The following is a 112,036-nucleotide window of genomic DNA, read 5'->3' on the forward strand; positions in this document are numbered from 1 at the left end:
GACGACCGGCGGGAACAGCTTCACCAGGTGCGCGAAGAACGACGACGCGACCACGCCGATCAGGCCCGCCACCAGGATCGCGCCGAACACCGGCCGGACGCCGCCGTGCGAGGCGATCGACACCATCGTCGACACGCTCGCGAACGAGATCCCTTGCACGATGGGCAGTCTGGCCCCGAACGGCCCGAGACCCAGCGACTGCAGCAGCGTCGCGAGGCCGCTGATGAAGATGCCGGCCGTGACCAGCAACCCGATGTCCTGCGCGGACAGCCCGGCCGCACTGCCGACGATCAGCGGCGGTGCGATCAGCCCGCCGTACATCGTCAGGATGTGCTGGGTGCCGTAGACGACCAGCTGCGCGAAGGGCAGCCGTTCGTCCTCGGGGCGGGCGGGTGCAGGGGTGGTGGATGCCATGCTGCCTCCAACGCTTTTCCGCTCTACGGAAAGAAGATTCCGAACAGCGACAGAGTGACACACAGGCCAATCGCCGTCAACGGTTTGTTGAAGTCCAATGTTCCAGGGTTTCCGGCGTATCGGCTGCTCCCGGAGGGGTACCTCGTGCGGGTCACCGCCCGGCACGCGTGCCGGGAGGCGGGGTACTAGCCGTTCTTCGGTTCTATGCTGGGCGATCATGGTGGCGGACGGCGGGGATCCATCGCGGTTGCGGCGGCTCAACGAGCGGGCGGTGCTGGCCGCGGTGCGCGGCGCCGGGGAGCTGCGGGTGGCGCAGATCGTCGAGCAGAGCGGGATCGGGCGTACTGCGGTCGAAGAGGTGCTGGCGAGTCTGGTCGAGCGGCGCTGGCTGGTCGAGGAGAGTCCCGCGATCCGCGGACGGGGCCGGCCGGCGCGGAGCTACCGGTTTCGGGCAGAGGCTGGGTACGTCGTGGGGCTCGACATCGGGGCGTACTCCGTGCGCGGGGTGCTCACGGACCTCGACGGGCGGACGCTGGCGAGCACACGACAGACGGTGACGCCCGAGCTGGCACGTGCGGAGCGGTTGGCGGTCGCCGACGAGGTGGTCGCCGCCTGCGCCCGCCAGGCCGACGTACCGCCGAGCCGGGTGTGGGCCGTCGGCGCCGGCACCACCGGCATCGTCGACCCCACCGGCACAGTCGTCCAGGCCAACGCCATCCCCGACTGGGCCGGCACCAACCTCCCCTCCCACTTCACCACCCACCTGGCCCTCGCCGACAACGACAGCCAACTAGCCGCCCTCGCCGAACAACGCCACGGCACCTCGGCAGACATGGTGTTCTTGCATGCGGGGCGGCGGACCGGGCTGGCTCTGGTGATGGATGGGAAGTTGCGGCGGGGGGCGTTCGGGGCGGCGGCTGACATGTCGGCGTTGCGGGGGGTTGCCTGGGAGGCGGCGCTCGGGTATTTGCATGCGGTGGTGCCGGCCGACGTTCCGGTGGTGGACAAGGCCGAGCGGGCGTTCGCCGCCGCACGCGACGGGGATCGAGCCGCCCGCGCCGCCGTCCGGAAGTACGCCCAGGCGATGGCGGTGGCGGCCGCAACAGCGATCGCGATCGTCGACCCGCGCGTACTCGTCCTCGGCGGCGCGTTCTCGCAGGCGGCCGACGTACTCCTCGAACCGCTCACCGCCGAGCTCGACCGCCTCTGCCCGCGCGTCCCCGAAGTACGAGCCTCCGCTCTCGGCGCGCTCTGCGTCGCGCTCGGTGCCGCCAGCCTCGCCCTGGACGCGCTCAACGACCGCCTCCTCAGCCCTGCGCGCGGTCCCCTCCCCCCGCTCGCCGCGCGCAGCATCTGAGCTACTGACCGGCGAGCTTGGCCACCACGGGCGCGAGCGTGTCGGCGAAGTCGGCGCCGATGACGAAGTACGAGAAGCCGATCTCGTCCCGCCGCCGCTGGATCTCCTCAGCCGCAGCCACCGGGTCGCTCGGCAGGACGATCAGCGAGTCCGCTGCGTGAAGTGCCGCGGTGTCGAGACCGGGCGCCGCCATGAACGGCGCGACACCGTCACCGACTACAGCGACGTGCTGAGCAAGCTCGATGTCCCGACTGCCACCGAACTCCCGCACCCGGCGCGTGGTCTGCACCCGATCGTCGTCCGCCGGCAGCACGAACGTCACCCCGTCGGCGACCTCGAGCGCCAGCGCCTGCGACTTCGGTCCGCTCACCGCCATGATCACCGGCGTCCACACGTCCGGCCCGTCGTACTCCCGCAGCGCCGCCACGACCTGGCGCATCCGGCGCCGCCGCTCCGCCGGCGACACCGGCGGCATCCCCAGCTCGACCTCGATCCCCGGCCGCCCCGCGCCGAGGCCCATCTCGAACCGGCCCTCGGTCAGCGCCGAGAGCGAGTGGGCTTCCCAGGCGATGCTCGACGGCTCGTGCAGCGCGGCCGCGTACACCCAGGAACCGACCCGTAGATCGGCGATCGCCGCCGCGGTGGCCAGCGTCGGCGCGAGCGACGGCTGCCAGGTGGGTACGTCGGGCATCAGCAACGTCGAGTACCCGAGGTCGGCGACGCGCCGCGCCCGCTCGCGCCACGCCGCGAGGTCGGGGCCGATCGGGGCGACGACCCCGAACCGGAACGGTCTGGTCATTCTCACAGCCTGGTTCTGCATCGTGATGTCCCCTCGGGTCCGGGACCTCGGCGAGGTCCTCCTGCCCTGTCCACGAACTGCCCACCCGGAGTTCGACAACGCCCGCCCAAGATTAGCGCCGCGCACTTTTCGTCAGCCTGCCGATCCGCGCGTGTTCACCGACGCGTTGACGGATGTCTCGGCACCGCGTTAATAATGTCGGAAAGAGGCAATAATGCGCAAGAACGCGCAACCCCCTGCCAGGAAGTAGGTTCGCTGTGAACAGTCGGATCCGCCGCCGGACGTTCCTCACCGCCACCGGAGCCCTCGCCACCGCCACGGCCGTCGGCGACGTCGCCTACGCCACCCCAAACGCACTCGACGACGCTTCCGAGTACGTCGACGTACAGCTGCTGAACATCACCGACCTGCACGGATACCTGCAGCCGACGACGCCCGGACAGGGCAGCGTGATCACCGGCGCCGGTGGCGTCCAGGTGACCGTCGGCGGTGTCGGGTACCTGGCCACGCACCTCAAGCAGCTCCGCCAGGGCCGGAAGAACTCGATCTTCTTCTCCTCCGGGGACAACTTCTCCGGCTGGCCGTTCGAGGTCGACGCACACGCCAACGAGCCGACCGTCGAGGCGTTGAACGCGCTCGGCCTGCAGTTCAGTACGGTCGGGAACCACGAGCTCGACCATTCGGTGAGCTACCTGGTCGACCACATGGAGCACGGCGCGCCGTACCCGGTGAACGGCCGGGACGACAACTTCGTCGACTCCACCGGCCACAAGTTCCGCGGCGCAAACTTCCGCTTCTACACGGCCAACATCGTGCACGCGGACACCGGTCGGACGATCGTTCCGCCGTACAACATCGAATGGGTCGACGCCGGGCGCGGCAAGAAGCTTCCGGTCGCGTTCATCCACCTCACCGTGATGGACACGCCGACCGGATCCACGTCGTACCAGCCGGGGCTCAAGTCGCTGTCCGACGTGGAGCAGGCGAACAAGCTGGCGGCTCAGCTGAAGGCCCGCGGCGTCAACGCGATCGTGATCAACATCCACGACGGCGGTGTCGCCGGCAACGACTACAACGCCGGCACGAACCCGTCCGGCCCGGTGTTCCAGCTGGCCGCGAACGCGTCCCCGGACATCGCCGCGATCGTCACCGGGCACTGGCACTGCCGGTTCAACATGATGGTCCCGGACCCGAACGGCGTACCGCGGCCTGTCGTCGAGGCCGGCAACCACGGCTCGCTGATCAACGAGATCAACCTGAAGCTCGACCCGCGCACCGGCGAGGTGATCCGCGAGCTCACCACCTCGACGAACCACGCGAACACCCGCGACGTACCGGTCGACGAGGAACTGCAGTACATCGCCGACTACTGGACGGCCAAGGGCCAGAAGCGGTACGCCACTCCGCTCGCGAAGGTGACCGGCGACTTCACCCGGACGGCGAACGCGTCCGGCGAGAGCACGATGGGCAACCTGGCCGCGGACTTCGCGTACTGGGACGCGAACCAGCACGGCCAGGCCGACCTCGCGCTCATCTCGACCAAGCCGGTGTCCGGGTCGAACGCGCTGACCGGCGACCTGTTGTTTGCCAAGGGCACCAATGCGGCCGACGCGAACGGAACCGTACTGTTCGGTGAGGCGTGGGGCGCGTTCGGGTACGGCAACCCGATCCTGACCGTGACGCTGCCGGGGACGCAACTGCACGCCGCGTTCGAGGCGCAGTGGGTGCCGCAGGCGAACGGGACCGTCAAGTTCGCGCCGTTCGCGGTCTCTCAGAACGTCAGCTACAGCTACGACACCAGCAAGCCGATCGGCCAGCGGGTCGACCCCGCGAAGGTCCTCATCGACGGCAAGCCGCTCGACGTGAACCGCAGCTACCGGGTCGCCGCGCTCGCCTACACGCTGATCGGCGGCGACGGTACGACGGTGTTCACCGGTTTCAAGGACCCGTTCCGCAACGACCGCGACCACGAGGGCTTCATCGCCTACCTCCGGACCCACCCGGTCCTCACCCCGTCCACGCTCAACCGCGCCAAGCCGGCGAGCTGACCGGAAGCGCTCCAGGAGCCCGCCGCTCGGAGGCTGTCACGTCCTGCATTTTCCAGGGTATGACTACGGGATGACACCAGCTCCGGGCGGCGTTCAACGGAAAAGTGTCCGGAGACACGGGGTCACCTCAACCGGTTGGTTCACCCAACATTATCGGGCGGCGTACGGCTGTTCGCCGGGCGCGACGCTGCGCAGCTGAGCGCGGACCGTCGCGAGCTCGTGCCGGTACACCGGGCGGGCCACGTCGCAGGTGTGGGTCAGGTGCCGGTTCCGCAACATCCGCTGGACCTCGTCGACGTCCACGCCGAGTGTGGCCGCTGCGGTCGACAACGTCAGCCAGCCGTCCCGCAGCTTCGCCAGCACGTCCACGTCGACACGCCGCAACGGCAGTTCCTTGCCGTGCGCCGTCAGCAGTCCGGCCGAGATCAGCCGCCGTACGCCGGTCTGCCCGAGGCCGAGGACCGTGCCCGCCTCCGCGACCGACATCCACTGGTCGAGACCTGACTGGACCACGTCGGACAGCAACAGCCGGCGGTGCGACCGGGACCTGGCCGGCAGGTGGCCGGCGCGGACGAGTCCCGCGACGCGCTGCGGCGAAACGCCCAGCAGGACCGCGGCCTGCGCGGTCGTGATCAACGGATCGTCGACCATCATCGGCTCGCCGAGCAGCTCGGCCAGCCGGGCCCGATAGTCCTGAGCCAGCTCCCCAACAGTCATCGCAGCCCCTCCCCAGGTTCGCCTCCATCACGAGCTACGACACGGGGTCCGGGGTCTGCTCTGCGATGAATTCTGACACACTCCGCGACGAAGTGACGCACGTTCGCATGCCAATTTCGGTTTCCGGCGCGGGACATCGGAAACCGGCGCGGAGTCACTGGATCAGGCCGTTCCAGTCGATCGTGTGCTGACCGGGTGCGATGTCGCCGCGGACGAACCTGGTCGGGTCGCCGGCTGCGCGCGGGTTCGAAGCGAGCCAGGCGGCGACGCCTTCCGGGTGCCGGCGGTCGAGTTCGTCCAGGTACGCCCGGCGCTCGTCCACGACGCGCAGATGGTCGGCGAGCGACAGCGCCCGCTGCAGGCCGGGAAAACTGGCCCGCCAGGCAAGGCACAAGGCCTCGTCACTCAAGTCGGCCAGGTCGGCCAGGTCGGCCAGATCGTGGGCAGGCCGCCGCACCTCCCCCGGAGCCGCAGCCGCAGCCGCAGGGTGTTTCGCCTTGAGCTTCGGCCGCAACGTAGGCCGTAGATCCACGGTGGGACGAGCCGCCGGCTGTTCGCGGAACCAGCCGATCCAGTGCGGCACGACGTACGGCGATCCGGCGATCGCGAACAGGCCGAGCAGAACGGCCGGCCACGTGCCCGCCAGCGAACCCACCCCGCCGAACACGATCGTCCCGACGCCGGACAGCACGGTGCACTTTGCGACGATCCGCCACACCTCGCGCGGCCGCCGGGTGGTCTCGTCGGGATTCAGCACGACCAGCGCGATCGTCCCGCCGGTGGCACCGGCCACCGCGAACAGCAGCACCAGCACGGACACCGGCCAGTCCGCCGCTCCGAGCACGCCGGCCACCCCGGCGACACCGCAGAACCCGACCCAACCGACCCGGTAAACCATCGCGATCACTCGTCCTCCACGCTCGCTTCGCGCGGATTTATATCGTAACACGATACTCTGGACCCATGACCACCGAAGCACTGACGAAGGCGGACTTCGAGGCACTGGCGCGGTTCCGCTTCGGCATCCGGCGGTACCTGCGGTTCAGCGAGCAGACCGTCCGCGAACACGGGCTGACCCCGCAGCAGTACCAGCTGATGCTGGCGCTGAAGGGTTATCCCGGCCGCGACTGGGCAACGTTGCGCGAGCTCGCGGACCGGCTGCAGTTGCGGCACCACAGCGTCGGCGAGCTGGTCGACCGCGCGCAGGCCCAGGAGCTGGTACGCCGGGATCCGCATCCCGACGACGCCCGCGCGGTCCAGGTACGCCTGACCCCGCAGGGCGAACGCGCCCTCGGCCGCCTGAGCGCGCTGCACCGCGACGAGCTACGGCGGATGTCCGCGGTCCTCACCCTCCCCGAGTGGACCGAGGTGTCCTCGTGAACAGCCTCGACTTCCACCGGAGCATGCCGGGCTACGCGCCGACGCCGTTGATCGAGTTCGGCAACTACTGGGTGAAGGACGAGTCGAACCGGTTCGGCCTGCCGGCGTTCAAGGTGCTCGGCGCGTCGTGGGCGGTGAACCAGGCGCTCGGCCCGGCCCGCACGTTCGCCGAACTCGCCACGATGGTGCAGCCGGCAACGTTGGTGACGGCAACGGACGGGAACCACGGCCGCGCGCTCGCCTACCTCGCCCGGATCCTCGGGCTGACGTCCCGGATCTACGTGCCCGGCGGTCTGCCCGACGGCGCGCTGCACGCGATCCGCGGCGAAGGCGCGACCGTGATCGACATCGGACGTCCGTACGACGAAGCGGTCCGCCTGGCTGCCGACAGCATCGCCGGGAACGACGTACTGATCCAGGACACGGCCTGGCCCGGGTACGAGGACGTGCCGCGCTGGATCGTCGCCGGCTACGACACCCTCTTCCGCGAGATCGACGAACAACTCCCCGGCGTTCCCGACCTGGTCGTCGTCCCGACCGGCGTCGGCTCGCTCCTCCAGGCCGCCCTCGAGCACTACCGCGGCCGCGCCAAGGTCCTCGCCGTCGAACCCACCACCGCCGCCTGCGTCGGCGCCTCCCTCCAGGCAGGAAGGCCCGTCACTGTCGACACCTCGATCCCCACGATCATGGCCGGCCTCAACTGCGGCACCGTCTCCTCGATCGCCTGGCCCACCATCCGCGACCACCTCGACGCCGCCGTCGCCGTCACCGACGACGAGGCCCGCGCCGCCATGCACCTCCTCCACGCCCACCACATCTCCGCCGGCCCGTGCGGCGCGGCAGCCCTCGCCGGTGTCCAGAAGGCCGCACTCGAGGCAACCACCGTCGTGCTGATCAGCACCGAAGGCGGCTGAATCTCCTTCATCCCTTGACGATGCGGGAACCTCGGACCTACATTCGCATTACCGTCTAGAAAGTATCCAGACGGTACCCCCACGGACCGAGGTGGCCGATGTCCGGAGGTAGTCCGCGGTTGCTGCGCACGCTCAACGAGCGTGCGGCGATGGAGCTGCTGATCGAGCACGGCCCGTTGACCCGGGCCGAGGTCGAGGAGCTCACCGGACTGTCCAAGGCGTCGGTCGCCGAGGTACTGCGGCGGCTCGAGACGGCGGACCTGGTCCACAAGGCCGGGTCGAAGCCGAGCGCCGCGGGTCCGCCCGCGCAGCTGTGGGCGATCCAGGGCACCGCCTCGCTCGTCGTCGGCATCGACGTGACGCCGAAGGCGATCGACGTGGCGGTGGCCGATCTCGCCGGGCAGGTGCGCGGCGAGGCGCGGGTCCGGACGCCGAAGAAGTACGACGCGGTCGCGATCCTGTCCGACGCCGTGGCCACCGCGTGTACGGCGGCGGGTGTGGCGACCGACGACGTCGACCAGGTCGTCATCGGGATGCCGGGTGTGGTCGATCCGCACACCGGGCAGCTCACGTCGGTGCTGCAGGTGCCGAGCTGGTCCGGGTTCCACGTGCTCAACTCGGTGCAGGACGCGCTCGGGATCGAGCACGTACGGATCGAGAACGACGTCAACCTGGTCGCGCTCGAAGAGCTGGCCAAAGGTGCCGCCCGCGGGACGGACACCTTTGTCCTGCTGTGGATCGGCGAGGGTGTCGGCGCGGGCCTGGTGCTGCGCGGGCAACTCTGGCGCGGTGCCACCGGGCGCGGCGGCGAGCTCAGCAGCCTGATCGTGCCGGACCCGGTCAGCCGCTCCCGCGTGTACGACGAACAGGGCGGACCGCTGGAAGGAATCCTCGACGCCCGCGCGCTGCTGCGACTGGCAACCGCGCACGAACTGACGGCCCAGACGCCGGTGGACGCGGTCCGCACCGGCTTCGCCGACCCCGGCCGGTACGCCGGGTTCCTCGACGACCTCGCCTCCCGGATCGCGGTCGCGCTGATCAACGTCGTCGGCATGGTCGACCCGGAGCTCGTCGTGCTCGGCGGGCCCGTCGGGCAGACCGGCGGCGCCGGCCTGTGCGAACTGCTGACCCAACGTCTGGCCGGCACCCTGCTGGCGCGGACGCCGATCGTGACCAGTGCCGTTCAGGGCAACCCGGTGCGGGCCGGTGCCCTGGAGTTCGGCCTGTCCTTCACCCGCGACCGGATCCTGTCCGCCGGTACCGCCGGCCGCTGATCCGCTGCCCTGCACCTTCTCCGCCTTCGCCTCCGATCCTGACCCTGGAGGATCTCATGACCATCGATTTCTCCCGTCGTACCTTCCTCGCGGCCGGCGCCGCCGCTGCCGGAGTTGTCCTGGCCGGCTGCAGCGGCACCGCGGGTGCCGGAAAGGCCGGCGCCGGCAAGGGCGCGCTGATGACCCTGGCGTGCGAGAACAGCCGCACGTTCACCCGGAACTTCAACCCGTTCTCCCCGACCTCGCGCTGGGCCTCGACCAAGGCCATGTACGAGCCGCTGATGATCCAGAACTTCGCCACCGGCAAGCTCGAGCCGTCACTGGCCACGGCGTACACCTGGTCGAACGGCGGCCGCCGCCTTGAGCTGAAGCTCCGGGACGGCGTCAAGTGGTCGGACGGCACGCCGTTCACCGCCGCCGACGTGGTCTTCACCTTCGAGCTGATGAAGGCGAACCCCGGCCTCATCGGTCCGGCCTCCGGGGTCTGGCACGACTTCCTCGCCGCGGTGTCGGCGCCGGATCCGGGCACCGTGCGGTTCGACTTCCGCAAGGTGTACTCCCCCGGCCTCTACCTGCTGGCCGGGCAGTTCGTCGTCGGCAAACAGGCCTGGTCCGCGGTCACCGACCCGGTGAAGTACACCAATGAGAACCCTGTTGCCACCGGCCCCTTCACGACCGTCTCGGTGTTCGGCGCGCAGCAGTACCAGCTGACCCAGAACCCGCACTACTGGCAGAAGCTGAACATCCGCGGCCTGAACGTCCCGGCGTACTCCGGCAACGACCAGATCGCGGCCGCGCTGGTGTCCGGGCAGCTGGACTGGGGCGGTACGGCGGTCGACCCGGACAAGACCTTCGTCCCGAAGGATCCGCAGCACTTCGGGTACTGGTGGCCGTTGACGAGCACGGTGTTCCTCGCGATGAACACCACCAAGAAGCCGTTCGACGACGTCCGCGTGCGCAAGGCGATCAGCCTGGCGCTCGACCGGCAGCGGATGATCCAGGTCGCGCTGTGGGGCAAGAGCGAGCCGGGCAACGCGTCCGGTCTGGCCGAAGGAGCCTTCACGGCCTGGATCGATCCGGCCGTGGTGGCGAGCGGCAAGTCCTGGGTGGACCACGATCCCGCCGCGGCCGCCGCTCAACTCGATGCCGCCGGCATCAAACTGGTGAACGGCAAACGGGTCGGGCCGGACGGCAAGCCGCTGCAGTTCACGATCGAGGTGCCGACCGGCTGGACGGACTGGATCGCCTCGTCCCAGGTCGTGTCGCAGAGCATGAACGCGATCGGCATCACGGTCGACCTACGGACGCCGGCGGTCGAGACCTGGACCGACAACACCCAGAACGGCCGGTTCGACCTCACGCTGACGAACAACGACCTGTCCGCGACGCCGTTCGAGTTCTTCCGCGCGATGATGTCCAGCCAGACCTACGCCCCGGTCGGTACGCCGTCCGCGCAGAACCTGCAACGGTTCAAGGACCCGCGCGCCGACGCCCTGCTGGACAAGTTCGCCGCGACGTCGGACCAGCAGGCCCAGAAGGGTTTCGCGCGACAACTGCAGGCGTTGTTCTCCGAGGACGCGCCGGCGGTCCCGCTGTACGGGCAGCCGAGCTGGGGGACGTACAACACCAAGCGGTTCAGTGGTCTGCCGTCGAGCAAGGACCAATACGCTCCGCTGAACAACCAGGGCGCCGGTACGACGTACCTGATCTGGCCCAAGCTCACCTACACGGCGTGATCAGATGGCCTTTCTGATCAGGCGTCTCGGCTTCTACCTGCTGGCCGCGCTCGTCGCGGTCTCGGTCAACTTCTTCCTGCCCCGGCTGGCGCCCGGCGACCCGGCCTCGACGATGTTCGCGCAGTACGGCAAGAACCTCACGCCCGCCGCCCTCGACAGCCTCAAGCAGGCGTACGGCCTGTCGAACGATCCGCTCGTCGTCCAGTACCTGCGCTACCTGGGCGATCTGCTGCACGGCAACCTCGGCGTCTCGCTCTCGCAGTTCCCGTCGCCGGTGACCTCGGTGATCGCGACCGGCCTGGGCTGGTCGGTGCTGCTCGGCGTCTTCAGTGTCCTGGTCAGCTTCGCGGTCGGCTGCGGGATCGGGGCGATCGCGGCCTGGCGGCGGTCCGGCGCGGTCGACCGGATCGCGCCGCCGGCGCTCATCTTCGTCGGCTCGTTCCCGTACTTCTTCCTCGCGCTGTTGCTGCTCTACCTGCTCGGCCTGAAGTGGAGCGTGTTCCCGCTCGGGCACGCGTACGACGACGGCCTGGTGCCGGAGTGGTCGTGGACGTTCGTGTCGAGTGTGATCAGCCATCTCACCTTGCCGGCCACCACGATCGTCCTGGTCTCGCTCGGCGCCTGGACGCTGAACATGCGCAACACGATGGTCGCGGTGCTGTCCGAGGACTACCTGGCCCTCGCCGAGGCGAAGGGCCTGCAGCCAGGGCGGGTACTGCGGCACGCCGCGCGGAACGCCCTGCTGCCGAACGTGACCATGCTCGGCGTGGTCCTCGGCGGCGTACTCAGCGGGCAGATCCTGACCGAGATCGTGTTCTCGTACCCGGGTCTGGGCTACCTGCTCCTGCAGGCGGTCAACACCGTCGACTACCCGCTGATGCAGGCGCTGTTCCTGATCATCACGCTCGCGGTGCTCGGCGCGAACTTCGTCGTCGACTCGCTCTACGTCCTGCTCGATCCCCGTGTCCGGCTCGGAGGCGCCCGATGAGACCACCGCGTTCGTTCTCGTTCTGGCTCGGCGTGGGTGTGCTGGCGGTGCTCGTCCTGGCCGCCGTGTTCGCGCCGGTGCTGGCGCCGTACGGGCCGTCGGAGGCCGGGCCGCTGAACGCGCCGCCGTCGTTCCAGCACCCGCTCGGGACGACCGGGCAGGGGTTCGACGTACTGAGCCAGTTCGTGTACGGCGCCCGGACGTCGTTCCTGGTGTCGTTCTCGGTGGCCGGGCTGACGACGCTGCTCGGGATCGTGGTCGGCCTCGTCTCGGCGTACGCCGGCGGCTGGGTGGACGACGTCCTTTCGCTGCTCACCAACGTGTTCCTGGCGATTCCCGGCGTACCGCTGATGGTGGTGCTCGCGGCGTTCCTGCCGCCGGGTGAACTGACCATCATCCTGGTGCTGACGTTCACCGGCTGGTCGTTCGGGGCGCGGCTGTTCCGGTCGCAGGCACTCAGCCTGCGGGAGCGGGAGTTCATCGCGGCGAGCCGGCTGGCGCGGGAAGCCCGGTGGCGGATCATCGTCGTCGAACTGCTGCCGAACATGTTGTCGATCACCGTCGCCTACCTGATCAACCAGGTGATCTACGCGATCACCGCCGAGGCCGGGCTGGAGTTCCTCGGCCTCGGGCACAGCAGCAAGGTCACCTGGGGCACGATGCTCAACTGGGCGCAGAACGACTCCGCCCTGCTGCAAGGGTATTGGTGGACGTTCGTCGTACCGGGGCTGGGGATCGCGCTCACCGCGTCGGCGCTCGCGTTGATCAACCACTCGGTCGACGAGAAGGCCGACCCACGGTTGCGGGCGGCACCGATGCTGCGCCGGGCGTTCGGGCTGCGCACGCGGAGCGCGTCGCTGATCACGCCGGTGGTGAGCCATGACTGAGGTACTGCGGGTCGAAGGACTGCGGGTCGGCTACGCGACCGAGGACGGCAACGTGCTGGTTGTCGACGGGCTGGACCTCGAGTTGCACAAGGGCGAGTTCCTCGGGCTCGCGGGCGAGTCGGGGTCCGGGAAGTCGACGGCGGCGCTTGCCCTGGTCCGGCTGCTCCGGCCGCCGGGCTTCATCTCCGGCGGCCGGGTGCTGCTCGGCGACGACGACATCCTGACGATGTCCGACCAGCAGGTCCGCGACATCCGCTGGCGCGAGGTGTCGATGGTCATGCAGAACTCGCTGAACGCGCTCAACCCGGTCGCCCGGATCGAGCGGCAACTGGCCGAGGTGCTGGACCGGGCCCGTCCCGGCGAACGCGCCGCGAGTACGCCGGCCGAGTTGCTCGACCTGGTCGGGATCGACCGCCGGCGGGTCCGCGCGTACCCGCACGAGCTGTCCGGCGGGATGCGGCAGCGGGTCGCGATCGCGATGGCGCTCGCCCTCCGGCCGCGGGTCGTGTTGATGGACGAGCCAACGACCGCGCTGGACGTCGTCGTCCAGCACGACATCATCAGCCAGGTCCGCGAGCTGCAGGCCGAGCTCGGGTTCGCGGTGCTGATGATCACCCACGACCTGCCGCTGCTGCTGGAGACGGCGGACCGGGTGTCGGTGATGTACGCCGGCCGGCTCGCGGAGACGGCCGCCGCCGCGGACTTCGCCGTACGGCAACGGCATCCGTACTCGCAGGCGCTGGTGTCGGCGGTGCCGTCGCTGACCGGTGGACCCGTACGGCTCGCGGGGCTCCCGGGCCAGCCGCCGGATCCGAGCGATCCGCCCACGGGTTGCCGGTTCCATCCGCGCTGCCCGCTCGCCGAGGAGATCTGCGCGGCCGAGCAGCCGCCGCTGGTCACGCTCGAGAACGGCCGCCGGGTGGCCTGCCACGTCACGACCAGGATCATGGAGGGTTCGCGATGAGCGCGCCGCTTATGGAGGTCCGCGAGCTCAGCAAGGTCTACCGGCCGAGCGGCCTGTGGTCGCGGTCCCGGGTGAACGCGGTCCGCGATCTGTCGCTGACCGTCGAGCCCGCCCAGATCGTCGCGCTCGTCGGCGAGTCGGGCAGCGGCAAGACCACGGCCGGGCGGATGCTCGCACGATTGGTGCGGCCAACGTCCGGGGCGGTCGACTTCGAGGGCCGGCCGGCCGGTCAGCACCCGGATCCGGCGGTGCAGATGATCTTCCAGGACGTCTTCGGTTCGCTGAACCCGGCGCACCCGGTCGGCCACCACCTGCGCCGCGCGATCGTCCGGTCGCCGCACTCCGGCGACGTCCAGCAGACCGTGTACGACCTGCTCGGGTCGGTCGGCCTGCGGCCGGCGGAACGGTTCGCGAAGAAGTACTCGCACGAGCTGTCCGGCGGCCAGCGGCAACGCGTCGGCATCGCCCGGGCGCTCGCGCCGCAGCCGCGACTGGTGATCGCCGACGAACCGGTCTCGATGCTCGACATGTCGGTCCGCGTCGACATCCTCAACCTGCTGGCCGGCCTGCGCGACCAGCGCGGCGTGGCGCTGCTGTACATCACGCACGACCTGGTCAGCGCGCGCTACCTCGCCGACCGGATCACCGTGATGTTCAGCGGGTACGGCGTGGAGTCCGCGCCTGCCACCGCCCTGCTCGACGAACCCCTGCACCCGTACACCCGGTTGCTGCTCGCATCCGTTCCCGGCTCGCACACCACAATCACCGGTCCCGCCGCCTCGCAACAGGCGCCAACGAGCGAGGGCTGCCCGTTCGCGGCCCGTTGCCCGCTGGCGATGGCGAAGTGCGTAACCGGCATGCCACCCGTGACCACGCTGCCCGGCGACCGCTGGGTGCGGTGTCACGCCGTCACTCCCTGAGGAGGCTTCGTGCTACAGATCGGCATCGACGGCCGCAAGTTCCCCCAGGCGGCCGAGCTCGGCCCGTTCAAGCTGCTCGAACGGTGCCACGAACTCGGGTACGCCGGGGTGTTCTTCCGGACCGTCCTGGACATCACCCCCGACCTCGACCAGGCGCTGCTGACCGACGTACGGCGGCTCGCCGACGAGCTCGGGCTGCGGCTCGACATGGGCCTCGGCAAGGTCAACCCGTTCAACACCCCGGAGGCGCCGGAGGTCCGCGACCTCGGCGACGGCGACTACCTCAAAGGCATGACCCGGATGATCGAGGCGGTCACCGCGATCGGCTGCCACGCGCTGTGGGTCGACACCGCGAACTACCAGCGGCACGGCTGGGGCCTGCACGCCATCGACCGGTTCCGCACCGACGTCACCTGGCCCGAACAGCTCGTTGCCACCCGCAACTTCCTGCGCCGGCTCGCCCCGGTACTGCGCGACCACGACGCGAAGGCCGCGGTCGAGACCCACGAGGAGATCACCACCACCGAGATCGTCCGGCTGGTCGAGGACGTCGGCGCGGACGTCCTCGGCGTGACGTACGACCCCGCGAACGTCGTGGTCCGCGGCGAGGACCCGGTCCAGGCGGCTCGACGCGTGGCGCCGTACACGGTGCTCACCCATCTGCGCGATGTGGTGCTGTACCCGACGCCGCGCGGGCTCGCGCGGCAGATCCGGGCCTGTGGCGACGGGATGATCGACTGGACGGCCTTGCTGGCACCGATCGTCGCCGAGGCACCGGTGAGCGTGCTGACGATCGAGAACGTCATCGACCGCGACTTCAACGACATCCCGATCTACGACCCGGCCTGGCAGGAAGGCCATCCGGACCTCGCGGTCGGCGAGGTGCTGGAACTCGTCCGGCTCGCGCAGCGCTACACCGACGATGTCGCGGCTGGCGGCCGGCCCGATCCCGACAGCTACTACACGGAGGCGCTCGATCCGGTCGACTTCGTCACCCGCTCCGCGCAGACGCTGCGCGCGACCCTTAGCGAACTGGAGGCCCGATGACGCACGCCCTGAAGATCCTGGTGGTCGGGGCGCACCCCGACGAGGCCGACATGTACGCCGGCGGTACCTCCGCGCTGCTCGCCGACGCCGGGCACGCGGTCAAGTACCTGTCGCTGACCAACGGCGACGCCGGCCATCACGCCCTCGAACGCGGCCCGCTGGCGAGGCGCCGCGCGCACGAGGCGGTCGAGGCGGCGCGGCTGCTCGGAGTGCTGGAGTACGAGATCTGGGAGTACCACGACGGCGAGCTCGAGGCGTCGATCGAGGTCCGCCGGCGGGTGATCGCGGCGCTCCGCTCGTGGCGGGCGGACGTGGTGATCGCGTTCCACGGCGAGGTACCGGGCCATCCCGACAACCGGGCGGCCGGGCGGGTGGTCCGGGACGCGGTCTCGTTCACCAGCGTGCCGAACGTGGTCCCGGACTCCCCCGCGCTCGACCGGCCGCCGCTGTGCCTGCTGATGCCCGACTACGGCTCGCTCGACGGGCACCGGCACGACGTCGCCGTGGACGTCGACGCCACCATCGAGGCCAAGCTCGGCGCGTGCGCGGCGCACGCGACGCAGTTCTTCGAGTTCGCGCCGCACCAGCGCGGGCTGAGCGGCCAGGTCCCGCCGGACGGCGACTGGCCGGCCCGCCGGGAGTTCATCCTGACCTACTGGGACGAGTTCATGGGCGTCGGCGAGGACGTCCGTCCGGCGCTGGCGAAGTACTACGGCGAGGAGCGCGCGGACGCGGTCCGGCACGCCGAGACCTTCCAGCTGGCCGACTACGGACGGACCGTCTCCGACGAGGAGCTCCGCCGCCTCCTCCCGCTCTTCGGCTGAGTCGACGAGCGCACCATCAGCCGGCTCGGCACGATCGTCCGGCGTTCGGCCGGCGGCTTGCCGTCGAGTTGGTCGATCAGGATCTGGGCCGCGCGCCGGCCCAGGTCCTGGCTCTGCAGGGCGACCGAGGTGAGACCGGTCGCGGACGCCGCGGCGGTGTCGTCGAAGCCTGCGACCGAGATGCCGGTGGTGGACGGGTTCTCGCGGAGCCATTGCAGGACACCGAGGGCCATGCCGTCGTTGAAGGCGAAGACGGCGGTGGGTGGGTCGGCACGGGTGAGGAGGCGGCCGGCGGCGGCGTGGCCCGATTCGGTGGTGAAGTCGCCGCGGTCGGTCAGTGACGGGTCCCGGGTGACATGGGCGTCGGCGAAGGCGCGTTCGACGCCGGCCAGGCGGGCGGCCATCGCCAGGTGGTTCTCGGCGGGGCCGTTGACGATGCCGATCCGGCGGTGGCCGAGGGCGAGCAGGTGCTGGACGACGGCGTACGCGCCGCCCTCGTCGTCCGGGTGGACCATCGGCAGGTCGTCGTCGGCGTACCCGATGACGACCGCCGGATACCCCTGGACCAGTAGGTCGGACAGTCCGGTCAGGCCGGCGCCGCCCTCGACCAGGAAGCCGTCGACGAGGCTGCGGCGGTCGAAGCGGGTGAAGGCCGACGTGGCGTCGCCGCCCGGCTCGCGGGTCGACAGCAGCAGGCCGTAGCCGCGGCCCGCCACCTCCTGCTCGGCGCCACCGATCAGCCGCATCAGGTGGTCGTTCGCGAACGTGAAGCCGGCCGCGTGCGGTACGACGAGCGCCACCACCTCGGTCCGGCCGCGGGCCATCGCGCGACCGCCCGCGCTCGGGCGGTACCCGAGCGCCGCGATCGCGGCCCGGACGCGTTCCCGCACCGGCTCGGTCACCGACTGCTCGTCGTTCACCACCCGCGAGACGGTCTGGTGCGAGACCCCGGCAGCGGCCGCGACGTCGCGCATGGTCGGCCGACCAGCCAATTCCGCCTCCTCAGGGATCCACGAGCCCGAAGCCTTGACGGCCCGGCCCTGGGAATCCTAGCGTTCCGTACCGGCGATGTGAACGTTCACGTGCTTGTCACTTTCCCCCGCCCGCTAGCAAGGGATCCGACATGAACGACCGACCAGGCATCACCCGCCGCCAGGCCCTCGCGGCCGGCGGCGGAGCCTTCCTGTTCCCCACCCTCCTCAACTCTCTGCCGGCGACCGCGGCGTCGAGCGTCACGACGTCGTGGGTCGGCAACACCTACTCGGGTGCCACCGAGTGGATGCAGGACTTCGTCTTCAACATCGCGGTCACCCCGGCCGGCGCGGTCTACACCGTGAGCTTCTGGGACGAGGCCGGCAACTACGCCGGCATCTACAAGGACGGCCACCTGACCGGCAACTGCCGCGGCGCGAACGGTGACGCGGTCGCCGTCAACAGCACCAACGCGTACCTGTCCGCCGGCAACGGACTGACCGCCTTCACGCTGGCCGGCGCCGCCACCTCACTGACCTTCCCGATCGGCAGCCCACCAGCCGCCGCGGCCGCCACCGACACCCAGGTGATCGTCACCGACCGGGTGCAGAACCGGGTCGTGGTCTTCGACGCCAAGACCGCCGCCGTACTGCGCACCTGGAGCGTGAACCAGCCCGGCGCGGTCGCGGTGGACAAGACCAGCGGCGAGATCTGGGTGGTCGCGAACATCACCCGGGACGCCAACGACGGCCACTTCTGGCATGTCGACACCGCGAAACCCGCACAGATCCTGCACTTCTCCACCGCCGGTACGGCGCTCGGCGGCACCATCAACGGCCCCGCGGCGACGTGGATCCCGACCTCGCTCGCCGTCGACCGTGACGGCAACCTGCTGGTCGGCGACAACGGCCCGCGCCGCCAGGTCCACACGTACAGCACGCCCTCGACGACACCACGGCTGACCCGCAGCCTCGGCACGTCCGGCGGCATCGGCTCCGGTACGCCGGGTGTCGTCACGCCGGACAAGCTGTGGGGCATCGCCGGCGTCGGCGGCGACGCGGCCGGGAACGTGTACGTCGCGCTGTCCGAGTTCGGCTCCTGGCTGCGCAAGTACGACCCGAACGGCACCCTGGTCTGGGAGCTGATGGGCGCCGAGTTCGTCACCACCGCGGACTTCGACCCGGCCTCGGACGGCAAGGACATCTACAGCCAGCAGAACCACTACCGGATGGACTACACCAAGCCGCCCGGCAGCAACGCGGCCTGGATCGGGCATTCGCTCGACTCGGTCCGCTACCCGCAGGACGCGCGACTGTACCTGCCCGGCCACCAGCACCACATCTCGTCGCCGTTCCTCAAACGCCTCGGCGGCCGGCTGTACCTGTACGCGACCGGCATGTACGCGTCCCATCTGGTCATCTACCGGTACGACGGCGAGATCGCCCGCCCGTCCGGTGCGATCTTCAAGGCGCACTGGACCGGCGACGACCCGAGCTGGCCGCCGTACCAGCCCGCGACCGGCGAGTGGATCTGGCGGGACGCGAACGGCGACGGGAAGTTCACCGCCGACGAGTACCTGCAGACCGGCACCGGGCAGAACTCCCCCGGCAACTGCTGGGTCTGGTACGTCGACGACCGCGGCGACATCTGGGAAGGCGGCGACCGGGACCTGCGGCGCTACCCGCTGAAGGGTTTCGACAGCTTCGCCAACCCGATCTACGACTACGCGAGCCGCGTCACGATCCCGCTGCCCGCGCCGTTCAAGGTGGTACGCCGGTTGCACTACGACGTCACCACCGACGTCATGTACATGTCCGGCTACACCGCCGATCAGCCGTTCGACAACGCGTACTGGAAGGAGTGCGGCAAGGTCCTCGCCCGCTACGACCGCTGGAGCACCGGCAACACCACGCCGACCTGGACGATCCTGCTGCCGTGGGACACGACCGCGACGCCGCTGGTCACGACGGTGTCCTGGGCGCCGGCCGGTGACTACATCTTCAGCTGCGGCGTCGCGACCCGGGGCAAGGTCTGGGCCTGGCGGGCAGCGGACGGCGCGGCCGCGGGCAGCTGGTTGCCCGGGGCAAACGTCGGCGGCGTCGACCGGACCGGCTGGGTCGACGTACCGTACGGCCTGAACGCCGCGAAGCGGTCCGACGGGTCGTACCAGGTCACGGTCGAGGACGACCTGTTCAACAAAGTACTGGTCTACAGCTGGATCCCCGGCTGAGCGCCGTGATCAGGTCGACTGGCGTTGCACCAGGTCGGTGCCGAACAGCGTCGCCTGCGGCGGCTGGTCCGGGTCCGCGATCCGGTCCAGGATCAGCTGCGCCGCGGCCTGTCCCTGGCGGCGGATCGCGACCGCCATCGTGGTCAGCCCCGGCCGCACCAGCGCGGCCGCGTCGATGTCGTCGAACCCGATCAGCGCCACGTCGCCCGGTACGTCGAGGCCGCGGTCGAGCGCCTCCTGCATCGCCCCGATCGCGACGAAGTCGTTGGTGCACACCACGGCCTGCGGCGGACGGTCCAGCGCGAGCAACCGGTCCATGCCGGCCGCGCCGCCCTCCCTGCTGATCGCACCGTGCACGACGAGCTCGTCGTCGATCCGGATCCCGGCCGCCGCCAGCGCGGCGCGGTACCCGGCGACCCGGTCCGCGGGCGGTCCGACGTCGCTCGGCCCGGTGCTGCTCGGCCCACTGATGAAGGCGATCCGCTCCCGGCCGCGGGACAGCAGGTGCTCGGTCGCCAGCCGGCCGGCGCCGACGTCGTCCGTGGTCACGGTACTGATCCCGGGGTACGGCGCACGGTGCCCGAACAGCACCACCGGCACGCCGGCGTCGACCGCCGGCTCCGCGTCGGTGTGGTCGTCGTAGTACCCGGAGATGCAGATCCCGTCGACCCGGCGGGCGAGCATCTGCTCGACGATCTCGCGGCGGGACACCGGCTCCGCGTCGGAGCTGCAGATCAGCGCCTGGTAGCCCTTCGGCGACAGCACGTCCTGCATCCCGCGGGCGAGCTGCGGGTAGAACGGGTTGGTGATGTCCGGGACGATCACGGCGACCGTGGTGGTCGGCTGGCCCCGCAGACTGCGGGCCGCCTCGTTCGGCCGGTAGCTGAGCTCCTCGATCGCGCGTTGCACCTTCTCGCGGGTCCGCTCGGACACGGGACGGCGGCCGCTGAGCGCGTGCGACACCGTGGTGATGCTGACGCCGGCCAGTGCGGCGACGTCCACGATCCGCACCCGCTGCTTGCCGTCGGCAAAACGTCTTGCTGTCATGCCGCAAAGTATGCCATCGCCGAATCCCTTGATTTCAAGGGCGCTCTTGACAGCGTTGTCCACGTCCTTCAGAGTCGGACCACTCCAAACGCAAAACGTTCTGCATATCTTGCGGAGGTTGGCCTCATGCCCGAAATCCCGCCCATCACCCGCCGTCGTGCCCTCGGGTACGGCGCCGCCACTGCCGCCGGCGCCGCACTCGCGTCCACGCTGACCGCCGTACCGGGTCAGGCCGCGGTCACCGTCGCCGCGGCCGACGACCCGTCGGTCACCTTCACCGCCGCGTTCGACGACGTGACCGCGCTGTACGTCGCCCCGGCCGCGCCCGAACTGGTCGTCACGATCGCGTCCAAGATCGCGCTGACCGGCACCGTCAGCTGGAAGGTCCTTGCCCACGGCACCGAAGCGGCCGGCACCGGCAGCGCGCCGGTGACCGTCGCGGCCGGCGGCTCCGGCACGGTCCGTTCCGCCCTCGGACCGCGCACCCCGGACTTCTACGCCGTCCAGGTCGACCTCACCGACAGCACCGGCAAGACCCTCGCCACCCGCACCCTCGGCCTCGGCGTCCTGCACCCGCCGGCCGACGGGCTCCGCCCCGGATCGTCGTTCGGCCTCGGCCTGCGCGGCGAGTCCGATCCCGTGATCACCAAGCGGATCGCACAGCGGATGGGCGCCAAGTGGACCCGCGGCATCCTGTCGATCTGGCCGGACGCGGTCTGCACCGCGCCCGGCAAGTTCTGGAACCAGGCCGCGATCGACAAGGCCCGCGCCGAGGTCGCCGAGTGGCGCTCGTACGGCATCGAGCCGATCGGGTTCCTCGCCTACAACATGTGGTGGAATGTTGCCCCCGGCCCCAATGGCGAGGCGCTCAAACTGCACCAGAACAAGCCGCTCGACCTGAACGCGCACATCGAGATGACGTACCGCGCGATCGCCCCGATGCAGGACCTGGTGAAGAACTGGGAGATCTGGAACGAGCCGTGGGTGCACGGCTGGACCTGGAAGACCGGCGACGCCCAGGACTACCGCGACCTGCTCAAGCGGACCTGGGACCGGATCAAGCCGGAGTTCCCGGACGTGAACCTGATCGGCGGCGGCTCGGTCCCGTACCAGCGCGACATCGTCTACGCCAAGGGCTCCAAGGACATCGGGTACCTGGACGGCTCGATCAACCACGCGTACGGCGTACCGGACCCGGTGCAGTACGCGCTGACCAAGGTCCAGATCAAGATGGACAAGCTCTGGTCGAAGACGAATGGCCGCGCGGGCCAGTGGCAGACCGAGCTCGGTACGGCGGCGGACTCGTTCCCCGGCCTGCCGTTGGCGGACGTGCCGTACGCCGTCGCGCGGACGCTGGCGCCGACGTACCTGCTGCATCTGCTGGCGGGTGCCGAGGAGGACTCGCCGATGAAGGTGTTCTGGTTCTCGCTGTCGTACGACAAGGGCTACTCGGGCGACACCTTCAACATCTACGACGTCGGCACGAAGACGCCGCGGCCCGCGGTGATCGCGTACTCCGCGATGACGAGCCGGCTCGAGGACTCGCGGATGCTGCGGGAGCTCTACCCAGACGCCCGCTCGACGTGGGGCTTCCTGTTCGAGGACGCGGACGGGCACGGTCGCGCGGCGTTGTACTCGGTCCCTCGGCAAGCGGATGGCTATGCCCATCCGGAAAGCGATTACCGTGGCACGCTCACGCTGCCGGACGCGCGGGGCATCAAGGTGTACGACTACCTCGGCCGTGAGCTCAGCGACGGGCGCGCGCCGCAGGTCACGCTGCCGGTGAACCCGTGGGAAGTGCTGTACTTCGACAGCGACCGCTCCCCCGAGCAGCTCGCGACGGCACTGACCCGCTCGGCGCGCTTCGACTACGAGACCCCGCTGGACATCCGGCCGCTGTCGTTCACCCGCCCGATCGACGCGTCCGGCGCGCTCGAGGTCCGGGTCGAGAACGTCACCCCGCAACCGGTCAGCGCACTGCTCTCGGTGCAGGCACCGGCCGGCTGGGTACTGCGCACGCAGCAACTGGAGGTCGACGACGTACAGCCCGGCGAGGTCCGGACGGTGCGCTTCCCGGTGGTTGCCTATCGCAACGAGCCGTCGAACAGGTACCTGATCACGTACGACGCGAAGATCGCCGGCGCGGCGAAGATCCGGCAGACCGGCGAGCAGGAGATCCAGCTCGCGTACGCGCCGTACCGGAAGATCGCCGTCGGCGGGGACGCGTCGCAGTGGGCCGGGATCGCGGGCGTCAGCGTGGTGAACACGACGACGACCGGCGACCGGAAGGAGTACCGGCTGTGGTCGGCGTGGGACGAGCAGAACTTCTACGTGCGCGCCGTACTCGAGGACGCGGTGCACTTCGGGAACAAGCCGTTCCCGCAGGACCCGTACTCGTTCCCGTTCAAGGCGGACAGTCTGCAGCTCGCGTTCGATGCCGGCGCGAAGCCCGACGATCTGCTCGCCGGGGATCGGCACTACGCGAAGTCCGGTGGGTCGTTGTCGCATCTGTACGTCGCGACGCTGGCGCAGGGCGGGGTGTCCGAGCTGCATCGGCAGGCCGCGCCGGGGACGAACTACCAGACGTTCTACCCGACGAACGCGCCGCTGGATCCGCCGCTCGGACTGTTGACAGCCGACGAAGGGCGGGCGCTGGTCACGCGGGACGAGACCGCGAAGACGACGACGTACGAGGTCGCGATCGCCTGGGACCAGTTGCCCGAGCTGGCTCGTCGGGCGGTGGGGCTCGGGGCGGGTGAGCACTTGCGGACGACGTTCGCGTTCGCCGTCGCCGATGCCGGGACGAACGGGCACGGGATGACGTACTGGACGACGGCGAACGGGCCGCTGACCACGGGGTGCTACAACTTCGCGCCGTTCTGGGGCACCGGCGGGCTGGCGCTCGGCGGACGGGTCGACACACCGTGGGGGCTCGGGCGATGACCGAGCCACCGTGGAGCGGGTCGGACGTCCGGATCACCGACGTACGGGCGTTCCTCACCGCTCCTGAGGGGACCACACTGGTGGTGGTCCGGGTCGAGACGAGCGAGCCGGGGCTGTACGGCGTGGGGTGTGCGACCTTCACGCAGCGGGCGAACGCGGTGGCCACCACGGTGACCGACTACCTCGCGCCGCAGCTGGTCGGGAGGGACCCGGCGGAGATCGTCGACATCACGACGATCCTGCATCTGAGCGGGTACTGGCGCTTCGGGCCGGTGCTGAACAACGCGATCTCCGGTGTGGACATGGCGTTGTGGGACATCAAGGGCAAGCTCGCCGGGATGCCCGTGTGGCAGCTGCTCGGCGGCCGCACCCGCACCGCCGTCCCCCTCTACGGCCACGCGTCCGGCCGCGACCCCCACGAGGTAGCCGACGAAGTACGCGCCCTCCTCGAAGCGGGGTACACGCACGCCAGATGTCAGGTAGCAGTCCCCGGAGCTGGAACGTACGGCGCTCCGGCCGCTGGTCCTACGACTGGCGCGTGGGATCCCAGGAGGTACACGCGGACGGTGGTCGGGCTGTTCGAGCACCTCAGGCAGGAGCTTGGGGATGAGGTCGAGCTGATCCACGACGTGCACGAGCGGGTCGCGCCGGTGGACGCGATCGGGCTGGCGCGGGAGCTGGAGCCGTACCGCCTGTTCTTCCTGGAGGATCCGGTGGCGCCGGAGGATCTGAACTGGTTGCGCCGGCTCAGGGAGCAGTCCTCGATCCCGGTTGCGATCGGGGAGCTCTTCACCAACCCGGCCGAGTACCGCCCGCTGCTCGCCGAAGGGCTGATCGACTTCATCCGGGTGCACGTGTCCGCGATCGGCGGGCTCACCCCGGCCTGGCGACTCGCCGCGGCCTGCGACCTGTTCGGCGTACGGACCGCCTGGCACGGGCCGGGCGACGTCTCCCCGATCGGTCACGCGGCGAACCTCGCGCTCGACCTGGTCAGCCCGAACTTCGGGATCCAGGAGCAGCACCCGTTCAACGCCGAGGCCGAGGAGGTGTTCCCCGGCGTACCGCAGCCGCGGGACGGCCGGCTCTGGCCGAGCGACCGCCCCGGCCTCGGCGTCGACTTCGACGAACGGGCCGCCGACAAGTACCCACCCCTGCCGCGCTCCCGGTGGAAGCCGCCCCGCCGCCCCGACGGCGCCGTGCAACGCCCCTGAAAACCCTTTCTGGAAAGGACATCCGATGAGAGCAAGAATCCCGGTGCTGCTGCTGTGCGGCAGCCTCGCGCTGGCCGCGACGGGCTGTACGGTCGGCGGCTCGGCCGACTCCGGTGCGGGCTCCGGCTCCGGTGCCAAGAAGACCCTGGTGGTCGCCGAGTGGACGAACCCGTCGGCGATCGAGGCGACCAAGAAGATCAACGCGATCTTCGAGAAGGAGCACCCCGGCGTCACGGTGAAGCTGGAGAACGCGCCGACCGCCGCGGGCGCCTGGGGCACCCTCACCAACAGCCTGCTGTCCGCGAAGTCGGTCGACGTCCTGGCGCAGTTCGCACCGACCCCGGCGAAGTTCCCGCCGGCCGACACCGGGCTGAAGTCGTCCGGCTCGGCGGCGCTGATCACCGCCGGCCAGATCACCGACCTGTCCGGCCAGGACTTCATGAAGTCGTACGACCCGGTGCTGCAGAAGTACGGCGCCGGCTACAACGGCGGCATCTACGGCGTGGTCGCCGCGGAGTACATCGGCCACGGCGCGGTCTGGTACAAGAAGGACCTGCTGGACAAGTACGGCGTGAAGGTGCCGACGACGTACACCGAGTTCGTCGCCGCGCTGAAGAAGTTCAAGGACGCCGGCAAGACGCCGATCTTCGTGGCCGGCAAGGACGGCCTGCAGGGCATCGTGTACGGCGGCGCCGTCCAGCAGCTGCTGATGAAGGGCCAGACCGGGGCCGACTCGACCGCGGTCAGCGACCAGCGCGCGAAGGACTTCTGGGCCGGTACGAAGAGCTGGAACGACCCGCTCTACAAGGAAGCGGCGACCAAGTACACCGACGTCATGCAGTACATCGAGCCGGCCGCGTCCGGTGTCGCGCAGCTGACCGCGCCGGGTGTCTGGGCGGCGAAGTCCGACGACTTCCCGTTCTTCCTCGACGGGTCCTGGGACGGCAACACGATCAAGGAGGCGAACCCGGACCTGAAGTTCGGCTTCTTCGTGATGCCGGCCACCGACGACGCGGCGAACAACCGGATCCCGGTGAAGGCCGACCTGACCTGGATGGTGCCGACCTGGGCGCCGAACAAGGACCTGGCGATGGACTGGCTGCGGACCTTCTCCCGCCCGGAGAACTACAAGCTCTGGCTGGACGCCACCGGGTCGACCTCGACCCAGCCCGGTGTCACCTCGTCCACGCTGCCGTGGATGGACTGGCTGAACGAGCACAGTGACGAGCGGTTCGTCGCGCTCACCGACCCGTGGATCCCGGCCGGTGCGCCGCCGGAGGCCGCCGGGCCGGACCTGACCAAGATGACGCCGTTCGGCAAGCAGAGCGTGGACGACGCGCTGAAGGGTGCGGCCACGGCGTACCAGAAGTCGGTGGGGAAGAAGTAGATGACGACCTGTCCGTTCGGCACCCGCCGGACCCGCCGCTGGATCCCCTGGCTGTCGATCGCGATCCCGGGGATCGGCTGGCTGGTGTTCGGGCTGTACCCGTCCGTCGCCACGGTCGGCTACTCGTTCACGAAGTACTCCGGGCTCCCGGGCACCGCGCTCAACGTCTGCGGGCTGTGCAACTACCGGGACGCCTTCACCACCATGCTGCCGGACGTCGCGGGCAGTCTGAAGGTGACGATCGTCTACGTGATCGCGGTGACCCTGCTGCAGAACGGGGTGGCGCTCGGACTCGCCGTACTGCTGAAGGAGAAGCGCCCGCTGTACGGGTTGTACCGGGCGCTGATCTTCATGCCGCAGATCTTCAGCGTCGCGGTCGTCGGCGCGATCTTCTCGCTGCTGCTCGACCCGTACAGCGGGCCGGTGGCGCACTTCCTGCACTCGGCGTTCGGCATCACGTCGTCGTTGCTCGGGTCGACGACGCTCGCGCTGCCGCTGGTGATCGTGGTGAACGTGTGGATGTTCACCGGCTACTCGATGCTGATCTACATCGCCGGGCTGCGGCACATCCCGAAGGAGGTGTACGAGGCCGGCGCGCTGGACGGCGCCGGCCGGTGGGCGGTGTTCCGGCACATCAGCTGGCCGCTGCTCGCGCCCGCCACCACGGTCAACGTGTTCCTCACCGCGATGGGTTCGATCGGTGAGTTCGCGCTGATCCTGGTCCTGACCAACGGCAACTTCGGCACCCGGACCCTGGGGCTCTCGATGTTCACCACCGCGTTCGGCAGCAACTCGCAGCTCGGGTACGGCTCGATGCTGGCGATGCTGCAGTTCTTCCTGACACTCGTGATCGGCGGCGGCCTGCTCGTCGTACTGCGTCGGCGGGAGGTGTCGATGTGACCGCGACAGTTGCCGCGACCGCACGTCGCCGTACCGTCTCCGTCGCTCAGGGCGGGAGCAAGCGAGGCGCCGGGTGGTACACCAGTCAGGCGGCCTGTCTGGTGATCTCGGTCGGGATGTTCGCGTTGCCGGTGATCTATCTGGCGCTGCAGTCGGTGAAGCCATACACGGCGTTCCTCCGCGACCCCACCGGCATGCCGTCGGTGGTCAGCGGGGCGAACTTCAGCCAGGCGTGGACGCAGGGCGACTTCGGCCGGCAGATGGTCAACAGCCTGGTGTACGCCGTGGTGCCCGGTGTGATCACGTTGATCCTCGGGGTGTTCCTGGCGTTCCCGATCTCGCGCGGGTACTTCCGGCACTCGAACGCGCTGTACGGGTTCTTCGTGTTCTCCGGGTTCCTGCCCGGCGGGCTGATCCCGTTGTTCGTGGAGGCGCAGGCGCTGCACCTCTACAACAGCATGGTCGGATACCTGATCATGACGAGCCTTGCGGGCGCCGGGTTCTTCTTCTTCGTCGGCTACATCAAGGGGATCCCGCGGGAGCTCGACGAGGCGGCGGCGATGGACGGCTGCGGGTACGTCCGGTTCATCCTGCAGATCATCGTGCCGCAGATGAAGCCGGCGCTGGCGACGTTCGGGATCTTCGGGTTCATCGGCAGCTGGAACAACCTGATCCTGCCGCTGGTGATGCTGTCGGACTCGAAGCTGTGGCCGGTCACACGTGGGCTGTACTCGTTCTTCGGCGAGTACAGCCAGAACTGGCCGCTGATCGCGGCCGGGACGCTGATCGTCGCGGGGCCGGTGATCGTGGTGTTCGCGATCCTGCAGCGTTACCTGGTCGACGGCGTGGCCGGCGGCGCGATGGCGGGCAGCCGCGGCGTCGCGCAACCGGCCGTGGACGCCGACCAGTGATCATCTGGCAGCCCGGAGCTCGGAGCGTTCGCTTCGAGCTCCGGGACCGCCTCGACCACCCCGAGTTCAGCTGGCCCCGCACGCTGCTGACCTACCGCGTGCGCTGGCCCCTCCCGGCCTACACGCAACTCCAGCTGCTCGACGACTCCGGCACACCGGTCCCGTTCCAGCTCTCAGAAGTACGCCGAGAACAAGGCCGCCTGGCAGAAGCATCCGTCTCGCTCCTGTCCGACCTACCCCCAGGCCAAACCCGCGGCTTCGAGCTACGCCCTGGCCCTCCCACCGTGGCTAGGAACTCACTAGTTCTCGCTTACGAAGAAGATTCGGTCACCGTAGACACGGGCAGCCTCCGCGTCCGGATCCCACGCACATTGGCCGCTCCCGGCCTCCAGTTCGACCACGGCACCGGCTGGCTCGGCCGCACCACGTTCCGGAACGTGCCGCCGATCGTAGGATTGCAGACAATCCTGCAGGAAGCCGGCGACCTGTTCGCCACCTTCCGCCTCACCTATGAGTTCGAAGGCTCCGCGAGCTACACCGTCACGATCCGCTGCATCGCCGGCTACGACCACATCGAGCTCGACGAGGAGATGAGCGGCCTCGGCGATGCGGAGTGGGAACTGGAGTGGACGGACTTCCACCCCACCCACCGCTTCTCCTCCACCTGGCCGTACTCCCAGGAACCCGGCCCTCGCCCGTGGCTCCCGATCGACGAGCCGCTCGTCATCGGTGACACCGGCGAGGACCCGGCGTTCTTCGGCCGCGCCCGGACCGAGGATCCGGCGGCGGAGTTCGCGTTCACGGTCGCGCCGTACGCGCCGTCGTACGCCTTCGACGTGCGGCCGCACGCGACCTTCTGGAACGCCCGCACCAGCGTCGGCGTGTTCCTCCTCCACCCGGAGCGTTGGAACGACCAACAGTACGCGGTGTGGGCGTCGTCGCCGGCGCTGCGGATCCGCTTCCGGTACGACGGCGTACTGCGCTGGACCTGGCCGTTGCGGGACGGCACGCGGCGGACGGGGATCGCGTGCTACGACCACGACCGGGATCTCGGCGTACCGCGGGAGTTCCGGACCACGCACGTACGGCAGCTGCAGCACTGGCACAGCACGCTCAGCCTGGACCTCGTGAAGGACTGGCAGCTCTGGTACGACGGCCCGCGGCCGGCGTCGCCGTTCCACGAGGGGCCGATCGCGTCAGCGGACGAGTTGCTGGACGAACTGTTCGACGGCCCCGAAGGGCCGCGATTGATCGCCCGCGGCGTGAACGACGTCGAGGGGTACAGCAACATCGGGCAGCGGCCGTTGTACGAGCGGTTCGTGGACGGGTACGCGCGGCTCCGGGACAAGCTCGATCCGGTCGAGCGGGAGCGGGTCGAGGCGTTGCTGCTACTGAACGCGTACGTCGCGGCCGGTGAGGAGATCGGGCCGATGCTGCGAATGTTCGGCGGGCACCCGAACTTCATGGCGGACGGGAAGGCCGCGCTGGGGTGCTTCGCGTGGCTGTTCCCGGAGCATCCGGCAGCGGACTCGTGGCTCGAGCAGTTCGGGAAGTTCGTGGAGCTGGTGGCGGCGTTCCATACCCGGCCCGCGGACGGGGACGCGCTCGGTGGGCGGTGGACCGAGAGTCTGGCGACGTACGTGTGGGCGTTCCTGCGGCCGACCGTGCTCGGCAACATCTGCGGGATGCTGACGGACGGACGCAACCGGCTGGCGAACCCGCAGCTGGCGGCGATGGGGTCGTGGCTCGTCGACTCGTTGACCGTGCCAATGACCTTCGGCGGGCGGGTGCATCCACCGCAGGGCGCGCACGCGTACTGGCCGCGCCACCCACCGCTGGAACTGCGACTGCTGGCGCAGGCGTTGCGGAACTACGCACCGCTGGTCGCCGAGCATTTGCTGTGGGCAAGCAGCCCGGACGCGTCGTTGCTGGAGCATCGACCGGGCGCGCCGGATCCGTGGCGGTTCGCGGTCGAGGGTGGGACGGGGACCAATCCGCGATTGCGCAGTACGAAGCATGCCGGGTACGGCGTGACGCTGCGGGCGGACGTGGACCTGCCGAGCGAGGTCGCGGTGTTCCTGCAGCAGACGGATCCGGGACCGAACTACCGGTGGGGCGTGCCCGGGGACAACGGTTCCGGGACGATCTACTACTACGCAGGCGGGCGGAGCTACAGCGGTCACGGACCGGAGGACGCGGGCGATCGCCGGGCGCCGGCCGCGACGTACACGAGTTCGTTCGGGGTGTGGGCGGACGGGTCGTACCGGTCGATCGGGCCGAACAGGCTGGAGCGGCCGCTGTACGACCTCGGCTGGGCGCAGTACGCCGAGATCACGTCGGCGGGCGGTCCGTACCGGAGCCGGTCGGTGATGTTGATCGGGAGCGACTACCTCACGACGTACGACGTGGTCGCGCCGAACCAGCGGACCGCCTGGACGTGGTCGGTGTCGACGGCCGCGACCGGGTGGGACGCGAACAGCGTGGACGAGGTGGTGGACGAGCTGCCGTTCATCCACGTCGCCGGGCGGAAGTTGTCGGAGTTCACGACCGAGTTCAGCCGCGGCGTCCGCACCGAGAGCCCCGCCGACGGCTCCGGCGGCAATGTCCTCGCGGTCGTCAGCCACCGCCGCGACCTGCACGTCACGGAAACCCCGTGGGGCGCCCAGGTGGAGACCCCCGACGGGACGGACTTCGTCTTCCGCCGCACTCCGTCCGTCTACTACGACCCCGCGCAGATCACGTACGACGGAGAGGTCCACTTCACCGGCACCGCCGGCGTCGTACGCCTGGCCGTCGACCAGCAACTCGCCCTCTTCCAGGGCTCCCGCATCGGCACCCGCGACCTCACCCTCACCACCCCGGACCCGGAGCTGGCCATCTCCCTCCACCTCCCCACCTTCAAAGGCGTCTACTACTCCCCTCACCAGACCTCGTTCACCCTCTCCCGAACCCCCGGCCGCCTGTACGTCGACGGCCTCCCCACCACCGCCCTCCCCGCCGGCCGCCACCACTGGGAGATCACGTCCGGCAAACCCCAACCACTCCCGCCCCGAATCACCCACCTCACCGCGACAACCGTCCACTTCACCGCCGTACCGGCGGCCGAGCTGTACGAGCTCCAGCTGAGCGAGGACGGCGGTCACACCTGGCGCACGATCGCGATGACACCGCAGACGAGCGTTGACCTGGGTGCGGCTGAGGGGCATGTGCGAGTGGTCGCGATCAACAGCGATCAGCGCAGCGAACCCGGGAAGGACTATCCGGTGCGAGTGACCGAAGGGCCGCCGATGGCGCCAGACGGCTTGCGGGTGAACGGGCGCGAGGTGACGTGGGGCGAGGTACTGGGCGTGACCGGCTACCGCTTGTACCAGCGGACCGGCCGCGGATTCGAGGAGGTCTACCGAGGTCTGCACCGACGATTCGTGGGAGAGACCGGCGAGTACGCGGTGGCGGCGGAGAACCACCACGGAGTGGGTAAACGCAGCACCTCTGTAGATACCTACGAGGCGGCCTTCCAGCGCAAGCACACCTACAACCAGCCGCCCTACAGCTGAGCGGGACCGCGTCCAGCACCGCCCGCGATCCTGCCTGGTGAACGGGGCCGATGGTGGGTGGACGCGGTCCAACTGTGGTGTGACCCCGCCGGCGCTCCTAGCCGACGGACGGGCCGAGGCCGAGGGACTGCGGGGTGCTGGAGTCGGGGGAAGGCTGGTGCAGGCCTTCGTCCAGTGCGCCGTACTCGGTCATCAGGGAAGCGCTGCCTCCCCACGGGGTCTGTTCCTCGGCGATCAGGGTGTTGGTGGTGAGGAGCAGGCCGGCGACCGAGGCGCCGTTCTGGAGCGCGGAGCGGGCGACCCGGAGTGGGTCGATGATGCCCATCGCGAGCATGTTCCCGTAGCGGCCCTCCAGGGCGTCGAAGCCCTCGTCGACGTCCATCGCGGCGGTTCGTTCGAGCACCTCGGCGCCGGAGTAGCCGGCGTTCGTGGCGATCAGGTACGCCGGTTCGCGCAGCGCGCGGCGGACGATGTCGACCCCGATCCGGTAGTCGCCTTGTACGTCGAGATCGTCCAGCGCGGGCGACGCATGCAGCAGCGCCATCCCGCCGCCCGCGACGATGCCCTCGGCCATCGCGGCCCGGGTTGCCGACAACGCGTCCTCGACACGATGCTGCAGCTCCTTCAGCTCGACCGGTGTCGGCGCGCCGACCTTGATCACCGCGACCTTGCCGGACAACGCACCGATCCGCTCGGTCAGCACGTCCTCGTCGACGCCGAACGTCGCCCGCTCCAGCTCGGCCCGCAGTTGCGCCACGCGGAACGCGACGTCCTGCTCATGCCCCGAGCCGGCCACGATCGCCGTACGATCCGCGGTGACCCGCACCTGGTCCGCGCGGCCGAGCTGGTCGATCGTCATCGTCTCGAGGCTGAACCCCGAGTGCCGGCTGTACACCGCGCCGCCGGTGATCGCCGCGATGTCCTCCAGCTTGTGCAGCCGCCGGTCGCCGAACCCGGGCGCCTTCACCGCGACGCACTGGAACAGCCCGTTGACGTGGTTGTGCACCAGCATGCTGAGCGCCGTACCTTCGAGGCTCTCGGCGATGATCACCAGCGGCCGCGGCTCGCGCATGATCTTGTCCAGCAGCGGCATCACCTCCTGCACCTTGGTGATCTTCTCGCTGCACAACAGGATGTACGGGTTGTCCAGGACGGCCTGCAGGCTGCCCGGATCGGTCACCATGTACGGCGACAGGTACCCGTTGTCGAACTCGAATCCCTCGACGAAGTCCACACTCATCCCGTGCACGGCGGACTCCTCCACGGTGACGATCCCGCCGTCGCCGACGCGGTGCAGGGCGCGGGCGATGACCGCGCCGACCACGTCGTCGTCGTTCGCCGAGATCGCCGCGACCCGGGCGTAGTCGTGCTCGGTCTGCACCGGGTGCGCGACCTCGCGCAGCCGCTCCACCAGCCGCGCGACGGCCAGGTCGATCCCCCGTTTCACCAGGACGGGGTTACCGCCGGAACCGATCGCGGCCATCCCTTCGCGGATGATCGCCTGCGCGATCACGGTCGCGGTGGTGGTGCCGTCGCCGACGATGTCGTTGGTCTTGATCGCGGCTTCCTTGACCAGCTGGGCGCCCATGTTCTCGAACTGGTTCTTGAGGTGGACCTCGCGGGCGATCGTGACGCCGTCGTTGGTGACCACCGGGGAGCCGGTGATCTTCTCCAGGATCACGTTGCGGCCCTTCGGGCCCAGCGTCGACTTCACCGCGTCCGCCAACTGGTCGACCCCGGCCAGCAGCAGCTCGCGGGCGTTCTCTCCGAACCGCAGTTCCTTGGCCATCAGTTCCCTCCGGAAATGGTCTTTACGGAACGAGGATCGCGCGGCCACGAATGCGGCCGGCGTCGAGATCGGCGACCGCTTCGACGGCCGCTTCCAGCGGGTAGGTCCGGGTGTGCAGCGTGACCTTCCCGGCCTGCGCGAGCGCCATCAGCTCGGTCAGTTCGTTGTACGTGCCAACGATGTTGCCGACGATGTTCCGCTCGGTCGAAATGATGTCCAGGGCCGGGATCTGTACCTGGCCGCCGTACCCGATGACGAAGTACGACCCGCCCCGGCCGGTCATCGCGAAGCCGTCCTGCTCCGCGCCCTGCTCGGCCACGAAGTCCAGTACGACGTGCGCGCCCGCGCCGTCGGTCAGCTCCAGGACCTTCTCCACCTGCTTGCCATCAGCAACCACCGTCTGGTCCGCGCCGAGCTGCTCGGCGAGCTTCAGCGCCTCCGGGTTGCGGTCCACGACGATGATCCGCGCCGCGGTCAGCGCCGCCAGGCACTGAACGCCGATGTGCCCGAGACCACCCGCGCCGATCACCACGGCCGTCGTACCGGGTGGCAGCAGCGGCAACGCCTTGCGCACCGCGTGGTACGCCGTGATGCCCGCGTCCGCGAGCGCCGCGACGTCCTGCGGCCGGGTGCTCGGATCCAGCTTCACGCAGGCGCGCGCCGAGGTGAGCAGGTACTCCGCCATCCCGCCGTCGCTATCGAGCCCCGGGAACGTGCTGTTGGAGCAATGCATGTCGTCCCCTGCACGACACGCACGACACAGCCCGCAGGTCGGCGTCGGGTGCAGGATGACCGTGTCGCCGACCTGCACGTTCGTGACCGCGGAGCCGACCTCGTGCACCCAGCCGGCGTTCTCGTGCCCGATCGTGTACGGCAGCGCCGGATGCATCGCGGCGTCCCACTGCCCCTCGATGATGTGCAGGTCGGTACGGCACACGCCCGCACCGCCGATCTTGACGACGACGTCCAGCGGGCCTTTCACCACCGGTTCCGGTACGTCGTCGACAACTGGTTGCTGGTGGTATCCGTGCAGTCGAACGGCCTTCATCCCAGCTCCTCCTCGCCCGCACCGGTCTCGGCGTACCGGTGCCTCAGCATTCCCCTGCAGATCCCGGTGTTGGCCTCGATCCCGGTCCGCGTCAACCGCGCCATCCCGAGATGCCGCGCCGCATTGTCGCGGGTGACCGCCGCCCCGGTCACCACATCCACCAGCAGCGGTGCGTCCTGTCCGGTAGGCAGCCCGAGCTCGGCCCGCCGCCGCAGCACCCGCTCCAGCGCGACGGACGCCGGTAGGTCCGCAATCGAGCACCCCACCGGATCGATGCCTTGAGCAATCAGTTCCCGGCAGACGACATCAGTTCCGGCCAGTACCGACTTTCGGACGAAGGTACGGCGCAGTTCGTCCAACTCGTCCGCCGCCTCCCCCGCGAATGTCTCCACGAAACCGGCTCGTGCTGATATCCCTGCATTGATCTGGGTAGCGGCGAAGTGGTCTTCGAGGGCTACGTCCACCGTGCGCACGTGAGGTAGCGCGGCGACGGCGTCGTAGGCGTCCGCCACCATCAGGAAGGCGAAGTTGGGGGCGCAGAAGTACGTCGGCAGGCGGAGGCGGACGACTGCGTCGCCGGCGGCCGACACGACGCAGGTGGACACGAAGCCCAGCGTCGTGATCGGCTCGTCCAGCTCCGGGTCCCGGACGGCGCTCAACGCCTCCAGCACCCGGTCCCGTTCGGTGGCCACAGCTGTCATCAGGTGGTGACCAGACTCGGTAGCTGGAGTTCGTCCGGCACCTTCAGGTCGTACAGCTTGGCGGCGTTCAGCCCGAGGATCTTCTTCTTGCCCTCGACCCCGAGCCGCGGGTAGTCGGCGTACTCCTCGCTGTCCGGGAACTCCCAGTCCACGAACCCCTCGACCTGCCACTTCGGTTCCCAGATCCCGTAGTCGCTGCCGAACGTCATCTTGTCCTCGCCGACCCAGAACAGCAGCTCGCCCATCACCTTCGCGAAGAACCGCGGCCGGGCGTGCATCAGGCCGCCGATGACGACCGACAGGCCGGCGTACACGTTGGGTTCCTGGGTCGCCATGAAGCAGAAGTCCTCGATCCGCGGCAGGCCGACGTGCTCGACGATGAAGTTGAGCTCGGGGAAGTCGGTCGCGGCGTGGTCGACGTCCGAGACGTCGAACGCGTCCTTGTCCAGCGGCCAGATCGTGGGCCCCTTGTGGACGTGGATGTTCTTGATCCCGAGCTCCTGCGCCTTCGCCAGGTAGGTGTACGCCGCCGGGTCGGTGAGCTTGTACCCACGGGATCCGGCGTTCCACTCGGCCGTGTAGAGCTTGACGCCCTTGGAGCCGTACCGCTCGACGTTGCGCGCCAGCTCTTCCAGGCCGGCGTCACCGTCGCGCGGGTCGAACCGGGTGTTCAGCACGAACATCCCCGGATGCTTCTCGCCGAGGTTCGCGTTCTGCTCGGTGGTGTTGAAACCCTCCGTGTACCACTCCTTCAGGTACGTCGGCTGGAACACCGCGACGTCCACGTAGCCGTCCTCGAAGACGTCCTTCATCAGGTCGTCCTCGGTGTAGCTCATGAACTTCTCGATCGTCCAGTGGGTCTCCTTCGGGCCGAGGCTCTGGTACGCGTGGAAGCATTCGATCCAGCCCTTCGCGTACTGCTCCGCACCCTTCACCCAGTTGTCCGGGCCGGCCTTCCACATGTGCATGTGGCTGTCGACCACGAAGTACTTCTCACCATTCTTCTCGTACACGGAAGAGACCCCCTGGTCAGCTGGATGCGGTCAGGTCGAAGCCGATGTACTCGGCGGCGTCCTCGGGGTTGGCGAACATGATCGTCCGGTCGTCGAGGTGCACCATCCGCCCGTAGTGGGTGGACATGTTCTCCTCGAACTCGGCCTGGTCGAAGTACCCGGGCTCCTCGCCGAGCGCCTCGGAGATGTCGTCGTAGACGAAGTCCATCCGGCCGATCGCGTCGACCCGGATCATCGACGGCAGCGGCGTCACCGTGACGTTGTCGTACGCCTTCATCACGTCCGCGACGACCACGCCGACCTGGTTGTTCATCAGCGTGACACCGCACTTGTTGGACGCGGTGTTGTCCTGCTTGAACGGGCTTTCCGCGGTGGTGAACGTGGTGGTCACAGTGACAGCTCCTTCGGTTCCTCGAGGCCCAGCGCGGTGACGATCCCGCTGAACCGGCTCTTCGCGCGGTCGAGCCCGTCCTCGAACCGCGGCGGTTTCGCGTCCGGCTGCGACCACAGCGGCTGCAGTGTGCGGGCCGCGGCCAGCGCCTTCGCCGTCCAGTTGCTCGCCCAGCCGGCCATGATCGACTTGTTGTGGTCCGCGAACTCCTTGTCGTTCGTGAGCAGTTCGAACATCGCGGTGGTGTAGCGCAGGTCGCGTTCGGCGAAGTCGTACTCCGCCGCCCCGATCACCGTCGGTGTCACGAAGTCGCCGTTGCGCGGGGCGGCCTGCTGGACCAACTGGCTGCGGAACAGTTCGCCGACCAGTGGCTCGAAGACGACGTTCGCGGCGAAGATCGCCTCGCACCAGTCGTCGATCGCGGTCAGTTCCTCGGCGACCTCGTGGACGCCCTGCCAGGCCGGGTCGTGGTTCCAGGTCTCCAGGTGCGCCGTACCGTCGAAGCCCTCGATCTCCTCCGACAGCGTGAGGTTGTAGAGGGCGAGGTCCTGGGCAGCGCGGATCCGGTGCATGCTGTTCACCGAGATCGCGTTGTTGTGCATGTTCGTGGGCGCGCGCCGGTTCGCGTTCGCGTACAGGTACAGGCCGAGGCCGTGGTCGACGTGCATCCAGGCGCCGACGTGCTGCTCGACGAACCGCACCCAGTTCGGGTTCCACTGCTCGAAGGCCTTGGACGCCTTCGCGGCCTCGACGTTCTGGGTGACCTGGCGGACGACGTTCGAGTTGTAGCGGTAGAGCGTGAGCTCCCACTCCTCGTTCGGGTCACGGAACTCGTGCCAGCCGGTAGCCGGCCATTCCTGCACGAACAGTCCGCCCGTACCCGGTCCGCGTTCCGGCGACGGCTTGTCGGAGCCCCAGGCCTTCAGCACGGTCCAGTCCATCGGGTAGCCGCCGCGGCCGTCGGAGAAGCCGTACAGCCAGCCCTGGCTCAGGTAGTGCCTCGGGTCGGGCTGGACGTCGACCGTCACGTCCTCGTAGTGGCTCTGCTTGCGCTTCTGCGGCTTGTAGTAGTTGTAGTGCCGCAGCGTCGAGTCCGGGAACTCGCGGGCGCCGGCTTCGGCGTCGGTGAAGACCGGCTTGGGCACACTGCGTTCGGTTTGGGTGATTCCTGTGTGGCGGTCATCTTGCCTCCAGCACCTTCGAGTCACCGGCTTCGCCGGTCGTGGTGAACTTGTCGTAGTAGATGTGCTTGGTCGCCACACCGAGTCGTTCGAGCAGCGGGATCGCCGCCTCGACCATCGGCGGCGGGCCACACACGTAGGCGTCGGCTCCGGTCAGGTCGGGTTCCAGCCGCTTGACCACGTCGGTGATCAGGCCGTTCTCGCCGTCCCAGTCCTCGTCCGACAGCGCCGGCACGTACTTGAACCGTGGCAGCGGCAACGCCCGGAGCTCCTCCTCGAAGCACAGGTCCCCAGGGGTCCGGGCTCCGTAGTAGAACGTCGTCGGCCGGTCGATCCCGCGCTCGGCCATCGACCGGAGCAGCGCGAGGATCGGCGCCAGCCCGGCGCCGCCGCCGAGGAAGACCAACCGGGCGTCCAGGTTGTCCCGGAGGGTGAACACCCCGAACGGCCCGGTCAGCTCCAGCCGGTCGCCGACCCGCAGGCGCCGGTCGAGGAACTCGGAGAACACGCCGCCCGGGTACACCTTGATGACGAACTCGAGCTGCCCGTTCTCGCGGCTGGAGGTGTTCGCCATCGAGAACGACCGCGTCTGATCGGTGTCCGGTACGGCGATGTCGACGTACTGCCCGGGGAAGTACTTCAGCTCCCCGGGCTCGGTCAGCCGCAGCACCAGGTGCCGCAGGTCGTGGGTCACCGGGGTGATCGCCACGACCTCGGCGGTACGTTCCTGGATCGGCAGCCCGGAGCGGATCATGTCCGCGTCGTAGTTGAGCAGCTCGATCGTGAGGTCCTCGAAGGCGTGCGCCCGACAGAGCCGCGTGTAGCCCTCGTCCAGTTCGTACTCCGGCAGCGCGAAGGTCGAGTACCGGTCCAGGTCGATGTCCTCACCGTCGAGGACGAACGACTTGCAGGACGCGCACTGTCCCTCCTTGCAGCCGTGCATGAGCATCACGCCCTGCTCGGCCGCTGCCCGCAGGATCGTCTGGTCCTCGTCGACCTCGATCTCGATGCCGACCGGTTCGAACCTCACGACGTGCTTCATCACGCGATCAGGCTTCGGCCGGGGCGGGACGGCCGGCGGGACCACCCTTCACGTAGCGGGCGGCGAACGCCGTACGCTCCTCGTCGCTCATCTCGTTCAGCAGAACGTTCGGGCTGGCCAGCGGCGGGCACTTGCGCAGGTGGTCGAGCGTCCACATCTTGCTCGGGTCCAGGTCGAGGTGCGGCTGCGCGACCATCGTCTTGCCGTCGTCGCGGACGAAGCCCATGTCCGACACCACGTCGGCCCAGTTCCAGCCGTGGTACAGCGTCTCCCACTCGCGGTGGCCGATCAGCTTGCCCATGTTCGGCGTGTTCCGGCCCATGTACGTCGGCCGGAAGGCGGTCTCGTCGGTCCACTTGCACATCTCGTGGCAGTACGTCCGCCACTGCCCGTCGACCTTCGCCATCACCATGTCCTCACGGACCAGGCACGGCACCATGCACGTCCAGCAACGGTGCGGGTACTCGTAGTCGACGTCCTCGAAGACGATCGGCTTGTGCCCGTTCGGCCTCGACAGCCGGTTGTAGTTCTCCCACCAGGCGCCGTACTTGTCGTACCAGCCCGGGTACTTGTACTCGAACCACTCGAAGTCCTTGTCGGTCATCGGGTCGATCCGCCAGTAGTTGGCCAGCCACCCGGTGGCGAAGAACTGCGCGACCTCGTGCACGTAGCCCTTGTTCCAGATCTGGTTCCAGGACTCCTCGATCAGGTCGTGCGGGATCTCGAGACCGTACTTCTCCAGCGGCACCAGGTAGCTGCGGTAGTAGTCGTCGTAGATCCAGCGGCGCCACATCTCGGCGTACGACTCACGGTCCTTGCGGCGGTCCTTGGTGCCGTACTCGATGAACGTACCGATTGCCGCGTCGACCACGCGGTGGTTGTTCCACCAGGCGTACCGCAGGTCGCGGGCCAGCAACTGGTGGTTGTCCTCGTCGGCGAGCGCCATCAGCAGGGTGGCGTAGCCGTTGCTGATGTGCCGCGACTCGTCCGACTGCACGGAGTGGAAGACCGTCGGCAGCAGGTAGTCGCCGTTCGCGGCGGCCTCGGCCGGCATCGCGACGAACAGCGTGTTGGTGAACGCGGTCTCGGCCACGATCGTCAGGTAGATGCTGGCCGCGGTGATCGCGTCACCGGTGATGAACCCCTCGGCGAACTGCCGGCCGATGGTGCCGCAGTAATCGCTCTGGAAGTTCCGCAGGCTGGAGTTGAAGCCCGCCGGGTCGATGTAGTTGTTCATGTACAGGCGTTTGAGGTTCTGCTGGATCGTCGAGTGCCTGACCTCGTCGATCATCTGGATGGCCTGCCCGTTGTGCAGTTCGGGGTTCGGCACGGTCCGGAACAGCAGCGGCATCGCCCGCGCGGCGGAGATCTCCGGCAGCGGGATGATGCTCAGGAACAGCTTCTGCCATTCCAGCCAGCGTTCCTGGACCTGGCGGAACATGTTGCCGCGGATCGCGCCGTCCGAGGCGCCGTACACCCGGTGGTCCTTCTCCTCCTGCATCGGGAAGTACGAGCGCAGGACCTGCTTCAGCGGGTCCTTCTTCTGGGCCTTGCGGAACGTGTAGTCGGTGCCGTACTGGGAGACCGGCTCGTGGTACGCCGGTTCCCAGGACAACTCCTGGATCTTCTGGTGGGCCTTCGCCACACTCTGGCGACTCATGGCACTCCTCCCGCTCATGTGACCGGCTGTCACCTGCAGTACAGCCCTGGGCGGAGTGTGATGGAGGTCTCAAATTGAGAAGCCGTCAGGAATCGCCGAAGAACGCCTCCCGCAGCTCCGCGAGCTTGGCGTCCTTCTCCTCGGACAACCGCTGATCGCCCTCCGGATCGGGCCGGATCCCCAGGCAGCGCAGCAGTTCCGCGGCCGGTTCGCCCGGATGTCCGGTGGCGCCGAGGACCGGGTGCAGGCCGGCGTCGGCGAGGTGCTCGAAGACCAGATGTACGACCGACCACGGGTTGTAGGACTCGTCCTCCATCTGCCCAGCACAACGCAGCGGCGAGCGGCCGGTTGTCTCATTCTGAGACAGCGCTTGCGGCCCACTGCACTAGGCTCGAAGGGAGCGTCAGGGAGGCCCCGTGGACGAGCTCACACCTACGGCGGACGACAACCTCCGGACCGCGGCGGCCCGGTTGAACTTCCTCACGTTCGATCCCGTCGAGGTCCGCGACGTCCGGCCGCCGATCCTCGCCTCGTGGGTGCGGTCGCAGCACTGGAACCTGCCGCCGGACCGGATCCAGCTGCCGTACGTCGCCGACCCGGACCTGGAGGTCCCGCTGGCCCGCAGCGCCGGTCCGGTACTGCGGAAACTCCACGAGAACCTCGACGGCCAGCCGATCAGCGTCATCCTCACCGACCGGTCCGGCCTGGTCCTGCAACGGCTGACCGCGGACGCCGGCCTGGCCCGGCACCTCGACAAGGTCTACCTGGCGCCGGGCTTCAGCTACGCCGAGGAGTTCGCGGGCACGAACGGGATCGGGACCGCGCTGGAGGGCGGCGGGCCGATGCAGGTGTTCGGCCACGAGCACTACGCGGAGGACCTGGAGGACCTGGCGTGTGCCGGCGTACCGATCAAGCATCCGCTCAACGGCAAGACGGTCGGGGCCATCGACCTGACCTGCTGGCGCAAGGACGCCGGGTCGCTGCTGATGGCGCTGGCCAAGACGACGGCCGAGAACATCCGCGCGGCGTTGCTGAAGGACAGCTCGACCCGCGAGCTGACGCTGCTGGAGACGTACCTGCAGCGCTCGCGGCGGCTCGGCGACCTGGTGATCGCGGTCGACGAGGACCTGCTGCTGATGAACTCGAAGGCGCGGCAGTCGCTGGACACCGACGACCAGCGCGCGGTCCTCGCGTACGCCGCGGAGATCCTGCAGAGCGGGGCGACCGAGGCGATCCTGACCGAGCTGCCGAGCGGGTCCTGGGTCCGGATCACCTGCCGGCCCGTGGGCGCGCGGCCCGGCGCCGGGATCATCCAGGTCAGCCCGCAGTCGACGGCCCTCGCCGTACGGTCGCCGGAGTCCGGGCACCGCCCGCCGCCGCGGCCGGTGCTGCCCGGGCTGGTCGGCCGGAGTGCGCCGTGGCTCGGGAGCAGCCGGGAGGCCGACAACGCGTGCCGCGCCGGTCAGTGGGTCGTGCTGACCGGCGAGCGCGGCGTCGGCAAGGTCGCGCTGGCGCGGGCGGCGCACCGGCAGAACAAGACGGGCCTGTTCCATATCGTCGACGCCGCACGTGACGGTTTCCCCACGGAGCTCGAGGCGGAGCTGTCCGACGACTCGGTGCAGACCCTGGTCGTCCAGCACGTCGAGGCGCTCGACCCGGCCGGCGTCGCCAGTCTCGCGGACGCCCTGTACGGCGTACTCGAACGGCGACCGTCCGAGCCGCCGTGGGTCGTGCTGACCCTCACCGGCGACGAGCCGCAGCACCTCGGCGAACTGCTCACGCTGTTCCCGCTGACCGTCGAGGTCCCGCCGCTGCGGCACCACATCGAGGACGTCCGCGAGCTGGTCCCGTACTTCCTGGAGCAGCTCAGCCACGGCGAGCTCACCTGCGGCCCCGACACGATGCAGCAGCTGCTGCGCTCGGCGTGGCCCGGCAACACGGCCGAGCTGTGCCAGATGCTGCAGCAGATCGTCGTACGGCGGCGCCGGGCGGGCGTCATCGTGCCCGCGGACCTGCCGGGCCGGACCCAGGCGGTCAGCCGGCGCAGCCTGAGCCAGCTGGAGGCGCTCGAACGGGACGCGATCATCCGCAGCCTGATCGCGAACGACGGGCACAAGGGCCGGGCCGCGAAGTCGCTCGGCATGTCCCGGGCCACTATCTACCGGAAGATCCACGACTATGGAATACAGCCTCCGTAATTGTGATCAGAGCTGCACCTGAAATCGTCGTTCCTGACATCTTTGATCAGATCCCTCTTGCCGCGAGCCTGCCGCTCGGGGTGAGATTGGCAGATGACGGACACGCGACCGGCCTCGGCCGACTCCGAGCGGGGGTTCTCCTACCGCCCGTTCATCTGGCTCGCGGTCGCGACGTTCTCGATGGGCATCGACGGCTACGTGCTGGCCGGGCTGCTCCCGCAGATCGCCGGCGACCTCTCGGTCACCCCGGCGGCCGCCGGTCAGCTGATGTCGGTCTTCGCGTTCACCGCCGCGCTCGCCGGTCCCGTCCTCGGCACACTCACGTCGCGGTGGGAACGCCGTACGACGATCGTGCTGTCGCTGGGCGTGTTCGTGCTCGGCAACGTGGTGGTCGCGGTCGCGACGAACTACCCGGTCGCACTCAGCGGCCGGGTGCTCGCGGCGCTCGGCGGCAGCCTGCTGAACGCGGCCGTCACCGGGTACGTGATCGCGCTGACCCCGGCGGAGCACCACGGCAAGGCGTTGTCGTTCGTGCTCGGCGGCTGGATGACCGCGACCGCACTCGGCGTACCGATCGGGCTGGTGATCGGGCAGTCGAGCTGGCGGTTCCCGATGATCATGGTGGCCGTGGTCGGCACCATCGCGCTGGTCGGGATCATGCTGCGGCTGCCCCAACTGCATCTGCCGGGCGGCACGCTGGTCGAACGGCTCCGGCCGCTCAGGCAGCCGCGGCTGGTGGCCGGGCTGCTCGTCACCAGCGGCATCCTGTGCAGCAGCTACGCCTGCTTCACGTACGCGACCCTGATCCTCGAGCCGCACTTCCACGTCAAGTGGGCGATGATCGCGATCATGTTCGGGTATGGCGTGTCGAGCATGGCCGGCAATGCGGTGACGGGACGGCTGGTCGACAAGTTCACCGCGCTGAAGGTGCTGACCGTCGTCCTCGTCGGCCTGTTCCTGAACGCCGTTCTCGGGATGGTCGCGTTGATGTTCGCGCCGGCCATGCTCGCGGCGGTGTGGGGGCTGGTGTGGTTCTTCTCGGCCGGTGTCGGCAACGGCGGCGGCGCCGTACCGCAGCAGGCGCGGCTGGCCTCGATGGCGCCGGACTCGGCCGCGATCGTGATGGCGCTGAACGGCAGCGCGATCTCGCTCGGCGGGGCGATCGGTAGCGCGCTCGGCGGCGTCGCACTGACCGCGGGCGCGGCCCCGAACGGGCTGCTCGGCGTCTCGGCCGTCGTGCTGGCGCTCACCGTCGGGCTGCATCTGCTGGTCGCCCGTGCTTCAAAAGCCGCCGCCGGGTGACCGAGACCTGCGCCGTTGAAACGGAGTTCTCCTACCGGCCGCTGGTGTGGCTGGCGGTCGCGACGTTCGCGATGGGGATCGACGGCTACGTCCTGACCGGGCTGCTGCCGCACATCGCGGCCGACCTGCACGTCAGCGTGGCCGCGGCCGGGCAGTTGATGCCCGCCTTCGCGTTGACCGCGGCCTTCGCCGGGCCGGTGCTCGGTACGGCGACCTCGCGGTGGGAGCGCCGTACGACGATCGCGACCGCGCTGGGTGTGTTCGTCGTCGGCAACCTGGTCGTGGGGCTTGCGACGACGTACCCGGTCGCGTTCGCCGGTCGCGTGCTGGCGGCGCTCGGGGCGTGTCTGCTGAACGCGGCCGTGAGCGGTTACGTGATCGCGGTGACACCGGTCCGGCATCGCGGGAAGGCGTTGTCGTTCGTGCTCGGCGGGTTGCTGACCGCGACCGCGCTCGGCGTACCGCTCGGGCTGCTGATCGGGCAGTCGAGCTGGCGCTACCCGATGGTCCTGGTGGCCGTGATGGGCACGGCCGCCCTGGCCGGGATCCTGCGTGGCCTCCCGCGCCGGCACCTCCCGGCCGGCCGGCTCGCGGACCAGCTCCGGCCGCTCGGACGGCCACGGCTGCTCGGCGGGCTGCTCGTCACGACGGGCGTGCTGGCCGGCAGTTTCACCTGCTTCACCTACGCCGTCCTGATCCTCGGCCCGTCGTTCCCGGCGGGCTGGATGATCGTCGCGATCATGTTCGGGTACGGCGTCGCCAGCGCGCTCGGCAACGCGATCACCGGGCGGCTCGCGGACCGGTTCGCGGCACCGCACGTCCTCACCGTCGTACTGGTCGTGCTGCTGCTGAACTCGATCCTCGGGATGACCGGGCTGCTGCTCACGTCGTCCGCCGTCATCGGCGTGACCTGGTTCTTCGTCCAGGGCATCGGCAACGGCGGCGCCGCCGTACCGCAGCAGGTCCGGCTGGCCGGCCTCGCGCCCGAGTCGCCCGCGATCGTGATGGCCCTGAACGGCAGCGCGATCTCGCTCGGCTCGGCCCTCGGCAGCGGCCTCGGCGGCGTCGCCCTCGCCACCGGCCTGGCCCCGAACGGGCTGCTCGGCATCGCGGCCGTCGTCCTGGCGCTGACACTCGGACTCCACCTGACCGTCGTCCGCGGCAGTTAGAATTCGGTCATGGCCGAAAAGCTGCGGATCGTGCTGGCGGCGACGCCGTCGTACCTGAAGATGGTGTTCGCGCCGGAGAGCATGGCGCGGTTGGAGACGCTCGGGGACGTCGTGATCCTGCCTGATCCCGGGAACGCCGACGCGTTGCGGGCCGCGTTGCCGGGGAGCGACGTACTGATCACGTCGTGGGGTGCGGCGCCGCTGACCGCGGAGGTGCTGGACGGCGCGGACCGGCTGCGGCTGATCGCGCACAGCGCGTCGTCGGTGAAGCACTTCGTCACCGACGAGGTGTTCCGGCGTGGGCTGCGGATCACGCAGGCCGGGCAGGCGATGGCGGAGCCGGTCGCCGAGGTGTCGCTGGCGTTCACGTTGAGCCTGCTGCACCGGATCCAGCGGTTCGACCACGGGATGCACGCCGGCCGCTGGCGGGACCCGGTGCCGCCGCAGCACGGGCTGACCGCGTCCCGGATCGGGGTCGTCGGGGCGTCGCGGACCGGGGCCGAGTACATCCGGATGCTGGTCGCGCTCGGGGCCGAGGTGGTTGCCTACGACCCCTATCTCACCGACGAGCGGGCGGCCGGGCTCGGCGTACAGCGCATCGATCTCGACGAGCTGCTCCGTACCAGCCGGGTGGTCGCGCTGCACGCGCCGACGCTGCCCGAGACGCACCATCTGATCGGCGGCCGCGAGCTGGCGCTGATGCCCGACGGCGCCGCGCTGGTGAACACGGCCCGCTCGTGGCTGGTGGACATGGACGCGCTGCTGGACGAGCTGCGGTCCGGGCGGCTGGACGCCGCGCTGGACGTGTTCGACGAGGAGCCACTGCCGACGGACAGCCCGTTCCGCGGGCTGCCGAACGTCCTGCTCACACCGCATCAGGCCGCGGCCACCGTCGAGTGCTACTTCGGGATGGGTGCCATCACGGCCGACGAGATCGAGCGGTACGCCGCCGGGCAGCCCCTGCGGTACGAACTGACCGAGGCCGCCCTCGCCCGGATGGGGTGATCAGCAGGTAGCGGCCGAGGCGGTCCGCAGCGCGCGACGGTGCAGCGGGTCCAGGTGGTGGCGGGCCGCACCGGTCGCGTCGGCGACCACCAGCGCGATGTCGCAGTGCAGGCCGCTCTGGCGCAGGTGATCCACGCGGACCAGCTCGGCCAGCAGCTGGGTGGTGATCGCGTCGAGCCTCTGCCGGATCACGTTCAGGTCCGGACCACTGGCCGGCGCCTTGTCCGGGTTTGCCGCCCAGTACGCGAGCAGCCCGCGCTGCACGACCTTGCTGGCGTCGATCTGCGCCTGGAAGAACGCCGCCGTCGCGTCCGGGTCGATCCCGAGCTGGACCGCGGAGGCCCGGACCGAGGTGAGAATCTGCTGCTCCCGGACCGGGTCGTCGACCGGCTTGCCGCTGAAGTACTTCGACGCGGCCACGTCGTCACCGACCAGGATCCGCTGGATGACCAACTCGGTCAGCCCGTCGAACGTCACCTGGCCGTCGTGCACTCCCCCGAGCTGCACGGACGGTTCAGGCGCCGCGTTCGCGGCCGGCACCAGGAAGAACGACGTACCGGCCGTGGTCGCCACCACGGCTCCGGCGATCAGCTGTCGAAGCACTTGCTCCACCTCTCCACGACGGTTCCGGACCGGCAGGCGACTGTACGCCGCCAGGGGTGCACAAATCTTCACTTCCCACGTCCCATCCGGCCGGCGACCGGCGCCGAAGTACCTCCGAAGCACCTTCGAGGAAGGCTACGGTGAACTGATCGTGACCGAACCCACCGCGCTGCCCTGGCCCGGCGGACCGCAGCAGCGGGCCGGCGTGATCACGGACGGCGACCTGCTGACGCTGACCGCGACCGGCGACGCGGCCGCGTTCAGCACGCTCTACGACCGGGTGTCGCCCTGGGTGTTCGGCCTGGTCCGCCGGATCCTGCGGAACCCGGCGCAGTCCGAGGAGGTCACCCAGGAGGTGATGCTGGACGTCTGGCGGACGGCCACCCGGTACGACGCCGGCCGCGGCTCCGCGCACTCGTGGATCCTGACCATCGCGCACCGCCGCGCGGTCGACCGGGTCCGCTCCGAGCAGGCCGCCGCCGACCGCACCGAACAGGTCGGCGCCCGCTCGGTCGACGTCGAGTTCGACCAGGTCGCGGACACCGTCAGCACCCGGCTCGAGGCCGAGCAGGTACGCCGCTGCCTCGGCACGCTGACCGAGCTGCAACGCGAGTCGATCGAGCTCGCGTACTACAACGGCTACAGCTATCCCGAGGTCGCCCAGCAACTCGGCGCCAAACTACCGACCATCAAGGCGAGAATGCGCGACGGCCTGATCCGGCTCCGCGACTGCCTCGGAACCACGAAGGGGCCTGCGTGATGACCGAATCCGACGTGCACACCCTCACCGGCCCCTACGTCCTGGACGCGCTGCCGGACGACGAGCGGGCCCGCTTCGAGGCGCACCTGGCCGGCTGCGCGTTCTGCCGGACCGAGGTCGCCGAACTGCGCGCCGCCGCGGTCAAGCTCGCCACCCAGGTCGCCACTCCGCCGCCGCCCGGGCTCAAGGCCGACGTGATGGCCGCGATCGAGCACGTCCGCCAGCTCCCCCCGCTGGTCCAGGACCTGGCGCCCGTTCCCGTCGTACGACGGCGCTTCGGGCGGCGGTCGGTGCTCGCGCTCGCCGCGGCGGCCGCACTGGTCGCAGCGAGCGGCGGGATCGCGATCGACCAGTACCGCGGCCGGACGAGCGCGGAACAGGCGAGCCGGCAGGTGGCCGCCGTACTGGCCGAGCCCGACGCGCACACCGTGCACGGCACCGTCCGCGGCGGCGGCCAGGCCACGGTCGTCACGTCCGACCGCGCGGACAAGTCGGTCGTCGTACTGCGTGACCTGCCGAAGCTCCCGTCCGGCCGGACCTGGCAGCTGTGGATGATCGACCCGCGGCAGACCGCGCACTCGATCGGCCTCGCGGCGGGCGACCTGACCCGGGTGATCAACGGCTCCACCACCGGGATGACGACGTTCGGCCTCACCGTGGAACCCGACGGCGGCTCCCGAACCCCGACGATGCCGGCGGCGGCGCTCATCCCGCTTTAGTAGTGTCCCGCCATGGTGACGGCCGAGGTACGCGAGCGGGTGCAGGCCAGTTTCGATCGCCAGGGGCTGATGGAGCACCTCGGCGCACGGATCTCGTACGTCGGCGCCGGCGAGGTGCACATCCAGCTGCCCACCCGGCCCGAGGTCACCCAGCAGCACGGCTACTTCCATGCCGGCGCCACCAGCTCGATCGCCGACAGCGCCGGCGGGTACGCCGCGTTCACGCTGTTCCCCGAAGGTACGTCGGTCCTCACCGTCGAGTTCAAGCTCAACCTCCTCGCCCCGGCGGAGGGCGACTACCTCGAAGCCGTCGGCACCGTCATCAAGCCCGGCCGCACCCTCACCATCTGCCGCCTAGAGGTCTTCGCCATCACCCCCACCACCCGCACCCTGGTCGCCGCCGGCCAGCAAACCCTCATCCAGATCGAGGCCCGCACCGAACGCTGAAAAACTCGTGCTCATCGCAGCGATGAGTTCGGGGGGTTGTGGCGGTCTACAGGAGTGACAGCAATTCCTGGAGGGCCTTGTGCGAGAACGATGGGTTTTGGGGTTGACCTCTCTCGGTTCGTTCATGGTGGCGCTGGACACCCTGGTGGTGGCCGCGGCGCTGACGACGATCCGGGCTGATCTCGGTGCGTCGGCCGAGCAGCTGGAGTGGACGGTCAACGCGTATGCGTTGAGTTTCGCGATGCTTCTGATGACGGCCGCCGCGATCGGCGACCGCCTGGGGCGGCGGCGTACCTATGCGGCCGGCCTGGCACTGTTCACCGCGGCGTCGGTCGCCTGCGCGCTGGCAACGTCGCTGCCGTTCCTGATCGTGGCGCGGACGGTGCAGGGGGCCGGTGCGGCGTTCGTGATGCCGTTGGCGATGAGTCTGCTCGGGGCGGCGTTCCCGCCGCAACGGCGAGGTCGCGCGATCGGGGTGTTCAGCGGCGTGACCGGGATCGCCGTGCTCGGCGGTCCGCTGATCGGCGGCGCGGTCACCGAAGGGTTGTCCTGGCAGTGGATCTTCTGGATCAACGTGCCGATCGGCGTACTGGCGATCGCGCTCGTGCTGACGAGGATCCCGGAGAGCACCGGCCCGGCCCGGCGGCTCGACCTGGCCGGCGCGGTGCTGATCAGCCTCGCCGTACTCGGACTGGTCTGGGGCACGGTGCGGGGTGAGTCGGCGGGCTGGACGAGCGCCGAAGTACTGTCCGCGTTCGCGATCGGTGTCGTGATGCTGATCGCGTTCGGGCTGTGGGAACGGCGGACCGATCATGCGATGGTGCCGCTGGCGTTCTTCCGGAACCGGACGTTCACGGCGGCGAACTCGGCCGGCTTCTTCCTCAGCGCGGCGCTCTTCAGCGCGGTGTTCTTCCTCTCGCAGTACATGCAGGTCGTGCTCGGGTCGGCACCGCTGAAGGCCGGGCTGCAACTGCTGCCGTGGACGGCGACACTGTTCGTGATCGGGCCGATCGCGGGACGCCTGGTCGACCGGATCGGCGAGCGGCCGCTGGTCGTCATCGGTATGACGCTGCAGGCGGCCGGCATGTTCTGGGTCAGCCGCGGTACCAGCCACTACTGGGAGCTCGTCGTACCGCTGATGGTCACCGGGTCCGGGATCTCGCTCGCGATGCCGGCGGCGCAGAGTGCGGCGATGTCCGCGCTGCCGCGGGAGTCGGTCGGGATCGCGTCCGGCGTCTACAGCATGAACCGCCAGCTCGGCGGCGTGGCCGGGGTCGCGGTCCTCGGCTCGGTGTTCGCGGCCGCCGGCGGCTACACCGGTCACGGCTTCACCCGGGCGCTCGCGGGTTCCGGCGTACTGTCGTTGCTCGCGGCGCTGTCGGGTCTCGCGCTCGCGGCCCGTGCCCGGGCAACCCGGGCGTCCGAGGCGAAGGTGGTGGAAGGAGTCCGATGAACCTCAAGGAGGAGTTCGCGGAGCATCGGGGCGAGCTGGTCGCGCACTGCTACCGGATGCTCGGCTCGCTGCACGACGCCGAGGACGCCGTACAAGAGACGTACCTGCGCGCCTGGCGTGGTCACGCGGACTTCGAGCACCGTTCGTCGGTCCGGACCTGGCTGTACCGGATCGCCACCAACGTGTGCCTGAACCTCCTGCAGCACAGCAGCCGACGGGTCGTCCCGTCGGCGCTGGGTGCCCCGGGCAACGATCCGGAGGACATCCACGCCCAGGCGCTCGAGGTGCCGTGGCTGGAGCCGTTCCCGGACCAGCTGCTCGGGGCCGACCCGGCCACCGTGGTCGGCGACCAGGCGAGTCTGCGGCTCGCGATGGTCGCCGCCATGCAGCACCTGCCGCCGCGGCAACGCGCCGTACTGATCCTCCGCGAGGTGCTTACCTGGCCGGCCGCCGACGTCGCGTCGTTGCTCGACACAACGACCGCCGCGGTGAACAGCTCGCTGCAGCGGGCGCGGGCCGAGCTCGCCCGGCTGCGGCCGCGCGAGGACGAGCTGAGCGAACCGGACGAACCGCTGCGGCGGGCGTTGCTGGACCAGTTCCAGGCCGGGATGGAGAGCAAGGACCTGGTCCTCCTCGAAGGGCTGTTCACCGCGGACGCGCGCTGGGAGATGCCGCCGATCCCGACCTGGTTCAGCGGGCGGGCCGACGTACTGCGGCTGCTCGACTCGAAGCTCCGGCCAGGTCCCGGCCGGCGCCGGCTGGTCGCCACCTCGGCGAACGGGCAGCCGGCCTTCGCGATGTACATCCGCGGCGCCGACGACCAGTTCCACGCGCACTCGGTGAAGGTGCTGACGCTCACGAAGGACGCGGTCTCGGCGGTGCTCGCGTTCCACCAACCTGCTTTGTTCCCGGCCTTCGGGCTGCCTCTGATCTGTGGGAGATCCTGATGTCCTTGGCAACTACTTTGCGAGACCTGCACGTCCCCGGTACGCCGTTGGTGGTACCCAACGCCTGGGACGCCGCCTCGGCGCGACTGGTCGAGCAGGCCGGGTTCGCCGCGGTCGCGACCAGCAGCAACGCGACCGCCGCGGTCCTCGGGTACGACGACGGCGAGCACGCGCCGGTCGCCGACGTACTCGCCGCCGCGGCCGGGATCGCCCGGTCGGTCCAGGTCCCGGTGACCGTTGACTTCGAACGCGGGTACTCGTTGAAGCCCAGCGAACTGGTCGAGCGGTTCCTCGCCACCGGCGCTGTCGGCCTCAACCTGGAGGACTCCGACCCGGCCACCGGAACGATGGTCGACCCGGGCGAACAGGCCGATTTCCTGGCCGCCGTACGGGCCGCGGCCGGTGACGCGCTGGTGATCAACGCCCGCATCGACGCCTTCATCCGCAAGGCCGGTACAGCGGCGGAACAGTTACGGACAGCGATCGATCGCGGTACGAAATACCTGGCCGCCGGGGCTGACTGTGTGTACCCGATCGGGGTCGGCGACCTCGACGTGATCGGCACGCTGAGCACGCAGCTCGACGGCCCGGTGAACGTCGCGTACGGGCAGGGCGCGCACTCGGTCGCCGACTACGCGGGCCGCGGCGTGGCCCGGGTCAGCTTCGGCCCGATGTTCCAGCGGCACCTGTACGGCGTGTTCGCCGGAAGCGTACTTCCCGCGCTGCGGGCGGACCGGAATCCGTTTACCGGATGAACGCTTCGTCAACCCCCGGCGAGTCCTTGTGTGGAATGCACCGGATCGGGTAAGACGGGCTAGGTAGTGGAAGGCAACCATCGAGGAACGGGGAAAGACGATGGGTTTGTTCGACGAAATGAAGGACAAGGCCGAAGAACTGGCCAAGGAGCACCCGGACCAGGTCAACCAGGGCCTGGAGAAGGCCGGTGAGTTCCTGAACGAGAAGACCGGCAACAAGTTCGGGGACCAGATCGAGCAGGGCGAGAACTTCGCCCGGGACCAGCTCGGCGGCCAGGGCGACAACAACCAGGACAACAACCAGTCCTGACGCAGCACACTCTGCGGCCGCGGCGATCTCGCCGCGGCCGCCGCGTGTCCCGCCACGCTCTCAGCTGACTCACGGTCGGCTCTCAGTCGGCGCTCAGCGCCAGACCACCGCCTCGATCTCGCGGCGCTCTTCCGCGAACAGCCCGTGGTCGGAAGCGTTCGTCAGCAGCTCGCGCAGGTCGGCCTCGAAGGCGGGCCGCTCCGCGCCGAACTGGTGCGGTGTCGAGCTCGACAACGAGAACACCGCCGCGACCACGTCGTCGACGGTCCGGTCCTCGACCTCGTTCCCGCCGACGACCAGCCTGGTCGGTCCGGCGTACCCGGCGGCGCGCATCACGTCCTCCTCGCCGCTCCGGGTGCCCGTCGGCAGCGCGCTCCGCCCGGCCCGCCGTACCGGACCGAGGTAGCGCGCCACCAGCTCGTCGATCGCGGACCACGGCGGCCGTGGGTGCGGCAGCTCCGTCGTACCGTCGAGCCCTCGATGCGTGGTCGCGCCAACGTGCACCCACGCCCCGCCGGGCGCGAGCATCCCGCGGACCAGTCGGGCGACCAGCGCCTGATCCATCCAGTGGAAGGACTGCGCAAACGTCACCACCTCGAACGTCCCGAGGTCCGCCGGCAGTTCCTCGGCGCGCAACTGCCGCCACTTGGTGTTGCGTACGCCGGTCTCCGCGGCCCGCCCCGCGGCCACGTCGAGCATGTCGGCGTCCGCGTCGACCCCGACCGCCTCCGCGAAGTACGGCGCCAGCAACAGCGTCACCGGCCCCGGACCACAGCCGACGTCGAGGAGCCGGCCTTTCCCGTTCAGTTGCAGTTCATCCCGGAGTACTTCGCCCAGCGCCGCCGGGTAGGCCATCCGCCCGACCGCGTAGTGCTGCGCGCTGCCGGCGTACAACGTCTCGTCCCATTCCCAGTCATCCACCCGCCGAGGCTAGTCCCACGGACGTCTTCGATCGAGCGGTTTAGGGCTCCTGCACGGGGACCGGTGACGAGCCGAGCGAACGGACGGAGGCGGTCAGGAGATGGTTGCCTCGGGCGTCTATCGTGCAGCGAGCCGGATCCGCGGTACCCGACTTGACGGACAGAGCGGTGACGGTGAGGTCCTGCTGGACGGCCGGCAACTCTTGGTCGAGGTAGATCTGGGCGGCAGTCACGCATTCGTCGAGGGTCGGCCGACGCGGGTCGCCGGTGGCGACGTACTCGCTGGAGTGGAGCTGGGCGCAGGTGACGACGGACGTCGTACGACGGTCGTAGCAGCGGCGCCAGGATCCGCCGGCTCCGGTCTGTAGGACGTTCCGGGAGGATCCGGAGACGTCGGAGAACGAGCGTACGGCGCATCCGCCACCGGGTGCGGATACCGACTGCGCGGTAACGACGTCGACGGCGGGGTTCCCACCAAGGAAGCGGACGGCGGCGGCGAGATCGCAGGTGGTTCCGCCGATCCGTTCGAGCCGGTGGAGCTCACCACACTCGGTGCCCGCACCCGCAGCCGTCCAGCATCTGGGTGCGGCGGTGGTTGGTGCGGCAGGAACGCTGATGGTTGGGGTCGGCGAGCCGGCCGTCGGTGTCGCAACGCCCGTGGACCCACCCGACGGTGTGGTGGCGCCGGTCGCAGGCGGTAGGCCCACGGTCGGGGTGGGGTGCGAGTTGCCGGCGATCATCACGGTCAAGGCGGCGACCGAACAGACGATCAGCACACCGACCGGGATCCAGCGCAGGCGGTGCCGTCGGAGCCACCACCAGTACGCGAGCGTCACGCAGGCCGCGACGAACAGCACGAGTACTACGCCGACGATCTGGGCCCAGACCGCGTCGGTGCCGTCGATCACCGACACGGTCAGATACACGACCGGGAGCACCTCGGACGCCACGAACGTCATCAGGCCACGACGCCCGGCGGTCAGGTCAGGATCAGATTCATCAGCACCGCTTGCACCGCTCCGCTGCCGCACCCTTCCCCCTCCTTCAGCGACACGATGATCTTGAGTGCGTTGACCTTCGTGACCGGGATCGACATCGACGCGATCTGGTTCTGCTTCACCGTCCGCAGATCCCGGTACTGACCGTTGGTGTCAACGCGGACCTGCAGCACCTGGTCCGAGCTCTCCGAGGCGTTGCTCTGCCCGAAGTCAAACTTCAGCGAGGTGAAGTTGTTCGCCAGCCGGAGTTCCAGCACCTGGCCGATGTCGTCACCGCAGCTGGACAGGTCGCCCCCGATTCCCGTTGCCTGCTTACGATCCGCGACGTCGAACCGTCCGTCCCGCCAGCCGGGCGGCGCCTTGAAGATGTTGCTCATCGTCAGCGGCCGGTTCGTTGCCTCCGGCCCCAAAGGCACCGGGCTCTGCTCGCCGTCCGGGCCACCGGACGGCGGGACATCTGTCGGCGTCCCCAGATCATCAGGCGTACCAGAGTCGTCCGGCGAGCTCGCCGTGTCCGTCGGCTCGGAGCTGTCCGGCGTGGCCGGCGTGGCCGGCGGCTGCACGGTCTCGCTCGGCGTGCTGACAGGCGCCGGCGGTGCGCTCGTCGACGAGTCGGAGCATCCGGCCACCGCCAGGACGATGACCAGCCCGGCGGCGAGTACCCGCCCGCTCATGGCTGCCTCCGGAACGGTCCCGAGTCTGACGATCCACCGAGCCGCGGGACGACGCCCACGACGTACCCGATCGCCATCGCGACCCCGACCGGTACCAGCAACAGCCCGAACACCAGGCCTCCGATCCAGTAGCCGCGGTTCCGGTCCGCGACAACCCATGCGTACGACGGACGGCGGGCCGCGTCGACCACGGCGCCGATGGTGACGAGGTACCCGACTACCAGCGCGGCCGTCACGCCGGCCTCGGATAGGCGGTCGCCGGGGTCGCGTTCCACGACGTCGGCATCGAGTACAGCGCGAAGCTCCGCGCCTGTCGACGCGGTGGATCGGGCGCATCGGCCAGCGCCCGGAAGCCGGCGAGCTCATCGTCTGCCAGCTCCTCGTGCGTCGTCCGGTAGGCCACCGCGCGTAGCATGACCGCTCGTGCGATGGCCCCGGAATCCAGCTCCTTCGGCAGGTTCAGGTCGACGACGAGAAGCCGGCTCGGCTCCTCGGTGCCATCCCGTACGACGAAGCGGAGCACCTCCTCGTCGAGCCAACCCTGCTTCGGGCTGAAGCCGACGGACGCGAGCCACGGGAACCTGATGTGCCCGACCAGCGCCTTGTTCTTGCTGCGCCTGGCCGCACGGATCTTGCTGACCGCGTTCAGCGCGAGGGCCGTACCCGGACTACCGACCCAGCCGCCGCCTTTGTCGTACTTCGAACACACCAAGGTGACTCGTGCTTCGGTGATGTACACGTCCGCGCGGACGTCGCCCAGGGAGAACACGGAGCCCCCACCGGCTTCGCGGACCGACAGCGCGTGCGCCACCAGGTGCTGCCGACGGTCTCCGTCCAGCGGTTCGGTCCGGAGCTGTCCGACGTTGTCGAGCGTCGGGTACATGGCCTCGTGACCGGACTCGCCCAGGTCACGGATACAGAACACGTCGTACGTCATCAGCTCACCAGAACCAGATCACGACCCGCCCACCCCGATAGAGGTAGGCCGAGTACAGTCCGGTGGCGGCCGCGCCGAGCAGCCCGTGCCAGCCAATGGCGGGAATCGCCACCAGCGAGATCACCGCGAGCACGGCGTAGTAGATCCAGGCCTTCGAACGCCGCACCGGCGCCCCTGGCTGCCTCCCGACAGGTTGCATCGTTGCCCCTCACAGTCCCAGCGGATGCCCACACACATCCGCGATCGCGATCGTCGAGTTCCGCAGCTGGTTCAAGGTCGTCGACTTGCTCTTCGAGATCTTCTCGATCCCATCCGCCGAGGCCTGGACCGCGCTCGACGCCTGGTAGCGCCGGGCAGTCCCGGCCAGGTCTCCGGCCGCTTTGAAGACACCGTTGTCGTTGAACACCCCGCGGTACAGCTGGTTGCTCACAGCATCGAAGTCCGAGCACAGGTCGTCTTTCGTCGACGGACCGCCGGCGCCGCAACCGGCGACCACCGACAGCAGACCGACGGCGACGATCATGCGTTTGCTGGCGCTTCTTCCCTTCATTTCTTCCCCCTCGCGGATTGCTCCGCCTCGATTTCCCAGTCGGCACGCTACGAGTTGCGCCGGGCGTCACGGGACCTCCGAACGGAGGTCATTGCGGGTCTCCGGCTGATCGCGTTGTGTTGTTGACTGCGGCTGCCGGGGGCGGGCATGGTGTGGATGCGTACCCTGCGTCACGGGGTGTGCATGGGGGGAAGTTGATGGATACGAATCGGCTCCTCGCGGATGTGAGGGCCGCGGTCGCACGCGCGCCGGTGCCTGCCGAGGTGGCGATGGCACGCGGAGCACCCGACCGCGCACTTGATCGCTTCGCCGCGGTGTACGGCGTCGCGCTGCGGCTCGGCACGGTAGGACTCGGCGGTATCGCCGGCGCACTGAGCCTCGCGCAACCCGCGTCCGCGGTCTGGTTCGTGCCGGCCGTCAGCCTGTTGGCGGTGTGGTGCCTGGTCTTCCTGTCGATCGCCGTACGCCGAGGTCTCACGCATCAACTCGTCATCGCGGACACCCTGATCATCTGCGCAACGCTTGTTCTGCAAGAGCATCTGTTGTCGGCGGCCGAAATCCCGAACGCCTCCGGCTGGCTGCTGCCGATCGGTACGGCGGCCGTCCTGCTTGCACAACTCCGATTCCGTCCCGGGGCCGGCGTACCGCTCGGTCTGCTGGTCGCCGCCGCGGACGTCGCCGGCCAACTGCGGGCGACGGACTTCCGGCCCGGCCTGCTGATCGGCGCCGCGATCCTCATCATCCAGACCGTGCTCGGTGCGGCGACAGTTCAGCTCGTGCGTCGAGCGGGTCGCGCGGCCGAGTCCGAGTGTGAACGGCAGGCCGTGCAGAACCGGGCGGCTGAGGTCGCCGCGGCCCGCCGGGCGGACGAACGTGAACACTTCCGGCATCTGCACGACACGGCACTCGCGACACTGACGATGGTCGGTTCCGGCTCGGTCAGGTCGCGGTCGGACGTGCTGCTGAAACGAGCCGCCTCCGACGCGGCAGCGCTGCGGGCCTTGTCCGCGTACCACGACGCGGATCGGACGCAACTCGAGCGGCTGGATGCCCACCTCGAGCGGGTCGCGCGTGCGGAGGCACCCGAGATCACGGTCGTGCTGTCGGTCCCGCCGACCCTCGTTCGCGGCGAGGTAGTGGCCGCGATCGCCGGTTGCGTCGGTGAAGCGCTGCGCAACATCTCTCGGCACGCCGGCGTGCACGAAGCGCGGATCGGCGCCGTGGTCGAGGACACCGGAGCCGTACGGGTGAAGGTCTGCGACGACGGCCGCGGGTTCGACGTCCGTACGCTGGCCCCGCACCGGCGCGGCGTCCGCGAGTCCATCCTCGCGCGGATGGCCGAGATCGGTGGCGCGGCCGAGATCCTCTCGGTGCCCGACCGCGGGACCGAGGTCGTTCTGCGCTGGAGCGGCGATGACCGTCGTCGATGAGCAGTCCAACACGATCCGTTCCGGGCTCGCCCGGGCGCTCGACATCAGCGTGGTCATCATCGTCGGCGTCTGGCACCTGGCGTACGTCGGACCGTCGCTCGTGCTGAGCATCCCGGCGTACCGCTCGGCGCCAGTCGAGCTCGTCAGCTGGTGCGTTCTCGCCGTATTGCTGGCGTTGGGCTCGTACCGCCTCCTGACCGCTCGGCGACTCGCGGCCTGGCCGTGGACCGCAGCGGCCGTCCTCGCGACGGGCGCCGTCGCGGTGTCGGCGGTGCCGGGCGACGAGATCACCGGCTCCGCGAACTGGGCGTTCGGCGACGTCGTGCTGATCGGCGTACTGCTGGTACTGCGGGAGCGACTGATCGCGTTCGGCGTGGTGTTCCTCGCGAACATCGCACTCAACCTGGCCGCGCTGACGATCGGCGACCACCATCTCGACAGGGCGGTGATCGCGAGGTTCGTCGTGATCGCCTGTGCCGACGGAATCATGATCCCGTCAGCTGTACTGCTCGCGGCGCGGGCGCTGGACGACGTCGCCGCGGTGGCCGGATCCGCGACCCGGCGGCGGGCGAGGTCGCAAGCGGACCGGCAGGTCGCGGACGCGCTGCACGAGGACCGGCGAGCTCGGTACGAGGCGCTGCGGTCCAGGGTTGGGCCGATCCTCGACGGTCTGGCGGACGGCACGCTCGACGCAGACGTCGCCGACGTCCAGCGGCGCTGCGCCATCGAGGCCGCTCGGCTGCGGCGCCTGTTCGCCGAGTCCGACGACGTACCGGATCCGCTGCTGCATGAGATCCGGGCCTGCGCGAGTGCCGCCGAGCGCCGCGGCGTACTGGTCGAGCTCGCGACCGCCGGACACCTCCCGCGACTGCCGCTCCAGGTACGCCGTTCACTCACCGAGCCGGTCATCGAAGCACTGGCCGCGACCGGGTCGTGGGCGCGGATCACCGTGTACGGCGAACCTGACGCGGTCGTCGTCTCCGCTGTCGGCGATTGTGGCGGCGCTGCCGATCCGTTGTGGCTGGACGCACGATGGGACCGGTGACGGTCGCGGTCGTCGACGACCATCCGGTGGTCGTCGAGGGGGTCCGGACCTGGATCGCGCAGGACCCGCGGGCGCGGGTTCGGATCGTCTCCGCGGGTGCCGACCTGAACGCCGTGCGGCGCGGCGCCGGACAGTCCGCGGACGTGATCCTCCTGGACCTGGAGCTCAACGGGGAGCTGATGCTCGGCGCCCTGACCGAGCTCGTCGACAGCGGGCGGCGCGTGATCGTCTTCTCGCAGCACGTAGACGAAGAGACCGTACGGGCGGCGCTTGACGCCGGTGCGAGCGCGTACGTCACCAAGCAGGAAGGCCCGCAGTTCTTGGTCGACGCGATCGTCGAGACAGCGCAGGACCGGCCCGCCGTACCACCGGCGATGGCAGGCGCGATGCTGTCCGACCAGCGGCCGCACCTGGCGCCGCAGGAGCGGGCGGCCCTGCTGCTCTGGTTCCAGTCCAGGTCGAAAGCTGCGGTCGCGGAACGGATGGGGATCCGAGAGACCACTGTCAAGCAGTACATCGACCGGGCGCGGGTCAAGTACGGTCAGGTCGGCCGACACGCCGCCAGCAAGGCCGCGCTGCTGGCCCGGGCGATCGAGGACGGCCTGATCCGCGCGGACGACATCGAGGACCGCTGACTCAGCTCTCCGCCAGGCGATGCACTTGCTCGCGGGTTGCCGGGTAGAGCTCTGTATAGGCGCCGAAAAGGGTCTCGTACGTCGGTGCCGTGGCTGGGTCGGGTACGACCACGTGATCCGGTCGCGTCCAGTCCGTGTTCGGCGGTACCGCGCCGACGCCGATCGCGGCGAGCAGCGCGTCGCCGTACGAGGCTCCGATCGTCTGCTGTGGAACGGTTTGCCGGATGCCCGCGACATCGCTGACGATCTGGGTCCACAGCCCGCCCTGCGTACCGCCGCCGACCGCGACGATGCGTTCCGCCGTACCGAACACGTCGAGGATCTGCCGCACCCCGCAGGCGATTCCTTCGTACGTCGCCCGCAGGAGATGACCGCGGCCGTGGCGGAGCGTCAGGCCGGCGATCACGCCACGCGCGAGCGGGTCGTAGACGGGGGTGCGCTCGCCGCTGAAGTACGGCAGCAGGACGAGGCCCTCGCTGCCCGCGGGTACGGCGGCGGCCTCGCGCAGGAGGGTGTCGAACGGGACGCCGCCGGTGAGGTCCTGCAGCCAGGTGGTGACGGTGCCGGAGGTCGCCATGCCGGCGGCCAGGGTGTGCGATCCCGGTTCCACGCCGGACGTCGTCCAGAGGCCGCGGACACTCGTTGGGGCGGCCAACACCTGGACGAAGAACATCGTCGAGCCGTACATCAGCATCAGGTCGCCCGGGCGCCGGACGCCGACGCTGAACGCCTCCGCCCACGCGTCGACGGTGCCCGCGACGACCGGCGTACCTTCAGCGAGGCCCGTCTGCGCTGCGGCCTCCCGGCGTACCGTGCCGATCTGTTCGGACGGCCAGACCAGGCGGGGCAGGGCGAGACCGGGGAGGACCTGTTCGACCCAGTCGGTGGCCCAGTCCTGGCGGTGGATGTCGTAGAACGGATCGCACTGGCTGGCCGTGTGGTGGTCGAGGATCCACTCGCCGGTCAGGTGGGCGACGACGTACGTGTGGGCGCTGAACCACCGGTCCCGCGGGCGCCACGCGTCACCCGCGTCGCGCTTGAGCCAGGCGAGTTTCGGGCCGATCGCCTGGCTGGACAGGTCCTTCCCGCAGCGTTCGAGGATCGCGTCGGCGCCGAGCTGCTCGGTGATCTCGGCGATCTCCCGGGTCGACCGGGTGTCGACGCCGTACAGGATCGCCGGGCGGCGCGGGCGCAGGTCGTCGTCGGTCTGTACGACGCACGGGCCGAGGCCCGAGACGCAGACCGCGACGACGTCGGTGGGGTCCAGCTCGGCAAGGACCTGCACGACGTCGCCCCACCAGTCGCGTTCGGCGTCCATCTCGGCCCAGCCCGGCCGCGGCAGGCTCGGCGCGTGGTCGCGGCGGGCGACCGCGACCACCTCGCCGTCGAGCGTGCAGCGAACGGCCTTCGTACTGCCGGTCCCGATGTCGACGCCGATGACGAAGCTCATCCCCTGATTGTCCAGGTGTACGGCGCGTTCGCGGTCAGGGACACCTCCTCGCGGCGCGCTCCATGCCTGACGACGACTGTTGTGTCGCGGTCGGGGGTCAGTACGGCGGTCGCCTTGGTTGCGGACCAGGTGAGGTCGACGGCAATGCCGCCACGAGCACGGAGACCGGTGATCGAGCCCTCCGGCCAGGCGTCCGGGAGGGCCGGGAAGATCTCCAGCTCGCCGGTGTGGCTCTGCAGGAGCATCTCGGCGATGCCCGCGGTGGCGCCGAAGTTGCCGTCGATCTGGAACGGCGGGTGGGCGCAGAACAGGTTCGGGTACAGCCCGGAGCCGTCGCCCACGTAGTCGGTGCCGGAGTCGCCGGCCGGGGTGAGTAGTTCACGGACCAGGCGGTGCGCGGCGGCACCGTCACGAAGCCTTGCCCACAAGGAGATTCGCCACGCCAGCGACCAGCCGGTGCTCTTGTCGCCGCGGAGTTCGAGGGTACGGGCGGCGGCCGCGGCGAGGTCCGGCGTACCGTCCGGGGTGATCTGGTCGCCGGGGTGCAGGCCGATCAGGTGCGAGGTGTGGCGGTGCTGCGGCTCGGCCTCTTCGAGGTCGTCCCGCCATTCCTGGAGTTGGCCGTGGGCGCCGATCCTGGGGTCGGGGATGCGCTTGCGGGCGGCTTGGAGGGCGTCGATCAACGGGTCGGTGAGGTCGAGTACGGTGGCGGTCTGGGCGCAGCGGTCGAAGAGGTCGGCGATCAGCGAGAGGTCCATCGTGGACGAGGTGGTGACCGAGGCGGGCTTGCCGTCCGGGGCGATGAACTCGTTCTCGGGTGACGTGGACGGCGTGGTACCGAGGGTGCCGTCGGGGAGTTCGACCAGCCAGTCCATCGCGAACTCGGCGGCGCCGCGGAGGGTCGGCCAGACGTCCTTCAGGTACTCGCGGTCGCCGGTGAACGCGTAGTGGTCCCAGAGATGGCGGCACATCCAGATGCCGGCCATCGGCCAGTTCGCCCACTTCGGGTTGCCGTCCACGGGGGCGGTCCAGCACCACGCGTCGGCGTTGTGGTGCGCGGCCCAGCCGTTGGCGCCGTACAGGTGTTGTGCTGTGTTTTTGCCTGCCTGGGCGAGGTTCTTGACGTAGGTGAGCAGCGGTTCGTGACACTCCGAGAGCGAGGTGGTCTCGGCGGGCCAGTAGTTCATCTCGGTGTTGATGTTCACCGTGTAGTTACTGCTCCACGGCGGCTGCAGATGCTCGTTCCAGATCCCCTGCAGGTTGGTCGGCAACCCACCGGGGCGGGAACTCGCGATCATCAGATAACGCCCGAAGTTGTAGATCAACGCCGCCAGCCCCGGATCATCCCCCGCCCTACGCAACCGCCGATCCGTAGTCATCGCCACCTGAGAAGGCAGGACGAGCACAGACCGCCGGAACAAGCCCTGATGGTCCCGCACATGCTCGTCCCGCAACACCCCGTTCAGGACCGACTCCTCCAGCGCGGCGCGTACTGGGGTGTCTGCTAGGTCGCGGCAATCAGCGTGAGTGCGGGTGGGTTTGGTGTGCGGGTCTTCGTAGCCGGTGGCCGTGGAGAGGACCAGCAGGAGGTCCGTGGCGTCGGTGGCGGTCAACTTGTCGGCTGAGGGGGTGAGGGAGCCGTTGGTTTGGGCGCGGAGTACGACGGCAGCGTTCATGCCGCGGTCGTCGCCGTCGGAGTACTGGATCGGCTCGCCGGTGCCCTTGTGCGGCGGCGCGACCGACGACGGGCAGGTGGCGAGTAACGCGAGGCCGTTGTCGTCGAGAGCTTGGGTGGTCGAGCGAAGCTGCGAAGTCAGGCTGAACGTCACCGTGAGCGGCTGCGAAGCGCCCAGACGTAGGATCAATGCCCCCGCCGGCGCACTGACGTAGACCTCCTGCCAGACCTCCACCCCGTCGACCGTGTACTCGGCCCGCGCGACCGCCTCATCCAGATCCAGCCGCCGGCGATACCCCGCGACCGCACCGCCACGCGCGAAGTCCAGCACCAGATCGCCGAGCGGCAGGTACGCCTGCGAGTGCCCGCTCTGGAACCCACCCGCCAACTCCTCCGCCGCCCGCACATCCCCGCGCGCCAGCGCCTCCCGCACCCGCTCCACCGCGGCCGCGCCGACCTCGCCGTTCGGAGTCGCCAGCCGCCGCGTGGTCGCCGGGCTCCCCGACCAGCAGGTTTCGTCGTTGAGCGCGATCCGGTCCCGCGCCGTACCGCCGAACCACATCGCCCCGATCCGGCCGTTGCCGAGCGGCAGCGCCTCCAGCCAGCTCGCGGCAGGAGCGTCGTACGTCAGCTCGGTGGCAGTCATCCGATCTCTCATACCCGGAATCCTCCCCCGGCCGCGGTCCCGCCGCGACCTGGGGTCCGGGGACTGGTCAGGCCGCCTTGGCGAACTGGGTCGCGTACAGGTCGGCGTACAGCCCGCCCTGCGCGAGCAGCTCGTCGTGCGTGCCGCGCTGCTGGATCCGCCCGTCGTCGAGCACCAGGATCACGTCGGCGTTGCGGATCGTCGAGAGCCGGTGCGCGATCACCAGCGACGTACGGCCGACCAGGGCGTTCGCGAGCGCGGTCTGCACCGCAGCCTCGGACTCGGAGTCCAGGTGCGCGGTCGCCTCGTCGAGGATCACGATCGACGGCGACTTGAGCAGCAGCCGCGCGATCGCCAGCCGCTGCCGTTCACCGCCGGACAGCCGGTACCCGCGATCGCCGACCACGGTGTCCAGCCCGTCGGGCAAGCTGTCGACCAGCGTCGCGATCTGCGCCGCCTCGAGCGCTTCGTGCAGCTCCGCGTCGGTCGCGTCCGGCCGGGCCAGCTGCAGGTTGGCGCGGATCGTGTCGTGGTACATGTGCGAGTCCTGCGTGACCACCCCGATCGCCGCGCGCAGCGAGCTCTGGGTGACCTCGCGTACGTCGTACCCGCCGACCAGGACGGCGCCGCCGGTGGCGTCGTACATCCGGGAGACGAGCGACGAGAGCGTGGACTTGCCGGCGCCGGACGGGCCGACGACGGCGACCAGTTGCCCGGGCTCGACGGTGAACGTGACGTCCTTCAGTACCTCTTCCCCGGTCTCCGCGGACAACGTCGCGACGGACTCGAGCGAGGCCAGGGACACCTCTTCGGCGGACGGGTAGTGGAACGAGACGTGGTCGAACTCGATCGACGGCTCGGCCGTTGCCGGCAGCACCTTCGCATCCTTGCGGTCGGCAACCATCGGCGGGAGGTCCAGCACCTCGAGCACCCGCTCGAAGCTGACCAGCGTGGTCATCACGTCGACCTGGATGTTGGACAGCGCGGTGAGCGGCCCGTAGAGCCGGTTCAGGTACGCCGTCAGCGCGACGACCGTGCCGATCCCGAGCGACCCGGCGACCGCGAGTACGCCGCCGACGCCGTACACGAGCGCGACCGCGAGCGCCGCGACCAGGGTCAGCGAGACCCGGAACACGCTGGCGTACATCGCGGTGGTGACGCCGATGTCGCGGACCCGGGCGGCCTTGCCGGCGAAGTCCCGCGACGAGTCCTGGGTACGGCCGAAGACCTTGGCGAGCACCGCGCCGGCGACGTTGAACCGCTCGGTCATCGTCTGCGCCATGGTGGCGTTCAGCTTGTATGTCTCGGCCGTTGCGTCCCGCAACTTCCCGGCGAGCAGCCGGGCCGGGATCACGAACAACGGCAGGACGACAAGCGCGAGCAGCGTGATCTGCCACGACATCACGAACATGGCGCCGAGCACGAGAACGACGCTGAGCAGGTTGCTGACCACGTTCGAGAGCGTGGACGTGAACGCCTGCTGCGCGCCGAGTACGTCGCCGTTCAGCCGCTGGATGAGGGCGCCGGTCTGCGTGCGGCTGAAGAACGCGACGGGCAACTGCTGGACGTGGTCGAACACCGCCGTACGGAGGTCGTAGACGAGGCCTTCACCGATCCGCGCGGAGAACCACCGCTCGCCGAGCGTGATGGCACCGTTCGCGAGCGCGAGAACGGCGACCACGAGGGCCAGCCAGACGACGACGCTCGCGTGCTTGGGCACGATGCCCTTGTCGATGATCGCCTTGAACAGCAACGGGGTGACGGCGCCGGTACCGGCGTCGAACGCCACCAGAACGAGAAAGGCGGCCAGATAGCCGCGGTACGGACGGGCGAACCCGAGGATCCGGCGGAGCGTGCCCGCCGACAGTTTGTGATGCCGGACCGAGGAGTCCTTGAGCAGCGAACGCATCGCGCGTCCACCCCCACCGCCCCCGCCCGGGATGCCGGAAATCTGCGACATGCAGTTCCTTTCGCCAGGGACCAGATATACTGAGGTTAACTCATTATGAGCAAACCTCACAAGATCCCCGGCTATTCCCCCGCGCCCGCGACCGGTCCGCGAGTCCGTGGGCCACTAGGCTCTGCACATGCACGCGCGCGATGACTCCACCGACGCCGCCGAGCAGATCTCCGCACTGCTGGACGCGATCGTCCGCCGTCAGCGCCGGGCCTCGCGCGAGGGTTTCGGGGACAGCGTCACCCACGGCCAGTACCGCCTACTGCGCACCCTCGACAACGCGGGCCGGCCGATCCGCCTGAGCGACCTGGCCGCGCGTCTCGGAATCGTGCCGCGCTCGGCAACCTCGGTCGTCGACGACCTGGAGGCGGCCGGCCTGGTCGCCCGCCAGCCGGACCCGCACGACCGCCGCGCCACGCTCGTCGACCTGACCCCCGATGGCCGCCAGATTCTCACCACCCTGCGCGAAAAGCGTCGCGACGTCATGGTCAGCCAGCTCGCGCGTCTGGACGCCACCGAGCAGCAGACCCTCGCCGCCCTCCTCCGCCGCCTCGCCGAGTGAATTCCGACCCCAAGCGGCATGTCGAGACTGCTCGATCAGTTCCGACTTACGTTCTGACAGACGGCTTCAGTGACCTCCGCACGGTCGGGAAAGTGATGTGAAGAGCTATGGGTGAGATACACGATCAGATTCAACGTCATCTCGATACGCTCGTCGGCACGGGCGCGGAGGCCGGTGTGCAGGTCGCCGTCTATCGGGACGGCAAGCTGATCGTCGACGCACTGGCCGGGGCGGCCGATCCGGCCACCGGGACACCAATGGCCTCCGACACACCGATCTTCAGTTTCTCGACCGGAAAGAACGTGACGGCCACGCTCGCCCATGTGCTCGTCTCGCGTGGGTTCCTCGAGTACGACAGCCCGATCACGGATCTCTGGCCCGAGTTCGGTGTGCACGGCAAGGACACGGCGACGCTGCGCCACGTTCTGACCCATACGGTCGGTCTTCCCGCCATGCCGCGCGAGATCACCCCGAGCGAGCTGCCGGACTGGTCCAGGGTGTGTGAGTCGCTGGCCGCCGCCCAGCCGCGCTGGCAGCCCGGTACCGCGATGGGATACCACTCCTACACCTTCGGTCATCTCGTCGGCGAGCTCGCCCGCCGCGCGACCGGCCGGACCATGGGCGAGTTGCTGCGTGAGTGGATCACCGCGCCGCTAGGTATCGAGGGGCAGCTCTACTTCGGCGCACCGAACGAGTCGCTGCCGGAGTTGGCGCGCCTGGAGCAACAGGCACGGCAATGGCCCGCCGACCCGGACGACGGTGACGCGATCCTCGCGCCGTGGGAGAGCCGGCCGAGCGCCGACTTCGGCAACAGCGGCGAAATCCTGCGCGCTGACATACCGTCGGTGTGTACAGCCACTGCGCACGGCCTGGCTGCGACGTACAACGCCGTTCTGCAAGGAGAACTTGTGGAGCCTGCCCGGCTGGCGGAACTGACCGCGCCCGCGTTCGAAGGTACGGATCAGGTCTTCGGCAACCCGGCGCGGATGGCACTGGGCTACCCGATCGGCAGGATCGGCGCCCCGGCAGAAGAGAACTCCGTGGCCTTCGGATGGCCGGGCGGGGGCGGCAGCTACGCCTACGCGGACCCCGCCCGAGGAGTCGCCTTCGCGCTGACGAAAACCCGGCTCAACCCGGACTTCAACACCACACTGTCGGTGACCACGATCCTGGCCGACCAGCTCGCCGGGACCCACTGAGCTGCCCCACGGATGTGGGGGGCGGAATCCGCGACGATCAGCAGGAGCAAATCATGACCACTCCTCAGGCCCACGACTCGACTGTGCCGCACACCAGCGTCGGCGCCTTCTCCTCGCCAGGCGCCGGCCCGATACTGTGGGAGGCCACCGAATGGTCACTGCGGCGGATCCAGAAATTCCAGCTCTGCACGGTACGCCGGGACGGCCGGCCCCACGTGACACCGTTGCTGGCAATCTGGGCGCTCGGCGCCATGTGGTTCACCACCGGGGAGCACGAGCAGAAAGCCAAGAACCTCAGCGCCAACCCGCACTGTGCGCTCACCACCGGAACCGGCACCCTGACCGGCAACGACTACGTCATCGAAGGCACTGCGAGCCTCGTCACCGACCAAGCCACCAGGGAAGCCGTGGCGACCGCCTTCGAACAGGCTTACGGCTGGCAGCTGACCCGCGAGGACGGAACCTGGCATCAACTGGGCGACGCCGTCCGGACCGGGAATGCTCAGCTCTACAAGGTTCAGCCGGACAAGGCATTCGCCTTCAGCACCGGCAGCGAGTCGTCCCAGACTCGCTACCGGTGGAGCTGATGGTCAGGCCTTCCGGAGGTGGGCGACGATGCCCTCCAGGTCTTCGGCCAGCCGGTCTTCGCGGATCACGTGGCCGCCGCCGTCCTCGTGGGCGGTGTACGGGATGTTGGCCGCATCGAGGGCAGCCTTGAACTCGCGTTGGCCGGCCAGGACCTCGCGCTCGTTGGCGAGGTCGAACGGGTCGGGGCCGGGGCTGGTGCCGGCGACCATGAAGATGCGCTTGCCGCGGTAGCGCTCCAGGTTCTGCATCGGGTTGTCGTTCGTGACCCGGGTCTCGTCCCAGGCCGGGGCGCCGTAGATCGTCCCGCCGGCCAGGTCCGAGGCCGCGGAGGACACGTTCGCCCAGTGCACGACCAGGCCGTTGTCCCGGCGCAGGCTGGGCGGGCCGGAGTGCGCGCTGATCGAGGAGAAGTGGCCGTAGTACTTCGCCGTGTACTTGAGCGCGCCGAAGCCGCCCATCGAGAAGCCGCCGACGGCGCGGCCGGCGAACTCGGCGTACGTGCGGAAGTTCGCGTCCACCCACGGGACCAACTGGTTGAGGTGGAAGCTCTCCCAGTTGTGCGGGCCGGAGTTGCTGCTCACCGGGTTCGAGTACCAGCCGGCGTGGCCGCCGTCGGGCATCACGACGATCAGCGGCTTGTCGGCGGTCAGCTCGCGGATGTGGTGGTGGTCGAACTCCATGAAGTCGCCCAGGCCGCCGTGCAGCAGGTACAGCACCGGGTACGTGCGCCCGCTGGTGTGATAGTCACTCGGCAGCAGGACGTTCACGGCCGGCGCCCAGCTGATCTCGGCGGTCTGGAAGCGGTAGTACCACATCCGCGGATCGCTCTCGTTCCGATCCGTGATGTGCAGGCCGAACCCGTCGTCCGCGGCGCTCGCGGCGAGGGAGGTGGCCAGAATGGTGCCGGCGCCGAGGCCGGCAGCGACGGTCAGCCCGCCGGCGGCCTTGAGCATCGTGCGCCGGGTGGGGCGTGGTGCGCTCACCATGATCTCCTGAGGAGTGAGGGACAGAACAGATCACCGTCGGTGACGGCGTCGATCTAAGTTAGTAGCATAACTTTGGGGTCAGCCCCGAACAGAGGAGGGTTGTGACAGCGAATCCGCCCCGCCGGAAGACCGGCGGTCGCCAGGCACAGATCACGGTCGCGGACATCGAACGCGAGGGGCTGCGGCTCGGCCTGCCCAACCTGACCGTGAACGGCGTCGCGACCGCGCTCGGCGTCAGCCCGACGGCCCTGTACCGGCACGTCGACGGCAAGCCCGGCCTCGAGGCGCTGGTCGGCGAGGCGGTACTGCGGGAGCTGCAGATTGTTGACAATCCTACGGACGGTATCAAGGCGCACCTGCTGTCGTTCGCGCAGCAGATCCGCGACTTCGTTCTCGGCCATCCGGGGCTGGCGGGCTACATGCAGGGTCTGTTTCCCCGCGGCGAAGCCGGCATCAGACTCCAGCGAGAGGCCGTCGAGGCGCTCGGGCGGCGCGGGTACGGCCCCGGCGCCGCGCTGATGCTGTCCGGCGGCGTCGCCGCGCTCGCGATCAACCTGAGCGCCGCCGAGGAACGCCACCGCCCGTACTTCGAAGGCTCACACCGCCGCGAACTCGAGAAGGTGTACGCCCTGCTCGCCAACGACGCCGTACTCGGCGGGGCCCAGGTCGAACTCCCCGCCATCAGCGGCGAGGCCTACTTCCGGATGGTGATGACCGCCTGCATCCGCGGCCTCGTCACCGCCGCCGCCCCCGGCCGCCCGGTCGGCGACATCCTCAGCGAGCTGGGCTTCGAGGAGTCGCGGCGCTGAGGTGCGCCAGTACGGCGAGGACGCGGCGGTGGCCGTCCTCGGTTTCGGGGAGGTCCAGTTTTGTGAAGAGGTGGCGGACGTGCGCCTCGACGGTCCGTTCGCTGAGGTAGAGGCGCTTCGCGATGCCGGTGTTCGTGAGGCCTTCGGCCATCAGCGCGAGTACGCCGCGTTCGCGCTCGGTCAGCGTCGCCAGCGGGTCGCGGCGCGCCATCAGCCCGGCGACCACCTGCGGGTCCAGGGCTGAGCCGCCGCGGGCGACCCGCTCGGCGGCGGCGAGAAACTCGGCCACATCGAGCACCCGGTCCTTCAGGAGGTAGCCGAATCCGCCGAGCGACACGAGCTCCACGACGTACTGCGTCTCGATGTGCTGCGACAGCAGGAGTACGCCGAGCTCCGGGTGCGCGCCCTTCAAGGACTGCGCCGCCCGCGCCCCCTCGTCGGTGTGCGTCGGCGGCATCCGGATATCCGCGACGACGAGATCCGGGGAGTACGTCGTGACCGCGTCGTGCAGGCCGTCCGCATCGCCAAGCGTCGCGACAACCTCATGACCACCGTCCACGAACAACATCCGAAGCCCTTCCCGAAGCAACACCTGATCCTCAGCAATCACAACCCGCAAACCCCCACGGCGCGACACCTGACCCTCGCAAACCGGCACATCACCCTCGCGCACCAGCACCTCGTCCTCCCGGAGCGATACGTCGCCGTCGCCGAGCGGTACCTGACCCTCGCGCGGCACCTCGCCACCCCCGAACGGCACCCCTCCCTCGCCGAGCGGTACCTGACCCTCGCGCGGCACCTCGCCACCCCCGAACGGCACCCCTCCCTCGCCCAGCGACACCTGCCCCCCGCCGACCGGCACATCACCCCCACCGAGCGGCACCTGACCCTCGCGCGACACCTCGCCACCGCCGAACGGCACTCCACCCTCGCGGAACGGCGCCACGTCCTCGCGCAGGGGCACCCTGTGTTTGCGGTGCGGTGGCTGGTGGTCGGTGGTCACGGGTCGCATGGCAGGTCCGCGGCGAGCGTCGTACCGGCGCCTGGCCGGCTCTGTATCTGGAAGGTCCCGCCCAGGGCGGCGGCCCGGTCGGCGAGTCCGGTGAGGCCGGTGCCGTTCCGGGGGGCGGCGCCGCCGATGCCGTCGTCGACGACGCGGATGAGGAGGTGGTCGCGGTCGTGGGTGGCGATCAGGTGGATGCGGGTCGCGGACGCGTGCTTGACGGCGTTGGTGAGGCCTTCGCAGCAGATGAAGTACGCCGCCGCCTCGACCCCGCTGTCGAACCGCTGGTCCGGCATCCGCACCGACACAGGCAACGGAGCCCGCCGCGCCAGCTCCGCACACGCCGCCCCCAACCCCGAATCCAACTGCGCCGGCGGCAACCCGCGCGCCAACTCCCGCAGTTCCCCAATAGCCACCGCCGCCTCAGCCACAGCCCCCTCCAACGTCTTCTGAACCGCCGCGATTTCAGGCCCGGATTCCAGTTGGTGTTGGGCGTGGCGGAGGGCTAGGCCTATGGAGACCAGGCGTTGCTGGGCTCCGTCGTGGAGGTCTCGTTCGATGCGGCGGCGTTCGGCGTGGGCTGCGGTGACTATGCGGGCGCGGGAGGCTTTCACCTCGGTCAGTTGGAGGTTCAGTTCGGCGCGGAGGCGGGCGATCTCCACTGCCAGACCACCGTGTTCCAGCACCTGCCGTACCAACTCCGGGCCGAGCGGGCTCGCACCGTCCCACAGGATCACCCCGATCGGTTGATCCCCACGCTCGATCGCAATCCGCTGCCGCCCACCGCGCTCCCCACCAACCCGCCCGACGCCCACCGAAGCCCCACCAACCCTCCCCACGCCCACCGAAGCCCCGCCTGCCCCCGCGCTACCGGGGTCGGGTGCGCCGACCTGCTCGGGGGCAGCGCGGAGCGGGTCGGGGTGGTCGAGGCGGGAGGTGCCGGCCCGGTCGGGAGCGGCGCGGAGCGGGTCGGGGTGGTCGAGGCGGGAGGTGCCGGCCCGGTCGGGAGCGGCGCGGAGCGGGTCGGGGTGGTCGAGGCGGGGAGTGCCGACCCGGTCGGAAGCGGCGCGGAGCGGATCCGGGTGATCGAGGCGGGAGGTGCCGACCCGGTCGGGGGTGGGGTGAAGCGGGGCGGGGTGGTTGGGGTGGGGGGTGGTGGTGAGGGGGGTGTAGTGGTGGGTTTCGGGGAGGTAGACGAGGAGTTCTAGGGTGGGGTCGGTGAGGATTTCGCGGAGGACTGTCTGGACGTCCTCCGGGGGGCGGCGGCCGGCGCGTACGTCGTCGAGGAAGGCGGTCATTCGGTGCAGGGCGTCGTACCGCGAGCGGTTGAAGCGGCGGTCCACCGTGTCCTGGATCCGTGAGCGCAGCGACCAGAACAGCACCGCGCAGACTAGCGTCGCGACGGCGACCGTCCATCCCGAGCCGCTCCCGAGGAAGGTGCCCAGGGCAACGGTCACGACGGCGTACGACGCCACCAGCAGTATGGTCAACCCGGCGTACGCGACCGTCCGGCTGATCACGAAATCCACGTCGTACAACCGGTACCGCAGGATCGCCGCGCCCGCCGCCAGCGGCAGACCGGTCAGCGCGACGGCCGCGATCACCCCCGCCGCCGGGCTCACGTACCACAGCGCGAAGCTCGTCGGCAGTGCGACGCCGGCGACCACCGCCGCGAGTACGAACCACTTCAACTGCTGACGTTCCAGCCCGGCCGACCGACTGAACCGCACCGCCAGCGACAGCACCGCCGCGAGCAACGCCCCCAGGAACAACGGCATCCCGACCCCGAGCAGCACCCCGGTCGGCAGCCCGGCCACCGCGATCGGATTACGTCCCGACACGAAGTCCCGCCCGCGTTCCGGACTCAACGCCCACGCGGCCATGCTGACCAGCAACCCAACAGCACCGACCCACGGCACCGCCCGCCACCGCCGCCCCGGCAACCGCCCGGTCGGGAACAGCAGGAATGTCAGCGTCCATCCGTACCCGCTCGGCAGCCAACTGACCGCCGAGATCCCCTCGCCGACGGGGCCGCCCGGCCACCCCTCCGCGGCCGCGCGGAGGCCCCATCCCTGGGCGAGGTCGGAGGCCACCGTGTTCAGCAGACCGAACCCGAGGAACAGCCACCCGATCGCGTTCTCCGGCCGCCGCCACGCGATCACCGCGCCCGCACCGACCGTGGCGAGGTTGAACAGGACGTAGAGCAGCGCGTCGTAGACCGGTTCGAGCCGCCACGACAGGATGATCGCGGCGATCTCCGCGAGCACGCTCACCCCGAACATCCCGGCGATCGCCGGCCGACGCCCACCCACGGCACCATCGTGGCAGCGCGGAGGCCTCCCGCCAACAGTGCTGGCACCTACATCGAACGCCGTACTGCTGCCGATGCGGACTCCGGCGCCGCGTTCCTACCGTCGAACCACTGTCTTCGAAAGGTGGGGAACCATGAACCGCAGTCTGTCCGGCATCGGCCTGATCGGTGCCGCAATCACCACGCTGACCGGGATCGCCGTCGAGGCGTTCGTGAAGCCGGCGTCCACGATCTCCGACCAGCAGTGGAGCTACCCGTGGAGCGCCGGCGCGTTCGTACCGGTCTCGGTCGCGTACGCCGTACTCCATCTGCTGGTGTTCCTCGGCATGGTCGCCCTGTTCCGCGCGCTGCCGCCCCGCGCCGGGCGGATCGGGGCCGCGATCGCCGCCGCCGGCACGCTGGTCCTGCTGGTCGCCGAGCTGATGTCGCTCCCGATCGCCGACCGGCGCCTCACCGACACCGGACCACAGGTCGTGGGCGCGGGCTTCGGCCTCGGCGTCGCACTCACCGCGATCGGTCTGCTGGTGGCCGGAGTCGTCGTACTGCGGTCATGGACCGGCTGGCAGCGGTACGCCGCGATCGTGGCCGGCGGGTGGGCCGTGGTGATGATCGGGCTCAGCATGACGAGCGCGCTGCCGCTCGGCGTCGCGATCTACGGCGTCACGCTGTGCGCGTTGTTCGCCGCGGTCCGGACGTACGACGCGCGGCCCGTCACGGAAGCCCGGACCCGCGCGCGGATCGAAGGCTAGTTGCCGGCAGCAAGGACGCGGGCGGTGGCGAATTCGAACAGGAGGGTGTTGATCGGGGTGGGGACCCGGGACTCGCGGCCGAGGCGGACGACGGCGCCGGTCCAGGCGTCGAGCTCGGACGGGCGGCCGGCGATCAGGTCGCGCTGGAGTGACGTGGTGCCGTCGGCGGGCAGCTGGTCGATCCAGTCGAGCGTGCGCTCGACGACGTCAGCGGCCAGCTGGATCCCGCGGGCGCGGGCCAGGTCGCGGATCTCGCTGGTGGCCTCGGTGAGGAGTTGCCGGGTGGCGGGCTGGGTGCGGAGTACGCCGTACCCGGCGCCGGTCGCCGTACCGAGGCCGCCGGTCGGGACTACCGACAGGAACTTCGTCCACAGGGCCGCCCAGATGTCGTCCGGAATCGTCGCCTGCAACCCGGCGCCCTCGAACGCCGCCCGGAGTCGCTCGAGCCGCGGGGTCGACCCGTTCGCCCACTCGCCGACGTTGAGCTTGCCGTTGCCGAGATGGCGGATCACGCCGGGACCTTCGACGTACGCGATCACCTCAGCGGCGCCAGGCAGTACGGCGTCCTGCCCGTACACCTGCGCGACCTGGCCCGGCGCCTCGACGCCGTTCTGCACCGTGACGATCGCGGTGTCCGGGCCGGCGAGCGGGCGGATCGTCTCGATCACGTCGGGCAGCTGCCAGGTCTTCACGCAGATCAGCAGATAGTCGACCGCGCCGATCTCGGCCGGGTCGTCGGTGGCGCGCACCGGCAGCTGGAGATCCCCCGCCGGGCTGTGCACAACCAACCCCGTCGACCTGATCGCCTCCAGGTGCTTGCCGCGAGCCACGAACGCGACGTCCTGCCCGGCCGCCGCCAGCCGGGCACCGAAGTACCCGCCCACACCGCCGGCCCCGACGATCCCGATCTTCACGCCCATCTCCTCTGTTAGGGGTTCAGCTGATGATAGGAGCCCGCGGATTGAGGACTTCGCGCAATCCTGCGGTGCGGACGGCGGGCGGGTGGTTGATTGGCGGCCATGCGCACACCGACGACGACACCGGCCCAGGCGGCCGCGATGATCCGCCGCGACCAGGAACTGTTGCTCAGCAGGGTCGACGGGAAGACCGAGGACGAACTGCGGGCGCGGTACGACGTCCACGACGGGCCGCTCGGGCACTTCTGCGACTCGCTGCACGACCTCGTCGCGCACGTGCTGATGTGGGACGAGATCAACCTCGCCGTACTGCGGGAAGCGCGGGCGGGCCGGCCGCATTGGAGCCTCGACCTGCGCTGGGAGACCGCGGAGATCGGCAGCGCCCTCAACCTGGGCGGCGTCGAGGCGGGGCGGCGGATCCCGTCGGAGCTGGTCCTGCACCGGTTCCGCAGCGTCGGCGACGCGCTGGTCGCCGAGATCACGCAGTACGACGAGGCCGCCTGGGCGGATCCGGCCACCGGGGCCGGGTTCGACGGCGGGATCGGGGCGCTGACTGAATACGTATCCACCACGCCCGACGGGATGCTGTTCGCGCATGCGGCGCGCCACCTGCAGCCGGTGTCCGCATGACGATTGTCGACAATCCACAGTTCGGCCCGGAGACGGACGCGCTGCTGAAGCACCTCGCCGACCTACCGACCACGCCCGGCCTCGACCCGTACCAGGCGCTGCTCCTAGACCGTGAAGAGCTCCCCGACCCCGCGATCGCCGGCGAGCCCGACCCACGAGTCACCACCGAAGACATCGCCATCCACCTTCCTGGGCGAACACTGCAGGCCCGTGTGTACCGGCATTCGATCCGCCCGCGCCCGATCCTCCTGTGGCTGCACGGCGGCGGCTTCGTCGGCGGGGACCTCCGCGACATCGAGTACGCCACCTCCCGGATCGCTGCCTACGGCAACGTCACCCTTGTCTCGCTCAACTACCGCTTGGCCCCCGAAAACCCTTGCCCAGCAGGACTTCAGGACGCGTACGACACCCTCGGGTGGCTGCGCGACAACCTCGACGGCGACGGCCGGATCGCGATCGGCGGCCAGAGCGCGGGCGGTGCCTTGGCGGCCGGTGTGTGCCTACGAGCACGCGACGCGGGTACGCCGCTCCCCCATCGGCAGATCCTCTGCTATCCGGTGCTCGACCTGCACCCGAGCGCCGACTGGCACGAGTGGTACTTCGGCACCCGCGAGATCCCGGCCGGCGCCGTACCACTGCGGGCCGCGTCGCTCGCGGGCCTCCCGCCGACGCTGATGCTGGCCGCCGGGCGGGACTGGTTGCGAGCCGACGCGGTCGCGTACGCGGCCCGGCTGAAGCAGGACGGCGTACCGACGGAGCTGGTCGAGTACGCCGACACGATGCACGCGTTCCTCAACTTCCCGGCCGCGTTGTCGGCCGGCCGCCACGCGGTCGAGCTGATCGCGGCGGACTTGCAGACCGCTTTCAGCGCACGCCGCTCACGAACGAACTGCTCCAGTAGTCCGCTTCTGAAGTTCGGGCGTAAGCCGGCTGGCCAGACCTGAACTCTCCGAAGGCCCCGGATTCGTAGCCGGAGGCAACTAGTCCGTCGAGTCGTGGGAAATGGTTGTGAAACGGGTTCGGCGACCAAGATCCACGACTCGGGCGCTGGGGTCGGAGCACATCACCACGACTCGACGGACAGGGGTGCGCCGTGGTCGGGCCGCTGTGGTCGGCGACGGGTCACCCGGCCAGGGGAAGGACCCCTGCAGCACCTGCGGACCGGCGCAGCGCCGCCGCCGACTCGTCACGGTCGAAGGCCGCGCCGCGGGCTGCCCGAGCAACCACGACCAGGACAAGACCGGATCGGACGGGACGGGATCGGATGGTGTGAAGACAGACAGGACATAGTCACTCGCGACACCTGCCGCGGACCGTCGCTGAGTCCGCACGGACCACGCCGAGGACGGACACGTCCTGTCGAAATTCACGTCGCCACCCCGCACGCCCCGCACTGCGGAACAAAGTTGCCGCTATCCGGCCAAAAGTTTCCGATGAGACCGGCCACGGCCATGCCGACTCGGGCGACGCGGCGGTATCACCGCTCGACCTGCGGCTGCAGTACCAGCGTCCTGCTGGTGAAATCCTTGGCAGGCTAGTGGTCTGCTCGGTGGGTGAAGAAGCGGGCCGGGTTGCCGGCGGCGCGGGGGTTGGAGGCGAGCCAGCTGGTGAAGGACTCGGGGTGGCGGCGTTCGAGTTCGTCGAGGTAGGCGCGGCGTACGTCGACCATCGCCTGGCGGTGGTCGGGACGGACGGTCCGCTCCAGCTGGGTGAAGCTCCGGCGCCAGGCCAGGCACAGCTCCTCGTCGGTGAGCTCGCCGACGCTGCGGACGACGGCGGTCAGGTACTTCGGCAACGGCAACTCCTGCTGCAGAGAAGGTGCCGACGGCAACTTCTTCTCGACCCGACGGCGCCGCCGCGACCACCCGAAGCGCGTCGAGCGGTCGCGGCCTCGCCTGTCCGAACCTCCGCCCCGATCAGACCCCGCCCACCCGAAGCCCGCACCGCCCTCCCCACCACCCGAACTCCCGGAGCCCGCACCGCCCTCCCCGCCATCCCAACCGCCAGAGCCCGCACCGCCCACCCCTCCATCCCAAGCGCCAGAGCCCGCACCGCCCACCCCGCCATCCCAACCGCCAGAGCCCGCACCGCCCACCCCGCCATCCCAACTCCCGGAGCCCGCACCGCCCTCGGCGCCATCCCAACCCCCGGAGCCCGCACCGCGCTCCTCGCCGTCCCAACTGCCGGAGCTCGCACCGCGCTCCGGGTCGTTCGAGCTGCCGGAGCCGTCGCCGAGATCCAGCGGACCCTGCGGCGAGCCGCCAGCCCTGTCGCCGCGGTCAGTCCCCCACGCGCGCCCCGGCCCGCCGTCCCCCGACGCGCGCCCCGGCTCGCCGTCGTCCCGGTCGCGCGCGAACCAGCCGAACCCCGTCGATCCGCCGTCGCGTTCGCCCCGGCCGGAGCCCGCACGGCCAGACCCACCACGGCCAGCGCGGCCCCGGCGAGACCCTGCACCACCCGAGCCTGCACCGCCCGAGCCAGCACCGCCCGACCCAGCGCCGCCCGAGCCAGCACGGCCCGACCCCGCACCGCCCGAACCAGCACCACCCGAGCCCGCACCACCCGAGCCAGCACGGCCCCAGCCAGCACGGCCCGACCCCGCACCGCGCGTCCCAGCACGGCCCGACCCCGCACCGCCCGAGCCGCCGGAGCCCGCTCCGCGCGAGCCGGCGCGGCCGGAGCCGGCGCGGCCGGAGCCGGCGCGGCCGGAGTCGGCGCGGGTGGGGTTGGTCCAGGCGGGTTCGGTTTTTGGTGGTGCGGTGCGCAGCCAGCTGACGACTGGTGGGGAGACGCCGAGGACCAGCAGGACCAGCATCACGGTGCGCGCGCCGACGGCGGCGGCGTACCCGCAGATCGCCAGCACGCACAGTGCGCCGAGCACCGCCCCGCGCGGCACGGCTCGGAGCAGGTCGGCGTTCGGCAGGTCGCGTCCTAAGCCGACACTCAGGCAGACCGCGCCGATCGTGAACGCTGCCACCAGGAACGCTGCCAGGTTGGTCGACGGCGACACGAACACCAGCGCCGTGAGCACCCCGAGTGTGGCCAGCAGCCCCACGGCCGCCCGCCAGATCCGCTCGTACCGCAGCCCGACGTCCACCATTCTCACCAAGTGCCCCATCACCCGGTCCTCCAACCGGAGTCGGACGGCTCCTAGTCCAGTGTTACTCGTTTTAGCGCTTCTATGAAGGCTCTCGTGGCCGGCGGGTCCGGCGGTTCGCCGTAGGTGGCGAGCAGGATGCGCCGGACGATCGGGAGTTCGGTCGCGCGGACGCCGGCGGCGCGGTGCGCGCGCAGCGCCAGGCCGGGTGAGGTGGTGACGCCCAGGCCCGCCCGGACGAAGGCCTGCTTGACGATCACATCGTCGCTGGTGAACGCGATCCGCGGCGTGAACCCCGCGTCCGCGCAGTGCTCCAGCAGCTCGCGCCGGCAGTTCACGCAGCCCGCGATCCAGTCCGAGTCCCGGTGGTCGGCGAGCGTTTCGCCGGTACGGCGGCTGAGCAGGTGGATCGGGTCGTCCCGCAGGTACGTGTAGCGGATGCCGTCGTCCGGCTGCTCGTCGTCGTACCGGAAGACGATCGCAAGGTCGAGCTCGCCGGCCCGCAGCTGCGGTACGGCGACCCGCGGGTGGACGTCGGTGAGTTCGAGCTCGAGGTTCGGGTGCTCGCCGCGGAGTTCGGCGGCCGCGGGCGGGACGAGTTCGCTGAGCGCGGAGCTGAACGCGCCGACCCGGACCCGCCCGGAGCGCAGGCCGACAAGCGCGGCGAGCTCGGCGTCGGCGGCGTCGACCCGGCCGACGATCTCGGCCGCGCGCCGGGCGAGCATCTCGCCTTCCGGGGTGAGCCGGATGCCGCGGCCGGACTTGCGGACCAGCTTCGCGCCGGTGGCGGCCTCCAGCCGGGCGAGGTGATGGCTGACGGTGGGCTGCGTGTAGTGGAGCGCCGCGGCCGCCGCGGTGACCGAGCCGTGCGCGGCGACCGCGGCCAGCACCCGCAGCCGGACGAGATCGAGCATGTATCGATGATATCTATGTATTTGTCGCCATATTGGCATTGGACGCATGGATCCGGCCCGGCGCAGGCTGGTGGTCATGACAGTGATCTGGCACATGACGATGTCTCTGGACGGTTTCATCGGCGATCGCGACGACGGCGTCGACTGGATGTTCCTCGGCGACGGCGCCCTGTCCGGGCTGGGCGCCGAGGTGGTCGCGGGCTGCGGCGCGTTCCTGTGCGGCGGCCGGCTGGTCGAGGTGATGAGCGAGAACCGCCCGTACGGCGGGAAGTGGACCGGGCCGATCCTGATCTACACGCACAAGGATCCGGCGTCCAACCCGGTGCCGGAGTTCACGTACGTGTCCGGCGACATCGGCGACCTGATCGCCGACGGGGTGAAAGCGGCGGGCGACAAGGACCTCGTCGTCACGGGCGGCGCCGCACCCCGGCTGGCGCTCGAAGCCGGGCTCGTCGACGAGATCGCCCTCCACATCTCCCCCGTACTGCTGGGCGAGGGCACCCGCTTCTACGACAGTCCTGGGGTCTCGCCGACCCGGCTGAAGGTACTCACCTCCGAGGGCTTGAGTTTCAGATTCGCAGTTGTGAGGTGATCAGCTTTCCCACCTGATCGAGTTCGATCAGGAAGCCGTCGTGGCCGTACGGCGAGGTGATGACGTGGAGCGGGCCGGCGGGCGGATGGGCTGTGGTGATGGCCCTGGACTGTGCGGGGAGATAGAGGCGGTCCGAATCCACCGCGGCGACCACCAAGCGGGACTTGAGGCCGCCCAGCACGTGCGCGAGGTCGCCCCTGCCGCGGGTGATGTCGTGGGTGTTCATGGCTCGGGTGAGGGTGACGTAGGAGCCGGGGTCGAAGCGGTTGACGAGTTTGGCGGCGTGGTGGTCGAGGTAGGACTCGACGGCGAATCTCGGGTCGTCGGGCGCCTGGCGGGTGCGGCCGAAGCGGGTGGCCAGTTCGTACTCGGAGCGGTAGGTGATGTGCGCGATCCGGCGGGCGATGCCCAGGCCCGCGGTCGGCGCCCGGCCGGTGCCGTAGTAGTCGCCGTTCTGCCAGTCCGGGTCGGACGTGATCGCGGCGAGCTGCGGTGCGCACCAGGCGATCTGCTCGGCCGAGGCGGCGGGCGTGGCGGCGAGGACGATCGCCGTACCGACGCGGTCCGGGTACAGCAGCGGCCATTCCAGCGCGCGCATCCCGCCCATCGAGCCGCCGATCACCGCCGCCCAGCGATCGATGCCCAGCGCATCGGTCAGCAAGGCCTCGGCGGCAACCTGGTCCCGGACGGTGAGCGCGGGGAAGCGACTCCCCCAGGCCCGCCCGTCCGGGGCCTCGGTCGACGGCCCGGTGGTCCCCTGACAACCACCGAGCACGTTGGCGGCGACGATGAACCAGTCCGCCGGGTCGAGGTACCGCGTCAGCCCGTCCCACCAGCCGGGCGTCGGCTGCCCAGGCCCGGCCGGACCGATCACGTGCGCGTCACCGGTGAGCGCATGACAGATCAGTACGCCGTTGCTCCGGGCAACGTTGGGCCGACCCCAGGTCTCGTAGGCGATCCGTACGCCGGGCAGCGTCGTACCGCTCTCCAGCCGGAGCTCCCCGACCTCGGCGAACTGCTTCACTTGGCTGCCGCGAACCCGACCTCCAGGTCGGCCAGGATGTCGTCGAGGTGCTCGATCCCGACCGCGAGCCGCACCAGCCCGGGCGTCACTCCCGTCGCCGCCAGTTCCGCCTCCGCCAACTGGCTGTGCGTCGTGGACGCCGGGTGGATGACGAGCGAGCGTACGTCGCCGATGTTCGCCACGTGGCTGTGCAACTTGAGCGCGTCGACGAACCGCTTGCCCGCGTCGACACCGCCCTTGATCTCGAACGACACCACGGCCCCCGCACCACGCGGCGCGTACTTCTGGGCCAGCTCGTACCACGGCGACGACGGCAGACTGGCGTACGCGACGGACTCCACCTCGTCCCGCTGCTCCAGCCACTGCGCGACCTTCAGCGCGTTGTCGACATGCCGCTCGATCCGCAGCGACAGCGTCTCCAGGCCTTGCGCGATCAGGAACGCGTTGAACGGCGACGCCGCCGGCCCGAGGTCCCGCAGCCACTGCACGCGGGCCTTCAGGATGTACGCCAGGTTGCCGAGGTCCGACCCGACGCCGAGGTCCCGCGCGTACGTCAACCCGTGGTAGCTCGGGTCCGGCTGGTTGAACCCGGGGAACCGCTCCGGGTCGGCCGCGTAGTCGAACGTCCCGGAATCCACGATCACGCCGGCGATCGCGGTCCCGTGCCCGCCGAGGTACTTCGTCGCCGAGTGCACGACCACGTCCGCGCCGTGCTCGATCGGGCGGATCAGGTACGGCGTGGCGACGGTGTTGTCGACGATCAGCGGAACGCCCGCGGTGTGCGCGACCTCCGCGACGCCGGCGATGTCGAGGATCTCGCTCTTCGGGTTCGCGATCGTCTCCGCGAAGAACGCCTTGGTGTTCGGCCGGACGGCGGCCTGCCAGGACTCCAGGTCGTTCGGGTCGTCGACGAACGACACCTCGATGCCGAGCTTCGGGAACGTGTAGTGGAACAGGTTGTACGTCCCGCCGTACAGGCTCGGGCTGCTGACGATGTGGTCGCCGGCCTCTGCGACGTTCAGCAGCGCGAGGGTCTCGGCGGACTGGCCGGACGCGAGCAGCAGCGCCGCCGTACCGCCCTCCAGGCTGGCGATCCGCTGCTCGACGGCGTCCTGCGTCGGGTTCTGGATCCGGGTGTAGATGTTGCCGAACTCCTTGAGCCCGAACAGGCCGGCGGCGTGGTCGGTGCTGTCGAAGGTGTACGACGTGGTCTGGTAGATCGGCAGCGCCCGCGCCTTGGTGGTCGGGTCGGTGGTCTGGCCGGCATGGATCTGCCGGGTCTCGAACGACCAGCTGGGTTCGGTCATCTCGTCCTTCTTTCGGGTCACGTTCCGTGATCAAAAGGTACTAAACAGATTGACTTACTGGACTCTGTCTCAGGGAATGGACGGTTGCAATGCAACCGGTTGCATGGTGAACTCACGACCATGACTCGGATCGCGATCGCCGGCGCCGCCCACCCGCACGTGGGCTACCTGACCGCGGAGCTCGACCACCTGCCCGGAGCCGTCCTGGTCGCGGTCGCGGACCCGTCCCGGGAGACCGCCGAGCGGTGGGCCGCGCCGTACGACGCGAAGGTCTTCACCGACCACCAGGAGATGCTGCGCGAGGTGCGGCCGGACGTGGTGATGGTCGCGGGGATCTACGGCGACCGCGGGCGCGTCACGGTCGACGCTCTCGACGCGGGAGCGCACGTGCTGGCGGACAAGCCGTTGTGTACGACGCTCGAGGACCTGGACGCGATCGAGGAGGCCGCGCGGCGGACCGGTCGGCACGTGACCGTGCTCTTCGAGAAGCGCTACTACCCCGTGACCCTCGCGGCCCGGGAGATCCTCGATCGGCTCGGCACGATCCACGGCGTGACGTCGTCCGGCCCGCACAAACTCAACCGGCCGACCCGCCCCGATTGGTTCTTCGAGCCCGAGCGGTACGGCGGTGTGCTCAACGACCTGGCCGTCCACGACATCGACGCGGCACTGCTCTTCACCGGCCTGACGAGCGGGACGGTGAGCGGCGCGGTGGTCGGCGGGTCGTACGGCGTCGCGACCTTGAACGGCGCCGGTGCGGTCGTCACGGCGGGCGTCGACTGGATGAACCCGGCCGGGTCGCCGGTGCACGGGGACTACCGGATGAAGCTGATCGGGACGCACGGGACGGCGGAGCTGCTGTGGGCGCGGAACCGGCTCGTGCTCACCACCCATGACGCGGCGCCGTACGACGTACCGCTGCCGGCCGGCCACCGCCCGGCGGAGCTGCCGCTGCAGGCGCTTGCCGCGGGCAACGAACCGGACATCACGACCGAACGCAGCATCCTCGCCACCCGGATCGCACTGCTGGCACAGCAGTCGGCCGAGCACGGCGGCGTACCCATCGACTGGTCCATTGGATGAAGAGGGGTCTCATGCGTTTTGCTCTGATTGGTGCCGGCGCGATCGGCACCGTGCATGCGCGTCTGATTGACGCACTGGGTAACGAGGCCGCGCTGGTGGCGGTGGTCGACCAGAACCTCGAGCGCGGCGGGAAGCTGGCGGAGCAGTACGGCGCGCAGGTGTACGCGACCCCGGCCGAGGCCTATGCGGCCGAGGAGCTCGACGCGGTCGGGATCTGCCTGCCCAGCGCGCTGCACGCGGACGTCGCCATCGAGGCGCTCGAAGCCGGCAAGCACGTGATCGTCGAGAAGCCGGTCGACATCACGCTCGAAGCCGCGGACCGGCTGATCGCCGCGCAACAGGCGACCGGGCTGACCGTATCCGTGATCAGCCAGCGCAGGTTCCAGCCGCCGGTCGCGCAGATCCGCGCGGCGATCGACGGCGGCGCGCTCGGCCGGGTCACCTCCGGGATCGCCGAGTCCGCGTTCTTCCGCCCGCAGTCGTACTACGACGGCGACGACTGGCGCGGCACCCTCGCGGTGGACGGCGGCGGCGCACTGATGAACCAGGGCATCCACGCGCTCGACCTGCTGGTCTGGATGCTCGGCCGCCCGGTGCGGGTCAGCGCGCAGACCGGCCGGCTCGCCCACGAGGGCATCGAAGTCGAGGACCTGGCGGGCGCGTCGATCGTGTTCGAGAGCGGCGCGATCGGCCTGATGCTCGCGAGTACGGCGGCGTACCCGGGTCGCCCGGTCCGGCTGACGATCCACGGCGACCAAGGCACGGCGGTCCTCGACGACGACGCGCTGGCGTACTTCGCGTCCGCGAACGGCGAGGCGCCCAAGGCCCCCGCGCTCCCCGGCCCCGGCGACTGGGGACCCGTCGAGCTGGCGCATCTCGCGCAGTACCGCGACTTCATCGCCGCCGTCCGGGACGGACGCCCGCCCGCGGTGACGCTGGAAGCCGGCCGGCGGTCGCTGGCGACCGTGCTGGCCGTGTACGAGTCCGCCCGTACCGGGCGTCCTGTCGAGTTGGAGGACTGATGCGCATCGCCCTGGTCGGGACCGAGAACAGCCACGCCGACGAGATCGTCAAACACCTGAACGTCGAGCAGATCGCCGGCGGCACCCGCATCGTCGCGCTGGCCGGCGCCGACGACGAGCGGAACCAGAAGCTCGCCGCAGCCGGCGGGATCACGAAGATCGTCCCGACCTCGCGGGAACTCCTCGGCGAGGTCGACGCGCTGATCGTCACGAACCGCGACGGCGCCCTGCATCGCGAGCACGCCGTACCGTTCCTCGAGGCCGGCGTACCGGTCTGGGTGGACAAGCCGCTGGCGGCGAGTACGGCGGACGCGCAGGCGATCCTGGATGCGGCGCGAAAGGGTGGCGCGGCGGTCACGTCGTACTCCGCCGTGCGCTGGGTCGCGGACGCCGACGTGCTCGCGAACTCGGGGATCGACGACTTGCAGGCGATCACGGTCACCGGTCCGGCCGATCCGGACAGCGAGTACAGCGGGATCTTCTTCTACGGCATCCACTGCGCCGACTTGGCACAGCGGCTCGCGCCGGGCGCGCCGGGTCCGGTCGAGGTCGAGCGCGCCGGATCGACCGTGGCCGTGCGGTACCAGTCCGGCGGCGTCCTCGTCACGCTGCAACTGGTCAAGCCGACGGACGCGGGGCGGGTCCCGTTCCATGCCGAGCTCGTTGGGCGGACCAAGCTCGTGAGCAGCGACATCCGGCTCGACTCGGAGTACGTCGTACCCGGGCTGAAGGTCTTCCTGCGGGTGCTGGAGACCGGCGAGCGACCGCTCGACGACGCGACGATGCTGGCCCCGATCACCGTGCTGGAGCAGGTGTGAAGCGGCTCGCCGCGGTGCTGGCGTTGCTGCTGGCGTTCGGCGCCGTCGTACCGGCGAGTGCGTCGCTGGCGCAGCAGCCGTACACGCAGGACCGGGCGATGTGGGTGTGGGAGCAGAACTCGTACCCGGCCGTCCTCGACCGCGTGGCGCGGGACAAGCTCGGGCGGATGATGGACGACACCAGCACGTTCGGCTCGGACCCGGTCCGGACGATCTACCTCGGCGTCGCGGCGTACCAGGGCAAGGACATGCTGCGGGACTCGCGCCACCAGGTCGCGTCGTTCGTGCAGTGGGCGCGCGGCCGCGGGTACCACGTCCAGGCGGTGATCGCGGGCGGTACGACGCCGCCGTACCTGGGGGCGCTGCCGAAGTACCAGCATCTGGCCGTCGCGGAGTTCCGGAAGGTCCTCGACTACAACCGCTCCGTCCCCGCCGGCGCCCGGTTCGACGGGGTGAACGTCGACATCGAGCCGTACCTGCTGCCGGAGTGGAAGGAGCCGGGAACGACGCTGCCGACGGACTGGCTGAACCTGCTGCAGAAGTTCGTCGACCTGCGGAACAAGTCCGGTCAGCGACTGCTGGTCGGCCCGGCGATCCCGTTCTGGTTCGACAGCTCGACCTGCTGTACGGCGATCACCTGGCACGGCAAGACCGCGCCGCTGAGCGACCACGTGCAGGACCTCACCGACTACGTGGCGCTGATGGACTACACCGACACCGCGACGGGGATCATCGCCCGGGCCGAGCACGAACTCGCGTACGCCGCCGCGATCGGCAAGCCGAAGTCCGTGGTGATCGGCGTGGAGACCAAGGACCTGTCCGGGACCAGCGATCCGCCGTCGGTGACGTTCTACGAGGAGGGACGGACGTACATGGAGGCGGAGCTGGACAAGGTGTACGCCGCCGAGTCCTCGTCCCCGGCGTTCGCGGGCATCGCCATGCACCACTACGGCAGCCTGCTGCTGCTCCCGTCGGTCTGGGGTCCCGGCGGCGTGTACTACCCCCTCACACGATCCTGAACCACACCGTTCAGGAGGTATGAACAAGTACGAACGACGGGTCGCCGGTGCCGACTGGGAGAGCGTCACGGCCGAGGTGAACGACCTCGGCTGTGCCCTCCTCCCGCAACTGCTGACGCCCGCCGAGGCGGCGGCGATCGCCGGGATGTACGACGAGGTACGCCGGTTCCGGGCGACGATCGACATGGCTCGGCACCGGTTCGGCGAGGGACAGTACCGGTACTTCGACCAGCCGTTCCCCGAGGCCGTCGACGCGTTGCGGCACGCGCTCTACCCGCGACTCCTGCCGATCGCGCGCGACTGGTACGCCAAGCTCGGCCGCGACGCCGAGTGGCCGGACACGCTCGATGAATGGCTCGACGTGTGCCACCGCGCCGGGCAGACCCGCCCGACCCCGATCCTGCTGCGGTACGGCGCCGGCGACTGGAACGCGCTGCACCGCGACCTGTACGGCGACAAGGTGTTCCCGCTGCAGGTCGTGATCAACCTGAACGAGCCCGGTATCGACCACACCGGCGGCGAGTTCCTGCTCGTCGAACGACGTCCGCGCGCGCAGTCCCGCGGTACGTCGACTCTGATCCCGCACGGCCACGGCCTGCTGTTCACCACCCGCGACCGCCCGGTCCGCTCGTCCCGCGGCTGGTCGGCCGCGCCGGTCCGCCACGGTGTCTCCGCGATCCGCTCAGGACAACGCCATACCCTCGGGCTGGTCTTCCACGACGCTAAATAAGGTCGTTGCAGATGTCCCACGCGGCCTGCTGGACGAGGGCGGCCGTCTCCGCGTCGAGGCCCTTGACCGGTACGTCGATGCCGACCGGGTCCGCCTCGAGCAGCGCGATCAGGAACACGCAGGCGCCGAGGTAGCTGCCCGCCGGCGTCGGGTGGCTGTTGTCGGACTCGTGCAGCACTGGCTTGTCGTGGGCGGCCAGGAACCGCTCCCAGACCATGCCGACCGGGATCAGCGTTCCGCCCAATTCGGACGCGGCCCCGGTGTACGCGTCGGTCAACGCCTGCTGCGTCTCCGGCGCGTTGCTCCGGGCCCAGGTCAGGTAGAACGCAGTCCGTGCCCCAGCCGCGGCGATCGCCTCGTGGAAGTCGCGGGCGCTCTCCCGGAAGCGGTCCGGGCTCTTGATCGGCAGCGTGCTCTGCTCCTGCAGTACGACGACGTCGTACCCGCCGTTCGCGATCGCGTCGAGGGCTTTGCCCGCGTTCAGGTGCTGGCGCAGCGAGGCGCCGCCGGCCGAGATGATCTTGTGCTCGACCTCGATCCCGCGCGCCCCGGCGAGGTCCTTGAGCAGCTTGGGCAGGTTGTTGTTGGACGTGAAGCTGTTCCCGACGAAGAGGATCCGCACGGACTGAACGCTACTACTCGTTTGACCCCCGGCGCCGGGCGATGTTGGCTGTCGGAATGTTGAGGATCGTGCCGGTGACCGACGACGCGACGCTGCTGGACTGGCAGCGGGTGCACAACGAGATCATCCCGACCGCGCCGCTGTCGGCCGGCGACATCCGCGAGCGATCGACGCGGAACGTGCTCGAGGTCGCGTACGACGACGACGTACTGGTCGGCTGCTCGACGGTCCGGCCGCCGTCGGCGGAGACCACGGCGGCGGTGGTGATCGCCCGCGTGCTCCCGGCGTACCGGCGGCGTGGTTTCGGTACGGCGATCTACGAGCACTGCCTGCGCCTCGGGCGGGAGCTCGCGGACGGGATCGAGACGCACATTCTCTCGAGCAATGCCGACGGGCTGCGGTTCGCGAAGGCGCACGGGTTCGTCGAGGTGGAGACGTACCTGCTGCCGGGCGACACGATTCCGTTCGTCGAACTACGGTTGTGACCATGCGTTTTTCTGTGAACATCCCGAACTTCGGGGACTTCGCCGACGCCCAGGTGGTGATCCGGGTCGCGCAGGCGGCCGAGGAGGCCGGGTGGGACGGGCTGTTCTTCTGGGACCACGTCGTCCACAGCAAGGAGCGGCGGCGCGGGCAGCCGTTCGGCGATCCGTGGATGCTGATGACCGCGGCCGCGCTGGCAACGTCCCGGATCAAGCTCGGCCCGCTCGTCACGCCGGTCGCGCGGCGGCGCCCCGAGCAGCTGGCCCGGCAGGTCGCGACGCTGGACTCGCTGAGCGGCGGGCGGGTGATCTTCGGGGCCGGTCTCGGCGGGCCGATCGACGACGAGTTCGGCAGCTTCGGCGACGAGACCGACCCGCGCGTGCTGGCCGAGAAGCTCGACGAGGGCCTCGACCTGATGACCGCGTACTGGTCCGGCGAACGGGTGCACCACGACGGCAAGCACTACCACGCCGACGACGTGGAGTTGCTGCCGGCAACGGTTCAGCGCCCGCGCCCGCCGGTCTGGATCGCCGGGTACTGGCCGCGCAAGGCCCCGATGCGCCGCGCGGCCCGCTGGGACGGCGCCGTACCCCTGTTCGCGAACGCCAACCACGGACAGGCACCGGCGGCCGAGGAGGTGCGCGAGCTGATCGCGTTCCTCGAGCAGCAGCGCGCGGGCCGGACTACGCCCTACGACGTGATCGTCGGCGGCATCAGCCCGGCCGACAACCCCCGACCCCTCATCGAACCCCTGGCCGAAGCCGGCGCCACCTGGTGGGACGAACGCCAGTTGATCACCGGCACCGACTTCTACCGCCTCGCCCCGGTACTCCGCCGGATCGAGCAGGGCCCACCGAGTCTCGACTGAGCCAGGGAATACCAAATGGTATCCCTGCCTTGGGTAAGACTTGGTAGCATCCTGGTATGTCTGAGATGACCTCCCTCAAGGTGCCGAAGCACGTGCGTGACACGGTCATGCGATCCGCGCGTGCCGAAGGACTGACTGCCGCGGAGTTTCTGCAGCGGGTGACGGAGGAGCATGCCCGGCACCAGCGCTTCGCTGCCGTCCGTCGTGCCTACGCAGAGGGCAAGGCTGACAGCGACTACGACGAGCTCACCACCGCCTGGGACGAGGCGGGCGAGGACGGCCTGGCAGATGCGTGAGCTCCGCCGCGGCGACGTGGTGTGGGTCGACTTCAACCCGACCCGTGGGCGTGGGCAGGTCGGTGAGCGCCCAGCGGTCATCATCGCCTCGAACGACTATCTGGACGCGGTGCCGGACCTGGCGATCGCGCTGCCGGTCACGACGATGGATCGTGGCTGGCCCCATCAAGTACGGCTGAGCGGCGCCAAACTCAAGCTGAGCAAGGCCAGTTGGGCCCTGACGGAGCAGCCGCGCACGATCAGCCGCGGACGGATCAGCCGGGCCGCAGGGCAGATCGAGGCCGGCTGTCTCGACGAGATCGACACCTGGCTCCGGGACTTCCTGGATCTGCACTGACAGGACAGCCCGGCCCCGAACCTAAACTGGCGGGCATGAGCGACGAGCATCCGTCCTGCTGTGCGCCCTCGCGTGGGGGGAGCGCGGCGCCGCCGCCGGTGGCGGGTGGTCGCGGGGAGCATCGGATCGAGCAGGTCGAGATCGGTGGTGGCGTGTTCGCGATGGGGAACAGCAACGGTGACGAGAACGCCGGTGACGGCGAGACGCCCGTCCATCAGGTCGAGCTCGCGCCGTACCGCATCGACGCGACCAGCGTGACCAACGCGGACTTCGCGCGGTTCGTCGACGCCACCGGGTACCGGACCGAGGCGGAGACCTTCGGGTACTCCGCCGTGTTCCACCTCGCGCTCGCCGCCGCGCCGGACGAGGTGATGGGTCCGGCGTCCGGGACCCCGTGGTGGGCGGGCGTCCGCGGCGCCGACTGGCGGCACCCGGGCGGCTCGCGGTCCGACCTGGACGGGCTCATGGACCACCCGGTCGTGCACGTGAGCTGGAACGACGCGACGGCGTACTGCACATGGGCCGGGCGACGACTGCCGACCGAAGCCGAGTGGGAGTACGCCGCCCGCGGCGGGCTCGAGGGCAAGCGGTACCCGTGGGGCGACGAGCTGATCGCCGATGAGTGGCGATGCAACATCTGGCAGGGCGAGTTCCCGACGACGAACACCGAGGAGGACGGCTTCCTCACCACCGCCCCGGTGCGCACGTTCGAACCCAACGGATACGGCCTGTGGCAGATGGTCGGGAACGTGTGGGAGTGGTGCGGCGACTGGTTCGGCCCGCGGTACTACAAGTTCGCCCCCGCCGCGAACCCGTCCGGCCCCTCGCTCGGCGCGGCCCGGGTGATACGCGGCGGCTCGTACCTCTGCCACGACTCGTACTGCAACCGCTACCGCAACGCCGCCCGCTCGTCGAACACGCCGGACTCGTCAATGGGCAACGCCGGCTTCCGTACTGTCGCTCGCTGACAACCCCGGCGTCGTCGCGGCCACCGCCGCCACGGCCGCGACACACAGCAACGCCCCGGACGCCAGCGACGCGACCGGCGAGGTCAGCTGCGCGACGACACCGCCGCGAAGGTTGCCGAGGTCAGGTCCTGCCTGGCCGACGATCTGCTCGGCGGCACTCACCCGGCCGAGCAACTCCGCCGGCGTGTGGAGCTGGACGATCGTACTGCGGGACACGACGGCGACCGTGTCCGCGGCGCCGGCGATCGCGAGACACGCCAACGCCAGCCACGGGATCGGCGAGAACGCGAACAACAGCAGGGCAATCCCCCAGGCCGCCGAACCGCACAGCATGACGACCCCGTGCCGCGGCAACCGGGTGAACGCACCGGAGAACAACGACGCAGCCACCCCGCCGACGGCGATCGCGGTCAGGAACAACCCCAACGTCCGCGGGTTGTTGCCGAACCGCTCGGCGTTGATCACGGGGAAGAGGCTGATCGGCATCGACAACACCGTCGCCGCCAGGTCGGTGATCAGGGCGCCGCGGATCACCGGCGTCACGCTGATGAACCGCAGCCCGTCCCACACGCCACGCAGGCCCGGCTTCGCGGTGGTCTCGATCTGCATCCGCGGCAGGCCGAGTACGCCGTACAGCGCCGCGAGGAAACTGAGGGCGTCGATGAGGTAGCAGACGCCGACGCCCCACGCGCCGATGATGAGCCCGCCGAGCGCCGGGCCGAGCAGCATCGCGCCCTGGAACCCGATCCGGTTGAGCGCGATCCCGGCGGCGAGCTGGTCTCGTGTCAGCAGCGTCGGGAGTACGGTCCGCGCGACCGGTCCGGCGGTCGCGCCGAACGATGCCTGGACGGCGATCAGCGCGAGCAGCACGCCGACCGGGACCCGGCCGAACAGCAACTGGCTCGCCATCACGGTCGCGACCAGCCACTGGCCGATCGTGGTGACGAGGTAGATCTTGCGGCGCTCCAGCCGATCGACGAGCATGCCCGCGAACAACCCGAGCACGATCAGCGGCAGCGCCTGCGCGAGTCCGACCGCGCCGGTCCACGCCGGGCTGGACGTCTGGTCCCAGACCTGGAACATCACCGCGACGAACGTCAGCTGACCGCCGAACCCGGACAGCACCTGCCCGATCCACAACCGGCGGTACGTCAGGACCTTCAGCGGGCCGAGGTCGATGAGCGCGTTCTTCACCGCAGCTTCACCCCAGCTTCTCTGCGATCCGGTCGTGGAAGCTCTTCTTCGCAAGGGCTTCCTCGACGTCGCGGACGACCTGGGACATCGGGTACGGCAGCTCCGCCTCGAGCTCGGCCAGCGCCTCCTCGGTCGCCCGCCACTCGGCCGCGAGCAGCTCGACGAGCTTCTTGGACTTCGCGGTCAACGTCACCTGCTTGCTGCGCGCGTCCGTCCCCGGGACGGTCCGGACCAGGCCGGCGGTCCGCATCGCCGCCACCTTCTGGCTGAGCGCCGAGTGCGTACGCCCGATCGCGTCGGCCAGCTCGGTGATCGTCATCGGGCCCTTGAGATGCAGCTGGAGCAGCTCACGGACGTACGTCGGCTTCAGGCCCTGGATCGCCCGGTCGGTGTAGATCCGGCCGATCTCGCCGTCCATCCGGCTCAGCAACTCGTGCAACGGCCGCCACAGACTCTGCTCGGTGGGATCCTCCATGCGCGAATCATAACAGCACTTATATAAGTACTGTTACTTTCGGTCGTGGATCACACCATCAAGCCTCAGTTCGACGCGATGAACCGGGCCTTGGCCGCGCGGGTGATGGGCGTACCGAGGAACGGGTAGTGGTCGTCCGATTGGGGTTCCGCCAGGCGGAGTGGGATATCGGGTGGTATTACCCGTTCTTCGGTTCAGCTGAACGACGGGGAGGTCGCTTGGGGGACGAGGAGCTTCGGGGCGCCAGTGAGGCTGGTGGACCAGATGTCGGTGGTGTTGCCGGGGTTGCGGACCGGGTAGAGGAGGGCGTCGTTGCCCTGCCAGACCGGCTGGTCGTCGATCGAGCGGGTCTCCGGCGGGTGGGTGATGCGCCGGGTGGCGAGATCCAGGACCGCCAGCCGCCAGACTCCGTTGGAAACCTTTTGTTTGTAGGCGATCCGGCGGCCGTCCGGTGACAGCGACGGGCATTCGACGTTCTCGGCGATCGCGGTGCCGCGGTACTCGCGGTAGCCGGCCTCGATCAGGTACGTCGTCCCCTTGCTCGCCATGGTCAGGTAGAAACGGTTGCCGTCGGCACCGAACGTGATGCCCCAGTAGTTCACGTCCGAGGCGAAGTACCGTTTGCCGTGCACGAACACCGCCAGTTCCTCGACGGTCTTCACCAGCCGGCCGGTCGGCACCTCGTACAGGCCGGTGCGGGTGGAGAAGCCGGTGGCGGCGTACGAGTCGCCGGTGACGAACATCGTCCAGTTCACGAACCGCCCGTCCGGCGAGACCCGCGCCCGGCTCGGCGTACCGGGGAGGGTGTCGCGGTGGAGTTCGCGGAGGTTCGCGTCCAGGACGATCAGGTCGGTCTCCGGGGGAAGCGAGGACGGCTTCAGGCGCAGGCAGACCGCCGTACCGTGGGCCGCCGCGAAGCGGTCGCAGCGCAGGTCGCCGACGCGCCGGGCTGCGGACGGGTCGGCGAGCGGTACGGCGGCCAGCTTGCCGTGATCGGGTCCGTCGGCGAGGTTGCGGAAAAACAGCGTGCGCCCGTCGAGCCGCATCGGTTGCCCCGTGACGACCGGTACGGCGTTCGTCTCCGCGGCTCCCCCGCCGCGGGCGTGGGCGACGTACGTGATCGCGCCGGCCAGCAAGGCGAGGATGCCGATCGCGGTGCCGAGCAGGCGGCGGGTCATCGGCGTACCTCCAGGGGTTTGAAGATCGCGGCGGCGATCGTGACGGCGAGGAGCGCGACGGTGATCGCGAGGAGGGCCGGGCGGAGGTCCCAGAGGGTCCAGAGCAGACCTACGCCGACGGCTGCCGCCATGCGGGCTAGGGCCTGGCCGGTTTGCAGTACGGCGAGACCGCTGGCGCGGAGGTTTTCTGGGAGGAGGGGGCCGACGGCGGCGGGGAGTACGCCGTCCGTGGCGGCATAGAAGGCGCCGTGGAGGGCGAGTACGAGCCACCAGGTGCCTGCTGGTCCGCATACCAGGAGCAGCGCGACGATGAGCGCCAGGTGCCCACCGAGGAACACCTTCCAGCGTCCGACCCGGTCACCCAAGCGGCCGAGCGGAATCGCCAGCAGGAGGAAGGTGCCGGCAGTCCCCAGCGGGAGGAGCGGGAACAGGTTCGTCCCGATGTCCCACCGCCGCTGTACGGCGAGGTACACGAACGAGTCGGTGATGGTGAAAAGCCCGAGCCCGGCTGCCCAGATGCAGCACCTGCGGAAGTCCACGTCCCGCAGCAGACCGAGGACGGAACCTTTTCCCACCTCGCCGCACCGGCCGGCAACCAAGCCTGGCTCAGGTTCGCCGGCGGCCGAGGTGGGGTCAAGCAAGCAGTCCGCCTGGGCGGCGGCGGGGTCGGGGCGGCGACCCGCCTGAACCACGGCGGAGTCGGGGCGACGGTCCGCCTGGGCGGCGGGGTCGGGGCGGCGATCCGCCTGAACCACGGCGGGGTCAGGGCGGCGGTCCGCCTGAACCACGGTGGGGTTGGGGCGGTGGTCCGCCTGGGCGGCGGCGGGGTCAGGGCGACGATCCGCCCGAACCGCGCTGGAGTCGGGGCGGCGATCCGCCTGAACCGCGCTGGAGTCAGGGCGGCGATCCGCCTGAACCGCGCTGGAGTCAGGGCGGCGATCCGCCTGAACCGCGCTGGAGTCAGGGCGGCGGTCCGCCTGAACCGCGGTGGGGTTGGGGTGGCGGTCCGGCTGAAGCGGGGTGGGGTTGGGGTGGGGGTGGTCGCGGACGAAGGTTGTGAGGATTAGGACGGCGCAGGTGGCTAGGGAGAAGCTGGTGACGAAGACGGCGTTGTAGTTGTTGAGGCTGGTCCAGAGGACGAGGGTGGCTACCAAGGGGCCCAGGAAGGCGCCGATGGTGTCGAGGGCTCGGTGGACGCCGAAGGAGCGGCCGAGGGTGGCGGGGTCGCTGCTGAGGGAGATGAGGGCGTCGCGCGGGGCGGTGCGGATGCCTTTGCCGGCGCGGTCGACGGCGAGGACGGCGCCGATGGCGGGGACGGTGGATCCGGCCGCGAGGAAGCCGAGTTTGGAGATCGCGGAGAGCGCGTAGCCGACGCCGGCGACGGTTTTGAGCCGTCGCCAGCGGTCGGCCACGTGTCCGCCGGCCAGCCGCAGTACCGCGGTCGCTCCGGCGTACAGGCCGTCGAGGAGGCCGAACTGCAGCGGGTTCAGCCCGAGCCCGAAGACCAGGTACAGCGGCAGGATCGCGGTCACCATCTCGGCCGAGACGTCGGTCACCAGGCTGACGATGCCTAAGGCAACGACATTCCCGGGAACCCGGCGCAATGGTGTCCGGAGCGGGCCGACGGACGCGAGGTACATCAGTGGCAGCTGTACGTCGGGCTGCTGTCCAGGACCTTGCCGTCCAGGCCGATCAGCTGGGTGGCGAACGTGCTGTCGGTCATCGACAGCTTCAGCACCCCGAAGTCGGAGATCAGCTTGGCGGTCGCGGGATGCGCGGCCTTGATCGGGTACAGCGGCGCGCCGCCCATCCCGCCGATGATCTGCACCGGGCCCGCCGCGTCCTTCTTGCCGTCGGCGTTCTGCGGGTAGAACCGCTCGTAGTGGTGGTCGTGACCGTTCAGGATCAGGTCGGTCTTGGCACCCACGAGCGTCTTCCACAGCGGATCGGCGTCCGGGTTGTCGCCGTGGTCACCGGAGCTGAACCGCGGGTGGTGGTAGTACGCCGCGATGCAGCCCTTGGTGTTCTTCGCGAGGTCCTGCTTCAGCCAGGTGAGCTGCGCCGGCTCCTTCAGCCCCTCCTCCTTGACGAAGTCGTTGGAGTCGAGCGCGATGAAGTGCCAGTTGCCCATCTCCCAGCTGTAGTAGTTCTTCCCCTGCGGCGTCGCGATCGAGCCGAAGTACTGGTGATACCCCTCGTACGGCGTGTTGTCGTACGTCTCGTGGTTGCCCGGGATCGGGTGGGTGATGTTCTTGAACTTCCCCCACGTCTTCGCGTAGTACTTCTGGAAGTCCGACAGATGCGCGTCGTCGTACTGGTTGTCGCCCATCGTGATCACCGCGGCCGGGTTCATCGCCTCGACGAGCTTCGCGGTCTTCGGGTGGACGCAGCTCGAGTCCGACGCGGTGCACCGGTCCGCGATGTCGCCGGCCGCCGCGAGCACGAACCCGCCGGTCCCGCCGGTGCCGGTCGTCACGGTGATCGCCGTACTCTCCGCGGACGCGTTCCCGGCCAGGTCGCGAGCGCGGACCGTGTACTTGTACGCCGTGTTCGCGGTCAGCCCGGTGTCGTTGTACGTCGTACCCGCCGTCGAGGCGACCACCTTGCCGTCCCGCAGTACGTCGTACTGGCTGACGCCGACGTTGTCGGTCGAGGCGGTCCAGCTGAGCGCGACCGAGGTCGCGGTGACCGCCGTACTCTTCAGGCCGGTCGGGACCGTCGGCGCCTGGGTGTCACCGGTGGAGTCGGTGACGCCGTACACCTCGAGCTCCCAGAGCGAGTAGCCGTACGACGTGGCGCGCTGGGTGCCGACCAGCCGGACGTACCGGCCGTGGCCCTGCAGGCCGGTCAGGTCGTCGGTGGCGCCGTTGCCATCGGCAACCTCCTTGACGGTCGTGAAGTTGGTGCCGTCGTCGGAGACCTCGATCCGGTACGCCTTCGCGTACGCGGCCTCCCAGTTCAGCTTGACGCGGTTGATCGAGGACGCCTGGCCGAGGTCGACGCGCAGCCACTGCGGGTCGGCGCCTTCGACGCTGGCCCAGCGGGTCGTCGTACTGCCGTCGACGGCCTTGGCGGCGGTCAGGGTGTCGTCCTCGACGGTCGAGGCGAGGACCGGTCTGCCCTGCGAGAGCAGGGCGTCGGCCGTGGTTCGGGCGTCGGCGGCGGCCGCACCGAGGGCGGCGACCAGACCGACGGGGAGCACCAGCGCGAGCAGGCGCAATCTCATGAGATACCTCCGGGGGCGCGGAGCAGAATTGTTAGGAAGGTTACCTAACAGTGGTTGGTAGGTAAAGCCCTCGATTTCGTTACATACGCCGGGCGCATCAACTACGGCCGAAAGATTCATTGGACGGAGGCACCGCGGCACCTGTTGGCTGGACGGCATGGAGCTGCGCACGCTGGGACGTTCAGGTATCGAGGTCAGCCCGCTCGGATTCGGCTGCTGGGCGATCGGCGGACCGTTCGCCAACCCGGCCGTCGAACCGCTGGGCTGGGGCGAGGTCGACGACGCGGAGTCGGTCCGGGCGATCCGCCGGGCGGTCGAGCTCGGCGTCACGTTCTTCGACACCGCGGACGTGTACGGCGCCGGCCACAGCGAGCGGGTACTGGGCCGGGCGCTGGCCGGGATCCGCGACCAGGTGGTGATCGCGACCAAGTGGGGCAACACGTTCGACGAGTCGACGCGGATCATGCACCACCAGGACAGCACGCCTGAATACGTATCCAAAGCCGTCCGGGCCTCGCTCGACCGCCTCGGCACCGACTACCTCGACCTCTATCAACTGCACTTCGACACCACCGACGAGATCGCACTCCCGCTCCGGGAAGCCTGCGAGGAGCTGGTCGGCGAGGGCCTGATCCGCGCCTACGCGTGGAGCACCGACACCCCGCACAGCGCCGAACTGTTTGCCCAGGGCAAGCACTGTGCGGCGGTCCAGCACGAGGCGAGCGTGCTGCACGACGCGCCGGAGCTCTTCGCACTGTGCGACCGCGAGAACCTCGCGAGCATCAACCGGACCCCGCTCGCCATGGGTCTGCTCGGCCGCCGGGACGCGAGCCGGCCGGCGACCGGCGCGGACATCCGCACGCTCCCGCCGTCCTGGCTGCGGTACTTCGGCGAAGGCGGCGTACCGACTCCGGAGTGGTGGGAGAAGGTGTCGGCGATCCGCGACGTCCTGCAGAGCGACGGGCGGACGCTGGCGCAGGGCGCGCTGGCCTGGCTGTGGGCGCGGAGCCCGCGGACGATCCCGATCCCCGGGTTCCGGACGGTCGCGCAGGCGGAGGAGAACGCGACCGCGACGACCCACGGACCGCTGCGGGACGAGCAACTCACGGAGATCGCCAAGCTACTGGACGCATGACGACCGGATCGGGCCGGACCTCAGACCTTGCCCGATCCGGTTGTTTATCGATATACCTACTCCGTGCCGAACTCAGCTCGTGGTGCCGCGGAGGACGAGCCGCGCCGGTACGACGACTTCCTGCGGCTCGGCGCCCCCGGCACCGGCGAGCTGGGCGGTCAGCAGCGAGGTGATCGCGTCCGCCATCGCCTCGTGCCCCGGATTGACCGTGGACAGCGCCGGGACCAGGTACGCCGACTCGTCGATGTCGTCGAAGCCGATCACCTGGACGTCGTCCGGGACCCGCAGCCCGGCGTCGGCGAGCGCCCGCAACGCCCCCATCGCGACCACGTCGGTCAGCCCGAACACGGCGTCGAAGCCGATCCCACGATCGCGCAGCCCCCGGATCGCGTCGTACCCGTCCCGCAGGCCGAACGAGCAGCGGGTGTTCAGCTCCGGATCGACCGGTACGCCGGCCTCGGCGTGCGCGAGCGTGTACCCCTCGGCGCGCAGCGCGGGCATGGTCGCGGTACCTCCCGGGTCGCCCCCGATCATCGCGATCCGCCGCGCCCCGCGCGCGAGCAGGTGCGCCACGGCCTGGCGGGCGCCGTCGACGTTGTCCATCATCACGTGGTCGAACCGGGACGGCAGCGCACGTTCGCCGATCATCACCACCGGCGCGTCGGTACGGAGCTGGCCGAGTTCGGCCGGGTCGATGTCGACCACGCTGAGGATCAACCCGTCGTACATCCGGAGCCGGGAGAACGCGACCGCCTCCATCTCCCCTTCCCGGCTCGCGCCGGTGCGCTCGGTCACGATCCGCAGGTCGTGCGCCTCGAAGCGGTCCGCCAGCCGGCCGGCGAGCTGGGCGAAGTACGGGCGTTCCAGCTCCGGTACGGCGAGGCCGACCACGCCGGTGCGCCCGGCGCGGAGGTGCCGGGCCGCCAGGTTGACCTGGTACCCGAGCTCGCCGATCGCCGCGAGCACCCGCTCACGGGTCTCCGGACCGACCCGCGGCCGGCCGTTGATCACGTTCGACACCGTCATCGTCGAGACCCCGGCAAACCGCGCCACATCGGCCATCGTCACCACACCGGACGGCTTCCCCATGCGGACCACCATAAGGACAACGGAGGGCTATATGCCTGAAGCACGCGTCGTCGTCGACCTCGACGTCCCCGGGGCGACCATCAGCCGGCACCTGTACGGGCACTTCGCCGAGCATCTCGGGCGGTGCATCTACGGCGGGTTCTACGTTGGCGAGGACTCCGACATCCCGAACGCCGGCGGTCTCCGGCTCGACGTGGTGGAGGCGCTGCGGGCGCTGGACATCCCGAACCTGCGCTGGCCGGGCGGGTGTTTCGCGGACGAGTACCACTGGAAGGACGGCATCGGGCCGAAGGCGGACCGGCCGTCGATGGTGAACACGCACTGGGGCAACGTCGAGGAGAACAACCACTTCGGCACCCACGAGTTCATGGCGTTGTGCGAGCTGCTCGGCGCCGCGCCGTACGTGAACGGGAACGTCGGCAGCGGCACCGTGCGGGAGATGAGCGAGTGGGTCGAGTACCTGACCCGCGAGGGCGACAGCCCGATGGTGCGGCTGCGGAAGGCGAACGGACGGGACGAGCCGTGGCAGGTGCCGTTCTGGGGCATCGGCAACGAGGCGTGGGGCTGCGGCGGGAACCTGCGCGCCGAGGCGTACGCCGACCTCGCCCGGCGGTACGCGACGTTCCTGAAGGACCACGGCGACAACAAGCTATACCGGATCGCGGCCGGCGCGGCGGACGACGACCTCGCCTGGACCGAGGCGCTGCTGAAGGCGGTCAGCTGCCTGGGCTGCGGGCGCGACCCGAAGAACATCTTCCAGGCGATCTCGTTCCACTACTACACGGTCGCCGGGACGTGGGACCAGAAGGGCAGCGCGACCGACTTCGGCCTCGATGACTACTACCGGACGATCCAGAAGGCGCAGGGCATCGAGCGGGTGATCAAGGCGCACTCGGCCCTGATGGACGCGTACGACCCGGAGCGCAAGATCGGCCTGGTGCTGGACGAGTGGGGCACCTGGTGGGACGTCGAGCCAGGGACGAACCCCGGGTTCCTGTACCAGCAGAACGCGATGCGCGACGCGCTGGTGGCGAGTCTGCACTTCGACGTGTTCCACCGGCACGCGGAGCGGCTCGTGATGGCGAACATCGCCCAGACCGTGAACGTGCTGCAGGCGATGCTGCTCACCGACGCCGAAGGTACTCTCGTGCGGACCCCGACGTACCACGTCTTCGAGATGAACAAGGGCCACCACGACGCGGCCGCGCTGCCGGTGCACGTGGTCGAGGGTCGCACCCACGATCTCGACGGTACGGCGCTGCAGCTGGTGTCGGCGTCCGCGTCGGTGAAGGACGGCCGGGCGCTGGTGTCGCTGAGCAACCTCGATCCGGAGGCGGCGCTGGACGTCGTACTCGATCTGCGCGGTGCGGATCCGGTGGATCCGGCCGGACGGTTGCTGACGGCATCGACCCCGCAGACCCACAACACGGCCGCCGCTCCGGACGTGGTGGCTCCGGTGCCGCTCGCGGTGGAACCGGAGCCGCGCGGGCTGCGGGTGACGCTGCCGCCGCACTCGTTCGCGACGATCAGCCTGGAGCTGTGACCTGGATCTGGAACTCGTGCACCCAGTTCGCCGGGTTGTCCGGGTCGAACTGGAGCGTGACCTCACGCGCGTACCCGTGGCTGCGGTAGCCGTTGTCCTGGATCCACCGGGCCAGCGTCTGCATGCTGCGGTCGGCCGCCATCATGTCGCCCTGGTGCACGATGGTCGCGGCCTGCGCCAGCTCGGGTAGTTCGAGGACGTCCACGTCGGCCGGATCGGCAGTCACCGGTACGGCGGCGTGGACGCGGACCGTCTCGTCCTCGAGGTCCTCGTAGTACGCGATCGGCGAACCGGCGGGGTCGACGCCGGCCGCGTACAGCCGCTCGAACAGCTGGCCGAACAGCGGCTGGACAACCGGGCCGACGTCCTCGCCGTCGTAGCTCGGCGCGATCGCGGACAGCTCCGCGACCCGGATCGGGGCGATGCGTTTCAGAACCACGTCGTCGGTGGGCATGTGACCTTCCTTCTCGATGAGCCGGAGCCTCGCCTCGACACTGGCCAGCCGGTTCGTACTCCGGGCCAGCTCGTCCTCGAGCTGCGCCTGCCGCAACCGCAGCATGCCGCGCAGCTCCTCGGCGGACAGCTTCGCGTCGACGATCTCGCCGATCTGCTGCAGGCTGAAGCCGAGGTCCTTGAGCGCGACGATCCGGTTCAGCCGGCTGAACTGCTCGGCCGTGTAGAAGCGGTAGCCGGTGGTCTCGTCGACCTTGGCCGGGCGCAGCAGCCCGAGCGCGTCGTAGTGCCGCAGGGTCCGCGCGGACACCTGACCGAAGGCGGCGAAGTCCCCGATGGTGAACATGCACCCACCTTGCGCCTTGACACTACGTCAAGGTCAAACCGGTCAGGACAGGGCGCGGGCGCGGCGGTCGCGGATCGCGGTCAGGGTGAAGGTGGTGATGCCGAGGGCCAGGCCGCCGGCGCCGAAGCCGGCGGCGAGGGTGCCGCGGCTGCTCAGCCGGGCGTCGCACTGCATCGGCGTGATGCCCTCGTTGGGCTGGAAGACCGAGCCGCAGGCGTCGCCGCCCGCATGGACCGGGCGGACGGCGAGCACCACCCCGACGATCAGCAGGACCGCGCCCACCACGCCGAGGAGCTTGCTCAGCACCTGCCGCCCTCTCGGCTGCCCGCGGACACGGCGAGGACCGACCACGAGTGGTGGGTCAGATGCCACATCCGCACGTTCACTCCCTGGCAGCTCGGTAAGATTTGATCAAATCTAACGCAGCTAGCAGCCGGCGCTGAAGTTCCCCGGGACCCGTTCGTGGAATCTTCACCCAGTTCTAACGCACCGTGGCGCCGACCGGTTCAACGATTCAGTACTGCGACCAAAGAGCCGCTCGCGCGTCCGTGGGCGACGTCCGCGAGCGCCCGATCGACAGCGTCGAACGGGACCGTCGTGGTGTGCGCCGTCACCGGGAGCCGCGCGATCAGCCGGAACAGCTCCTCGCCGTCCCGGCGGGTGTTCGAGGTGACGCTCCGCAGGTCGCGCTCGTGGAACAGGTGCCGCTCGTAGTTCAGCGCCGGTACGTCGGACAGGTAGATGCCGGCGACCGCGACCGTCCCACCCGGCCGGACCGCTTCGAGCGCGTACGGCACCACGTCGCCCGCCGGCGCGAACACGATCGCCGAGTCGAGCGGTACCGGTGGGCGGTCCGCGGTCTCCCCCACGAACACCGCGCCGAGGTCGCGGGCGAGCGCACGATTGCCTTCGCCGCGCGTCATCACGAACAACTCGGCGCCCTGGGCCGTGGCGAGCTGCGCGGTCAGGTGCGCGCTGGACCCGAACCCGTAGATCCCGAGCCGGCCGCCGGGCGGCAGGTTCGCCCGGAGCAGGGAGCGGTAGCCGATGATCCCGGCACACAGGAACGGCGCGAGCTCCGCGGCGGGCCGGTCGTCCGGCAGCGCGTACGCGTACTCCCGCGGCACCACGGCGTACTCGGCGAATCCACCGTCGGCGTCCCAGCCGGTGTACGTCGACCGCGGGCAGAGGTTCTCGGAACCGCTCCGGCAGAACTCGCAGACGCCGCACGTCCCGCGCAACCAGGCGATCCCGATCCGCTCCCCCGTATCGAGAGCTGTGCCGACCACCTGGTGGCCCGGGACCACAGCTGGGCGTTTCGGCGGAAGGTCGCCCTCCGCCAGGTGCAGGTCCGTCCGGCAGATGCCACAGGCCTCGACCTTGATCAGCAACTCTCCAGGGCCAGGCTCCGGGACGGTACGCCGTACCCGCTGGAGCGGACCGCTGTCGATCGGCCCCGGTCGCGCGACCGCCCATGCCTGCATCTCGTCCATGGCTCCATCATGCGACCCGGCGAAGGGCACGCTCCCGCCGTTCGGCGACCTTCGAGCCGGACTCGCGGCGCGCCATCCGCCGCAGTACGACGGGAGCCAGCAGCAGGCCCGCGACCGCCCAGAGGCCGAGCACACCGACCGTCTCGAGGTGCCGCCACGAGTGGCCGACCTCGACCACGACCGCCTCGGGCGGCAGCAGCGCCGACCGCATCCCCAGCCCCATCCAGTACACCGGGGTCAGCTGGCCGATCCACGCGAGCCAGCCGGGCAGCGCGGTGATCGGGTAGAAGATCCCGGAGATCGCGATCAGCCCGAGCATCGGCAACTGGATCAGACCCTGCGACCGCGCCGTGGTGAACACCGAGCCGAGGATCGCGCCGATCGGCAACGTCGCCACCAGACCGAACACCAGCACCCACCCGAAGGTGAACCAGTGCGCGGCCCCGACCGCGATCCCACCGACCAGGAACAGCCCCGGAACCAGCAGGATCAGCAGATCCGCGACCAGACCGCCGGCGACCGAGACGACCTTGCCGACGAGGTAGGAGACCATACCGTTTGGTATGGCCTTGGCGCGCAGCAGCGTGCCGTCCTCGCGGTCCGCCGTGAGCAGTTGGCTCATGCTGACCATGCCCATCGCGGCGTTCATCCCGAGGATGCTCGGCAACGCGAGCGCCCCGAGCCGGAACCCGGTCGCGCCGAAGTCGCGGTGCCGCAGGAAGAACAGCGCGACCAGCATCAGGACCGGCCAGAGGAAGTGGCTGACCAGCTCCGGGCCGTTGGTGAAGGACTGCCGCAGCTCGATCAGGCCGCGGCGCCAGCCGGTTCTCATTGTTGCTCCCGGACGAGTGCGAGGTAGGTGTCTTCGAGGGATGCCCGGCGTACTTCGAGCTCGCCGAGCGCATCGCCGTACGTCGCGAACAACTCGCGGACGAAGGCGGTCCCGTCGGCCGTGGACTTGCGGAACCGCTGCCCGTCGACCGTCCACCCGACCTCGTCCTCGCCCGCGATCAGTTGGGTCAGCTCGTCGACGCTGCCGGACGCGATGATGCGGCCGGCGGCGAGGACCAGGATCCGGTGCGCGAGTTTGCTCGCCTCGTCGAGGTCGTGGGTGGTGAGCAGGACCGTCGTACCCTGCTCGGCGCCGAGCCCGCGGACGAGCTCGTGGAACTCCGAGCGGGCCTCCGGGTCGAAGCCGGTGGTCGGCTCGTCCAGGAACAGAACGTCGGGGCGGCCAACGATTCCGATCGCGACGTCGAGGCGGCGGCGCTGGCCGCCGGAGAGGGTCTTGATCTTCTGGTTCCCGTGCGCGGTCAGGCCGACGGCCGCTAGCAGTTCATCGGTCGGCCACGGGTCGCGGTACGGCGCGTAGTACGAGCCGAGGTGCTCGAGGAGTTCGCGGACGCGCCAGTTGCCGTGGTCGCGCCAGGACTGCAGCACGATGCCGATCCGGGAGCGCCAGCGTTCGCCGGCGGTGGCCGGGTCGGCGCCGAGGACGTCAACGGTGCCGGCGGAGCGGAGCCGGAAACCCTCGAGGATCTCGATCGTGGTGCTCTTGCCGGCACCGTTCGGGCCGAGCAGCGCGAGTACCTCGCCGGGGCGGGCCTCGAACGAGACATCGTGCAGGACGTCGGTGTCGCCGTACCGCATCCGGAGGCCGTCAACTGTCATCACCATGGCGCTGAAGGTAGGTTGCGTTTACTCAATTGGCAATCTTGTTGGGTGCTGCTCAGGTCGGATTTTTGTGACAGGTATGGCATTCTGTGCAATGAGGATGAGGTGGAATGCAATTCGTTGCAATGAGCTGATGGTGAATGCGCGGAGGTTTGAGCATGCCTGGTGGGAGGTTGAGTCAGCAGGATCGGCGGGAGATCGCGGACGGGCTGGCGGGTGGGCTCGGGTACGCCGAGATCGCGCGGCGGCTGGAGCGGCCGACGTCGACGATCAGTCGCGAGGTGGCGCGGAACGGTGGGGCGGGCGGCTACCGGGCCGAGCACGCGCATTACGCCAGCGCGTCCCGGGCGCGCCGTCGTCGTACGACGTCTGCTGTTGCCGACGTACAAACAGGTGATCCTCGGCGGGCGTACGTCGAGCGGTTCGCTTCGATGATGGTGGAGGGCGGGTTGCCGCGGATGGCGTCGCGGGTGTTGGCGTTGCTGTACACGTCGGACATGCGCACACTGACCGCGGCTGAGCTCGTGCGGGAGCTGCGGGTCAGCCCGGCGTCGATCTCGAAGGCGATCGGATACCTCGAACAGGTCGGCATGGTGCACCGCGAACCCGACCCGGTGCGGCGCCTGCAGCACTATGTGATCGCCGACGACGTATGGCTCAAGGCGTGGGAGGTGAGCGCGCGCACCAACCACAACTGGGCCGAGACTGCCGCCGAAGGGATCGAGCTGCTCGGCGCGGACACGCCCGCAGGACAACGGCTGTCGCACATGGCCGACTTTTTCGACCGGCTCAGCGAGGACATGTCCGGCGGGGCCGGCTTCCAGGACTGCCTGTCTGTACTCGCGGTCGCGCAGCCGTCGCTGGACCCCTCCGAGCTCGCCGCCGCGCTGGGCTGGCCTGTGGAGCGAGTGACAGACGTGCTGGAGTACGCCGCGAAGAACTCAGGGCAGGATGGTGCGGAGCAACCGGCGAGTGAGGCCGCCGTCCGCGAGGCCTAGCTCGACCAGGTCGTCGAAGATGTGCTGGTCGCCGTTCGCCGCGCGGATCCCGGCGTCGAGGATGCGGTCCGACCGGCTGAGCTGGGCGATCAGTGCGGTGTCGCGCAGGTGCCGCGCGAGCAGGCGCGACGTGCGGCGGCGGTACGGCGTACCGGCGTCCGACGAACCCGCCCGGAGCGCGTCCGCGATCGAGCGGCCGGCCAGCAGCCCGGTCGCGACCGCGTAGTAGATGCCTTCGCCGGTCATCGGGTTGATCAGCCCGGCCGCATCGCCCGCGAGCAGCACCGGGCCACGGCGCGGCCGCCAGGACCAGCCGGCCAGCGGCAGGTGGTGCCCCCACCACGACTCGCCGCCGTCGGTCGCGCCGGGCAGGAGGTGCTCCAGGTTCCGCAGCAGGTCGGCGCGGGTCGGGCGGGTGCCGGCCAGGAGTTCGCCGTACCCGACGTTCGACCAGCCGTCGCCACGGTCGAATGACCAGGCGTACGACGGTTGCCGGCCCGGGCCGTACGCGATCACCTGGCTCGCCGCCCGGTCCGCCGGGGTCGGCGCGTACCCGCGGATCGCCAGCGCGACCGCTCCGGGCTTCTCGCCGAGTTCCCGCCGTACGACGGAGTGCGCACCGTCGGCGCCGACGACGAAGCGCGCGTCGAGGTCGTCCACCGTGACCGACGTACGCCCGACCGCGACGCCGCGGACGCGCCGCCGGACGAACTGCGCCCCGGCCGCCCGCGCCGCCTCCACCAGCCGATGGTCGAACACGGTCCGCGGCACCACCCACGTCGGCCGGGACAGCTCACGGTCGACGCCGACGGCGCCACGGCTCAGCACGAACCGGCGTACCGGCGTCCAGTCGTCGAGGATCCCGGTCACGCCGACCCCGGCCAGCAGGTCGAGTACGTGCGGGGCGATCCCGTCACCACACGCCTTGTCCCGTGGGAAGTCGTGCCTGTCCAGCAGCAGCACCGACAACCCCGGGTCCGCCGCCAGCACCCCCAACGCGGCCGCCGCCCCCGCAGGCCCCGCTCCGACCACGATCACGTCCCACACGTCCGACAGTCTCGCAGCTCCAAGTAGCGCGTGCGGACGTCGGCTCGGTCACCGTGCCGCGCTGCTGCAAATGCGGTCACCGTGCCGCGCTGCTGCAAATGCGGTCACCGTGCCGCGCTGCTGCAAATGCGTCAGCGCGACTTGGCGCTGCGCGCACCTCCAGTCTTGCCGCGACTGAGCCGAAGCCGCAGGTCGTCGGTTGGCTCGACGCGCACTCCGCCGCTGCCGTCATCAGCGACGAACGGTTCACTGGGATCGCCGCGGTCACCGTGGATCGCCTCCAGCGCCGCCTTCTGCTCACGTGACAGGAACTCGTCGCCCATCTCGCCTCCGTTCCGTCGGGTACGTCGATGATCGCAGCCCGGGGTGTCAGTCGGTGCGGTCCGGCGATGCGGTGTCAGGAGCCCGGGCGGCGGCCCGGTTTGTTGGGGCGGCGGGTGGTGCGGCGGGGGCGGGGGGTGGCGGCGCCTGTGGGGGTGACGGGGCGGGCCTCGTCGAGGTCGACGATCTTTGGGGGTGGGGGGACGAAGACCGGGATCGTGTCCTCGGCGGCGACTGGCGCGGGTGGTGGTGGGGGCGGCGGCGGTTCGGCGCGGGCTGCTGCTTCCTTGCTGACCCGGGGCCTCGGGGCGGCGACCGCGGGAGCGGCGATCGGGCTGCGGGCCGCGCGGCGGTGCGGGAGTCGGGTGCGCAGTTCGATGCCGAGTGCATCGATCAGCTTGCGGCAGGCAACGACGGAGATCGCGACCGCGAGCACGGTACAACCCGCGAACAGCACCGACTGACCACCGGCGGACCAGTTCGACGGGTCGGTGCGGAACATCGCGGCGACCATCGCGACCACGATCGCGTTGGTGATGCCGAGGGCAACGGCCAGGCCGACCGTCCGGAGCAGCACCCGGCGTTCCAGCCCGACGTCGTCGGCCGCGGCAACCAGTCCGGCGATCAGACCGGCGAGCACCGGCACTGTATAGACAAGTGCGAGCGTGAGCCCCGGACTGGCCACGAGGTAGAACACGTCGAACACCAGCGCGGTGCCGGTCAGCGCGGCGGCGAAGCAGACCACCATCGGCGGATACGCGCGAAGGACCGCGACCGCGTCCGCGGGCACGGTCCGGAACATCCGCAAGGCCAACAACAACGACTCATCCCCTCGTCCACCCCCATTGTGCCGCTCCCCCGGCACACGGAGTGAGATCGGCAACCAGCGAGTCGCGAAGGCCCGGATGCCCAGGCCATCACAATCACCCGCTCCCGGGGCGCGCCGCGCTCAGACGCGCCCGCCGATGCCGATTGTGATGGCCTGGCGATCCCTAGGCGGCGCGTTGCTCGGGGACGAGCTTGTCCCGCAGGTCGTCGAGGATCCGGCGCAGCACCCGCGACACCTGCATCTGGCTCACACCGATGTCGTCGCCGATCTCGGACTGGGTCCAGCCCTCGACGAACCGCAACTGCAGGATGCGGCGGTCGCGCTCACCCAGGTCGGCGAGCACCGGCTCGAGCATCTCGACCGTTTCCAGCTGGTCGATACTCGCGTCGTCGTCGTCCGCGACGACGTCCGCCAGCGTCAGTTCGGCGTCCGTCTCGGCCGGGCGGTCCAACGAGAGCACGTTGAAACAGCCCTTCGCCGCGAGCGCCTGCTCGACCTCGGTGACCTCCACCTCGAGGTGCTCGGCCAGCTCGGCCGGCGTCGGCTCGCGGTTCAGCTCCTGCTCCAGCTCCGGGAGCTTGTTCGCGATCGTGCCCTGCATCTCCTGAAGCCGGCGCGGGATCCGTACCGTCCAGGCGCAATCGCGGAAGTACCGCTTGACCTCACCCCGGATGGTCGGGATCGCGAACCCGATGAACGGCGTCTCCGCCTCCAGCCGGTAGTGATGCGCCGCCTTCACCAGCCCCAGATACGCGACCTGCTCCAGGTCGTCGGCCTCGGCGCCCCGGCCGCGGAAGCGGCGCGCGATGCCCTGGGCCATCTCCAGGTTGAGTTCGACCACCTGTTCGAGGAGTTCCTGGCGCTCGCCCTCGCCGGTGCTGGCCGCCCGGCGTTCCATCAGTTCCCGGGTAGCTGTCTCACGGGCGGCCCGATCGGTCGGGGCGCCGTACCGGGCCGAAGCCCGCTCAATGATGTTCGTGACCATTGGTATGACCTCGCGACTGTCTTGTCACGGCGTGGCACTTCGCTGAACCACGGTCATGCCTGCACCCGAAGTCGTACCCAGCTCCACCGATCTCATGCACGCACCGGTCCCGAATCCCTGAGCTGTCACCGACCGCGACCGTTTCCGGTGATCGAACGCTCGCTTCAGGGCCGCACGATCACAAGAAGTAAGGGTGCGGACACACGACCCAAAAGTGTGTACGATGCAGATGCAAGCTCAGATGCACGTGCATCTGCAACCGCATATGGAGGTGCAGCCGATGACAGGGAACTACAACGGCATGCCGGGCAACTCGAACAGCGAGCTGATCTGGCGCAAGAGCCAGCGCAGCAACTCGAACGGCCAGTGCGTCGAGGTCGCGAAGCTGCCGGACGGCGGCACAGCGGTCCGCAACTCACGCTTCTCCGATGGCCCCGCCCTGGTCTTCACCAAGGCGGAGATGGAAGCGTTCCTCGGCGGCGTTCACGACGGCGAGTTCGAAGACCTGATCTGAGCAGTACCGGCAGTACCGAAAGCAAGGGCCCCTTCGCCAGGCGAGTGACGAAGGGGCCCTTTCATCTGCCCATAGGGATTGAGTACGCCGGCCGTCCAGCGAGACGCCTCGACAGGCCGTTCGACGGCATACAAAACGTCAGGGCCGACTCTCCGGCGAGAGTCGGCCCTGGCGTGCCTGAGGGGCAGGTACGGACTTACTGGACGGTCAGCGGCCAGAGCTGCTCGCTCGGCAGCTCGGACGCCTTCCCGGTGGCCGAATTGTCAACAGTGATGCGCAATCCGGTGAACTTCGGGGTCATCACCCGCTGGTACCGCGAGGCGCGGTCCGGCTCGGCGGCATACTCGGCAATCAGGTGATCACCCAGCCAGATCCGTACCATTTTCCGTCCTCCTCTTGAGGTCTCAGCGGTCATGGGGCCAGGCTCACGATCGGGTCGCCGTCGAGCTGACGGACACCACGCAACCAGCCCTCGAAGGCCCAGCGTTGCTGTTCCGGGCAACGCGCGACCAGGTCCCGGATCTCCCGTTCCGTCAGTTCCTCGGGCGCGCCGCCACCAGCCGTTCCGGCGGTGCTCGTCACCAGTTCACTGTCGTCGTCGTTCATCGACTCGGGTTCCCCAACCAGTCATGCCAACGGGGGCCGTCGGCGCTCTGTAGGACCGGCCTGCCGGCTCACGCGATGTCACGTATCGCACGATCCAGCTCACCTTCTGTGCATGAAGCAATCATGGCGTCAGCACGTACCGAATGCAAGCGCCCGATGCACGTGCATCCGCACGTTTTCCAATTCGAGACCACATTCGGCCCCTCTCCGCCTGGATCGGCCTGGATCAGGCCAGATCGAACGGTGTTCGCCTATCCCGTGACGCACTTCCATGTACTGACAAATCGATGAATCGGCCGTCGGCTAGACTCACGCTCCGTGATGCTCGAGGCACAGGTGTCGTCGGTTTGTAAGAACTTCGGCATAACGGCGCCGCCGCGTGCGATGATGTGCATCTGTGGATCACGGGTGATCGCTGGGGCCGCTGGGAGGTGGGTGTGACCGTGTCGGGCGCGCAAAGCGGACCGACCGCGCTGCGGATCGTTCTCGGAGGACATTTGCGGCGGATGCGGTTGGCTGCCGGCATCAGCCGGGCCGACGCGGGGTGGGAGATCCGGGCGTCGGAGTCCAAGATCAGCCGGATGGAACTCGGTCGCGTCGGCCTGCGTGAGCGCGATGTCAGCGACCTGCTGGCCCTGTACGGACTCGATGACGATGAAGAGCGTGGCCGGTTGCTCGGACTCGCCCGCGACGCGAACAACCCGGGCTGGTGGCACCGCTTCGGCGACGTCCTGCCGAACTGGTTCCAGTCCTACATTGATCTCGAGGGCAATGCAGAGCTGATCCGCCTCTACGACCTGCAACTCATTCCAGGGCTCCTGCAGACACCCGATTACATCCGCGCGGTCGTGCAGCTCGGTCGTGGAAGCGTCCCGACCGAGGAGGTCGAGCGTCGGGTCGCACTGCGCATGAGGCGGCAGGAGGCACTCACCCGCCCCGAGCCGGTCCGTCTGTGGGCTGTCATCGACGAGGCGGCTCTTCGCCGCCCGGTCGGCGGTATCAGCTGTATCGTCGACCAACTGGATCACCTACTCAAGGTCTCCGAGATGCCCAACGTCACGCTGCAGGTTGCACCGTTCAGTCTCGGTGGTCACGCAGCCCAGGCTGGAGCGTTCACCATCCTCCGGTTCCGGGAGTCGGATCTGCCGGACAAGGTCTACATCGAGCATCTGACCAGTGCCTTGTACCTGGACACCCCTGGCGAACTCGACGAATACACGGCCGCCATGGAAGCTCTCTGCGTCGCGGCTCCGCAGCCGGGCAAGTCCCGCGACCACATCTCGCGCATCCGCAAGGAATTCGAGAGCTGAGAGCGGCTCACGATCCCCGGCCGCGTTGCTTCTCGCCGGGCAAGTGCACGTGCAACGGCTTGTAGAGCACACGGTCGTACGCCGTCGCGAAACTTCGCGCCTCGTCACCCAGCGGGCCCGGATGCCGGCGAGGACTCCACCTATCCCGTGGCGAACCTGATCGGCTGCGAAGCGCCCATCATGATCGGCCAAACCGGCAGGCGCTCGGTACGGCGACGGGCGGCGGTAGTAGACAGCTCGGACGTGCTGGATGTCGAGTTCGCGTGCCGCGGTACGGACGCGGCTCGGACCGACGCTGTACTGAGCTGCGACCTCCAACTGCGCGCCAAGCATCTCCGCGGGATCACACCGGCGGACCGGCATGCACGATCTGTCCACCGGCGTCGTAGTAGATCGTCAATTGGGTGTCCGGATCGATTGCCATCGCGGCCGGCGGATCGGCCGCTGTCGGCTCCGCGAGCGCGGTGGCGCGAGTCAGACCCCAGGGACGATCCGTTGGCTGCTGAGCATCAGCGTGCCCTTTCATGAGCAAAGCTTGGAAAGCGGGACGGGCACGGGCGACAGGGAGCCTGCATGCCCGCCCCGCTGATCAGGGGGCACGGCTCGTGAAGACGAGCGGATGATCGGTGAGCTCTTCGAGAAGCCACTCCCAGACGCGCGGCCGCCCCAGTGGGATGAGGTGTCCGCGGTGCGGAACCGCTACAGCAGCTGCCCCCTTGTGGTCGGCAACCGCATCCATCAGCGCATGCATCGCCCGACCGGACTCGTCTTCCTCGACGAAGAGCGGCCCCAGTTGGTAGCCGCGCTCAGTGGAGGCTCGGTAGGCGGTCCGCTGGACCTCTGCGAGATCACGCAGTCTGCGGACGAGGCACTCCGCCGCGTAGCAATACAGCGTGCGTCGCTCCCAACGCCCACCTTCACGGCCGCCGTACGGGCTGGGCTGGAACACCAAGCTCAACTCTGCGGTCGCCATGGAACGACAGTACGAAGGGTGGTGATCCGGCACCATACGGATCTACGGTGCCGAGGATGCCGCCTTCGGCATCGAACTGGCCGGTCGCCGCACCTCACAGCACCCGAAATGCAAGGTTGTGGATACCGCTACTGCGTCTGCTCGGCGATCAGCGCGGCAAGCAGAGTGCCGGAGTCGCGGGGGCTGAGAGCCAAGGCCCGTACGTGATCGAGGACGCGACCGTGCAACTCGACGTCGGCCTCCCGCTCCAGGAAGATGTCGCCCACCAATCCGTCCGCGTGAATGACGTCAGGTACTCCGCCACCGAACCTGAGCCGGCTGAACGGGCTACCCATTCCGGGGTACATCCCGCGGCCGAAGGGAACGACCTGCAGCATGACGTTGGGCCAGTCGCTCATCTGCAGCAGATGTTCGAGTTGCTCGCGCATGACGGCGCTGCTGCCGACTTGCCGTCGGAGAACTGCTTCGTCGATGACCGCCCAGAACTCCAGAGGAACCCGTCCCTGCCTCTCCGCAGTGAGGACAACCTGCCGCGCCATGCGTGTCCGCACCCGCATCTCGACGACATCGGGCACGATCGGCAAGAAGTCAAGCATCACGGCGCGCGCGTAAGCCTCTGTCTGAAGAAGCCCGGGCACGAATGACGACTCATATGTATGTATCGACTTCGCCTCGGCCTCGAAGCCGATGTAGGCGGCGAGGCCGCTGGAGGTCACCTCGTTGAAGTTCGCATCTTCCGTTTGCCGGAACCAGCCGGGAAGTTTCGAGTCCTTGGCCAGTTCTATGAGTGCAGCGCGGCGCGAGTCCGAGACGCCGTACAGCTCGAAGAGGGTCTCAAGGGTGCCGTTGTGGGGCTTGGTCTGGCCAGTTTCGAGCCGC

111 protein-coding genes (2 of these 111 only partly in view) are annotated in these 112,036 nt (G+C 69.7%); 56 read left to right on the top strand and 55 right to left on the bottom strand.

All coding sequences use genetic code 11. The features are described from left to right. A protein-coding gene (locus ACFV9C_RS06350; protein ID WP_380191042.1) for a nucleobase:cation symporter-2 family protein crosses the window boundary here: on the bottom strand, window positions 1–414 show its start. 954 nt of this gene lie to the left of the window's left edge; the window shows 414 of its 1,368 coding nt (coding positions 1–414); the start codon lies at window positions 412–414; its stop codon lies off the left edge, out of view. Between the two features lie 217 nt (window positions 415–631). Between ACFV9C_RS06350 and ACFV9C_RS06355 the strand changes: the two genes are divergently transcribed. Continuing rightward, entirely contained in the window at window positions 632–1,771 is a 1,140-nt protein-coding gene (locus tag ACFV9C_RS06355) for an ROK family protein (RefSeq protein WP_380191043.1), read from the top strand. Window position 1,772: 1 nt separating this feature from the next. Here ACFV9C_RS06355 and ACFV9C_RS06360 read toward each other — a convergent pair whose 3' ends face one another. Beyond that, complete coding sequence (locus ACFV9C_RS06360; RefSeq protein WP_380191044.1) at window positions 1,773–2,570, bottom strand: LLM class flavin-dependent oxidoreductase; 798 nt, start codon at window positions 2,568–2,570, stop codon at window positions 1,773–1,775. A 257-nt stretch (window positions 2,571–2,827) separates the two neighbouring features. On the opposite strand from ACFV9C_RS06360, the gene ACFV9C_RS06365 reads away from it, so the two are divergent. Further along, on the top strand, window positions 2,828–4,618 hold the full coding sequence (locus tag ACFV9C_RS06365) for a bifunctional metallophosphatase/5'-nucleotidase (protein ID WP_380191045.1): 1,791 nt from the start codon (window positions 2,828–2,830) through the stop codon (window positions 4,616–4,618). Between the two features lie 150 nt (window positions 4,619–4,768). Here the strand turns inward: ACFV9C_RS06365 and ACFV9C_RS06370 are convergent, their stop codons facing one another. Both ACFV9C_RS06370 and ACFV9C_RS06375 read right to left on the bottom strand, forming a co-directional pair. Further along, window positions 4,769–5,335 (bottom strand): helix-turn-helix domain-containing protein, encoded by a 567-nt coding sequence (locus tag ACFV9C_RS06370; protein WP_380191046.1) that lies wholly within the window; start codon window positions 5,333–5,335, stop codon window positions 4,769–4,771. Window positions 5,336–5,489: 154 nt separating this feature from the next. Then, window positions 5,490–6,242 (bottom strand): hypothetical protein, encoded by a 753-nt coding sequence (locus ACFV9C_RS06375; protein WP_380191047.1) that lies wholly within the window; start codon window positions 6,240–6,242, stop codon window positions 5,490–5,492. A 56-nt stretch (window positions 6,243–6,298) separates the two neighbouring features. Between ACFV9C_RS06375 and ACFV9C_RS06380 the strand changes: the two genes are divergently transcribed. From ACFV9C_RS06380 to ACFV9C_RS06425, 10 genes are all read left to right on the top strand, one after another. Beyond that, window positions 6,299–6,715 (top strand): MarR family winged helix-turn-helix transcriptional regulator, encoded by a 417-nt coding sequence (locus ACFV9C_RS06380; RefSeq protein ID WP_380191048.1) that lies wholly within the window; start codon window positions 6,299–6,301, stop codon window positions 6,713–6,715. Then, entirely contained in the window at window positions 6,712–7,629 is a 918-nt protein-coding gene (locus ACFV9C_RS06385) for a pyridoxal-phosphate dependent enzyme (protein ID WP_380191049.1), read from the top strand. The genes ACFV9C_RS06380 and ACFV9C_RS06385 overlap by 4 nt, the downstream gene beginning before the upstream one ends. A gap of 98 nt (window positions 7,630–7,727) precedes the next feature. Next, window positions 7,728–8,903: an ROK family protein gene (locus ACFV9C_RS06390; RefSeq protein ID WP_380191050.1), complete on the top strand. Its 1,176-nt coding sequence runs from the start codon at window positions 7,728–7,730 to the stop codon at window positions 8,901–8,903. A 56-nt stretch (window positions 8,904–8,959) separates the two neighbouring features. Next, on the top strand, window positions 8,960–10,639 hold the full coding sequence (locus ACFV9C_RS06395) for an ABC transporter substrate-binding protein (protein WP_380191051.1): 1,680 nt from the start codon (window positions 8,960–8,962) through the stop codon (window positions 10,637–10,639). Between the two features lie 4 nt (window positions 10,640–10,643). Continuing rightward, a complete protein-coding gene (locus ACFV9C_RS06400) occupies window positions 10,644–11,627 on the top strand; it encodes an ABC transporter permease (RefSeq protein WP_380191052.1) in 984 nt (327 codons plus the stop codon). Next, window positions 11,624–12,514, top strand: a complete 891-nt coding sequence (locus ACFV9C_RS06405; protein WP_380191053.1) for an ABC transporter permease — start codon at window positions 11,624–11,626, stop codon at window positions 12,512–12,514. The genes ACFV9C_RS06400 and ACFV9C_RS06405 overlap by 4 nt, the downstream gene beginning before the upstream one ends. Next, the gene (locus tag ACFV9C_RS06410) at window positions 12,507–13,478 is read left to right on the top strand and encodes an ABC transporter ATP-binding protein (protein ID WP_380191054.1); all 972 of its coding nucleotides are present in this window, start codon (window positions 12,507–12,509) and stop codon (window positions 13,476–13,478) included. The genes ACFV9C_RS06405 and ACFV9C_RS06410 overlap by 8 nt, the downstream gene beginning before the upstream one ends. After that, a complete protein-coding gene (locus tag ACFV9C_RS06415) occupies window positions 13,475–14,398 on the top strand; it encodes an ABC transporter ATP-binding protein (RefSeq protein WP_380191055.1) in 924 nt (307 codons plus the stop codon). The genes ACFV9C_RS06410 and ACFV9C_RS06415 overlap by 4 nt, the downstream gene beginning before the upstream one ends. A gap of 9 nt (window positions 14,399–14,407) precedes the next feature. Next, window positions 14,408–15,445, top strand: coding sequence for a sugar phosphate isomerase/epimerase family protein (locus ACFV9C_RS06420; protein ID WP_380191056.1), 1,038 nt, complete (start codon window positions 14,408–14,410; stop codon window positions 15,443–15,445). Then, window positions 15,442–16,269, top strand: coding sequence for a PIG-L deacetylase family protein (locus ACFV9C_RS06425; RefSeq protein WP_380191057.1), 828 nt, complete (start codon window positions 15,442–15,444; stop codon window positions 16,267–16,269). The genes ACFV9C_RS06420 and ACFV9C_RS06425 overlap by 4 nt, the downstream gene beginning before the upstream one ends. Here ACFV9C_RS06425 and ACFV9C_RS06430 read toward each other — a convergent pair. After that, window positions 16,212–17,261, bottom strand: a complete 1,050-nt coding sequence (locus tag ACFV9C_RS06430; RefSeq protein ID WP_380191058.1) for a LacI family DNA-binding transcriptional regulator — start codon at window positions 17,259–17,261, stop codon at window positions 16,212–16,214. The two genes, ACFV9C_RS06425 and ACFV9C_RS06430, sit on opposite strands and share 58 nt — an antisense overlap. 131 nt (window positions 17,262–17,392) lie before the next feature. On the opposite strand from ACFV9C_RS06430, the gene ACFV9C_RS06435 reads away from it, so the two are divergent. Then, a complete protein-coding gene (locus tag ACFV9C_RS06435; RefSeq protein ID WP_380191059.1) occupies window positions 17,393–19,471 on the top strand; it encodes a hypothetical protein in 2,079 nt (692 codons plus the stop codon). Between the two features lie 9 nt (window positions 19,472–19,480). On the opposite strand, the gene ACFV9C_RS06440 is transcribed toward ACFV9C_RS06435, so the two are convergent. Further along, entirely contained in the window at window positions 19,481–20,518 is a 1,038-nt protein-coding gene (locus ACFV9C_RS06440) for a LacI family DNA-binding transcriptional regulator (RefSeq protein ID WP_380191060.1), read from the bottom strand. Window positions 20,519–20,644: 126 nt separating this feature from the next. Between ACFV9C_RS06440 and ACFV9C_RS06445 the strand changes: the two genes are divergently transcribed. The 6 genes from ACFV9C_RS06445 to ACFV9C_RS06470 all read left to right on the top strand — a co-directional run bounded on the left by ACFV9C_RS06445 (window position 20,645) and on the right by ACFV9C_RS06470 (window position 31,424). Continuing rightward, on the top strand, window positions 20,645–23,461 hold the full coding sequence (locus tag ACFV9C_RS06445; RefSeq protein ID WP_380191061.1) for a hypothetical protein: 2,817 nt from the start codon (window positions 20,645–20,647) through the stop codon (window positions 23,459–23,461). Further along, window positions 23,458–24,672: an enolase C-terminal domain-like protein gene (locus ACFV9C_RS06450; protein WP_380191062.1), complete on the top strand. Its 1,215-nt coding sequence runs from the start codon at window positions 23,458–23,460 to the stop codon at window positions 24,670–24,672. The genes ACFV9C_RS06445 and ACFV9C_RS06450 overlap by 4 nt, the downstream gene beginning before the upstream one ends. Before the next feature lie 25 nt (window positions 24,673–24,697). After that, the gene (locus ACFV9C_RS06455; RefSeq protein ID WP_380191063.1) at window positions 24,698–26,059 is read left to right on the top strand and encodes an ABC transporter substrate-binding protein; all 1,362 of its coding nucleotides are present in this window, start codon (window positions 24,698–24,700) and stop codon (window positions 26,057–26,059) included. Further along, window positions 26,060–26,959 (top strand): carbohydrate ABC transporter permease, encoded by a 900-nt coding sequence (locus ACFV9C_RS06460; RefSeq protein ID WP_380191064.1) that lies wholly within the window; start codon window positions 26,060–26,062, stop codon window positions 26,957–26,959. It begins immediately after the preceding gene. After that, window positions 26,956–27,870: a carbohydrate ABC transporter permease gene (locus ACFV9C_RS06465; RefSeq protein ID WP_380191065.1), complete on the top strand. Its 915-nt coding sequence runs from the start codon at window positions 26,956–26,958 to the stop codon at window positions 27,868–27,870. The genes ACFV9C_RS06460 and ACFV9C_RS06465 overlap by 4 nt, the downstream gene beginning before the upstream one ends. Window positions 27,871–28,307: 437 nt before the next feature. After that, window positions 28,308–31,424, top strand: coding sequence for a hypothetical protein (locus ACFV9C_RS06470; protein ID WP_380191066.1), 3,117 nt, complete (start codon window positions 28,308–28,310; stop codon window positions 31,422–31,424). 97 nt (window positions 31,425–31,521) lie between these two features. Here ACFV9C_RS06470 and groL read toward each other — a convergent pair whose 3' ends face one another. The 9 genes from groL to ACFV9C_RS06515 all read right to left on the bottom strand — a co-directional run bounded on the left by groL (window position 31,522) and on the right by ACFV9C_RS06515 (window position 40,565). Continuing rightward, on the bottom strand, window positions 31,522–33,216 hold the full coding sequence (groL, locus tag ACFV9C_RS06475) for a chaperonin GroEL (protein WP_380192295.1): 1,695 nt from the start codon (window positions 33,214–33,216) through the stop codon (window positions 31,522–31,524). 19 nt (window positions 33,217–33,235) lie between these two features. Next, the gene (locus tag ACFV9C_RS06480) at window positions 33,236–34,261 is read right to left on the bottom strand and encodes an NAD(P)-dependent alcohol dehydrogenase (protein ID WP_380191067.1); all 1,026 of its coding nucleotides are present in this window, start codon (window positions 34,259–34,261) and stop codon (window positions 33,236–33,238) included. Further along, window positions 34,258–34,962, bottom strand: coding sequence for an iron-sulfur cluster assembly protein (locus ACFV9C_RS06485; protein WP_380191068.1), 705 nt, complete (start codon window positions 34,960–34,962; stop codon window positions 34,258–34,260). The genes ACFV9C_RS06480 and ACFV9C_RS06485 overlap by 4 nt, the downstream gene beginning before the upstream one ends. Further along, complete coding sequence (locus tag ACFV9C_RS06490) at window positions 34,962–35,975, bottom strand: amidohydrolase family protein (RefSeq protein ID WP_380191069.1); 1,014 nt, start codon at window positions 35,973–35,975, stop codon at window positions 34,962–34,964. The genes ACFV9C_RS06485 and ACFV9C_RS06490 overlap by 1 nt, the downstream gene beginning before the upstream one ends. 16 nt (window positions 35,976–35,991) lie before the next feature. Then, window positions 35,992–36,366 (bottom strand): propane 2-monooxygenase effector subunit MimD, encoded by a 375-nt coding sequence (mimD, locus tag ACFV9C_RS06495; protein WP_380191070.1) that lies wholly within the window; start codon window positions 36,364–36,366, stop codon window positions 35,992–35,994. After that, window positions 36,363–37,511, bottom strand: a complete 1,149-nt coding sequence (locus tag ACFV9C_RS06500; protein WP_380191071.1) for a hypothetical protein — start codon at window positions 37,509–37,511, stop codon at window positions 36,363–36,365. The genes mimD and ACFV9C_RS06500 overlap by 4 nt, the downstream gene beginning before the upstream one ends. Before the next feature lie 34 nt (window positions 37,512–37,545). Continuing rightward, window positions 37,546–38,577, bottom strand: coding sequence for an FAD-binding oxidoreductase (locus ACFV9C_RS06505; RefSeq protein WP_380191072.1), 1,032 nt, complete (start codon window positions 38,575–38,577; stop codon window positions 37,546–37,548). A gap of 19 nt (window positions 38,578–38,596) precedes the next feature. Beyond that, window positions 38,597–40,249: a hypothetical protein gene (locus tag ACFV9C_RS06510; RefSeq protein ID WP_380191073.1), complete on the bottom strand. Its 1,653-nt coding sequence runs from the start codon at window positions 40,247–40,249 to the stop codon at window positions 38,597–38,599. Between the two features lie 85 nt (window positions 40,250–40,334). Further along, window positions 40,335–40,565, bottom strand: a complete 231-nt coding sequence (locus ACFV9C_RS06515; protein WP_380191074.1) for a hypothetical protein — start codon at window positions 40,563–40,565, stop codon at window positions 40,335–40,337. A 100-nt stretch (window positions 40,566–40,665) separates the two neighbouring features. On the opposite strand from ACFV9C_RS06515, the gene ACFV9C_RS06520 reads away from it, so the two are divergent. The 4 genes from ACFV9C_RS06520 to ACFV9C_RS06535 all read left to right on the top strand — a co-directional run bounded on the left by ACFV9C_RS06520 (window position 40,666) and on the right by ACFV9C_RS06535 (window position 45,923). After that, window positions 40,666–42,447: a sigma-54-dependent Fis family transcriptional regulator gene (locus ACFV9C_RS06520; RefSeq protein WP_380191075.1), complete on the top strand. Its 1,782-nt coding sequence runs from the start codon at window positions 40,666–40,668 to the stop codon at window positions 42,445–42,447. A 93-nt stretch (window positions 42,448–42,540) separates the two neighbouring features. After that, entirely contained in the window at window positions 42,541–43,749 is a 1,209-nt protein-coding gene (locus tag ACFV9C_RS06525; RefSeq protein WP_380191076.1) for an MFS transporter, read from the top strand. After that, window positions 43,746–44,918 (top strand): MFS transporter, encoded by a 1,173-nt coding sequence (locus tag ACFV9C_RS06530; protein ID WP_380191077.1) that lies wholly within the window; start codon window positions 43,746–43,748, stop codon window positions 44,916–44,918. The genes ACFV9C_RS06525 and ACFV9C_RS06530 overlap by 4 nt, the downstream gene beginning before the upstream one ends. Window positions 44,919–44,927: 9 nt before the next feature. Further along, on the top strand, window positions 44,928–45,923 hold the full coding sequence (locus ACFV9C_RS06535; protein ID WP_380191078.1) for a hydroxyacid dehydrogenase: 996 nt from the start codon (window positions 44,928–44,930) through the stop codon (window positions 45,921–45,923). On the opposite strand, the gene aroQ is transcribed toward ACFV9C_RS06535, so the two are convergent. After that, a complete protein-coding gene (gene aroQ / locus ACFV9C_RS06540) occupies window positions 45,924–46,526 on the bottom strand; it encodes a gamma subclass chorismate mutase AroQ (protein ID WP_380191079.1) in 603 nt (200 codons plus the stop codon). It lies immediately after the preceding gene. Between the two features lie 151 nt (window positions 46,527–46,677). Here aroQ and sigK point away from each other — a divergent pair, with 151 nt between their 5' ends. From sigK to ACFV9C_RS06575, 7 genes are all read left to right on the top strand, one after another. Next, complete coding sequence (gene sigK / locus ACFV9C_RS06545) at window positions 46,678–47,286, top strand: ECF RNA polymerase sigma factor SigK (RefSeq protein WP_380191080.1); 609 nt, start codon at window positions 46,678–46,680, stop codon at window positions 47,284–47,286. After that, a complete protein-coding gene (locus tag ACFV9C_RS06550) occupies window positions 47,286–48,005 on the top strand; it encodes an anti-sigma factor domain-containing protein (RefSeq protein ID WP_380191081.1) in 720 nt (239 codons plus the stop codon). Before sigK ends, ACFV9C_RS06550 begins: the two co-directional genes overlap by 1 nt. Window positions 48,006–48,017: 12 nt before the next feature. Next, complete coding sequence (locus ACFV9C_RS06555) at window positions 48,018–48,452, top strand: PaaI family thioesterase (RefSeq protein WP_380191082.1); 435 nt, start codon at window positions 48,018–48,020, stop codon at window positions 48,450–48,452. Window positions 48,453–48,555: 103 nt separating this feature from the next. Continuing rightward, the gene (locus ACFV9C_RS06560; protein ID WP_380191083.1) at window positions 48,556–49,905 is read left to right on the top strand and encodes a DHA2 family efflux MFS transporter permease subunit; all 1,350 of its coding nucleotides are present in this window, start codon (window positions 48,556–48,558) and stop codon (window positions 49,903–49,905) included. Further along, complete coding sequence (locus ACFV9C_RS06565; protein ID WP_380191084.1) at window positions 49,902–50,852, top strand: sigma-70 family RNA polymerase sigma factor; 951 nt, start codon at window positions 49,902–49,904, stop codon at window positions 50,850–50,852. Before ACFV9C_RS06560 ends, ACFV9C_RS06565 begins: the two co-directional genes overlap by 4 nt. Next, window positions 50,852–51,607 carry an isocitrate lyase/phosphoenolpyruvate mutase family protein gene (locus ACFV9C_RS06570; protein ID WP_380191085.1) on the top strand — a complete coding sequence of 252 codons (756 nt, stop codon included), beginning with the start codon at window positions 50,852–50,854 and terminating at the stop codon, window positions 51,605–51,607. Before ACFV9C_RS06565 ends, ACFV9C_RS06570 begins: the two co-directional genes overlap by 1 nt. 100 nt (window positions 51,608–51,707) lie before the next feature. After that, the gene (locus tag ACFV9C_RS06575) at window positions 51,708–51,917 is read left to right on the top strand and encodes an antitoxin (RefSeq protein WP_380191086.1); all 210 of its coding nucleotides are present in this window, start codon (window positions 51,708–51,710) and stop codon (window positions 51,915–51,917) included. 93 nt (window positions 51,918–52,010) lie between these two features. Here ACFV9C_RS06575 and ACFV9C_RS06580 read toward each other — a convergent pair whose 3' ends face one another. The 7 genes from ACFV9C_RS06580 to ACFV9C_RS06610 are packed head-to-tail and all read right to left on the bottom strand — an operon-like array spanning window position 52,011 to window position 55,996. Beyond that, the gene (locus ACFV9C_RS06580) at window positions 52,011–52,838 is read right to left on the bottom strand and encodes a class I SAM-dependent methyltransferase (RefSeq protein ID WP_380191087.1); all 828 of its coding nucleotides are present in this window, start codon (window positions 52,836–52,838) and stop codon (window positions 52,011–52,013) included. A 40-nt stretch (window positions 52,839–52,878) separates the two neighbouring features. After that, a complete protein-coding gene (locus ACFV9C_RS06585) occupies window positions 52,879–53,796 on the bottom strand; it encodes a hypothetical protein (RefSeq protein WP_380191088.1) in 918 nt (305 codons plus the stop codon). Between the two features lie 20 nt (window positions 53,797–53,816). Beyond that, a complete protein-coding gene (locus ACFV9C_RS06590) occupies window positions 53,817–54,509 on the bottom strand; it encodes a hypothetical protein (RefSeq protein WP_380191089.1) in 693 nt (230 codons plus the stop codon). Next, window positions 54,506–54,745: a hypothetical protein gene (locus ACFV9C_RS06595; protein ID WP_380191090.1), complete on the bottom strand. Its 240-nt coding sequence runs from the start codon at window positions 54,743–54,745 to the stop codon at window positions 54,506–54,508. Before ACFV9C_RS06595 ends, ACFV9C_RS06590 begins: the two co-directional genes overlap by 4 nt. Next, on the bottom strand, window positions 54,742–55,446 hold the full coding sequence (locus ACFV9C_RS06600) for a hypothetical protein (protein ID WP_380191091.1): 705 nt from the start codon (window positions 55,444–55,446) through the stop codon (window positions 54,742–54,744). Before ACFV9C_RS06600 ends, ACFV9C_RS06595 begins: the two co-directional genes overlap by 4 nt. Window positions 55,447–55,450: 4 nt before the next feature. Next, window positions 55,451–55,612, bottom strand: a complete 162-nt coding sequence (locus tag ACFV9C_RS06605; protein ID WP_380191092.1) for a hypothetical protein — start codon at window positions 55,610–55,612, stop codon at window positions 55,451–55,453. Window positions 55,613–55,654: 42 nt separating this feature from the next. Continuing rightward, the gene (locus ACFV9C_RS06610) at window positions 55,655–55,996 is read right to left on the bottom strand and encodes a hypothetical protein (RefSeq protein ID WP_380191093.1); all 342 of its coding nucleotides are present in this window, start codon (window positions 55,994–55,996) and stop codon (window positions 55,655–55,657) included. Window positions 55,997–56,193: 197 nt separating this feature from the next. Here ACFV9C_RS06610 and ACFV9C_RS06615 point away from each other — a divergent pair, with 197 nt between their 5' ends. The 3 genes from ACFV9C_RS06615 to ACFV9C_RS06625 are packed head-to-tail and all read left to right on the top strand — an operon-like array spanning window position 56,194 to window position 59,106. After that, window positions 56,194–57,426 carry a sensor histidine kinase gene (locus tag ACFV9C_RS06615; RefSeq protein WP_380191094.1) on the top strand — a complete coding sequence of 411 codons (1,233 nt, stop codon included), beginning with the start codon at window positions 56,194–56,196 and terminating at the stop codon, window positions 57,424–57,426. Beyond that, complete coding sequence (locus tag ACFV9C_RS06620; protein ID WP_380191095.1) at window positions 57,410–58,471, top strand: hypothetical protein; 1,062 nt, start codon at window positions 57,410–57,412, stop codon at window positions 58,469–58,471. Before ACFV9C_RS06615 ends, ACFV9C_RS06620 begins: the two co-directional genes overlap by 17 nt. Continuing rightward, complete coding sequence (locus tag ACFV9C_RS06625; protein ID WP_380191096.1) at window positions 58,468–59,106, top strand: response regulator; 639 nt, start codon at window positions 58,468–58,470, stop codon at window positions 59,104–59,106. The genes ACFV9C_RS06620 and ACFV9C_RS06625 overlap by 4 nt, the downstream gene beginning before the upstream one ends. Before the next feature lies 1 nt (window position 59,107). Here the strand turns inward: ACFV9C_RS06625 and ACFV9C_RS06630 are convergent, their stop codons facing one another. Genes ACFV9C_RS06630 through ACFV9C_RS06640 form a run of 3 tightly spaced genes read right to left on the bottom strand, consistent with a single transcriptional unit; the run spans window position 59,108 to window position 64,837 of the window. Beyond that, window positions 59,108–60,556, bottom strand: a complete 1,449-nt coding sequence (locus ACFV9C_RS06630; RefSeq protein ID WP_380191097.1) for an FGGY-family carbohydrate kinase — start codon at window positions 60,554–60,556, stop codon at window positions 59,108–59,110. Beyond that, window positions 60,553–62,889 (bottom strand): glycoside hydrolase N-terminal domain-containing protein, encoded by a 2,337-nt coding sequence (locus ACFV9C_RS06635; protein WP_380191098.1) that lies wholly within the window; start codon window positions 62,887–62,889, stop codon window positions 60,553–60,555. Before ACFV9C_RS06635 ends, ACFV9C_RS06630 begins: the two co-directional genes overlap by 4 nt. Before the next feature lie 55 nt (window positions 62,890–62,944). Beyond that, window positions 62,945–64,837, bottom strand: coding sequence for an ABC transporter ATP-binding protein (locus ACFV9C_RS06640; RefSeq protein WP_380191099.1), 1,893 nt, complete (start codon window positions 64,835–64,837; stop codon window positions 62,945–62,947). 127 nt (window positions 64,838–64,964) lie between these two features. Between ACFV9C_RS06640 and ACFV9C_RS06645 the strand changes: the two genes are divergently transcribed. From ACFV9C_RS06645 to ACFV9C_RS06655, 3 genes are all read left to right on the top strand, one after another. Next, window positions 64,965–65,396, top strand: a complete 432-nt coding sequence (locus ACFV9C_RS06645; RefSeq protein ID WP_380191100.1) for a MarR family winged helix-turn-helix transcriptional regulator — start codon at window positions 64,965–64,967, stop codon at window positions 65,394–65,396. A 107-nt stretch (window positions 65,397–65,503) separates the two neighbouring features. Then, the gene (locus ACFV9C_RS06650; protein ID WP_380191101.1) at window positions 65,504–66,595 is read left to right on the top strand and encodes a serine hydrolase domain-containing protein; all 1,092 of its coding nucleotides are present in this window, start codon (window positions 65,504–65,506) and stop codon (window positions 66,593–66,595) included. Between the two features lie 53 nt (window positions 66,596–66,648). Beyond that, complete coding sequence (locus ACFV9C_RS06655) at window positions 66,649–67,182, top strand: pyridoxamine 5'-phosphate oxidase family protein (protein ID WP_380191103.1); 534 nt, start codon at window positions 66,649–66,651, stop codon at window positions 67,180–67,182. Window positions 67,183–67,185: 3 nt separating this feature from the next. On the opposite strand, the gene ACFV9C_RS06660 is transcribed toward ACFV9C_RS06655, so the two are convergent. After that, the gene (locus tag ACFV9C_RS06660; protein ID WP_380191105.1) at window positions 67,186–68,166 is read right to left on the bottom strand and encodes an alpha/beta hydrolase; all 981 of its coding nucleotides are present in this window, start codon (window positions 68,164–68,166) and stop codon (window positions 67,186–67,188) included. A gap of 104 nt (window positions 68,167–68,270) precedes the next feature. Between ACFV9C_RS06660 and ACFV9C_RS06665 the strand changes: the two genes are divergently transcribed. Beyond that, entirely contained in the window at window positions 68,271–68,978 is a 708-nt protein-coding gene (locus ACFV9C_RS06665; protein ID WP_380191107.1) for a TetR/AcrR family transcriptional regulator, read from the top strand. On the opposite strand, the gene ACFV9C_RS06670 is transcribed toward ACFV9C_RS06665, so the two are convergent. Both ACFV9C_RS06670 and ACFV9C_RS06675 read right to left on the bottom strand, forming a co-directional pair. Then, window positions 68,944–69,990, bottom strand: coding sequence for a LuxR C-terminal-related transcriptional regulator (locus tag ACFV9C_RS06670; RefSeq protein WP_380191109.1), 1,047 nt, complete (start codon window positions 69,988–69,990; stop codon window positions 68,944–68,946). The genes ACFV9C_RS06665 and ACFV9C_RS06670 overlap by 35 nt on opposite strands. Further along, entirely contained in the window at window positions 69,978–72,293 is a 2,316-nt protein-coding gene (locus tag ACFV9C_RS06675) for a sensor histidine kinase (protein WP_380191111.1), read from the bottom strand. The genes ACFV9C_RS06670 and ACFV9C_RS06675 overlap by 13 nt, the downstream gene beginning before the upstream one ends. A gap of 133 nt (window positions 72,294–72,426) precedes the next feature. On the opposite strand from ACFV9C_RS06675, the gene ACFV9C_RS06680 reads away from it, so the two are divergent. Further along, complete coding sequence (locus ACFV9C_RS06680; protein WP_380191113.1) at window positions 72,427–73,041, top strand: hypothetical protein; 615 nt, start codon at window positions 72,427–72,429, stop codon at window positions 73,039–73,041. Here the strand turns inward: ACFV9C_RS06680 and ACFV9C_RS06685 are convergent. Further along, the gene (locus ACFV9C_RS06685; protein WP_380191115.1) at window positions 73,038–73,955 is read right to left on the bottom strand and encodes a 2-dehydropantoate 2-reductase; all 918 of its coding nucleotides are present in this window, start codon (window positions 73,953–73,955) and stop codon (window positions 73,038–73,040) included. The two genes, ACFV9C_RS06680 and ACFV9C_RS06685, sit on opposite strands and share 4 nt — an antisense overlap. 105 nt (window positions 73,956–74,060) lie before the next feature. Between ACFV9C_RS06685 and ACFV9C_RS06690 the strand changes: the two genes are divergently transcribed. Further along, window positions 74,061–74,588, top strand: coding sequence for a hypothetical protein (locus ACFV9C_RS06690; RefSeq protein WP_380191117.1), 528 nt, complete (start codon window positions 74,061–74,063; stop codon window positions 74,586–74,588). Further along, window positions 74,585–75,532 (top strand): alpha/beta hydrolase, encoded by a 948-nt coding sequence (locus ACFV9C_RS06695; protein ID WP_380191119.1) that lies wholly within the window; start codon window positions 74,585–74,587, stop codon window positions 75,530–75,532. Before ACFV9C_RS06690 ends, ACFV9C_RS06695 begins: the two co-directional genes overlap by 4 nt. Window positions 75,533–76,122: 590 nt before the next feature. Here the strand turns inward: ACFV9C_RS06695 and ACFV9C_RS06700 are convergent. Both ACFV9C_RS06700 and ACFV9C_RS06705 read right to left on the bottom strand, forming a co-directional pair. Continuing rightward, window positions 76,123–77,706, bottom strand: a complete 1,584-nt coding sequence (locus ACFV9C_RS06700; protein ID WP_380191121.1) for a hypothetical protein — start codon at window positions 77,704–77,706, stop codon at window positions 76,123–76,125. 32 nt (window positions 77,707–77,738) lie between these two features. Further along, entirely contained in the window at window positions 77,739–78,599 is an 861-nt protein-coding gene (locus ACFV9C_RS06705) for a LysR family transcriptional regulator (RefSeq protein WP_380191123.1), read from the bottom strand. A gap of 76 nt (window positions 78,600–78,675) precedes the next feature. Between ACFV9C_RS06705 and ACFV9C_RS06710 the strand changes: the two genes are divergently transcribed. Next, window positions 78,676–79,191, top strand: a complete 516-nt coding sequence (locus ACFV9C_RS06710) for a dihydrofolate reductase family protein (RefSeq protein ID WP_380191125.1) — start codon at window positions 78,676–78,678, stop codon at window positions 79,189–79,191. On the opposite strand, the gene ACFV9C_RS06715 is transcribed toward ACFV9C_RS06710, so the two are convergent. Beyond that, complete coding sequence (locus ACFV9C_RS06715; protein WP_380191127.1) at window positions 79,169–80,215, bottom strand: homoserine O-acetyltransferase; 1,047 nt, start codon at window positions 80,213–80,215, stop codon at window positions 79,169–79,171. The genes ACFV9C_RS06710 and ACFV9C_RS06715 overlap by 23 nt on opposite strands. Beyond that, the gene (locus ACFV9C_RS06720) at window positions 80,212–81,522 is read right to left on the bottom strand and encodes a bifunctional o-acetylhomoserine/o-acetylserine sulfhydrylase (RefSeq protein ID WP_380191129.1); all 1,311 of its coding nucleotides are present in this window, start codon (window positions 81,520–81,522) and stop codon (window positions 80,212–80,214) included. The genes ACFV9C_RS06715 and ACFV9C_RS06720 overlap by 4 nt, the downstream gene beginning before the upstream one ends. Window positions 81,523–81,642: 120 nt before the next feature. On the opposite strand from ACFV9C_RS06720, the gene ACFV9C_RS06725 reads away from it, so the two are divergent. The 5 genes from ACFV9C_RS06725 to ACFV9C_RS06745 are packed head-to-tail and all read left to right on the top strand — an operon-like array spanning window position 81,643 to window position 86,194. Then, on the top strand, window positions 81,643–82,605 hold the full coding sequence (locus tag ACFV9C_RS06725; protein WP_380191131.1) for a Gfo/Idh/MocA family protein: 963 nt from the start codon (window positions 81,643–81,645) through the stop codon (window positions 82,603–82,605). Window positions 82,606–82,616: 11 nt separating this feature from the next. Continuing rightward, complete coding sequence (locus tag ACFV9C_RS06730; protein WP_380191133.1) at window positions 82,617–83,627, top strand: Gfo/Idh/MocA family protein; 1,011 nt, start codon at window positions 82,617–82,619, stop codon at window positions 83,625–83,627. Beyond that, the gene (locus ACFV9C_RS06735) at window positions 83,627–84,445 is read left to right on the top strand and encodes a Gfo/Idh/MocA family protein (RefSeq protein ID WP_380191135.1); all 819 of its coding nucleotides are present in this window, start codon (window positions 83,627–83,629) and stop codon (window positions 84,443–84,445) included. Before ACFV9C_RS06730 ends, ACFV9C_RS06735 begins: the two co-directional genes overlap by 1 nt. Further along, window positions 84,442–85,464, top strand: a complete 1,023-nt coding sequence (locus ACFV9C_RS06740; RefSeq protein WP_380191137.1) for a hypothetical protein — start codon at window positions 84,442–84,444, stop codon at window positions 85,462–85,464. Before ACFV9C_RS06735 ends, ACFV9C_RS06740 begins: the two co-directional genes overlap by 4 nt. Window positions 85,465–85,483: 19 nt before the next feature. Further along, window positions 85,484–86,194, top strand: coding sequence for a 2OG-Fe(II) oxygenase (locus tag ACFV9C_RS06745; RefSeq protein ID WP_380191138.1), 711 nt, complete (start codon window positions 85,484–85,486; stop codon window positions 86,192–86,194). On the opposite strand, the gene ACFV9C_RS06750 is transcribed toward ACFV9C_RS06745, so the two are convergent. Continuing rightward, window positions 86,187–86,816, bottom strand: a complete 630-nt coding sequence (locus tag ACFV9C_RS06750; protein ID WP_380191140.1) for a hypothetical protein — start codon at window positions 86,814–86,816, stop codon at window positions 86,187–86,189. The genes ACFV9C_RS06745 and ACFV9C_RS06750 overlap by 8 nt on opposite strands. A gap of 56 nt (window positions 86,817–86,872) precedes the next feature. On the opposite strand from ACFV9C_RS06750, the gene ACFV9C_RS06755 reads away from it, so the two are divergent. The 5 genes from ACFV9C_RS06755 to ACFV9C_RS06775 are packed head-to-tail and all read left to right on the top strand — an operon-like array spanning window position 86,873 to window position 89,768. Next, window positions 86,873–87,301, top strand: coding sequence for a GNAT family N-acetyltransferase (locus ACFV9C_RS06755; protein ID WP_380191142.1), 429 nt, complete (start codon window positions 86,873–86,875; stop codon window positions 87,299–87,301). Window positions 87,302–87,303: 2 nt separating this feature from the next. Next, window positions 87,304–88,167 carry an LLM class flavin-dependent oxidoreductase gene (locus ACFV9C_RS06760; protein WP_380191144.1) on the top strand — a complete coding sequence of 288 codons (864 nt, stop codon included), beginning with the start codon at window positions 87,304–87,306 and terminating at the stop codon, window positions 88,165–88,167. 56 nt (window positions 88,168–88,223) lie between these two features. Continuing rightward, the gene (locus tag ACFV9C_RS06765; protein ID WP_380191145.1) at window positions 88,224–88,463 is read left to right on the top strand and encodes a hypothetical protein; all 240 of its coding nucleotides are present in this window, start codon (window positions 88,224–88,226) and stop codon (window positions 88,461–88,463) included. Then, complete coding sequence (locus ACFV9C_RS06770; protein WP_380191147.1) at window positions 88,456–88,800, top strand: type II toxin-antitoxin system PemK/MazF family toxin; 345 nt, start codon at window positions 88,456–88,458, stop codon at window positions 88,798–88,800. Before ACFV9C_RS06765 ends, ACFV9C_RS06770 begins: the two co-directional genes overlap by 8 nt. 35 nt (window positions 88,801–88,835) lie before the next feature. Next, on the top strand, window positions 88,836–89,768 hold the full coding sequence (locus ACFV9C_RS06775; protein WP_380191149.1) for a formylglycine-generating enzyme family protein: 933 nt from the start codon (window positions 88,836–88,838) through the stop codon (window positions 89,766–89,768). Here the strand turns inward: ACFV9C_RS06775 and ACFV9C_RS06780 are convergent. From ACFV9C_RS06780 to ACFV9C_RS06800, 5 genes are all read right to left on the bottom strand, one after another. Continuing rightward, complete coding sequence (locus ACFV9C_RS06780; RefSeq protein WP_380191151.1) at window positions 89,730–90,962, bottom strand: MFS transporter; 1,233 nt, start codon at window positions 90,960–90,962, stop codon at window positions 89,730–89,732. The genes ACFV9C_RS06775 and ACFV9C_RS06780 overlap by 39 nt on opposite strands. 7 nt (window positions 90,963–90,969) lie before the next feature. Further along, window positions 90,970–91,437 carry a MarR family winged helix-turn-helix transcriptional regulator gene (locus ACFV9C_RS06785; protein ID WP_380191153.1) on the bottom strand — a complete coding sequence of 156 codons (468 nt, stop codon included), beginning with the start codon at window positions 91,435–91,437 and terminating at the stop codon, window positions 90,970–90,972. Between the two features lie 194 nt (window positions 91,438–91,631). Next, window positions 91,632–92,615, bottom strand: a complete 984-nt coding sequence (locus ACFV9C_RS06790) for a TolB family protein (protein ID WP_380191155.1) — start codon at window positions 92,613–92,615, stop codon at window positions 91,632–91,634. Further along, complete coding sequence (locus ACFV9C_RS06795) at window positions 92,612–94,255, bottom strand: MFS transporter (protein WP_380191157.1); 1,644 nt, start codon at window positions 94,253–94,255, stop codon at window positions 92,612–92,614. The genes ACFV9C_RS06790 and ACFV9C_RS06795 overlap by 4 nt, the downstream gene beginning before the upstream one ends. Further along, window positions 94,255–95,841 (bottom strand): discoidin domain-containing protein, encoded by a 1,587-nt coding sequence (locus ACFV9C_RS06800; RefSeq protein ID WP_380191159.1) that lies wholly within the window; start codon window positions 95,839–95,841, stop codon window positions 94,255–94,257. Before ACFV9C_RS06800 ends, ACFV9C_RS06795 begins: the two co-directional genes overlap by 1 nt. A gap of 157 nt (window positions 95,842–95,998) precedes the next feature. On the opposite strand from ACFV9C_RS06800, the gene ACFV9C_RS06805 reads away from it, so the two are divergent. Further along, window positions 95,999–96,976, top strand: coding sequence for an aldo/keto reductase (locus ACFV9C_RS06805; protein WP_380191161.1), 978 nt, complete (start codon window positions 95,999–96,001; stop codon window positions 96,974–96,976). A gap of 72 nt (window positions 96,977–97,048) precedes the next feature. On the opposite strand, the gene ACFV9C_RS06810 is transcribed toward ACFV9C_RS06805, so the two are convergent. Continuing rightward, window positions 97,049–98,065 (bottom strand): LacI family DNA-binding transcriptional regulator, encoded by a 1,017-nt coding sequence (locus ACFV9C_RS06810; protein ID WP_380191163.1) that lies wholly within the window; start codon window positions 98,063–98,065, stop codon window positions 97,049–97,051. A gap of 31 nt (window positions 98,066–98,096) precedes the next feature. Between ACFV9C_RS06810 and ACFV9C_RS06815 the strand changes: the two genes are divergently transcribed. After that, complete coding sequence (locus ACFV9C_RS06815) at window positions 98,097–99,608, top strand: alpha-N-arabinofuranosidase (protein WP_380191165.1); 1,512 nt, start codon at window positions 98,097–98,099, stop codon at window positions 99,606–99,608. Here the strand turns inward: ACFV9C_RS06815 and ACFV9C_RS06820 are convergent. The 5 genes from ACFV9C_RS06820 to ACFV9C_RS06840 all read right to left on the bottom strand — a co-directional run bounded on the left by ACFV9C_RS06820 (window position 99,592) and on the right by ACFV9C_RS06840 (window position 103,577). Beyond that, window positions 99,592–100,407: a MerR family transcriptional regulator gene (locus tag ACFV9C_RS06820; RefSeq protein WP_380191167.1), complete on the bottom strand. Its 816-nt coding sequence runs from the start codon at window positions 100,405–100,407 to the stop codon at window positions 99,592–99,594. The two genes, ACFV9C_RS06815 and ACFV9C_RS06820, sit on opposite strands and share 17 nt — an antisense overlap. A 42-nt stretch (window positions 100,408–100,449) precedes the next feature. Beyond that, a complete protein-coding gene (locus ACFV9C_RS06825; protein ID WP_380191169.1) occupies window positions 100,450–100,713 on the bottom strand; it encodes a hypothetical protein in 264 nt (87 codons plus the stop codon). A 200-nt stretch (window positions 100,714–100,913) separates the two neighbouring features. Further along, window positions 100,914–101,900: a zinc-dependent alcohol dehydrogenase family protein gene (locus ACFV9C_RS06830; protein ID WP_380191171.1), complete on the bottom strand. Its 987-nt coding sequence runs from the start codon at window positions 101,898–101,900 to the stop codon at window positions 100,914–100,916. A gap of 7 nt (window positions 101,901–101,907) precedes the next feature. Further along, window positions 101,908–102,732: an ABC transporter permease gene (locus ACFV9C_RS06835; RefSeq protein WP_380191173.1), complete on the bottom strand. Its 825-nt coding sequence runs from the start codon at window positions 102,730–102,732 to the stop codon at window positions 101,908–101,910. Then, window positions 102,729–103,577, bottom strand: a complete 849-nt coding sequence (locus tag ACFV9C_RS06840; protein WP_380191175.1) for an ABC transporter ATP-binding protein — start codon at window positions 103,575–103,577, stop codon at window positions 102,729–102,731. Before ACFV9C_RS06840 ends, ACFV9C_RS06835 begins: the two co-directional genes overlap by 4 nt. 155 nt (window positions 103,578–103,732) lie before the next feature. On the opposite strand from ACFV9C_RS06840, the gene ACFV9C_RS06845 reads away from it, so the two are divergent. Next, on the top strand, window positions 103,733–104,572 hold the full coding sequence (locus tag ACFV9C_RS06845) for a MarR family transcriptional regulator (RefSeq protein ID WP_380191177.1): 840 nt from the start codon (window positions 103,733–103,735) through the stop codon (window positions 104,570–104,572). Here the strand turns inward: ACFV9C_RS06845 and ACFV9C_RS06850 are convergent. The 4 genes from ACFV9C_RS06850 to ACFV9C_RS06865 all read right to left on the bottom strand — a co-directional run bounded on the left by ACFV9C_RS06850 (window position 104,516) and on the right by ACFV9C_RS06865 (window position 107,754). After that, complete coding sequence (locus ACFV9C_RS06850; RefSeq protein WP_380191179.1) at window positions 104,516–105,619, bottom strand: NAD(P)/FAD-dependent oxidoreductase; 1,104 nt, start codon at window positions 105,617–105,619, stop codon at window positions 104,516–104,518. The two genes, ACFV9C_RS06845 and ACFV9C_RS06850, sit on opposite strands and share 57 nt — an antisense overlap. 131 nt (window positions 105,620–105,750) lie before the next feature. Continuing rightward, window positions 105,751–105,942: a hypothetical protein gene (locus ACFV9C_RS06855; protein ID WP_380191181.1), complete on the bottom strand. Its 192-nt coding sequence runs from the start codon at window positions 105,940–105,942 to the stop codon at window positions 105,751–105,753. Between the two features lie 74 nt (window positions 105,943–106,016). Beyond that, window positions 106,017–106,760 carry a hypothetical protein gene (locus tag ACFV9C_RS06860; RefSeq protein ID WP_380191183.1) on the bottom strand — a complete coding sequence of 248 codons (744 nt, stop codon included), beginning with the start codon at window positions 106,758–106,760 and terminating at the stop codon, window positions 106,017–106,019. Window positions 106,761–106,932: 172 nt separating this feature from the next. Next, window positions 106,933–107,754: a SigB/SigF/SigG family RNA polymerase sigma factor gene (locus ACFV9C_RS06865; RefSeq protein WP_380191185.1), complete on the bottom strand. Its 822-nt coding sequence runs from the start codon at window positions 107,752–107,754 to the stop codon at window positions 106,933–106,935. A gap of 280 nt (window positions 107,755–108,034) precedes the next feature. Here ACFV9C_RS06865 and ACFV9C_RS06870 point away from each other — a divergent pair, with 280 nt between their 5' ends. After that, window positions 108,035–108,268 (top strand): DUF397 domain-containing protein, encoded by a 234-nt coding sequence (locus ACFV9C_RS06870; protein WP_380191187.1) that lies wholly within the window; start codon window positions 108,035–108,037, stop codon window positions 108,266–108,268. A gap of 196 nt (window positions 108,269–108,464) precedes the next feature. Here the strand turns inward: ACFV9C_RS06870 and ACFV9C_RS06875 are convergent, their stop codons facing one another. Beyond that, a complete protein-coding gene (locus ACFV9C_RS06875; RefSeq protein ID WP_325037519.1) occupies window positions 108,465–108,650 on the bottom strand; it encodes a hypothetical protein in 186 nt (61 codons plus the stop codon). Window positions 108,651–108,679: 29 nt separating this feature from the next. Next, the gene (locus ACFV9C_RS06880) at window positions 108,680–108,874 is read right to left on the bottom strand and encodes a hypothetical protein (protein WP_380191189.1); all 195 of its coding nucleotides are present in this window, start codon (window positions 108,872–108,874) and stop codon (window positions 108,680–108,682) included. A 437-nt stretch (window positions 108,875–109,311) separates the two neighbouring features. On the opposite strand from ACFV9C_RS06880, the gene ACFV9C_RS06885 reads away from it, so the two are divergent. Then, a complete protein-coding gene (locus ACFV9C_RS06885; protein WP_380191191.1) occupies window positions 109,312–110,184 on the top strand; it encodes a helix-turn-helix domain-containing protein in 873 nt (290 codons plus the stop codon). A gap of 343 nt (window positions 110,185–110,527) precedes the next feature. Here ACFV9C_RS06885 and tgmA read toward each other — a convergent pair whose 3' ends face one another. The 3 genes from tgmA to ACFV9C_RS06900 all read right to left on the bottom strand — a co-directional run. After that, complete coding sequence (gene tgmA, locus ACFV9C_RS06890) at window positions 110,528–110,710, bottom strand: putative ATP-grasp-modified RiPP (RefSeq protein ID WP_380191193.1); 183 nt, start codon at window positions 110,708–110,710, stop codon at window positions 110,528–110,530. A gap of 63 nt (window positions 110,711–110,773) precedes the next feature. After that, on the bottom strand, window positions 110,774–111,157 hold the full coding sequence (locus ACFV9C_RS06895; protein ID WP_380191195.1) for a hypothetical protein: 384 nt from the start codon (window positions 111,155–111,157) through the stop codon (window positions 110,774–110,776). A gap of 128 nt (window positions 111,158–111,285) precedes the next feature. Next, on the bottom strand, window positions 111,286–112,036 hold the 3' portion of the coding sequence (locus ACFV9C_RS06900; protein WP_380191197.1) for a helix-turn-helix domain-containing protein. It continues 134 nt past the right edge of the window; the window shows 751 of its 885 coding nt (coding positions 135–885); its start codon lies off the right edge, out of view; it ends in the stop codon at window positions 111,286–111,288.

It is taken from the genome of Kribbella sp. NPDC059898 (assembly GCF_042730855.1).
Taxonomy (GTDB): Bacteria; Actinomycetota; Actinomycetes; order Propionibacteriales; family Kribbellaceae; genus Kribbella.

Excerpts from the sequence above, each read along its gene's own strand:
- ACFV9C_RS06670 (WP_380191109.1), bottom strand. The coding sequence starts at position 69,990 with ATGCGACCCGTGACCACCGACCACCAGCCACCGCACCGCAAACACAGG.
- ACFV9C_RS06550 (WP_380191081.1), top strand. The coding sequence starts at position 47,286 with ATGACCGAATCCGACGTGCACACCCTCACCGGCCCCTACGTCCTGGAC.
- ACFV9C_RS06460 (WP_380191064.1), top strand. The coding sequence starts at position 26,060 with ATGACGACCTGTCCGTTCGGCACCCGCCGGACCCGCCGCTGGATCCCC.
- ACFV9C_RS06525 (WP_380191076.1), top strand. The coding sequence starts at position 42,541 with ATGACGGACACGCGACCGGCCTCGGCCGACTCCGAGCGGGGGTTCTCC.
- ACFV9C_RS06705 (WP_380191123.1), bottom strand. The coding sequence starts at position 78,599 with ATGCTCGATCTCGTCCGGCTGCGGGTGCTGGCCGCGGTCGCCGCGCAC.
- ACFV9C_RS06435 (WP_380191059.1), top strand. The coding sequence starts at position 17,393 with ATGAACGACCGACCAGGCATCACCCGCCGCCAGGCCCTCGCGGCCGGC.
- ACFV9C_RS06710 (WP_380191125.1), top strand. The coding sequence starts at position 78,676 with ATGACAGTGATCTGGCACATGACGATGTCTCTGGACGGTTTCATCGGC.
- ACFV9C_RS06785 (WP_380191153.1), bottom strand. The coding sequence starts at position 91,437 with ATGGAGGATCCCACCGAGCAGAGTCTGTGGCGGCCGTTGCACGAGTTG.
- ACFV9C_RS06700 (WP_380191121.1), bottom strand. The coding sequence starts at position 77,706 with ATGGGGCACTTGGTGAGAATGGTGGACGTCGGGCTGCGGTACGAGCGG.
- ACFV9C_RS06695 (WP_380191119.1), top strand. The coding sequence starts at position 74,585 with ATGACGATTGTCGACAATCCACAGTTCGGCCCGGAGACGGACGCGCTG.
- ACFV9C_RS06800 (WP_380191159.1), bottom strand. The coding sequence starts at position 95,841 with ATGAGATTGCGCCTGCTCGCGCTGGTGCTCCCCGTCGGTCTGGTCGCC.
- ACFV9C_RS06395 (WP_380191051.1), top strand. The coding sequence starts at position 8,960 with ATGACCATCGATTTCTCCCGTCGTACCTTCCTCGCGGCCGGCGCCGCC.
- ACFV9C_RS06720 (WP_380191129.1), bottom strand. The coding sequence starts at position 81,522 with ATGACCGAACCCAGCTGGTCGTTCGAGACCCGGCAGATCCATGCCGGC.
- ACFV9C_RS06610 (WP_380191093.1), bottom strand. The coding sequence starts at position 55,996 with ATGAAGGGAAGAAGCGCCAGCAAACGCATGATCGTCGCCGTCGGTCTG.
- ACFV9C_RS06370 (WP_380191046.1), bottom strand. The coding sequence starts at position 5,335 with ATGACTGTTGGGGAGCTGGCTCAGGACTATCGGGCCCGGCTGGCCGAG.
- ACFV9C_RS06855 (WP_380191181.1), bottom strand. The coding sequence starts at position 105,942 with ATGGGCGACGAGTTCCTGTCACGTGAGCAGAAGGCGGCGCTGGAGGCG.
- ACFV9C_RS06790 (WP_380191155.1), bottom strand. The coding sequence starts at position 92,615 with ATGACCCGCCGCCTGCTCGGCACCGCGATCGGCATCCTCGCCTTGCTG.
- ACFV9C_RS06600 (WP_380191091.1), bottom strand. The coding sequence starts at position 55,446 with ATGACGTACGACGTGTTCTGTATCCGTGACCTGGGCGAGTCCGGTCAC.
- ACFV9C_RS06650 (WP_380191101.1), top strand. The coding sequence starts at position 65,504 with ATGGGTGAGATACACGATCAGATTCAACGTCATCTCGATACGCTCGTC.
- ACFV9C_RS06895 (WP_380191195.1), bottom strand. The coding sequence starts at position 111,157 with ATGGCGACCGCAGAGTTGAGCTTGGTGTTCCAGCCCAGCCCGTACGGC.
- ACFV9C_RS06875 (WP_325037519.1), bottom strand. The coding sequence starts at position 108,650 with ATGGTACGGATCTGGCTGGGTGATCACCTGATTGCCGAGTATGCCGCC.
- ACFV9C_RS06355 (WP_380191043.1), top strand. The coding sequence starts at position 632 with ATGGTGGCGGACGGCGGGGATCCATCGCGGTTGCGGCGGCTCAACGAG.
- ACFV9C_RS06640 (WP_380191099.1), bottom strand. The coding sequence starts at position 64,837 with ATGTCGCAGATTTCCGGCATCCCGGGCGGGGGCGGTGGGGGTGGACGC.
- ACFV9C_RS06565 (WP_380191084.1), top strand. The coding sequence starts at position 49,902 with ATGAACCTCAAGGAGGAGTTCGCGGAGCATCGGGGCGAGCTGGTCGCG.
- ACFV9C_RS06765 (WP_380191145.1), top strand. The coding sequence starts at position 88,224 with ATGTCTGAGATGACCTCCCTCAAGGTGCCGAAGCACGTGCGTGACACG.
- ACFV9C_RS06645 (WP_380191100.1), top strand. The coding sequence starts at position 64,965 with ATGCACGCGCGCGATGACTCCACCGACGCCGCCGAGCAGATCTCCGCA.
- ACFV9C_RS06585 (WP_380191088.1), bottom strand. The coding sequence starts at position 53,796 with ATGACGTTCGTGGCGTCCGAGGTGCTCCCGGTCGTGTATCTGACCGTG.
- ACFV9C_RS06810 (WP_380191163.1), bottom strand. The coding sequence starts at position 98,065 with ATGGGGAAGCCGTCCGGTGTGGTGACGATGGCCGATGTGGCGCGGTTT.
- ACFV9C_RS06570 (WP_380191085.1), top strand. The coding sequence starts at position 50,852 with ATGTCCTTGGCAACTACTTTGCGAGACCTGCACGTCCCCGGTACGCCG.
- ACFV9C_RS06510 (WP_380191073.1), bottom strand. The coding sequence starts at position 40,249 with ATGAGTCGCCAGAGTGTGGCGAAGGCCCACCAGAAGATCCAGGAGTTG.
- ACFV9C_RS06735 (WP_380191135.1), top strand. The coding sequence starts at position 83,627 with ATGCGCATCGCCCTGGTCGGGACCGAGAACAGCCACGCCGACGAGATC.
- ACFV9C_RS06635 (WP_380191098.1), bottom strand. The coding sequence starts at position 62,889 with ATGAGAGATCGGATGACTGCCACCGAGCTGACGTACGACGCTCCTGCC.
- ACFV9C_RS06845 (WP_380191177.1), top strand. The coding sequence starts at position 103,733 with ATGCCTGGTGGGAGGTTGAGTCAGCAGGATCGGCGGGAGATCGCGGAC.
- ACFV9C_RS06805 (WP_380191161.1), top strand. The coding sequence starts at position 95,999 with ATGGAGCTGCGCACGCTGGGACGTTCAGGTATCGAGGTCAGCCCGCTC.
- ACFV9C_RS06730 (WP_380191133.1), top strand. The coding sequence starts at position 82,617 with ATGCGTTTTGCTCTGATTGGTGCCGGCGCGATCGGCACCGTGCATGCG.
- ACFV9C_RS06360 (WP_380191044.1), bottom strand. The coding sequence starts at position 2,570 with ATGACCAGACCGTTCCGGTTCGGGGTCGTCGCCCCGATCGGCCCCGAC.
- ACFV9C_RS06815 (WP_380191165.1), top strand. The coding sequence starts at position 98,097 with ATGCCTGAAGCACGCGTCGTCGTCGACCTCGACGTCCCCGGGGCGACC.
- ACFV9C_RS06405 (WP_380191053.1), top strand. The coding sequence starts at position 11,624 with ATGAGACCACCGCGTTCGTTCTCGTTCTGGCTCGGCGTGGGTGTGCTG.
- tgmA (WP_380191193.1), bottom strand. The coding sequence starts at position 110,710 with ATGAAAGGGCACGCTGATGCTCAGCAGCCAACGGATCGTCCCTGGGGT.
- ACFV9C_RS06590 (WP_380191089.1), bottom strand. The coding sequence starts at position 54,509 with ATGAGCGGGCGGGTACTCGCCGCCGGGCTGGTCATCGTCCTGGCGGTG.
- ACFV9C_RS06870 (WP_380191187.1), top strand. The coding sequence starts at position 108,035 with ATGACAGGGAACTACAACGGCATGCCGGGCAACTCGAACAGCGAGCTG.
- ACFV9C_RS06390 (WP_380191050.1), top strand. The coding sequence starts at position 7,728 with ATGTCCGGAGGTAGTCCGCGGTTGCTGCGCACGCTCAACGAGCGTGCG.
- ACFV9C_RS06835 (WP_380191173.1), bottom strand. The coding sequence starts at position 102,732 with ATGAGAACCGGCTGGCGCCGCGGCCTGATCGAGCTGCGGCAGTCCTTC.
- ACFV9C_RS06840 (WP_380191175.1), bottom strand. The coding sequence starts at position 103,577 with ATGGTGATGACAGTTGACGGCCTCCGGATGCGGTACGGCGACACCGAC.
- ACFV9C_RS06865 (WP_380191185.1), bottom strand. The coding sequence starts at position 107,754 with ATGGTCACGAACATCATTGAGCGGGCTTCGGCCCGGTACGGCGCCCCG.
- ACFV9C_RS06410 (WP_380191054.1), top strand. The coding sequence starts at position 12,507 with ATGACTGAGGTACTGCGGGTCGAAGGACTGCGGGTCGGCTACGCGACC.
- ACFV9C_RS06775 (WP_380191149.1), top strand. The coding sequence starts at position 88,836 with ATGAGCGACGAGCATCCGTCCTGCTGTGCGCCCTCGCGTGGGGGGAGC.
- ACFV9C_RS06820 (WP_380191167.1), bottom strand. The coding sequence starts at position 100,407 with ATGTTCACCATCGGGGACTTCGCCGCCTTCGGTCAGGTGTCCGCGCGG.
- ACFV9C_RS06485 (WP_380191068.1), bottom strand. The coding sequence starts at position 34,962 with ATGACAGCTGTGGCCACCGAACGGGACCGGGTGCTGGAGGCGTTGAGC.
- ACFV9C_RS06615 (WP_380191094.1), top strand. The coding sequence starts at position 56,194 with ATGGATACGAATCGGCTCCTCGCGGATGTGAGGGCCGCGGTCGCACGC.
- ACFV9C_RS06745 (WP_380191138.1), top strand. The coding sequence starts at position 85,484 with ATGAACAAGTACGAACGACGGGTCGCCGGTGCCGACTGGGAGAGCGTC.
- ACFV9C_RS06425 (WP_380191057.1), top strand. The coding sequence starts at position 15,442 with ATGACGCACGCCCTGAAGATCCTGGTGGTCGGGGCGCACCCCGACGAG.
- ACFV9C_RS06830 (WP_380191171.1), bottom strand. The coding sequence starts at position 101,900 with ATGGACGAGATGCAGGCATGGGCGGTCGCGCGACCGGGGCCGATCGAC.
- ACFV9C_RS06795 (WP_380191157.1), bottom strand. The coding sequence starts at position 94,255 with ATGTACCTCGCGTCCGTCGGCCCGCTCCGGACACCATTGCGCCGGGTT.
- ACFV9C_RS06555 (WP_380191082.1), top strand. The coding sequence starts at position 48,018 with ATGGTGACGGCCGAGGTACGCGAGCGGGTGCAGGCCAGTTTCGATCGC.
- ACFV9C_RS06415 (WP_380191055.1), top strand. The coding sequence starts at position 13,475 with ATGAGCGCGCCGCTTATGGAGGTCCGCGAGCTCAGCAAGGTCTACCGG.
- ACFV9C_RS06575 (WP_380191086.1), top strand. The coding sequence starts at position 51,708 with ATGGGTTTGTTCGACGAAATGAAGGACAAGGCCGAAGAACTGGCCAAG.
- ACFV9C_RS06455 (WP_380191063.1), top strand. The coding sequence starts at position 24,698 with ATGAGAGCAAGAATCCCGGTGCTGCTGCTGTGCGGCAGCCTCGCGCTG.
- ACFV9C_RS06725 (WP_380191131.1), top strand. The coding sequence starts at position 81,643 with ATGACTCGGATCGCGATCGCCGGCGCCGCCCACCCGCACGTGGGCTAC.
- ACFV9C_RS06380 (WP_380191048.1), top strand. The coding sequence starts at position 6,299 with ATGACCACCGAAGCACTGACGAAGGCGGACTTCGAGGCACTGGCGCGG.
- ACFV9C_RS06760 (WP_380191144.1), top strand. The coding sequence starts at position 87,304 with ATGCGTTTTTCTGTGAACATCCCGAACTTCGGGGACTTCGCCGACGCC.
- ACFV9C_RS06440 (WP_380191060.1), bottom strand. The coding sequence starts at position 20,518 with ATGACAGCAAGACGTTTTGCCGACGGCAAGCAGCGGGTGCGGATCGTG.
- ACFV9C_RS06480 (WP_380191067.1), bottom strand. The coding sequence starts at position 34,261 with ATGAAGGCCGTTCGACTGCACGGATACCACCAGCAACCAGTTGTCGAC.
- ACFV9C_RS06680 (WP_380191113.1), top strand. The coding sequence starts at position 72,427 with ATGAACCGCAGTCTGTCCGGCATCGGCCTGATCGGTGCCGCAATCACC.
- ACFV9C_RS06690 (WP_380191117.1), top strand. The coding sequence starts at position 74,061 with ATGCGCACACCGACGACGACACCGGCCCAGGCGGCCGCGATGATCCGC.
- ACFV9C_RS06630 (WP_380191097.1), bottom strand. The coding sequence starts at position 60,556 with ATGAGCTTCGTCATCGGCGTCGACATCGGGACCGGCAGTACGAAGGCC.
- ACFV9C_RS06445 (WP_380191061.1), top strand. The coding sequence starts at position 20,645 with ATGCCCGAAATCCCGCCCATCACCCGCCGTCGTGCCCTCGGGTACGGC.
- ACFV9C_RS06620 (WP_380191095.1), top strand. The coding sequence starts at position 57,410 with ATGACCGTCGTCGATGAGCAGTCCAACACGATCCGTTCCGGGCTCGCC.
- ACFV9C_RS06535 (WP_380191078.1), top strand. The coding sequence starts at position 44,928 with ATGGCCGAAAAGCTGCGGATCGTGCTGGCGGCGACGCCGTCGTACCTG.
- ACFV9C_RS06515 (WP_380191074.1), bottom strand. The coding sequence starts at position 40,565 with ATGGAGGACGAGTCCTACAACCCGTGGTCGGTCGTACATCTGGTCTTC.
- ACFV9C_RS06770 (WP_380191147.1), top strand. The coding sequence starts at position 88,456 with ATGCGTGAGCTCCGCCGCGGCGACGTGGTGTGGGTCGACTTCAACCCG.
- ACFV9C_RS06880 (WP_380191189.1), bottom strand. The coding sequence starts at position 108,874 with ATGAACGACGACGACAGTGAACTGGTGACGAGCACCGCCGGAACGGCT.
- ACFV9C_RS06400 (WP_380191052.1), top strand. The coding sequence starts at position 10,644 with ATGGCCTTTCTGATCAGGCGTCTCGGCTTCTACCTGCTGGCCGCGCTC.
- ACFV9C_RS06450 (WP_380191062.1), top strand. The coding sequence starts at position 23,458 with ATGACCGAGCCACCGTGGAGCGGGTCGGACGTCCGGATCACCGACGTA.
- ACFV9C_RS06655 (WP_380191103.1), top strand. The coding sequence starts at position 66,649 with ATGACCACTCCTCAGGCCCACGACTCGACTGTGCCGCACACCAGCGTC.
- ACFV9C_RS06755 (WP_380191142.1), top strand. The coding sequence starts at position 86,873 with ATGTTGAGGATCGTGCCGGTGACCGACGACGCGACGCTGCTGGACTGG.